Origin of the sequence: Priestia sp. FSL H7-0729 (assembly GCF_038005685.1) — a bacterium.
Taxonomy (GTDB): Bacteria; Bacillota; Bacilli; order Paenibacillales; family Paenibacillaceae; genus Paenibacillus.
The window spans coordinates 115343-230685 of sequence record NZ_JBBOTQ010000004.1; the positions used below are offsets into that span (position 1 = coordinate 115343).

Annotated in this window: 110 protein-coding genes and 4 tRNA genes (2 of these 114 running past the window's edge); 91 read left to right on the forward strand and 23 right to left on the reverse strand. The window is 45.8% G+C overall.

The window, feature by feature from the left end; translation table 11 throughout:
• The 14 genes from MHH93_RS11620 to MHH93_RS11685 form a co-directional block, all read left to right on the forward strand.
• Positions 1–148 carry the 3' end of an efflux RND transporter periplasmic adaptor subunit gene (locus MHH93_RS11620; RefSeq protein ID WP_500054174.1) on the forward strand. Its footprint begins 962 nt before the window's first position, so the window shows 148 of its 1110 coding nt (coding positions 963–1110); its start codon lies beyond the left edge, outside the window; its stop codon occupies positions 146–148.
• Entirely contained in the window at positions 148–3057 is a 2910-nt protein-coding gene (locus MHH93_RS11625; RefSeq protein ID WP_500054175.1) for an ABC transporter permease, read from the forward strand. Before MHH93_RS11620 ends, MHH93_RS11625 begins: the two co-directional genes overlap by 1 nt.
• Positions 3058–3059: 2 nt before the next feature.
• Entirely contained in the window at positions 3060–3923 is an 864-nt protein-coding gene (locus MHH93_RS11630) for an ABC transporter ATP-binding protein (protein ID WP_500054176.1), read from the forward strand.
• A 21-nt stretch (positions 3924–3944) separates the two neighbouring features.
• Positions 3945–5396 (forward strand): ABC transporter substrate-binding protein, encoded by a 1452-nt coding sequence (locus MHH93_RS11635; protein ID WP_500054177.1) that lies wholly within the window; start codon positions 3945–3947, stop codon positions 5394–5396.
• Between the two features lie 107 nt (positions 5397–5503).
• Complete coding sequence (locus MHH93_RS11640; protein ID WP_047843730.1) at positions 5504–5695, forward strand: hypothetical protein; 192 nt, start codon at positions 5504–5506, stop codon at positions 5693–5695.
• A 71-nt stretch (positions 5696–5766) separates the two neighbouring features.
• A tRNA-Met gene (locus MHH93_RS11645) sits at positions 5767–5840 on the forward strand.
• 56 nt (positions 5841–5896) lie between these two features.
• A tRNA-Ile gene (locus MHH93_RS11650) sits at positions 5897–5970 on the forward strand.
• Positions 5971–6149: 179 nt separating this feature from the next.
• A complete protein-coding gene (locus tag MHH93_RS11655) occupies positions 6150–6575 on the forward strand; it encodes a hypothetical protein (RefSeq protein WP_500054178.1) in 426 nt (141 codons plus the stop codon).
• 226 nt (positions 6576–6801) lie between these two features.
• Positions 6802–8352, forward strand: coding sequence for a tetratricopeptide repeat protein (locus MHH93_RS11660; protein WP_500054179.1), 1551 nt, complete (start codon positions 6802–6804; stop codon positions 8350–8352).
• 182 nt (positions 8353–8534) lie between these two features.
• Positions 8535–9350, forward strand: a complete 816-nt coding sequence (locus MHH93_RS11665) for an alpha/beta fold hydrolase (RefSeq protein ID WP_500054180.1) — start codon at positions 8535–8537, stop codon at positions 9348–9350.
• Positions 9351–9496: 146 nt separating this feature from the next.
• Positions 9497–9676, forward strand: a complete 180-nt coding sequence (locus MHH93_RS11670) for a hypothetical protein (protein ID WP_500054181.1) — start codon at positions 9497–9499, stop codon at positions 9674–9676.
• A 171-nt stretch (positions 9677–9847) separates the two neighbouring features.
• Positions 9848–10522, forward strand: a complete 675-nt coding sequence (locus MHH93_RS11675; protein ID WP_500054182.1) for a hypothetical protein — start codon at positions 9848–9850, stop codon at positions 10520–10522.
• Positions 10523–10638: 116 nt separating this feature from the next.
• Positions 10639–10761, forward strand: coding sequence for a sporulation protein YjcZ (locus MHH93_RS11680; RefSeq protein WP_083679583.1), 123 nt, complete (start codon positions 10639–10641; stop codon positions 10759–10761).
• A gap of 157 nt (positions 10762–10918) precedes the next feature.
• The gene (locus tag MHH93_RS11685; RefSeq protein ID WP_339235837.1) at positions 10919–11248 is read left to right on the forward strand and encodes a DUF1904 family protein; all 330 of its coding nucleotides are present in this window, start codon (positions 10919–10921) and stop codon (positions 11246–11248) included.
• Between the two features lie 39 nt (positions 11249–11287).
• Here MHH93_RS11685 and MHH93_RS11690 read toward each other — a convergent pair whose 3' ends face one another.
• Complete coding sequence (locus tag MHH93_RS11690; protein WP_500054183.1) at positions 11288–12514, reverse strand: MFS transporter; 1227 nt, start codon at positions 12512–12514, stop codon at positions 11288–11290.
• A 141-nt stretch (positions 12515–12655) separates the two neighbouring features.
• Positions 12656–12844: a DUF6199 family natural product biosynthesis protein gene (locus MHH93_RS11695; RefSeq protein ID WP_051447369.1), complete on the reverse strand. Its 189-nt coding sequence runs from the start codon at positions 12842–12844 to the stop codon at positions 12656–12658.
• A 312-nt stretch (positions 12845–13156) separates the two neighbouring features.
• Here MHH93_RS11695 and MHH93_RS11700 point away from each other — a divergent pair, with 312 nt between their 5' ends.
• Positions 13157–14305, forward strand: a complete 1149-nt coding sequence (locus tag MHH93_RS11700; RefSeq protein WP_500054184.1) for a sensor histidine kinase — start codon at positions 13157–13159, stop codon at positions 14303–14305.
• A 111-nt stretch (positions 14306–14416) separates the two neighbouring features.
• A complete protein-coding gene (locus tag MHH93_RS11705) occupies positions 14417–14899 on the forward strand; it encodes a NucA/NucB deoxyribonuclease domain-containing protein (protein WP_500054185.1) in 483 nt (160 codons plus the stop codon).
• A gap of 193 nt (positions 14900–15092) precedes the next feature.
• On the opposite strand, the gene MHH93_RS11710 is transcribed toward MHH93_RS11705, so the two are convergent.
• Complete coding sequence (locus MHH93_RS11710) at positions 15093–15317, reverse strand: hypothetical protein (protein WP_500054186.1); 225 nt, start codon at positions 15315–15317, stop codon at positions 15093–15095.
• 207 nt (positions 15318–15524) lie between these two features.
• Here MHH93_RS11710 and MHH93_RS11715 point away from each other — a divergent pair, with 207 nt between their 5' ends.
• From MHH93_RS11715 to MHH93_RS11735, 5 genes are all read left to right on the forward strand, one after another.
• Positions 15525–15974, forward strand: a complete 450-nt coding sequence (locus tag MHH93_RS11715; RefSeq protein WP_500054187.1) for a hypothetical protein — start codon at positions 15525–15527, stop codon at positions 15972–15974.
• A gap of 464 nt (positions 15975–16438) precedes the next feature.
• Positions 16439–16524, forward strand: a tRNA-Leu gene (locus MHH93_RS11720).
• A 1026-nt stretch (positions 16525–17550) separates the two neighbouring features.
• Positions 17551–20463, forward strand: a complete 2913-nt coding sequence (locus MHH93_RS11725) for an ATP-binding protein (RefSeq protein WP_500054188.1) — start codon at positions 17551–17553, stop codon at positions 20461–20463.
• Positions 20463–21404, forward strand: coding sequence for a hypothetical protein (locus tag MHH93_RS11730; protein WP_500054189.1), 942 nt, complete (start codon positions 20463–20465; stop codon positions 21402–21404). The genes MHH93_RS11725 and MHH93_RS11730 overlap by 1 nt, the downstream gene beginning before the upstream one ends.
• Positions 21405–22001: 597 nt before the next feature.
• Positions 22002–24923, forward strand: a complete 2922-nt coding sequence (locus MHH93_RS11735; protein ID WP_500054190.1) for an insulinase family protein — start codon at positions 22002–22004, stop codon at positions 24921–24923.
• Positions 24924–25080: 157 nt separating this feature from the next.
• Here the strand turns inward: MHH93_RS11735 and MHH93_RS11740 are convergent, their stop codons facing one another.
• Positions 25081–25788: a helix-turn-helix domain-containing protein gene (locus tag MHH93_RS11740; RefSeq protein ID WP_500054191.1), complete on the reverse strand. Its 708-nt coding sequence runs from the start codon at positions 25786–25788 to the stop codon at positions 25081–25083.
• 252 nt (positions 25789–26040) lie between these two features.
• Here MHH93_RS11740 and MHH93_RS11745 point away from each other — a divergent pair, with 252 nt between their 5' ends.
• The 5 genes from MHH93_RS11745 to MHH93_RS11765 all read left to right on the forward strand — a co-directional run bounded on the left by MHH93_RS11745 (position 26041) and on the right by MHH93_RS11765 (position 29676).
• Positions 26041–27255 carry a MalY/PatB family protein gene (locus tag MHH93_RS11745; protein ID WP_500054192.1) on the forward strand — a complete coding sequence of 405 codons (1215 nt, stop codon included), beginning with the start codon at positions 26041–26043 and terminating at the stop codon, positions 27253–27255.
• A 247-nt stretch (positions 27256–27502) separates the two neighbouring features.
• The gene (gene ung, locus MHH93_RS11750; protein WP_500054193.1) at positions 27503–28171 is read left to right on the forward strand and encodes a uracil-DNA glycosylase; all 669 of its coding nucleotides are present in this window, start codon (positions 27503–27505) and stop codon (positions 28169–28171) included.
• A gap of 19 nt (positions 28172–28190) precedes the next feature.
• A complete protein-coding gene (locus MHH93_RS11755) occupies positions 28191–28610 on the forward strand; it encodes a hypothetical protein (protein ID WP_500054194.1) in 420 nt (139 codons plus the stop codon).
• A gap of 232 nt (positions 28611–28842) precedes the next feature.
• A complete protein-coding gene (locus MHH93_RS11760) occupies positions 28843–29427 on the forward strand; it encodes an LOG family protein (RefSeq protein ID WP_500054195.1) in 585 nt (194 codons plus the stop codon).
• 120 nt (positions 29428–29547) lie between these two features.
• Complete coding sequence (locus tag MHH93_RS11765; RefSeq protein ID WP_255319930.1) at positions 29548–29676, forward strand: hypothetical protein; 129 nt, start codon at positions 29548–29550, stop codon at positions 29674–29676.
• Positions 29677–29895: 219 nt separating this feature from the next.
• Here the strand turns inward: MHH93_RS11765 and MHH93_RS11770 are convergent, their stop codons facing one another.
• A complete protein-coding gene (locus MHH93_RS11770) occupies positions 29896–30162 on the reverse strand; it encodes a hypothetical protein (RefSeq protein WP_091014158.1) in 267 nt (88 codons plus the stop codon).
• 232 nt (positions 30163–30394) lie between these two features.
• On the opposite strand from MHH93_RS11770, the gene MHH93_RS11775 reads away from it, so the two are divergent.
• From MHH93_RS11775 to MHH93_RS11815, 9 genes are all read left to right on the forward strand, one after another.
• Positions 30395–31132, forward strand: a complete 738-nt coding sequence (locus tag MHH93_RS11775; protein WP_500054196.1) for a glycerophosphodiester phosphodiesterase — start codon at positions 30395–30397, stop codon at positions 31130–31132.
• Between the two features lie 273 nt (positions 31133–31405).
• On the forward strand, positions 31406–32461 hold the full coding sequence (locus tag MHH93_RS11780; RefSeq protein ID WP_500054197.1) for a FecCD family ABC transporter permease: 1056 nt from the start codon (positions 31406–31408) through the stop codon (positions 32459–32461).
• 2 nt (positions 32462–32463) lie between these two features.
• Positions 32464–33495 (forward strand): FecCD family ABC transporter permease, encoded by a 1032-nt coding sequence (locus MHH93_RS11785; RefSeq protein WP_500054198.1) that lies wholly within the window; start codon positions 32464–32466, stop codon positions 33493–33495.
• 44 nt (positions 33496–33539) lie between these two features.
• Complete coding sequence (locus MHH93_RS11790) at positions 33540–35255, forward strand: ABC transporter ATP-binding protein (protein ID WP_500054199.1); 1716 nt, start codon at positions 33540–33542, stop codon at positions 35253–35255.
• Between the two features lie 233 nt (positions 35256–35488).
• On the forward strand, positions 35489–35818 hold the full coding sequence (locus MHH93_RS11795) for a hypothetical protein (protein ID WP_500054200.1): 330 nt from the start codon (positions 35489–35491) through the stop codon (positions 35816–35818).
• Between the two features lie 66 nt (positions 35819–35884).
• Positions 35885–36454, forward strand: a complete 570-nt coding sequence (locus MHH93_RS11800; RefSeq protein ID WP_500054201.1) for a DUF3221 domain-containing protein — start codon at positions 35885–35887, stop codon at positions 36452–36454.
• A 47-nt stretch (positions 36455–36501) separates the two neighbouring features.
• Positions 36502–36966, forward strand: coding sequence for a DUF5071 domain-containing protein (locus MHH93_RS11805; protein WP_500054202.1), 465 nt, complete (start codon positions 36502–36504; stop codon positions 36964–36966).
• Positions 36967–37242: 276 nt separating this feature from the next.
• Complete coding sequence (locus MHH93_RS11810) at positions 37243–37422, forward strand: ribbon-helix-helix domain-containing protein (protein WP_017687382.1); 180 nt, start codon at positions 37243–37245, stop codon at positions 37420–37422.
• Between the two features lie 143 nt (positions 37423–37565).
• Entirely contained in the window at positions 37566–37859 is a 294-nt protein-coding gene (locus MHH93_RS11815; protein ID WP_500054203.1) for a DUF6809 family protein, read from the forward strand.
• A gap of 219 nt (positions 37860–38078) precedes the next feature.
• On the opposite strand, the gene MHH93_RS11820 is transcribed toward MHH93_RS11815, so the two are convergent.
• Positions 38079–38981: a manganese catalase family protein gene (locus tag MHH93_RS11820; RefSeq protein ID WP_036614750.1), complete on the reverse strand. Its 903-nt coding sequence runs from the start codon at positions 38979–38981 to the stop codon at positions 38079–38081.
• Positions 38982–39246: 265 nt separating this feature from the next.
• On the opposite strand from MHH93_RS11820, the gene MHH93_RS11825 reads away from it, so the two are divergent.
• The 4 genes from MHH93_RS11825 (at position 39247) to MHH93_RS11840 (ending at position 40620) form a co-directional block, all read left to right on the forward strand.
• Positions 39247–39555, forward strand: a complete 309-nt coding sequence (locus MHH93_RS11825) for a hypothetical protein (RefSeq protein WP_500054204.1) — start codon at positions 39247–39249, stop codon at positions 39553–39555.
• Between the two features lie 56 nt (positions 39556–39611).
• Entirely contained in the window at positions 39612–39938 is a 327-nt protein-coding gene (locus MHH93_RS11830; protein ID WP_500054205.1) for a DUF3889 domain-containing protein, read from the forward strand.
• A 195-nt stretch (positions 39939–40133) separates the two neighbouring features.
• The gene (locus MHH93_RS11835) at positions 40134–40355 is read left to right on the forward strand and encodes a hypothetical protein (RefSeq protein WP_339297437.1); all 222 of its coding nucleotides are present in this window, start codon (positions 40134–40136) and stop codon (positions 40353–40355) included.
• Positions 40339–40620, forward strand: a complete 282-nt coding sequence (locus tag MHH93_RS11840) for a hypothetical protein (RefSeq protein WP_339235785.1) — start codon at positions 40339–40341, stop codon at positions 40618–40620. The genes MHH93_RS11835 and MHH93_RS11840 overlap by 17 nt, the downstream gene beginning before the upstream one ends.
• A 74-nt stretch (positions 40621–40694) precedes the next feature.
• Here the strand turns inward: MHH93_RS11840 and MHH93_RS11845 are convergent, their stop codons facing one another.
• From MHH93_RS11845 to MHH93_RS11855, 3 genes are all read right to left on the reverse strand, one after another.
• Positions 40695–40931, reverse strand: coding sequence for a DUF3892 domain-containing protein (locus tag MHH93_RS11845; protein WP_192268835.1), 237 nt, complete (start codon positions 40929–40931; stop codon positions 40695–40697).
• 113 nt (positions 40932–41044) lie between these two features.
• Positions 41045–41488: a GNAT family N-acetyltransferase gene (locus MHH93_RS11850; protein WP_500054387.1), complete on the reverse strand. Its 444-nt coding sequence runs from the start codon at positions 41486–41488 to the stop codon at positions 41045–41047.
• A gap of 236 nt (positions 41489–41724) precedes the next feature.
• Complete coding sequence (locus MHH93_RS11855) at positions 41725–41982, reverse strand: hypothetical protein (protein ID WP_500054206.1); 258 nt, start codon at positions 41980–41982, stop codon at positions 41725–41727.
• Between the two features lie 145 nt (positions 41983–42127).
• Between MHH93_RS11855 and MHH93_RS11860 the strand changes: the two genes are divergently transcribed.
• The 5 genes from MHH93_RS11860 to MHH93_RS11880 all read left to right on the forward strand — a co-directional run bounded on the left by MHH93_RS11860 (position 42128) and on the right by MHH93_RS11880 (position 46748).
• Positions 42128–42200 (forward strand) — tRNA-Val (locus MHH93_RS11860).
• 188 nt (positions 42201–42388) lie between these two features.
• A complete protein-coding gene (locus MHH93_RS11865; protein ID WP_500054207.1) occupies positions 42389–44599 on the forward strand; it encodes a M1 family metallopeptidase in 2211 nt (736 codons plus the stop codon).
• 202 nt (positions 44600–44801) lie between these two features.
• Positions 44802–45074 carry a hypothetical protein gene (locus MHH93_RS11870; RefSeq protein WP_500054208.1) on the forward strand — a complete coding sequence of 91 codons (273 nt, stop codon included), beginning with the start codon at positions 44802–44804 and terminating at the stop codon, positions 45072–45074.
• The gene (locus MHH93_RS11875) at positions 45061–46059 is read left to right on the forward strand and encodes a hypothetical protein (protein ID WP_500054209.1); all 999 of its coding nucleotides are present in this window, start codon (positions 45061–45063) and stop codon (positions 46057–46059) included. The genes MHH93_RS11870 and MHH93_RS11875 overlap by 14 nt, the downstream gene beginning before the upstream one ends.
• Positions 46060–46061: 2 nt before the next feature.
• Positions 46062–46748: a hypothetical protein gene (locus MHH93_RS11880; protein WP_500054210.1), complete on the forward strand. Its 687-nt coding sequence runs from the start codon at positions 46062–46064 to the stop codon at positions 46746–46748.
• A 170-nt stretch (positions 46749–46918) separates the two neighbouring features.
• On the opposite strand, the gene MHH93_RS11885 is transcribed toward MHH93_RS11880, so the two are convergent.
• Positions 46919–48130: a chromate transporter gene (locus MHH93_RS11885; RefSeq protein WP_500054211.1), complete on the reverse strand. Its 1212-nt coding sequence runs from the start codon at positions 48128–48130 to the stop codon at positions 46919–46921.
• Between the two features lie 205 nt (positions 48131–48335).
• Here MHH93_RS11885 and MHH93_RS11890 point away from each other — a divergent pair, with 205 nt between their 5' ends.
• The 5 genes from MHH93_RS11890 to MHH93_RS11910 all read left to right on the forward strand — a co-directional run bounded on the left by MHH93_RS11890 (position 48336) and on the right by MHH93_RS11910 (position 50525).
• Positions 48336–48755 (forward strand): organic hydroperoxide resistance protein, encoded by a 420-nt coding sequence (locus MHH93_RS11890; protein WP_017687397.1) that lies wholly within the window; start codon positions 48336–48338, stop codon positions 48753–48755.
• Positions 48756–48900: 145 nt separating this feature from the next.
• Complete coding sequence (locus MHH93_RS11895) at positions 48901–49080, forward strand: hypothetical protein (RefSeq protein ID WP_500054212.1); 180 nt, start codon at positions 48901–48903, stop codon at positions 49078–49080.
• Between the two features lie 74 nt (positions 49081–49154).
• On the forward strand, positions 49155–49355 hold the full coding sequence (locus MHH93_RS11900) for a hypothetical protein (RefSeq protein ID WP_133385501.1): 201 nt from the start codon (positions 49155–49157) through the stop codon (positions 49353–49355).
• Positions 49356–49555: 200 nt separating this feature from the next.
• Positions 49556–50110: a stalk domain-containing protein gene (locus tag MHH93_RS11905; RefSeq protein WP_278298976.1), complete on the forward strand. Its 555-nt coding sequence runs from the start codon at positions 49556–49558 to the stop codon at positions 50108–50110.
• A gap of 97 nt (positions 50111–50207) precedes the next feature.
• Complete coding sequence (locus MHH93_RS11910; RefSeq protein WP_036614722.1) at positions 50208–50525, forward strand: DUF1292 domain-containing protein; 318 nt, start codon at positions 50208–50210, stop codon at positions 50523–50525.
• Between the two features lie 204 nt (positions 50526–50729).
• Here MHH93_RS11910 and MHH93_RS11915 read toward each other — a convergent pair whose 3' ends face one another.
• The gene (locus MHH93_RS11915) at positions 50730–52205 is read right to left on the reverse strand and encodes an aminotransferase class I/II-fold pyridoxal phosphate-dependent enzyme (protein ID WP_278299186.1); all 1476 of its coding nucleotides are present in this window, start codon (positions 52203–52205) and stop codon (positions 50730–50732) included.
• 177 nt (positions 52206–52382) lie between these two features.
• Here MHH93_RS11915 and MHH93_RS11920 point away from each other — a divergent pair, with 177 nt between their 5' ends.
• Positions 52383–53675 (forward strand): MFS transporter, encoded by a 1293-nt coding sequence (locus tag MHH93_RS11920; RefSeq protein WP_500054213.1) that lies wholly within the window; start codon positions 52383–52385, stop codon positions 53673–53675.
• A 252-nt stretch (positions 53676–53927) separates the two neighbouring features.
• Positions 53928–54527 carry a YkzI domain-containing protein gene (locus MHH93_RS11925; protein WP_500054214.1) on the forward strand — a complete coding sequence of 200 codons (600 nt, stop codon included), beginning with the start codon at positions 53928–53930 and terminating at the stop codon, positions 54525–54527.
• Positions 54528–54639: 112 nt separating this feature from the next.
• On the opposite strand, the gene MHH93_RS11930 is transcribed toward MHH93_RS11925, so the two are convergent.
• Positions 54640–55245: a suppressor of fused domain protein gene (locus MHH93_RS11930; RefSeq protein WP_500054215.1), complete on the reverse strand. Its 606-nt coding sequence runs from the start codon at positions 55243–55245 to the stop codon at positions 54640–54642.
• 264 nt (positions 55246–55509) lie between these two features.
• Here MHH93_RS11930 and gnd point away from each other — a divergent pair, with 264 nt between their 5' ends.
• A complete protein-coding gene (gnd, locus tag MHH93_RS11935) occupies positions 55510–56919 on the forward strand; it encodes an NADP-dependent phosphogluconate dehydrogenase (protein ID WP_500054216.1) in 1410 nt (469 codons plus the stop codon).
• Positions 56920–57123: 204 nt separating this feature from the next.
• Positions 57124–57633 (forward strand): shikimate kinase, encoded by a 510-nt coding sequence (locus tag MHH93_RS11940; protein ID WP_500054217.1) that lies wholly within the window; start codon positions 57124–57126, stop codon positions 57631–57633.
• 139 nt (positions 57634–57772) lie between these two features.
• On the opposite strand, the gene MHH93_RS11945 is transcribed toward MHH93_RS11940, so the two are convergent.
• Positions 57773–58078 (reverse strand): rhodanese-like domain-containing protein, encoded by a 306-nt coding sequence (locus MHH93_RS11945; protein WP_017687407.1) that lies wholly within the window; start codon positions 58076–58078, stop codon positions 57773–57775.
• A gap of 106 nt (positions 58079–58184) precedes the next feature.
• Here MHH93_RS11945 and aroA point away from each other — a divergent pair, with 106 nt between their 5' ends.
• The 4 genes from aroA (at position 58185) to ptsP (ending at position 63807) form a co-directional block, all read left to right on the forward strand.
• On the forward strand, positions 58185–59480 hold the full coding sequence (gene aroA / locus MHH93_RS11950; protein WP_500054218.1) for a 3-phosphoshikimate 1-carboxyvinyltransferase: 1296 nt from the start codon (positions 58185–58187) through the stop codon (positions 59478–59480).
• A 58-nt stretch (positions 59481–59538) separates the two neighbouring features.
• Complete coding sequence (locus MHH93_RS11955) at positions 59539–59973, forward strand: CoA-binding protein (protein WP_091014241.1); 435 nt, start codon at positions 59539–59541, stop codon at positions 59971–59973.
• A 196-nt stretch (positions 59974–60169) separates the two neighbouring features.
• Complete coding sequence (locus MHH93_RS11960) at positions 60170–62050, forward strand: glucose PTS transporter subunit IIA (RefSeq protein WP_289389803.1); 1881 nt, start codon at positions 60170–60172, stop codon at positions 62048–62050.
• Positions 62047–63807 carry a phosphoenolpyruvate--protein phosphotransferase gene (gene ptsP / locus MHH93_RS11965; protein ID WP_500054219.1) on the forward strand — a complete coding sequence of 587 codons (1761 nt, stop codon included), beginning with the start codon at positions 62047–62049 and terminating at the stop codon, positions 63805–63807. Before MHH93_RS11960 ends, ptsP begins: the two co-directional genes overlap by 4 nt.
• A gap of 120 nt (positions 63808–63927) precedes the next feature.
• Here the strand turns inward: ptsP and MHH93_RS11970 are convergent, their stop codons facing one another.
• The gene (locus MHH93_RS11970) at positions 63928–64452 is read right to left on the reverse strand and encodes a type 1 glutamine amidotransferase domain-containing protein (RefSeq protein ID WP_339235737.1); all 525 of its coding nucleotides are present in this window, start codon (positions 64450–64452) and stop codon (positions 63928–63930) included.
• Positions 64453–64728: 276 nt separating this feature from the next.
• Between MHH93_RS11970 and MHH93_RS11975 the strand changes: the two genes are divergently transcribed.
• From MHH93_RS11975 to MHH93_RS11990, 4 genes are all read left to right on the forward strand, one after another.
• A complete protein-coding gene (locus MHH93_RS11975) occupies positions 64729–65142 on the forward strand; it encodes a hypothetical protein (protein ID WP_500054220.1) in 414 nt (137 codons plus the stop codon).
• A gap of 122 nt (positions 65143–65264) precedes the next feature.
• Positions 65265–65612, forward strand: coding sequence for a bacillithiol system redox-active protein YtxJ (gene ytxJ / locus MHH93_RS11980; RefSeq protein ID WP_500054221.1), 348 nt, complete (start codon positions 65265–65267; stop codon positions 65610–65612).
• 92 nt (positions 65613–65704) lie between these two features.
• A complete protein-coding gene (gene ccpA, locus MHH93_RS11985; protein ID WP_036614690.1) occupies positions 65705–66718 on the forward strand; it encodes a catabolite control protein A in 1014 nt (337 codons plus the stop codon).
• Positions 66719–66837: 119 nt separating this feature from the next.
• Complete coding sequence (locus MHH93_RS11990) at positions 66838–67533, forward strand: 5'-methylthioadenosine/adenosylhomocysteine nucleosidase (protein WP_500054222.1); 696 nt, start codon at positions 66838–66840, stop codon at positions 67531–67533.
• A 117-nt stretch (positions 67534–67650) separates the two neighbouring features.
• Here MHH93_RS11990 and MHH93_RS11995 read toward each other — a convergent pair whose 3' ends face one another.
• Complete coding sequence (locus MHH93_RS11995; protein WP_500054223.1) at positions 67651–68283, reverse strand: GNAT family N-acetyltransferase; 633 nt, start codon at positions 68281–68283, stop codon at positions 67651–67653.
• Between the two features lie 294 nt (positions 68284–68577).
• Between MHH93_RS11995 and acsA the strand changes: the two genes are divergently transcribed.
• A complete protein-coding gene (gene acsA, locus MHH93_RS12000) occupies positions 68578–70302 on the forward strand; it encodes an acetate--CoA ligase (RefSeq protein WP_500054224.1) in 1725 nt (574 codons plus the stop codon).
• 127 nt (positions 70303–70429) lie between these two features.
• Here acsA and MHH93_RS12005 read toward each other — a convergent pair whose 3' ends face one another.
• From MHH93_RS12005 to rpsD, 3 genes are all read right to left on the reverse strand, one after another.
• Positions 70430–73528 (reverse strand): transglycosylase domain-containing protein, encoded by a 3099-nt coding sequence (locus MHH93_RS12005; protein ID WP_500054225.1) that lies wholly within the window; start codon positions 73526–73528, stop codon positions 70430–70432.
• 229 nt (positions 73529–73757) lie between these two features.
• On the reverse strand, positions 73758–75863 hold the full coding sequence (locus MHH93_RS12010; RefSeq protein WP_500054226.1) for a methyl-accepting chemotaxis protein: 2106 nt from the start codon (positions 75861–75863) through the stop codon (positions 73758–73760).
• Positions 75864–76053: 190 nt separating this feature from the next.
• The gene (gene rpsD, locus MHH93_RS12015; protein WP_062835377.1) at positions 76054–76653 is read right to left on the reverse strand and encodes a 30S ribosomal protein S4; all 600 of its coding nucleotides are present in this window, start codon (positions 76651–76653) and stop codon (positions 76054–76056) included.
• Positions 76654–77119: 466 nt separating this feature from the next.
• Between rpsD and MHH93_RS12020 the strand changes: the two genes are divergently transcribed.
• The 5 genes from MHH93_RS12020 to MHH93_RS12040 all read left to right on the forward strand — a co-directional run bounded on the left by MHH93_RS12020 (position 77120) and on the right by MHH93_RS12040 (position 82188).
• Positions 77120–79111: a sensor domain-containing diguanylate cyclase gene (locus tag MHH93_RS12020; RefSeq protein ID WP_500054227.1), complete on the forward strand. Its 1992-nt coding sequence runs from the start codon at positions 77120–77122 to the stop codon at positions 79109–79111.
• Positions 79112–79212: 101 nt separating this feature from the next.
• Positions 79213–80100, forward strand: coding sequence for a hypothetical protein (locus tag MHH93_RS12025; protein WP_500054228.1), 888 nt, complete (start codon positions 79213–79215; stop codon positions 80098–80100).
• Positions 80101–80211: 111 nt separating this feature from the next.
• On the forward strand, positions 80212–81327 hold the full coding sequence (locus tag MHH93_RS12030; protein ID WP_500054229.1) for an aminopeptidase: 1116 nt from the start codon (positions 80212–80214) through the stop codon (positions 81325–81327).
• Between the two features lie 96 nt (positions 81328–81423).
• Entirely contained in the window at positions 81424–81669 is a 246-nt protein-coding gene (locus MHH93_RS12035; protein ID WP_036614658.1) for an HPr family phosphocarrier protein, read from the forward strand.
• 225 nt (positions 81670–81894) lie between these two features.
• Positions 81895–82188 (forward strand): Fpa/YlaN family protein, encoded by a 294-nt coding sequence (locus MHH93_RS12040; protein WP_017687426.1) that lies wholly within the window; start codon positions 81895–81897, stop codon positions 82186–82188.
• Between the two features lie 359 nt (positions 82189–82547).
• Here the strand turns inward: MHH93_RS12040 and cax are convergent, their stop codons facing one another.
• Positions 82548–83618 (reverse strand): calcium/proton exchanger, encoded by a 1071-nt coding sequence (gene cax / locus MHH93_RS12045; RefSeq protein WP_339310020.1) that lies wholly within the window; start codon positions 83616–83618, stop codon positions 82548–82550.
• A gap of 183 nt (positions 83619–83801) precedes the next feature.
• On the opposite strand from cax, the gene MHH93_RS12050 reads away from it, so the two are divergent.
• Positions 83802–84164, forward strand: a complete 363-nt coding sequence (locus MHH93_RS12050; protein WP_017687428.1) for an Asp23/Gls24 family envelope stress response protein — start codon at positions 83802–83804, stop codon at positions 84162–84164.
• 174 nt (positions 84165–84338) lie between these two features.
• On the opposite strand, the gene ftsW is transcribed toward MHH93_RS12050, so the two are convergent.
• On the reverse strand, positions 84339–85628 hold the full coding sequence (gene ftsW / locus MHH93_RS12055) for a putative lipid II flippase FtsW (RefSeq protein WP_500054230.1): 1290 nt from the start codon (positions 85626–85628) through the stop codon (positions 84339–84341).
• Positions 85629–85641: 13 nt separating this feature from the next.
• Entirely contained in the window at positions 85642–85989 is a 348-nt protein-coding gene (locus MHH93_RS12060; protein ID WP_062835371.1) for a YugN family protein, read from the reverse strand.
• A gap of 210 nt (positions 85990–86199) precedes the next feature.
• On the opposite strand from MHH93_RS12060, the gene MHH93_RS12065 reads away from it, so the two are divergent.
• From MHH93_RS12065 to MHH93_RS12100, 8 genes are all read left to right on the forward strand, one after another.
• A complete protein-coding gene (locus tag MHH93_RS12065; RefSeq protein ID WP_500054231.1) occupies positions 86200–87369 on the forward strand; it encodes a M20 family metallopeptidase in 1170 nt (389 codons plus the stop codon).
• Positions 87370–87559: 190 nt separating this feature from the next.
• The gene (locus MHH93_RS12070) at positions 87560–89254 is read left to right on the forward strand and encodes a DNA repair helicase XPB (RefSeq protein WP_500054232.1); all 1695 of its coding nucleotides are present in this window, start codon (positions 87560–87562) and stop codon (positions 89252–89254) included.
• Between the two features lie 36 nt (positions 89255–89290).
• A complete protein-coding gene (locus tag MHH93_RS12075; RefSeq protein ID WP_500054233.1) occupies positions 89291–91012 on the forward strand; it encodes a helicase-associated domain-containing protein in 1722 nt (573 codons plus the stop codon).
• A gap of 152 nt (positions 91013–91164) precedes the next feature.
• Complete coding sequence (locus MHH93_RS12080; RefSeq protein ID WP_036614642.1) at positions 91165–91602, forward strand: YlbF/YmcA family competence regulator; 438 nt, start codon at positions 91165–91167, stop codon at positions 91600–91602.
• A gap of 30 nt (positions 91603–91632) precedes the next feature.
• Positions 91633–91896, forward strand: coding sequence for a YlbG family protein (locus MHH93_RS12085; RefSeq protein ID WP_095290540.1), 264 nt, complete (start codon positions 91633–91635; stop codon positions 91894–91896).
• Positions 91897–92061: 165 nt separating this feature from the next.
• Positions 92062–92499, forward strand: a complete 438-nt coding sequence (locus MHH93_RS12090) for a hypothetical protein (RefSeq protein ID WP_017687436.1) — start codon at positions 92062–92064, stop codon at positions 92497–92499.
• 143 nt (positions 92500–92642) lie between these two features.
• Positions 92643–93566, forward strand: a complete 924-nt coding sequence (locus MHH93_RS12095) for a selenium metabolism-associated LysR family transcriptional regulator (RefSeq protein ID WP_500054234.1) — start codon at positions 92643–92645, stop codon at positions 93564–93566.
• 71 nt (positions 93567–93637) lie between these two features.
• Positions 93638–94507 carry a PHP domain-containing protein gene (locus tag MHH93_RS12100; protein ID WP_500054235.1) on the forward strand — a complete coding sequence of 290 codons (870 nt, stop codon included), beginning with the start codon at positions 93638–93640 and terminating at the stop codon, positions 94505–94507.
• Positions 94508–94652: 145 nt separating this feature from the next.
• Here the strand turns inward: MHH93_RS12100 and MHH93_RS12105 are convergent, their stop codons facing one another.
• Together MHH93_RS12105 and MHH93_RS12110 are read right to left on the reverse strand one after the other, a co-directional pair.
• Positions 94653–95099, reverse strand: a complete 447-nt coding sequence (locus MHH93_RS12105) for a GNAT family N-acetyltransferase (protein WP_500054236.1) — start codon at positions 95097–95099, stop codon at positions 94653–94655.
• 220 nt (positions 95100–95319) lie between these two features.
• Entirely contained in the window at positions 95320–97092 is a 1773-nt protein-coding gene (locus MHH93_RS12110; protein ID WP_500054237.1) for an Rqc2 family fibronectin-binding protein, read from the reverse strand.
• 356 nt (positions 97093–97448) lie between these two features.
• Between MHH93_RS12110 and MHH93_RS12115 the strand changes: the two genes are divergently transcribed.
• The 15 genes from MHH93_RS12115 to pknB all read left to right on the forward strand — a co-directional run.
• On the forward strand, positions 97449–100307 hold the full coding sequence (locus MHH93_RS12115) for a calcium-translocating P-type ATPase, SERCA-type (protein ID WP_500054238.1): 2859 nt from the start codon (positions 97449–97451) through the stop codon (positions 100305–100307).
• Between the two features lie 182 nt (positions 100308–100489).
• Positions 100490–101323, forward strand: coding sequence for a diaminopimelate epimerase (gene dapF, locus MHH93_RS12120; RefSeq protein ID WP_500054388.1), 834 nt, complete (start codon positions 100490–100492; stop codon positions 101321–101323).
• A gap of 215 nt (positions 101324–101538) precedes the next feature.
• Positions 101539–103428 (forward strand): bifunctional homocysteine S-methyltransferase/methylenetetrahydrofolate reductase, encoded by a 1890-nt coding sequence (locus tag MHH93_RS12125; protein ID WP_500054239.1) that lies wholly within the window; start codon positions 101539–101541, stop codon positions 103426–103428.
• Between the two features lie 19 nt (positions 103429–103447).
• Complete coding sequence (locus tag MHH93_RS12130) at positions 103448–104347, forward strand: YicC/YloC family endoribonuclease (protein ID WP_253439066.1); 900 nt, start codon at positions 103448–103450, stop codon at positions 104345–104347.
• Between the two features lie 51 nt (positions 104348–104398).
• Positions 104399–104659 (forward strand): extracellular matrix/biofilm regulator RemA, encoded by a 261-nt coding sequence (gene remA / locus MHH93_RS12135; protein WP_006209218.1) that lies wholly within the window; start codon positions 104399–104401, stop codon positions 104657–104659.
• A gap of 13 nt (positions 104660–104672) precedes the next feature.
• Positions 104673–105245, forward strand: a complete 573-nt coding sequence (gene gmk, locus MHH93_RS12140) for a guanylate kinase (protein ID WP_017687445.1) — start codon at positions 104673–104675, stop codon at positions 105243–105245.
• A 157-nt stretch (positions 105246–105402) separates the two neighbouring features.
• On the forward strand, positions 105403–105615 hold the full coding sequence (gene rpoZ / locus MHH93_RS12145; RefSeq protein WP_036614619.1) for a DNA-directed RNA polymerase subunit omega: 213 nt from the start codon (positions 105403–105405) through the stop codon (positions 105613–105615).
• 138 nt (positions 105616–105753) lie between these two features.
• Positions 105754–106989, forward strand: a complete 1236-nt coding sequence (gene coaBC / locus MHH93_RS12150; protein ID WP_500054240.1) for a bifunctional phosphopantothenoylcysteine decarboxylase/phosphopantothenate--cysteine ligase CoaBC — start codon at positions 105754–105756, stop codon at positions 106987–106989.
• Positions 106990–106992: 3 nt separating this feature from the next.
• The gene (priA, locus tag MHH93_RS12155; RefSeq protein ID WP_500054241.1) at positions 106993–109542 is read left to right on the forward strand and encodes a primosomal protein N'; all 2550 of its coding nucleotides are present in this window, start codon (positions 106993–106995) and stop codon (positions 109540–109542) included.
• A gap of 117 nt (positions 109543–109659) precedes the next feature.
• Positions 109660–110148 (forward strand): peptide deformylase, encoded by a 489-nt coding sequence (def, locus tag MHH93_RS12160; RefSeq protein WP_017687449.1) that lies wholly within the window; start codon positions 109660–109662, stop codon positions 110146–110148.
• A 12-nt stretch (positions 110149–110160) separates the two neighbouring features.
• The gene (gene fmt / locus MHH93_RS12165) at positions 110161–111114 is read left to right on the forward strand and encodes a methionyl-tRNA formyltransferase (RefSeq protein ID WP_500054242.1); all 954 of its coding nucleotides are present in this window, start codon (positions 110161–110163) and stop codon (positions 111112–111114) included.
• The gene (gene rsmB, locus MHH93_RS12170; protein ID WP_500054243.1) at positions 111111–112613 is read left to right on the forward strand and encodes a 16S rRNA (cytosine(967)-C(5))-methyltransferase RsmB; all 1503 of its coding nucleotides are present in this window, start codon (positions 111111–111113) and stop codon (positions 112611–112613) included. The genes fmt and rsmB overlap by 4 nt, the downstream gene beginning before the upstream one ends.
• A gap of 254 nt (positions 112614–112867) precedes the next feature.
• The gene (rlmN, locus tag MHH93_RS12175) at positions 112868–113908 is read left to right on the forward strand and encodes a dual-specificity RNA methyltransferase RlmN (protein WP_036614609.1); all 1041 of its coding nucleotides are present in this window, start codon (positions 112868–112870) and stop codon (positions 113906–113908) included.
• A gap of 7 nt (positions 113909–113915) precedes the next feature.
• On the forward strand, positions 113916–114692 hold the full coding sequence (locus MHH93_RS12180; RefSeq protein ID WP_500054244.1) for a Stp1/IreP family PP2C-type Ser/Thr phosphatase: 777 nt from the start codon (positions 113916–113918) through the stop codon (positions 114690–114692).
• On the forward strand, positions 114689–115343 hold the beginning of the coding sequence (gene pknB / locus MHH93_RS12185) for a Stk1 family PASTA domain-containing Ser/Thr kinase (protein ID WP_500054245.1). It continues 1559 nt past the right edge of the window; the window shows 655 of its 2214 coding nt (coding positions 1–655); it begins with the start codon at positions 114689–114691; its stop codon lies beyond the right edge, outside the window. Before MHH93_RS12180 ends, pknB begins: the two co-directional genes overlap by 4 nt.

Consider the following 115343-nt stretch of genomic DNA (forward strand, 5'->3'; position numbering starts at 1 on the left):
ACGCTCCATCGGTTCAAGAACGTACGTACAAGTCGTGGAGAGTGATGGTAGCAAGCGTGAAGTGGACGTTGAAGTTGGTCAGCAGACATCGACAGATGTTGAGATTCTGAAAGGTCTGACCGTAGGCGAGAAAGTAGTGGGACGCTAATGGGGCTGCCATTGCTTCGACTGCTGTTCCGCAAAATGTGGAACACGCGCTGGATGACCTTCAGCACACTGATCGGATTAATTGTGGCGGTTGCGTTCACCGTCAGTATCCCCATGTATGCCGATGGTGCGTTGAAACGAGTCGTCGCGCAAACGCTGCAGGATAACAGTGAAGGATTGCCGGCCGGTTCGTTGCTCATGAGTTATCAGGCACCCGGGGGTGTGAAGACAGACACACGGGGTCTGGACGAAGTGGATCGTTATATTCGTGAGGATGTTCCTCGCGACATCGGGTTTCCTTTCCATACGTATGTGAATTCGAGATCCATTCGCAGCACAGAGGTGAGCCCGGAAGATCCAACCAAAGTGGATGCCAGCAGAGCACGCAGTATGAGTTTGGGGACGATGAGTGGGCTGGCTGCACAGGTGAATTACTCTGCAGGGGTGAAACCTGGAAACCAGGTCAAAGATGACACGATCGAGGCAGTCATGTTGGAAGAAGGTATGTACCGTAACGATCTGCACATTGGTGACATTCTGGAATATCCGGTTTATAGCGGCCTTGATATCACGTTGCGGGTAAAGATTACGGGGTCTTTCAAGGCAGATGATCCGAACAGCCCTTACTGGGTACAAGGATTTGACGGCATGATGAATGGACTTTATGTGGATGAATCGGTTTTTAATGATGTTTTACTGAAGGAAAAAGGGATTCCACTTCAAAACTCACGTTGGTATTATGCCTTTGATCTAAAAGAAATTCAAACCAGCCAGTTATCAGGACTGACTTCCGTGCTGGAAAGGTTGGATATCGATCTCTATCAGCGGCTGAAAGATACGAAAGTGGACATTACCTTCGGTGACCTGCTTAAGCAGTTCCGCAGTCAGAGTCTGCAATTGCAGACGATGCTGTTTACCTTGGCAGCACCGATGATTGCGATGGTCTTTTATTTTATTGCGATGAACGCCAGACAGTCATTACAGAAGCAAGAGAGTGATATTGCGGTATTGCGCAGCCGTGGAGCTTCAGCTCGGCAGATCTTCTCTCTTTACCTGCTTGAAGGCATATTTCTGGGCGCTATTGCGCTGGTTATTGGACCGTTGCTCGGTTGGTTTATGGCTAAAAGTATCGGTTCAGCAAGTGGTTTTCTCTCGTTCGTAGATCGGAAGTCCATTCCGATCGGTGTATCCAAAGAAGCTATTCTGCTGGGCGTAGCAGCGGTCCTTGTTGCGATCATCGCATCACTTATCCCTGCGATAACCTATGCACGGGCAACGATTGTATCTGCCAAACGGCGGCAAGCACGTACAGACCGTGCGCCGGTATGGCAACGCTGGTTCCTGGATGTTGTGTTACTGGGTCTGGCTGGATATGGATACTACCTCTTCTATGAACGTCAGATGTTGACCTTCCAGACGGGAATGACAACCGATCAGCTGCAGGTACAGCCGTTCCTGTTCTTTGTACCCGCACTTGCGATCTTTGCGCTTGGACTATTCTTCTTGCGCTTGTTCCCGTGGATATTGAAGCTTATTCAGCTGATCGGCCGCAAGTTTCTCCCGGTCCCGTTATATCTGACATTAACGCAACTATCGCGTTCATCTTCGTCCTATTATCCGTTGATGATCTTGCTTGTATTAACACTGGGACTTGGAGTGTATAACTCGGCTGCGGCCCGGACAATTGATCTGAATTCCACCGAGCGTACGCTGTATCGTTATGGGTCGGATGTGATCATGCAGACCGTATGGGAAGGAACGCCTGAGATTAAGCCTGGTTCCGGACAGAATGGTGGTTCAGGTGGAGGTCAACAAGGCGGCGGTGGTTCTGGTGGCGCTCCCGGCGGAGGAAATGGCGGTGGAGGTGGAGGTGCTCCAGGTGGCGGCGGTGGATCTTCGCAACCATCCAAAGTCATCTACTCCGAACCTCCTTTTGAAGTGTTCCGCAGATTAGATGGGGTGGAACATGCAGCAAGAGTGCTGCAGACCAAGGGTAATATTATCGTCTCTGGTAAATCGGGTGGACAGGGAATGCTGGTCGGCATTGATAATGTGGACTTTGCTCAAGTGGCGTGGTTCCGCAATGATTTGTTCCCGGCACATCCCTACAGGTACCTTGACTTGCTTGGTAAATATGAAGGAGCTGTATTGATCTCTTCCAAATTTGCTGACAAGTTCAAGCTCAAGACCGGAGATCTCGTCTCCATGGGTGTACAGGGACAAGCGATTGAATTCGTCGTCTTTGGCATCATTCCTTACTGGCCCGCTCAGTATCCGGATCAGATGCCATTCTTCGTGGCGAATCTTGATTATATCTATGATCAGGTGCCTCTGATTCCTTATGAGGTATGGCTGAAAATGGAACCGGATGCCAAGGTGGCTCCTTTGATGGAGAAACTTGCAGCAGAGGGCATTGAGTTATCCTCTGTGCGTGACGTACGCACCGAATTGGTATCTCAGGGTAAACACCCATCACGAGGAGGTGTATTCGGGATTCTGAGTCTTGGTTTCCTGGTATCCGTTATTATCTCGTTAATTGGATACGTGCTGTACTGGTTCTTTAACCTGTCTGGACGTGTTGTGCAGTTTGGTGTATTACGCGCCATGGGATTATCCCGGGCACAACTAAGCGGTATGCTGCTGCTGGAGCAGGTCTTCACGGCGGGGCTGTCGATCCTGCTTGGTCTTGGTATTGGTCAGGTGTCGAGTCGTTTATTCCTGCCATTCCTGCAGACGACGGATAATGTATCTGCTCAGGTACCTCCGTTCCGGATTGTATTTGAACAGCAGGATATGTTGCAACTGTATGGGGTCACTGTGGTGATGCTGGTCATTGGTGCAACCATGTTGCTCTGGCAGATTCGCAGACTACGGGTTCACCAGGCAGTCAAAATGGGAGAGGAGAGGTAAACGTGATCCAATGCGAAGGACTTGTCAAAATTTTTAAATCCAGCGATGTGGAAGTCGTTGCCCTTCAGGGTCTCAACCTGACTGTCAATCAAGGTGAAATGATGGCCATCATTGGTAACAGCGGTAGCGGTAAATCGACGTTGCTGAATATTCTGGGCGGGCTTGATCGTCCTACTGCCGGAACGGCTGTTGTGGGAGAATGGGATCTGCTCAAGATGACTGATGCTCAATTGGTCGAGTACAAACGGCATACCGTAGGATTTATCTGGCAAAATAACGGTCGTAACTTGCTGCCTTATCTCACGGCACTGGAGAATGTGGAGACGCCCATGATTCTGGGAGGCAAGCGTGATCGTGCTTACGCGAAACAGTTGCTCGAATGGGTAGGCCTTAAAGATCGTATGCATAACAAATTGCATCAATTGTCAGGAGGAGAGCAGCAACGGGTAGCGATTGCGATCTCATTATCCAATCGTCCCAAAATTCTGCTTGCAGATGAACCAACCGGTTCGGTCGATTCCGAGACATGTGATACAATCATGGGCATTTTCCGTAAAATGAACAAGGAACTCGGCGTTACGATTGTCATCGTTACCCATGATTTGACGCTAGCTGGTAAGGTAGACCGGATCGTAGCGATCCGGGACGGCTTGACCAGTACCGAGTTTGTGAAGCGCAACCCGAATTTGGATGATGAGCATAACTTGTCTGAAACGGGTATGCCGGACATTCATGAGGCATTCGTCATTATTGACCGTGCAGGGCGGCTTCAGGTGCCAAAAGAATACCTGGAGGCCTTATCCATTGATAACCGGGCTACATTGGAATTTGACGGTGAACGCATTGTCATTACACCGCCAAGATAATTAATGAGGGGGAATTGGGAGATGAAGAACAGGTTGTGGGGAAAACGTGTGCTGGCTGTCGTGGCTACTGCGACGTTAGCATTGCCGCTGATTGCTGGCTGTACGGCAAGTGAGGCGAAGGATACAGAGCAGCGTGTATTACGTGTGGCTACAATGTGGGGAGGGCAAGACGACAGTTATTTCCGTCAACAATTTACTGATGCTTTTGAGCTGACCCATCCCAATGTAACCATTGAGATTGTAGCTGCCGTTGATCAGAGCAGCATGTATGGGTATGGCAACACCGAAGAACAGCAGGAAGTTCCGGATACGATGGAAAGTCTGAAGAAGATTATGACTGGCGATAACCCGGTTGACGTCATCGTAGCAGATACCTCTACAGTCAAATCATTAATTCAGGAGAATATGGTAAAACAACTGGACCCGCTGATGCAGGAAGATAAGTTTGACACCACTGACATTGTTCCTAGTGTGCTGGAGGGTATCAAAGATCTGGGGGATCAGAGCATCTATGCATTGACACCAACGTTCTCATCTTCCGCTTTGTTCTATAACAAGGGTATGTTTGAAAAAGCAGGTGTGGAACCGCCAACGGACAACATGACATGGGACGATATCTTCAATTTGGGTACCCGACTTACAAAAGGTGAAGGTAAAGATCACGTATTTGGTTTCGCCTTCACGACATATCAGGGTGGTTCGCCTTATTATTCCATGCAGCAGTACTATAGTTCGTTGCAGTTGAAGACGTTTGACGACAAAGCAGAGAAGATGACCGTAGATTCTCCTCAATGGGAGAAAGTGTGGAGCACCATCAGCAAACTTGCCATTGACAAAGTGATTCCTAAAGGTGACGAGCCGCAGGATCAGAATCCGAGTGGACGTTATGATCCGGTTCAGGGTGACCTGTTCCTGAGCGGCAAGACAGCCATGGCTATCGGAGATTATAGCTATATCAATCAATTAATTGATGCGAATAAAAATGCAGATAAAATGAAAGATTTTACGAAGGTAGATTGGGATGTAGTTACACCTCCAGTTCACCCGGAAGCTCCTGAAATCGGAGGAAGCATCTATCTGAGCAACTTGATGGCAATCAACAGTGCTGCTCAGAACCCGGATGACGCTTGGGAATTGATCAAATATATGAACAGTGAAGATTGGGCCAAAATCAAAGCACGCAGCAGCTATGAGATGGTATCCCGGAAGAGCTTCATTAAGCCTAAAGATGGCCTGGATTACAACATTCAAGCCTTCTATTCTCTGAAGCCTATTCCGCCAACGAATACTAATCTGGATAAACTGTATCAAAAATCCCCAGGCTTATGGCAAGTAAACGAAAAAGGAATGGAATATTTCAATCAGGTACTTGAGAATAAAAAGACACCAAAAGAAGCGCTTGGTGAGTGGGCAGCTAAAGGTAACGAGATGTTGGAAAAATTGAAAAAGGACCCTAAAGCCACGTTTCAATGAGCAATGAGAGTTGATTTAGTAGCATAATTTAAGGATAGCCGCTGAAGATTTTAATCTTTAGCGGCTATTTTTATGAAAATGGGGTATTCTACAAAAAGCAGGAATAAATGACGACTCCGGAAAGGACGAGTGGTATGCACTGGGTATATTTCAGCAAGTTGTACGCAACCAAGTTTCAGGCAGGATGTCTGGCCAAACGTATGGAGCAGGACGGATGGATCTATGGACACAATGAACCGGCGGAAGTGGAAGTTTATCGATCACGCAAAGGACGTTACGGTGTACGTTTTATTCCCTGACATTACCCCTTGACTTATTGGGATAGAATGGTGTATATTAATTAAGTCGCTGTTTTAATATTTTTTACTGACGCGGGGTGGAGCAGCCCGGTAGCTCGTCGGGCTCATAACCCGAAGGCCGCAGGTTCAAATCCTGCCCCCGCAATTGAGTTTCACTTGGATGATTCACAGCCATCATCTGCACGTTATACATTATGTCTAGGGCCCTTAGCTCAGTTGGTTAGAGCGGTCGGCTCATAACCGATTGGTCACAGGTTCGAGTCCTGTAGGGCCCATACTCTTAAAACCCTTGCCTAGCAAGGGTTTTTTTCTGTCTCCATATAGCTCTGGAGAACAAGGTGTTTATTCATGGTGCTGTTCTGATCTGCCCTTTTTTGCGTATCTCAGTGGATGTCCATGCCATATCTCAAATCTCGCATATACTATCCTATCCCACACATAGGAGGTAGATTACATGAGTCAATTTATTGATGCAAGAACCTCGCAGAATGCGAGTTTGGCTAACTCCATTGCTATACCAATCCTTGTAATTAACACTCCGCAGTTATTTGGACAGATTGGTCTGGTCACAGGTGGTAGCATTGGAGCTAACCCACGGGTACAATTCAAAGGAACGGTGTCTGTGCAACTTCCTTTGGCACTTGTTGGTATAACCATCACAATTGTTAGGGGAACTTTGGCTACGGATCCTGTGATTTATTCCGCAACGTCTACGTTCAGCTTGAGTATACTTGCCCCTCAGATTATTACGTTCTCTGCAGATGACTTCAATCCGCCTATCACGCCTCAATTGACGTACACTGCATTTATCAGTTCCAACTTGCTCGGTACGGTCCGCGTAGGACCTGAGAACTTTGACGGCGTGTTGTATTCTGACTGATGTCGAGGTCTCTTGCTTAGTAAGACTAGATCGCTAAATGAAAGACAACACTGACCTGCCCTCGAAAGCAGGTTTTTTTCATGTTGAAGGAGAAGACTAACTTCATCGAGTAGATAGGGTTCTATGATATAATACATTACAGAGATTGAATGGTATTGGACATAAATAGTACATGAACATCCGAGAATTTTATGAAATTAGTGATAGAAAGCAGGTTTCCATTTTAATGATGTCAAATGAAGGTCAACGTTTTCGTTACAGTGAAGCTCCAGTCTGGGATTGGCAGAGAGCTTATTATGAACAGCAGGGTCTACAGGCTTGGACAGAGAATCAGGTCCCTCAATATATTACCAGTAATCCGATGATTGCCACGGCGTATGCAGAGATGATTTTTGGCTTTCTTCAGGATCTCGCTAACAAAGAAAAGGTTAACGAGACTGTGACCATTCTTGAACTAGGAGCGGGTGTAGGGCGTTTGGCGCATCAAGTTCTCCTGAAACTGATGGAGTTAAAGGAATTTGCTGGAATACAGTTACCACCTTTCCGATATGTAATGACAGATCTGGTTGCGGAGAATGTACTGGGTTGGAAAGAGCACCCGTCCATGCAATCCTTTATTCAACAAGGTATAGTGGATTTTGCATGTTTTGATGCTGTAACGGATACGGAATTAAACCTGACCCTCGCAGGCACGGTTATTCGGCCTGGTGATCTGAAACAACCATTGTTGTTGATTGCCAATTACTTTTTTGACAGCATTCCGCAGGAATTAATCTATATTGGGGATGGCGAGATCTATGAGTGTGATCTTCTTGTTCAGTCTCCCGATCGTCGTCTTGAACTTGATCCCGCCGAGATGTTGAAGAATATGACGCTAAGTTATGAGTATCGCCGGGCGCCTGAATACAGTGCAGATAACTATCCGTATTCGGAACTGATCACATTGTACAAGGAGGAGCTGGAGGATTCTCACATCCTTTTCCCGGCAATTGGCTTGTCTTGTCTGGATCGTTTGAAAAAGTTGTCGCAGTCAGGTTATGTGTTAATTACCGCTGATAAAGGGGATCATCGCCTGGATAACTGGAAGTTCGCAGAGCCTCCTGAATTTGTTCTGCACGGAAGTTTTTCCTTAACAGCCAACTATCATGCCATTCAATATGTCTTGGAGCAACAAGGTGCCCATACACGATTTACAACACATCATTATAAAGATCTGAATGTGGGATGCATGTTGATGGTGGATGAACCCATCAGTTATGTGAATACCCGTCTAGCCTACCATCGATTCGTTGAACGTTTTGGACCGGATGACTTTTTCAGCATGAAACAATGGGTAGACTCTCAAATAGAGCGTATGGAGTTGAAGCATATTTTGCCTTTTTGGCGTCTGGGTGGATATGATGCTGAATTCTTAATTCACAGTGCGACGCACATTTCCAGTCTTCTTCCTGATGCAAGTGATGAGGAAATGCTCGATATTCAGTCTGGCATTCATACGATGTGGTCGTCTTACTATGTGATGGAGCAGCAAGGGGGGCTCGCATTTCTGGCAGGGCAGTTGTTATATGAGATGTATATGTATGAGGATGCGAAACGGTTTCTGGAGATATCCTTGGTTGCAGATCCAAGTAACCACAACCCGGCAGTCTTATACGACTTGGCTGTGTGCTGTTATGAACTTGAACTGGAAGAAGAAACACTTTCCTATACTCATCAAGTGCTCGCTCTGGAACCCGATCATGAAGAGGCGGGGGATTTACTGAGAAGTTTTGAATGATATTCTTATAGGCTCAAAAACAGTGCGGCTCCGTTTGAATACGGGGGAGCGCTGTTTTGTGTACTGGACTGAAATCAATAGAGATACAAATTAAAGAATATAATTCTTTAATTTACATAATGACCCATTATGGATATACTTTACATATAACCCATTTCAAATATTATAAGGAGGATATGTAAATGAAGAGTAAGTTAGTTTTAATTTTGACGTTTTGTCTCGTGCTTCTGATTCCTTCAGGATTAGTAGAAGGAAAACCAAGCCAGGTCGGTTCGAGTGGTTTGTATGAAGTTAGTACTGGAGTATCGTTATATGCCGAAATACAAGGAATAAAAAATTCATTTCCCACGGTAGTTTTTATTAGTGGGTATGGAGATAGTTCCACGATCTGGTCAGAAGTTCAATCTGAGATAGCAAAGCATACTTTGACAGTATCCTATGATCGTGCTGGACTGGGACTTAGCGGAGATACAAATAAAGATAAAACGACGAAACAACAAGTGAAAGAATTACATAAGTTGCTAAGAAAAGCTAATATACCTGGTCCATATTTGCTGGTTGGACATAGTATTGGAGGTTTGAATGTCAGAGCATTTGCTGATCGTTACACTTCTGAGGTAGCTGGCGCAGTACTGATAGACTCTTCTCATGAAAATCAAGAAGAAGCAATTTTGGCAACATTGCCACCAGAGATTATAGATTTATATAAGTCGCAATTTTCAGCAGAGGGTGACTATACCGAAGTGACAAAGAGCTTTTCATTTGTTGGTAAAATACGTAAAAATGATGCATTGCGCCAAACTCCATTAACGGTAATTTCAGCGACGGAACACGGAATGGGTCCTGAGATGGAAGTGAAGTGGGCAGAATTGCAAGAAGATTTGGCTACTCTATCCGATAAAGTCAATCATATTACCGTCGAAGGTTCTGGCCATTACGTACATTTAGAGAGTCCTGCACTTGTTATAGATGAGATTATTTCATTACTTAGGGATTGAAATAATTGGATAAAGAGAAGTGATGCTAGGATTAATATGCATGGACGATGTAGTACGATCATCAAAAATGAAACCTAATTGGGTTGTAAACGTATTAATGGGATATTCAGCCAATCATCTATTTCAACAAAAAAGGAGACAAAGACATGAAAAAAGCCTTATCCGTTGCATTATATCCATTCATGTGGGTTGTAGGTGCAATTAGCGTTCTGTCTGTTAATGCAAACAGTGCCGCAGGAAGCGCCCTCTTTGTGAAAGATATCGCTACAGATCGAAGCTATGATGGGCAGGCTATATATGATAGTATTGAACGTAGAAATGCCTAATTACATATCATTGAACTGTAAAGGTAATTGTGTCGTTCAGCGATAGCGTGAAAGCCAATTACTTTTGAAGCAAAGTACGATGAGCAGGAGTTCTGTCCGTACAACCTTTAAGCCGGTTTCGTACCTTATTCAGGTATGAATCGGCTTTTATTATTGAATGGGGGATGCCCGTTGAAAATTATCATTGCACAACCAAGATTGGAACAGCATTTGCTGCAACTAGAAGAAGAATTGAGGAGAAATCCTGATGCAGATGTATTGTTTTTTCCAGAGGGTTATTTGAATCAGAATGCCCAGGAAGCTTGCCGCCTGGCGGCTGAATACGGAACCATGATTGTATCAGGTCATCGCAGACTGGACGAACGTCCAAAGGACCGATCGATTATCATCAGTAAGGCTGGAGAGATTGTATTGGAGAAAGCCAAATACACACCTGCTGAGATGGTTGAGGAACAGGGTTGGATGATAAGTACGTTGTTGTGTGACGAGTTGGTCCTACAGGGATTTAGCAACGAGAAAATAAAAAGCGTGGACATTATAATGCATTCCATTGGTGTAGGTATGTTCAGTGAAGAACAGTACAGTGAGTGGGTCGAAGAGGCTCGGCAGATTGCTTTGCAGCATCAATGCATTGTCATGGGGACAAGCCATGCGGATGGTTCATACCGCGACAGTGAGATCTCCATTTCGATTGCCTATTGTATAGCGCCAGATGGAGAAGTTGTGCTGGCATCCCAAAGTGATACACGTACTCGTACAATCCTTTTGGACAGAGGGCATACAGACCCATCATCTCAGAAGTCGCTACAAAACCGAGTGAATATCACCATCGTCCCATCCGCTTAAGTCACCGGGCATGAATCACAGATGAATGGGCTGCTGAACTTGCCGATTCGCCCGGTCACTTCCGCGGAATACGCATATGTTATGGCATACCTTGAAATTCAAAGGAGGCCAATCAAATGAGTCAAGTTGGATACGGTTGTGGCAATGTTGGTGGATTTGGCGGCGGATGGACTTCGACAAGTGCAATTCTTGTGCTTTTCATCCTGCTCGTAATCATCACAAAATCTTTCTGGCTGTAAGTCGCGTATAGAATCGTGCAGGCAAGGGCTCCGCTGAGACTTCGGCGGGGCTTCTCCTATTATTGATGCAACATATGTCATCCATGACATTTGACAACTGAAAACAATGTGCTTAAAATCACATAAGAGACTATTAACAGAGATTGAAGGGATAGCAATGCCGTTTATTCGATTTAAAGGATTCACAGGTCCTCAGCTAGAGGAAGTTGTACCCCAAATTACAGAGCAGATGGCCCTTATTACTCATATTCCACGGGAGAGAATGAAGGCAGAGCGTCATGATGTACAAGCGCTAACACCTTCTCCAGCTTCTATAGAGATTTTGATGTTTCAACGTGATCAGGAGGTTCATAACCGGATTGCCTCGTCGTTGCAGGCTATTCTGGAAGAAGCGTACATGCCGGATGTACATATTTTCTTCAACATATTGTCACCCACGTTGTATTATAAACAAGGAAAGCCGCTGACAGATTATCGGTTGGATTGAGGTTGTGAGGGACGAGCAGATAATGCTCGTCTTTTTGATTTACATATTTCTCGTATGTTTAATAATATGCTCGCTCCTGTGAACCCGGCTCAACGATAAAGAGCATATCGCAGACACGATAAACAAGGCTCCACTGATAAGGTATACCCATCGAACGCCCATTTGATCGGCGACTAGACTAAAGATGACTATGGATACACTCATCACTGTGGATATCAGGACCCCACGTGTGGCGTATACCTTGGTTAGGGATAGGGCAGGTACAATAATGCTCTGAAGCGCTGTCTGCTGAGCCGCAGCACGAATCTGATGAACTGGACCCATGAGTATGCATAACACCAAAGCGAGCCATGGCAGGTTGTTTAGACCATAAACGACGGTCAGCAGGCTGAAGAGAAGGGAACCCATGGTCATACTAGCGTTTAGATGCTTCTGAATACGTTTGGCCAGTGCAAGAGCCAGAATACCTCCAAGCATGGTTCCAGCAGCGTAACTCGAGTTCATGAGTCCCCACCAACCTTCTCCTCGTCCCAGAACTTCTTTTGCAAAGGCCAACGTAACAGCTCCGATCCAGATGGAACCCGCAAGAGTCTGGGCAATGTCCATAAGCGTGATCAGACGTAATGATGGATTCTTCCAAATCATACTCCAGCCTTCCCTCAATTCATTCCGTGATACAGCAGATTTCTGAGGTTGTTCAACATTTCGTGTGAGCAAGCCCATGGCAATCATGAAGATCAGAACGGCCCAGGACAGGCTTGTAGCTGCCCAGAATGTCTGTGACGCCCCCCAGTTCATCACGGCGAATCCCGTCATGGCGTACCCGACAATGGTTACTGTCTGATTGGAGAGCGAAAGTAGGCTATTGGCTTTCACAAGGTCGTCTCCCTGAACCAATCGTGGCGTTAACGTATTCAGTAACGGAGATTCCCATCCGTCCAATAAGGATAGTATAACAACGCCAATCAAGAGAAGCGGCAGCTGTGAAATCAAATGATTCAACGAAATAGCTATACAGGTCATGAGGAATGTTTTGGCTATGGAAATGCTGATCAATAGTTTGGAGTATGCGAAACGGTTCACAAGTAATGGCAAAGTGAAACCTGCTATTGTGCGTGCAATGATCTGGATAAGGGGAAACATTGCAGCATAGAGTACCGATCCAGTGTGACCGTATATAAATGTAGTTATGACCATGATATAGATGACATTAATAAGCGAGAGCAGTGTTTTGACGGCCCAATATGGATAAAATGCGATGTTCATGCCAAGGATGTCCTTTCCGAAACGATACATCTATATTACGGGCAATGTCATCCTTGCACCACAAACAAAGTTATCATTTTCCCGTCATTTCAACGCAAAAAAGAAACTGCCGAGCGGGGCAGTCACTTCTTGTGCCTATAGTTATGCCATAGCGAGTGTGAAGGCGATAAGCAACATTAGCAGGCTGGTTGTTCTGACCATAGTCATATAAGGCCTGCTGGGTTCGGCTTCACCCCGGGAAATCCAGCCATAACGCAGATACCAGCCGAATTTGGGGAAACAGAGATTGATAATACAGAGCACCATGAATATAAAAAAGAGGGTTCTCATACCCATCTTCCTTTCTTACTTACATAACGGATCTCATCTTAACGTTTGCGTCTGGTAAAAAAGACTACAATCAAAATAATAATGATGATAATTAACAGAAATTTCATGCGTATTCCTCCTGATGAACGTTAGGTTATTGTCGAATGTTAGTTATCAACTATTACCCAAGAACCACATGACTTGAATAACTGTGTTACAATTAAAATATATTGTTTTTATATCAACACATACCATTTGGTTAGTTGTATCTCCATATAATGTACGATTACAGACTATATAAACATTAACATGTGTGAGATGAAGGAGGAAGGCATGAGCCAACATAATCAATCCCCATTACAGTGGGAATTTATCATCTCGAAAGTGAAATCCTCCGTGACCGTGGTCGATGCTACCTTGCCTGAGCTTCCGCTCATGTATGTAAACGAACACTTTACCCGGCTGACAGGATACACGTATGAAGAGTCTGTAGGACAGAATTGCCGATTTTTGCAAGGACAGGACACAGACCCCGAAACGGTAATGCAGATTCGTGATGCATTAAAGAAACAACAGTCCATTAAGATTGATATCTTAAATTATACAAAAAGTGGCCAGAAGTTCTGGAACGAACTGAATATTGATCCGATCTTTAATGAATCCGGAGAGTGTTTATATTTTGTAGGCATTCAATACGATATCTCAGAACGGAAGTATGCCGAACAACAGTTGAAGTTCGCAACTTCCATGGCTGAGATGAACAGCAGAGGGCAATTGGAATTCATCGGAAAGCTGAATCACGAGCTTCGTACGCCACTCAACGGCATTATGGGTATGATCGAACTTGCCAGTATGGGTGAAACTACGGATGAACAGAAAGAATACCTTGAACTTGCACGTCAATCGGGTGAGGCGCTACTTAACATCGTTAACAATAGCCTGGATATGGCGAAGCTGGGCAGAGGCAAAATGGATGTTGAAAACATTGAGTTTCAACCTCTGAAGCTGATCCAACAGATTGTAAAGACACATGAGCCTGCGGCGCAGAATAAAAATATACGTTTGCTCTGTCATGCTGATCTGAATGTTCCTGATGTACTTATCGGTGACCCGCTAAGACTTCGGCAGGTACTGGATAATTTGCTGAGTAATGCGATCAAGTTCACGGAACAGGGTGAAGTGCAGTTACAGGTGGATGTGAGGAAACAATTGATGGATACTGTGATATTGGTATTCTCTGTGCGTGATACGGGAATTGGCATTCCTCCACATCAGATGGAACAATTGTTTGATGCATTTACTCAAACCGATATCTCCCATGCGCGCCGATTTGGCGGAAGCGGGCTTGGACTGACCATCTGCAAAGAACTGCTGGAACTGATGAATGGCCAGATCTCGGTGGAAAGTACCGAGGGGAAAGGTACACAGTTTGAGGTGATACTGCCCTTGCTGCGCCAACAGGCCATTCCCAATGTAGGATAACCAAACAAGCAGGACAGCCAGGTGATCTCGGCTGTTTTTTTTTATTGTATTGAATTGTTTTACGAACGGGCGTTCTGCTATAATGTAAGTGTTGAATGGGGGAGACACAGCATGAGTAAGAGACGCACAGGACGAAAACGCAAAGGCAAGCAAGGTTTCAAAAAGCAGGTACTTACACTGGTAGCCATGCTGCTGGTAGCCCTCTACGCCTGGGCTGGGGGAGAATGGCCAGAGGAGATACCTAATCCATTCGGAGGGACGAATAAGAGTGTAGACCATACCATTACGTTTCCTTCAGAGCGCTATCCCGAAACAGCCAATCATATTAAAGCTGCAATCAAGGCAGGGCATTCGGATGTATGCACCATTGATCGTAGTGGAGCTGAAGGCAATCGGGATCTATCACTCAAGGGTGTTCCGGTCAAAAAAGGTAAGGATCGTGACGAGTGGCCCATGGCAATGTGCGCTGAAGGAGGAACAGGTGCAGATATCCAATACATTACCCCAAAGGATAATCGCGGTGCAGGTTCATGGGTAGGGAATCAGTTAAGTACATATCCGGATGGAACACGAGTGAAGTTTGTAGTGAAATAACGACAGGATATGGATGGACAGAAACAAGGATAGTAAGGGCTGAGTTGTGAGGCCAGTGGCAGTGTGGTTCAGGATAAGTAGAAGAGAAAAACCAGACGTGCATGCGTCTGGTTTTTTGGTATGAAGTGCTGGCATAAATAGATACAGTTAACGTATCTATAGTGGAACTGAGTTTCTAGGATTATGGAGCCGACTACACGAGTTGCATTCCGCTTAAATGATGAGACCGGATGCTTAACAGACGCGTAACATGTTCAACCTCATCAAACGGTATCCATAGACTGCCGTGAACCGTACGTAAGGAGAGAATGGATGTATCAGCGGTACGCTCGGGATATCCGGTTACCGTCTGACCGCTTGTATTACGAACCATGATCTGTTGCTTGCGCCGGATGGAAATTTCTACCTCTTTTTTCATAAGTCATTGCTCCTGATTATGAGATGATAAATCCATATGTCAATGTTTTCAATGGTTAATTTGTCTTCTTTATCTAGTCTATCAGAACTAGGTATAGATTTCCAGAAGAGAAATCAATAATCTTCTAGGTGATTTGTCTTAGCTGTGGATTAGCCGTTTTTGAATGGGGATTACGGGGTTATATTAGGATAAAAGGAGGGGAACGGAATGACAAAACTGATTATTGGGCTGGCCCGTACCGAGAACGAGGCTATAATTATGCTGAATAAAGCTAAAGAGGTAGGTATTAAGGATAAGTACTTGGGAGCGGTGGCGAAAGAACAGCTTAATCTGGAGCTGGTGAGCGAGAAGACGGGTTTGCCTAAACCTTTAAAGGGTGCAGGAACGGATGGTGCCTTTGGCGCGCTAAAAGGGATATTGGCTGGTCTGGGGAAACGGATGGATCAGACGATGTCGATCGGAAAAGCAGTGCGCAGACTCGCCGGCAATGAGATCGGGAGTGAGACCGATGATTTGGTGCTGACACTGACTGAAGCGGGGATCTCGGAAGAAGACGCACGGTATTATGAAGATTGGCTGTTAAAGGACCATATCTTGGTTATCGTGGAGTGCAGCGAGGAAGAGGCGGCTCGTGTTCGACCGATTTTACTTTTTTAGTTTAATTTAAGGCTGATTTTAGGTTTCTTTAATGTTGGGAAGGTATTCTTATCTCACACCTCCCTTAATATAGATTGGTTTACCGGAAGTCCGGGACCGCAACTCGGACTTTCTAGGCACTGTGAGCTGATCGCTTGCAGTGCCTGTTTCATTTATATAAGTTGAACTAAAGAATATTTACACAGACACTCCGATGACAGAACAACCTTCTAATCGCTGTTATCCCCAGATTTTTTCGATTCCCTTTTGAAAGGGAAAATCCGGTGATAGCGTATGCTTCCGATGTAGCTTTCTTTCAGAAAGCTTTTAGGCGAACCTTCGCTTTTTCAGTTTTTTCTGTTCTCTCCGTTATCGTGTAAATTATTAGTTAAACTTATATAGTTGTATTATTTTTAATAAAAGGTGTTGCAAAGTTAATTAGTTCATGGTAAGATATTTCTTGTCGCCAAGAAATACATAATCCTGCCGGGGTGGCGGAATTGGCAGACGCACAGGACTTAAAATCCTGCGGTAGGTGACTACCGTACCGGTTCGATCCCGGTCCTCGGCATCTTAAAGAAAAGCATGAGATCCCTTTATGATTAGGGATCTTTTGTTTTTCTACAGCTTATTTAGATTAGATAAAATAAAGGTAATTGAGTTCCGCGTAGGGACAGCAATTTTTCCCATGTCCCAATTCGGCATTTACATGTAATCGTCTGATGCTTCGTTTTACGTATCTGTGATATTTGCTTGATCACTTTTAGTATGGGAAATGCTCTAATTGATCCGTATTTTATCAATCACAAAATATTTACAATTATTTCACTCCGACTGAAACCACCAATAATTGCACCAAGCAAATATAGCCACCAAATTTAAGTGGTTACCAGCAGCGGTTTCATCCTCCTCAGAATATTCCATTCTATCTCGATGTACATTTTTTCTTTTTTGCTGATCTGAAGACACTTAAAGCTTTCAAGCGGGTTAAGTGAGACTCCCCGCTTGCATTAACACACTCAATGCTTACGTCAATAGCTAATAATAACCAGGACTATAATGTTGAATATTTCATGAATCAATATGCCTATTAATTTTACCTAAAAGAAGGAATTAGTCATATGATGTCGAATGTAAGGTTTCAGGTTTACAGCGGTTTTTTTTCGGCGCAAAATCATTGGAGTTGTGCTTAGTGGAGAGATTCTCTGATCATTATGGAAAAACAAGTGATGCTTCACGGCTAAACGAAAGTAGAAAACAGTTGCGAAGAAACCTGTAAGCTGAGCGTTAGATTTCTTCTTTAAAAAAGCTAACTGGTCAACAAATAATTCAAGCTAACATAGATATGCTTTCTGGACCAGATATGAGTGGTTTATGGAGTTGGATATAGATCAGGGGTATAAAGTAGAATTGTGGGAGGTGCGGGAGACCGATTATACTCTCATATAGTTGACACTGTACCTCTAATTCAACATGTATTGTAGAATCACGTTAAAATTGCTTTGTTTTTCACCATGTTAATGTATCTATTCCAACTCTTATTCTATCAATGAATGAATACATGAGAAAATATTAATTATAGTGGGAGTGACCTCTTTTGCAAAATTTCGTGGTGAATATTTTAAATAAAATTGAAGTTTATAAAAACTATGTACCTACTGGGAAAACTCTACTCAATGATAGAAATATGACCATAAAAGAATTATTATCAGAGCTCATTAATCTCTTTAACCAAGAGGAGGCTGCTATACTTGCAGAGCATTCGAAAGCATATGTAACCGACAATTATGAAAAAAATGTAAGGTATTTTGCTACACAACTGGTTTTATTATTAATTCCAGAACATGAAAGACTTAAAGGTTATGAGGATTATAAGAAACTACTAGGCCAACGGCATTTCTCTTATGGTTTCTACAGTCTTTTCGATAGTCAACGTTTGATTAAAAAGGATGAAGGGAAAGGGAAACAATTTCATTCCATCTTGGAAGATTCATTTTTTGAGAAAATACTTTACTTAGGATTAGTTGATTTTTATAAAAATTTCTTTGGAAAGTTTTCTGATAATGAAGAAGCGATTGAATTATTATGTAAATATTATCCTGAAAAAGTTAATTTGAGACAGAACTTAGATGATATTGTAACAGCGATTTTTCGTCATATTACTAACGCAGGAACATTTGGTGACTCCGGCTTTGCTTACAATGGAATAAAACTGATCAGCCAGTATATTGGTAGATTGCCTAAAGGGGTAATACATAAATTACTTAAAAATTATGAAATTTACAGAATAGTTAATGATAAAGTCTACAGAAATCAGGTTTTTACAATAATTAATTATTCTTGTATTAATGATGTTGAAAAGCCTAAGTACAAATTTTTCTTTTTAGATAGCCTACTTATAGCTAATTATATGAATAACATTCTTGTTAAAGCATATGGGCAAAATAACTACATTGGTGGTAATTATGACTTTCTTACCAGTAAACTAAAGAAAAACAGATTAGGAGTACTTAAATATTCTAGTACCGAGAAGATATATACTTACTGGACTAACAATTTTGTAGCAGAAAGAAAGTTTATAGTGGTTCGCAAAGCTGTTATTCATATATCTTTTGAAATTAATCAAAATAAGATTATTATACATAATTTAGAAAAAACATCCAAACCGTTAAATATAACATTCAAATACGAGGATTGGTTATTAGATCATTATGGGTCAGTGAAGTTTGAACAAGAACTAAATGATGTTGTAAAATCTGACGAACCAGAATTAATTGATGAAGATGCCGATAAAATTACTGAAACACTAGAACCAATTGGATCCATCTCAAAAGAAGCATCTATGGGCGATAATCATCATTTGATTTTCTCTATGCTTTATCTCAATCAATATAGAGGGCTTAGAGAGCAGTTGGTTGATTTTGATCACAAATATACATATAGCAATGATTTAAATGCACTGGTACCCTTAGAAGCTCAGACAATCATTCCGCATTTTTACGGAAAAAATATTTACTCACTATCCTGTATAGTTGGCAAGAATGGTGCAGGGAAAAGTAGTACGGTGGACTTTTTAAGAAGCACATTCTTTAAACTCATTCATTTAATCCGTGATTATAATCTTACCTGTATCAATGGCTGCGTATGCGAAAGAGACTATGCAAAATATAATATTTTAGATATGGGTTGTGAATTTGTAATCGTATTCCATCTAAACAACAAAACATTCTACTTAACTAATATAGAAAATATAGTTGTTTCCCAGGTAGAGCCATTTGATCGTAATGCGTATGATAGTAACAATGAACTAAGTAAAGTCATATATTTTTCAAATATGCTCAGTGCTAATCAAGATAGCCTGCTTGTCGATAAAGAAACAACTGAAAGATACGTTTTGACTGTGGAAGAAAAAGAAGCTATACAGATAGCCGAATCTCTTAACAGTTTCAAACAAGTCGATTACTCTGAGGCAGCAAGTTTTATACGTAAACGTAAGGCTACCAAGGTAGCGGCTCAAGCTCATGACAACAAGAATAAGAGAGATTTTATCCAGCCTAAGTTTAGTCCAGCTTTTAATAAAGACTTATATTATCAATTAACTTTTTTAAAGCATTTGACACAGGAAGACATAGGCAATTTTTTTGATATGCCTACAGGTAAAATATTTACTCTCAGAAGTGATTTGTTGAATGAAGTAACTCATATGCTTAAGCAACCAATTGAAGGTTTGGAAGATTTCAAGCCATTTCTCTCAGCACCCGATGCCAATCTAGGACCTTTCTCGTCAGGGCAGTATGCAAAGTTTTCATTCCATTCCAAGCTCTACTGGTTCTTAACGGGTCATGAAAAATATGTTAAGGAATTCGAGGATATGTTAGGCCCAAATGATTTCAGCCTCGACGAAGCACTCTTAGATGGGGAAACAGCACTTATATTCATTGATGAGGGTGAGCTTTATTATCATCCTGAATGGCAACGAAATTATATTAAAACACTCATAGATAGTATTGATCGCACGGTCACTCAAACAGATTCAAAACTCCAAGTGGTTATTACAACTAATTCACCATTCATTATTTCAGATATTCTCAACGAAGATATTACCTATCTTTCTAAGGAAAAAGAAGGATTTCAGGATACCTTCGGTCAAAATATTCATAAGCTTCTTACACAAAATTTCTTTATGGACTATACCATAGGTGAATACAGCCGGGAACTGATTGTGAGAATCACGGAATGGCTCTCAAAAAGAGATGAGAGTAAAATTAGAGAAGAACTCAGTCATTATTATAATGAAGATATAGAATCTAAAGACTTTTTCAAGAAAATAAATGATTTGATTAATAAAATAGGCGAACCGATTTATAAAAGAAAATTATTAGATATGCTCAGCAAAACAGAGTGGGGAATTCAGGGGACTAAAACATTGCAGATAGAAGCGTTAGAAAAAGAGATGACCGAAATGAACCTTAGAATTATAGAGTTAAAACGAGAAAGCACGGTGAAGTAATGATTCAAATTAAAACTTATTCTGAAGAATTTGAGCGAGAGTACTGGACTACAGCAAAATCGAAAATATCATCTTCTATCCAATCAGAAATTATCAAGAGTTGTGAAAAATTTCTACCGAGCAACTTTTTTGAAGGTATCGAAGATGAATTTAAATTCAAGGTATTAATCCTTTCTCCATTTGAGAAGCTGAGTGCTGCAGAAGTATTTATAAATACTGAGACAACTGGTATCAAGCAGGAGGAGTGCTTTGACATTCATGAAGATGGGAGCACTACTATTAAAGGCATCTATAAGACTATTCATGACTCCTACGAATTACTTGCTAATTCAAAATTAAGTTATTCAACTATGCGTGTCAGAATTGTTAAGAACACTGGTCTCACAGTGTGTCCTTACTGTAACAGAGACTACATTAACTGTAGAGCACCGCATGTATCAGGTGCCCAACTAGATCATTTTTTCAGCAGATCAGTATCCCCCTTATTTGCGATCTGTCTGTATAACCTCATTCCCGTCTGTGGCAACTGTAACAGAGTTAAAAGTTCCTCTACATCAGTATTTGCTTCCCCTTTTGATAACAGTATTGACTGGGGAAAGGACTTGATTTTTTCATATACTGGAACAAATTTAGATGATATAAAAATTACCTTAGACTCCAAAGGTTATCTGAAGACCAATATTGATACAATGAGGATTGAAGAGGCTTATCAAATACATGGCTCAGAGGTCCTGGATTTAATAGAGAGGGAGCAGATGTATAACAGTTCGCAAAAGAGAGAGTTGATAGATGTATTAGGTCCGGAAAATTTAACTGATAATGATATTAAAAAAATTATTTTTGGCCCTGAGATTACGAGAGAGGCCATGCGAACTAAACCACTTGGAAAAATGATGCATGATTTGCACAAAGAATTAAAGATATATAGTAGTGAGGATTAGCAAACATCGGACAAATTAAAGCATTCCCGATTATAAACAGGCTCTGCTAGTTTCTCTACTGAGTTGAAAAGGAAGGGGAAGTATGTTGAAAATGATCTGTTAGCTTCAGTGGTCGATTGATTAAGTAACATATAACTTGAACTCCGCCATCGCGGTTGAGGATAGCTCCTGATCAGAGTTGACTTCGAAATAACACTGTCAGCGCATGTTCCATGTCTTTACGGGCTTTACCGTTACCAAGTATTTACGCAACAGGAGGCTTAAGCTGGCGAACTGACGGGGAGAACAATGCATACCGGTTCGATCCCGGTCCTCGGCATCTAAAAAAGAAAGATCGCATGACGCTTGTTAACCGAGCTGCATGCGATCTTTTTTTTGTTCTTTAATAATGAATGTGATATCATACCTGACCACTTCACCATGCAGTTCATAAACATAAACCCTGCATAATACATATCAGAAGGTACATTTATCTGACTTTTATGAAGAGACGGAACAATGGTGTATACTATCCATAGGCATATATTACCTTTACCTTGCTGAACGATATAGTCACAAAACCAATAAAACAATCTTATGGACGGAGGACTCAAGTTTATGTTGAAACAGCTTAAGCCATACAAGGTGTTACAGGAGCGCAGAATCGAAGAACTGAAATCGGATGCGTATCTGTTGGAGCACCAGAAATCCGGAGCCAAAATCGTACTTTTGTCCAATCAGGACGACAACAAAGTATTCAGTATCGGTTTCCGCACACCTCCGGAAGATGATACAGGGGTAGCCCATATCCTCGAACACTCCGTGCTCTGTGGGTCCAAGAAATTTCCGGCCAAGGATTCTTTTGTTGAGTTACTGAAAGGTTCATTGAATACATTCCTTAACGCCATGACGTATCCGGATAAGACGATCTATCCGATCGCGAGTCGTAATGATCATGACTTCCATAATCTGATGGATATTTATCTGGACGCGGTATTGAATACGAACATTTATGAGAATGAAAAGATATTTTTGCAGGAAGGTTGGAACTACAACCTGACTTCGGCCGATGATGAGTTAACCTACAACGGAGTTGTATATAACGAGATGAAGGGTGCCTTTTCTTCACCGGAACGAATGGTGCGCAGAGAAGTACTGAACTCCCTTTTCCCGGATACCACATATTCCTCCGAGTCTGGCGGATTCCCGGAAGCGATCCTGGATCTAACGTATCAGGGACTGCTGGATTTTCACACGAGATATTATCATCCGTCCAACAGTTACATCTATCTCTACGGGGATATGGATATGGAAGAGAAGCTGCAATGGCTCGATGAAAACTATCTAAGTGCATATGATCGAATCGAGATTGATTCTGCCATCCAACTTCAACCTGCTTTTGCAGAACGGGTAGACACAGTTAAGACTTACTCTGCCGGAAGTACGGAATCGGAAGTGGATAACAGCTTCTTGACCTATAACGCGGTGATCGGCACAAGTCTGGATAAAGAACTGAACATCTCGTTTCAAATTCTGTTATACGCCCTGCTGAACGCTCCGGGAGCGGTATTGAAGCAGGCGTTGCTGGATAAGGGCATTGCGAAGGATGTCTACGGTTCGTATGATGACAGCCTGTATCAGCCTGTGTTCACGGTGGGATTGAAGAAGAGTAATCTGGCGAGCAAAGAGGATTTCCTGGGAACGGTCCAAGAAGTGCTCGAGCGTGTGGTGAAAGAAGGTTTCGATCCTAAGGCGCTCCTTGCAGGAATTAACTCGTATGAGTTCAATCACAGAGAAGCGGACTATGGCAGAATGCCGAAGGGCCTGATCTACGGATTCTCCTCCCTGCAAAGCTGGTTGTACGATGAGGAAGCACCTTTCACCCATTTGGAAGCCAATGATGTATTTGCTGAGCTGCGGACAAAAATGAACGAACGTTACTTTGAGCAGTTGATCGAGAAGTATCTATTGCAAAACACACATACTTCCTTTGTAGCCCTGACACCGGACAAAGGATTGAATTCGCGCAAAGAAGAAGCGCTGAAAGCACGTCTGAAAACTATTCAAGCGGGTCTTAGCGAGGAAGAAGTACAGACGCTGATTCAGAAAACGGAAGCCCTTGCCGAGTATCAGAATACACCTTCAACCAAAGAGCAGCAGCAGGTCATTCCGACGTTATCGATTGAAGATATTGAACCGAAGGCTTCTACGTTGCATCAAACGGTGAACCAGGTCGACGGCACAACCATTCTCCACCATAACCTTTACACGAACGGGATTGGTTATCTGAGACTGCTGTTCGATATCAAAGAAGTGCCACGTCATCTGCTGCCGTATGCAGGATTGCTCAAGAATGTGCTGGGTTACGTGGATACTCAAAACTACTCCTTCAATGAACTGTCCAATGAGATCCATATCCATTCGGGCGGTATTCATAGCGGGATTGGATCTTATGCCAACGCGCATAAGCACAATGAATTCAAGGCTACCTATGAGTTCAACGCCAAAGTGTTGTATGACAAGCTTGGATTTGCCTTTGACATGATCAAAGAAATTGTGTTCACATCCCAATTCGATAATTCGAAGCGGTTATATGAGATCATCTCTCAGATGAAAGGTAATCTGCAACGTAATCTGATCAACAGCGGACACTCTGCGGGAATTGGACGGTCTTCGTCCAAACATTCAGCGGTTGCGGATTTCAGAGAAGCGGTAAGTGGCATCGCCTTCTACCAGTGGTTGGAGGATCTTCAGGCGAACTTTGAGGCTAGAAAAGAAGAGTTATCTTCCAGCCTGCAAGAGTTGACGGGGTATATTTTCAGACCCGAGAACTTGCTTGTTAGTTACACTGCCGATGAGCAGGGATATGAAGGACTGGAGCAACAGGTATCCGATCTGAAAGCGAAGCTGTTCACACATGAGGTTGCCAAAGAAGAGTTTACGTTTACACCTGCTACTCATAAGGAAGGGTTCCGTTCCCCGTCAGAAGTGCAGTACGTGGTGCAAACGGGCAATTACATCGACAAAGGATATCAATACACCGGTTCACTACGGGTCTTGCAGGGCATCCTGTCCTTGGATTACTTGTGGACCAATATCCGCGCCAAAGGCGGAGCTTATGGCTGTATGTCAGGTTTCAGACGGAACGGAGACAGCTACGTTGCATCGTACCGTGATCCGAACCTGGATAAAACGTACAAAGTATATGAAGAGATACCGCAATATTTAACCGATTTCCGGGCAGACGAGCGGGAAATGACGCGTTATATCATTGGTGCGATCCAGGATCTGGATACGCCGAGAACACCTTATGGCGAAGGGGCATTCTCGCTGGAGTGTTATCTGTCGAATGTGACTGAAGCAGATCTGCAACAGGAACGTGACGAAGTGTTAAGCACGAAGGAAAGCGACATTATCGGTTTTGCTGAGCTTTTATCGGCCATTCTTGAACAGCAACAGCGCTGCGTGATCGGTAATGAGAACAAGATTGAGGAACAGAAGCAAATGTTTGACGAAACGTTGGATTTAATCAAAAACTAAACGTTAGTCTCGCTTATCCCCGAACCAATAGGCATCAAAGCGAAAGGCACTTTTATGAGCTGGTTTCAACAGCCTATAGAAGTGCCTTTTTTAATGAGGAGGAATGTGGAGCAACTGTCGCCGACCCATAATGAGAATGGGTGACGTGCTGCGTTGTTCAAGTGACAGCGAGCATGTTGTATATTTTCAGTGTTCGCAAATCTTCCTTTGAAATTTTCAATTCATTATACAACTCCTGATTCTCGGGCAGCGGGGTTCTGGAGAATAACATTTTGAGCGCGATTGGCATGAAAGGTCTGAAGGAGACACCAGCCATCAGTCCCCACTTTTTCTCCGATTCCTGGAAAGATGCCAGAATATTAATATATAGATTCTCCAGCGGCGTGGCCTGATTTTTCAAAATTAGCGTAGTGAGTGTATCATAATGCTCAGTGTGGCCCCAGTACATATTTTCGCATTCTTGATAGTTCTCAAAATCCTTCACATTCATATACATCACGGTGCGATAACGATTGGCATCCGATTGAGCCATCATGTCAATGACACACCGAATGAGACTGTTATTACGCCCATCATAGAAGTAGGAATAGAAACGTGTAGAGTTCTTGAAAAAGCTGGACGGAACCGTATTCATCAAGGGAGAAGCGTGTCTGGGTTCTTGATACAAGAGTTGTTCCACCTGAATGTTGAGCGCGTTCGCAATATGATGTAACGTCACCAGATCAAGTGTAATATCGCCGCTCTCATATTTGGACAGGGTGCCCTTGCTTTTGAAGATCTGATCTGCCAGCTGTTGAACCGTCAGTCCCCGCCACTTCCGAAAGTTTCGTATTTTCTTGCCAACTTCCTGATTGATATTGTTCATAGCTAGTTCTCCTTATGTAATGTTTCTTGAGAATAGGTGAAAATGATGAAAGTCATTCTTAAAAATGATGTTATATGAGAAATATATCACTTTCTCACCGAAAAACCTATTCTAAGGAAACAATAAACTTTATTTGTTTCGTCAGGATAGATTGTATTGCATTTGATGCAATTTCTACGTCATGGAATAATAGATCTCATACGACATGAACCGACAATGAAAAGTTGAACAGACAGAGGAGCAGAAGCTACTATGAAATATAACTTTGATGAGATTATAGATCGCACAGGTACAAATGCCATGAATACGGATGGTTTCCGTCAATATATTTTTAACGCCACAGAGGACATGACTTTTCCATTTAAGGATGAAGAATTCATTCGCATGTGGATCGCAGATATGGAATTTGCCACACCTCCCGAGATTCTGGATGCAGTCAAGGAACGTCTGGACCGTAGAATTATGGGTTACTCTCAGGTATTTGATCCGGCATACTATGAAGCTGTCTCGAATTGGATGAAAAGGTACTATGATTGGTCCTTCCCGAAGGAGCATTTGGAGACCTCAAACGGGATTATCCCCGCTTTATATGAACTGGTGGAATATATCTGTCAATCGGATGAGAAAGTACTGATCGTGACCCCGTCTTACGGTTTCTTCAAGTCAGCAGCGGAGCATAACAATCTTGAACTGGTATGTTCGGATATGATTAACGAGCAGGGTCGTTACTCGATTGATTTTGAGGATTTTGAAGCCAAGGCCAAGGATGAGAAGGTAAGGGTATGTATTTTCTGCAACCCCCATAATCCGTCTGGACGTGTCTGGACAACGGAAGAGCTACAGCGTGTGGGTGAGATCTGTCTAAGGAACAATGTATGGATTGTTTCGGATGATATTCACTGCGATCTGCTGCGAACTGGCAAAAGACATACGCCACTTGCGAAGCTGTTCCCGGATTCGGATCGAATCATTACTTGCATGTCTCCGAGCAAAACATTCAATATGGCTGGCCTGATGTTCTCCAATGTCATCATTCCAAATAAGTCACTTCGAGAGACCTGGCAGGCACGCCATTATGGTTTTAAAAACCCACTGAGCATTGCCGCCACGCAGGCAGCCTATGAAACGGGTGATGAATGGCTAAAACAATTAAAAGCTTATCTCGACGCCAATTTCGCATGTGTAGAACAATATGTGAAGCAACACCTGCCACGGGCTGTCTTTCACATTCCAGAAGCAACGTATCTTGCGTGGATTGATATCTCGGCATATGCTCCCGAGCATGTAAGTTTACCTTTATTCTTTGCTGAGCAAGCGGGTGTGTTGCTCGAAGATGGTCATATGTTTGTCGCGAATGGTGAGGGTTGTATTCGGTTGAATCTGGCTTGTCCGCGTTCTGTCCTTCAGGAAGGATTACGGAGAATCAGTAGTGTGCTTGTAAAAGAAGTCGAAGAGGTGCCTGTTTAAGGATAACGTCATCAAGTCATCACGCAACAGCGTGGTGGCTTTTTCGGATGCGTACACGGAATGCAGCAAGAACAAGGTTTATCTCGAGGTGAACGTATACCCTGATGCGCAATTCTGGTCTGCTGTCCCCGGTTATGTTAAAATGGTGGATAGTCTATGAGTTGCATGACATGCGGCTCTCAGAAGGAAGAGCCCGGTAGTTGGGCTGCACGTAACTGCATTCATCAGGGGAAAGGAGCCTATACATATGTTTGGAAACGATTGGGACAAGGTACTACAGGAAGAGACGGAAGCCGAGTATTTCAACAAGATTCGTTACACCCTAGCCGCCGAGTATAAAACGCAGACGGTCTTTCCGCCCAAAGAAGACCTGTTCTCCGCACTGAAGCTGACGCCATATCATCAGGTTAAGGCCGTTATTATTGGTCAGGATCCTTATCACGGAGCAGGTCAGGCTCATGGATTAAGCTTTTCGGTTAGACCGGGGGTACGCGTACCTCCTTCTCTGAAAAATATATATAAGGAACTTCACGCTGATCTGGGCCTGCCAATTCCGAATCATGGATCTCTGGTTCATTGGGCACAGCAGGGAGTCCTGCTGTTAAATGCTGTTCTGACGGTCCGTGAAGGTCAGCCGAACTCCCATCAGGCATTGGGCTGGCAGACGTTTACGGATGCTGTCATCCGTGCGCTGAATGAACGTCCAGAGCCGATGGTATATATGCTGTGGGGCAGTCATGCCCAGAAGAAAGGTACATTTATTAACAGGGACAAACACCTGGTACTGGAGTCTACACATCCCAGTCCGCTGGCCGCGCATCGCGGATTCCTCGGCAGTCGTCCCTTTTCCAAAGCCAATGAATTCTTGACCTCCGAAGGTATTGAACCGATCGATTGGAAGATACCTGAAAACTAGACAGATGGAGGTGAGAACATTGCGACATTGGATAGGACGAAAAGTAGCGGTATATCGTGCAACAGGCATACGGGAGCCATTGAAGGGAACGCTGGTCGAGTGGGATGAAGAAGCGGAATGTGTACGGATCGGACCGAAACGGATCAAGGTATCGTTTGACAATATCGCAATGATCAGACCTCTTCCCGAAGAGAGTCTTCCCTTAAAGAAAGCACGTTCTGAAGTGCACAGAGTTGGATATGTGATGAAAAAGGCAATTCAGTTCGAAAATGCGATCTATTTCAAGTCACAGGTTATGATTTGGCGACGGGCCAAAATTGTAGCGTTATCCACAACGATTTTGCGGCATGACGAGGATCAGGTTGAGCTTGCAGACGGCCGGGTTCTGCGTAAAGACAAGCATATGTTTGTCGTACGTTCACGCCGTGGGATACGTTAGATATACGAAGATTTAATATTCATTTCATGCAAAGATCATATGGATTTAATGTTCGGTCTGTATATTAGGTAGTAACAACCCCTTCTAAATTGATGTGTATTGATATGGGAGCCCGGCCGGCTGCAAACGGTTGGGTATTTTTTTGTCCATTGGTTCTGTTAACCTGTTGTACATACCCATAACATTCATGATATATACTATTAAGATAGATCATAATAAGGAGTGAAACCGAATGAAACGTATAGCTGTTTTTGCAGGCTCCAATCCGGGAAATCACCCCGATTATACAGAGAAGGCTGTTCAACTGGGCAAACAGATTGCCGATCGTGGTTATGCACTGGTCTATGGTGGTTCTTGTATGGGCTTGATGGGTGCAGTAGCCGATGCTGCTCTTGAGCAAGGGGGAGAAGTAATTGGGGTTATGCCTACCGGATTGTTCCGGGGCGAGGTTGTTCATGGAGGGCTCACGCAGCTGATCGAAGTGGGAACCATGCATGAACGAAAGGCTACAATGGCTGAATTGTCCGATGGATTCATTGCTCTTCCTGGAGGCATGGGCACATTTGAAGAATTATTCGAGGTACTGTGCTGGGCACAGATCGGTATTCATCGTAAGCCTGTTGGTTTATTGAATGTCAATGGATATTATGGACCACTGATGAAGATGGTAGAACATAGCGTACAGGAAGGATTCTCCAATACTTCGCATCTCAGTCTGTGGAGTCTGGAATCTGATCCGGCTGAACTGCTCAACCGAATGTCATCCTATATTCCTGCAGAGTTAACTCAGAAGTGGTCACAACTCAACGGGAAATGAGTGCATAAGAAGACGGGCCTGAACCTACTCGTTCCTCGGGAGAATTTTCGATCTGCCCAAGCAAGTTGCGCTATCGGACATAGTCTATAGTGTACTTTGATGAAGAGGGGAGTGTCACTGATGAGCGAACTCAAAGGTACAGGTTACGGGTATTGCGGAGGCTTCGGTGGTGGAGCGTGGACATCGACAGGTGCAATTCTGGTATTGTTCATCCTGTTGGTAATTATCTCTCGCACATTCATTCTGTAATTCGGTCAGTATCCCGGGACGGGGATGACGTTGCAGAGGCAGCGCCCGAATAAAAATGACCTTTCCAAAGAGACGCCGGTATATGCCGGCGTTTCAGGGGAACGGTTTTTTTGACGTTTCCAGATTACGTTGAATAATTAAAAAAGCAAAAACCTGCCCCTGAATAAGGTCAGAAGCAGGAGAGAGCCTCCTTGAGCCATTAGCTGCGCCACAAGCAGTCTACACCACAACAGCAGTTTGATCCGGAACACTTAACGATTTCCAGGCGATATATAGCCCGATGGCGGCTGCAATTAAGGAGAGTATTGCTGCAACAATAGCCAGCTGATCCAGTGTGCTGGATGAAGTGGAGTTAAAAGAACGCTGATTAGCCGTCTTGCCGGATTTGTTTTTGATATGGACAGATGATCTGGAAAGCCTGGAAGCCGACTGTAACTGGGATGTGTGAGCACGCGTAGGTATCGATTTTTTCTTTGAGGGATTCAATAGTCAACCTCCTTATAGCGGAGTTCGGTGCTTCCATCGTTCATACTATGTTATGTCGAATTTTAAATTGAGTTCGCATAAATGAGTGAATCCCCAGCCCGTTAGGTGTTGGGCCTGGTCGCTAGTATTTGTGAAGCAGGCAACCCATTATACGCTCTGTTAATACAGGTATAACAAACTGTGTTTATAGTAAGGATCATAGAGGTGAAGCTTGAACACAGGAGGCGCTGGAATGAGGAACATGGAGATTATTGCCCATCGCGGTGCATCTGCCGTATGCCCGGAGAACACGATGATCGCGTTTGAACGGAGTCTGGAGCTTGGAGCGACAGGCATCGAAACCGATGTGCAGATGACAAGAGATGGCAGACTGGTGCTGATACATGATGAGACGTTAAGCCGAACTGGCGGCGCAGAAGGCTGGGTTAAGGATACGACTTACGATCAAGTGCGTACAGGGGATGCCGGAACCTGGTTTCATACCGATTTTGCCGGGGAGCGTATTCCTTCTCTGGAGGAGTTATTCAAGCTGGTACAGGGGAAAGGAACACTGCTGAATCTGGAAATGAAAAATGGTATTGTGAGTTATAAGGGGATGGAAGAGAAGGTTATACAGGCGATCCGGGACTGGAATTTGGAGCAACAGGTCGTGCTGTCCAGTTTCAATCATGCTTCGCTCGTGAGATGTAAACGTCTTGCTCCAGAGATCCGTACAGCACTTTTATATATGGAAAAATTGTACCGTCCCTATGATTATGCCGCCAAACTCGAAGCTTCCGGCCTTCATCCCTACAAGCTGGCAGTTACACAAGAAGAGGTTGCTGCTGCGCTGGCACGTGGTATTGTTACCTATCCATTTACGGTGAATGACCCTGCCGAGATGCAGGCCATGATTGCCATGGGGGTGCAAGGAATCATTACCGATGTTCCGGATGTACTGGCATCCTTACTTATGGAACATGCCCGTTAAATGAGGTCTGTATTTTATATGTTCTACATATGCAATGATAAGGCTGTGTTCGAGCTTTTGGGCTCCTTCGCGGCCTTTTTGCGTGTAAAATTGTGTGCAAATCTTCATATATGCAATAAACATGTCCTATTTGTCCATTGCCAGAGTCAATGGATTCACTTACAATGGTCTATGGGAATGAGAATCAATATCATTAAAGTTTGGTATTTATAGAGAGGTGATTGTTATGTACATAGGTTTGAGCAGCTCCATTCATAACGAGGGTGGGCGCGTATGAGTTCACAAGCTTCACCAGAAAAACATAATACGGACTCACCTACAGCAAAGATACACACTCGTCCGTGGGCAGCCACACTTATTCTTACAGGGGGAGTTTTGCTACTCGCTCTGGGTATGGCGTTATCCATATCTTTTGGCGCTGCGGATATTAAGCTTAGCGTAGTCTGGAAGGCCATCTTTGAATTCAATCCGGAGTTGACTCCGCATCAGATCATATGGGAGATCCGGTTACCACGTATTCTTGGAGGAGCAATGGTAGGGGCATGTTTCGCCGTAGCTGGTGCGATTATGCAAGGCATGACACGTAACCCGCTGGCCGATTCAGGATTGCTTGGGTTAAATGCGGGAGCTGGATTTGCGCTTGCCGTTTGTTTTGCTTTTTTCCCTGGCTTGCCATTTATGTACATTATTATGTATTCCTTCCTTGGAGCAGGGGTTGGGGTCCTATTGGTATATGGTTTTGGTGCAGCTTCCAAATCGGGTCTTACACCACTGCGTCTCGTGCTTGCAGGTGCGGCTGTATCAGCGATGTTGTCCGCACTCAGTGAAGGTATTGCATTGTATTTCAGAATTGGACAAGATCTGGCTTTCTGGACAGCCGGTGGTGTAGCCGGAACGAAGTGGTCTCAACTTGAGGTCATGTTCCCATGGGTACTCGCGGCACTAATCGCAGGTCTTCTCATCTCCCGTTCCATTACGCTGCTTAGTCTCGGAGAAGATATTGCTGTGGGCTTGGGACAACGTACGGGGCTGATCAAGCTCATAGGCCTGATTGTTGTACTGATTCTTGCGGGTACGGCTGTGTCCGTGGTGGGTGCGGTCGGTTTTGTCGGACTCATCATTCCCCATCTTACGCGGAAGCTGGTTGGGGTCGATTATCGCTGGATTATTCCATGTTCCGCTGTGATGGGTAGTTTGCTGCTCGTATTTGCGGATCTGGCTGCACGTATGATTAACCCGCCGTACGAGACGCCAATTGGCGCGTTGGTTGCCCTTATCGGGGTACCATTCTTCCTATATCTGGCGCGTAAAGAAAGGAGGACTCTGTAACGATGGAATCCTCAACATTAGTTGGAGCAGAGCGCAAGAAGAGAACCAAAAGTACGATTGTCCTCATTGTACTAGCCCTATTAATTATTGCGGCTTTTGTAGTGAGCATGAACACAGGTTTTACCAAGCTTTCGCCGCTTGAAGTGATGCGCACTCTGTTTGGTGGAGGCACGGCGAAACAGGAATTGATCCTGTTTGAATTCCGTCTGCCCCGTATTGTGATTTCGGTGCTGGTCGGAGCAGGACTAGCGTTATCTGGTTGTATTTTGCAGGGGGTATCTCGGAATGCACTGGCAGATCCGGGGATCCTCGGCATTAATGCAGGTGCTGGTCTGGTCGTCATGTTATTTGTTTCCTTTTTCCCGACAACGACAGCAGCGCCGGTTTTTCTTTTGCCCATTCTGGCCCTAATCGGTTCCGGTTTTGCTGCATTTCTGATCTACGTTCTCTCCTACAAAAAAGGAGAGGGCATCCTGCCTACGCGTATGTTGCTTACGGGGATCGGGGTAGCGGCGGGAATCAGTTCTGCCATGATCGTGCTTACCTTACGGCTTAGTCCGGAAAAATATCAATTTGTAGCTACCTGGATGGCAGGCAGCATCTGGGGTTCGAACTGGAAATTTGTAACGGCATTGTTGCCGTTTCTAATCATTCTTGTACCGCTTGTGCTGTATAAGGCGCGTGTACTGAACGTACTGAATCTGGGAGACCAGACGGCAAGCGGACTCGGCACTCCAGTGGAGCGTGAGCGACTGATATTGCTTGCGGCTGCAGTAGGACTTGCCGGCTCATGTGTATCTGTGAGTGGTGGGATTGGTTTTGTAGGTCTGATCGGACCGCATTTGGCGCGTCGTCTGGTGGGTCCAAAACATCAATTCCTGTTACCTGCATCCGCCTTGATCGGTTCATTGCTTGTACTGGTTGCAGATACGCTGGGTCGTGTCATTTTACAACCTTCTGAGATTCCTGCGGGTATCCTGGTTGCCATTATTGGTGCGCCATACTTCCTGTATCTCTTAAGTAAGACGAAATAGAACGTAATCATTATGGTGTGATTGCATAAGGAGGACTTCAGTCCATGCTTCGCCGTTTCTTTGCCTATTACAGGCCTTACAAAAAGCTCTTTATTCTTGACTTCAGTTGTGCGATTCTGGTCGCACTGCTGGAACTTGCTTTTCCACTGGCAGTCAACCGGGTAGTCGATGATCTGCTGCCAGGCGGACGCTGGGACTGGATTCTATGGGCGTGTCTGGCATTGCTGGGTATCTACTTCCTGAATTCATTCTTGAACTTCGTGGTTACCTATTGGGGACACAAGCTAGGCATTAACATCGAGACGGATATGCGTAAAAGTCTGTTTAATCATGTGCAGAAGTTATCCTTCCGTTTCTTCGATAATACCAAAACAGGACATCTCGTGTCCCGCATGACTAACGACCTGATGGATATCGGTGAGATTGCCCATCATGGTCCAGAGGATGTATTTATTGCGGTAATGACACTGATTGGTGCATTCAGCATCATGATGAGCATTAACGGTAATCTGGCGGTGTTAACGTTTATCATTGTACCGCTGATTATTTATCTCTCGCTCTACTTTGGTAGCAAAATGTCCAAGGCATTCAGCCGAATGTTTGGTGATATTGCGGACTTCAACGCTCGCGTAGAGAACAATATCACAGGTATCCGTGTTGTTCAGGCTTTTGCCAATGAGGAGCATGAAAAAGCACAATTCGCTGTGAACAACGGTCGTTTCCGTCAGACGAAACTAATCGCATACAAAATCATGGCCTGGAACTCCTCTGTCAGTTATATGCTGATGAAGTTGGTATCCCTCTTTGTCCTAGTATGCGGAACATGGTTTGTCATTAACGGCAGTATGACCTACGGTCAGTTCATTGCATTTATTATGTTGTCCAATGTGTTCTTGACACCGATCCAGAAGATCAACTCGGTTATCGAGACGTATCCCAAAGGGATTGCAGGCTTCAAACGTTATACGGAGCTGCTTGATATGGAACCGGATGTGGAAGATCGTCCAGGGGCCGTATCGGTATCCCATTTACGTGGAGATATTCGTTATGAGCAAGTGACCTTTGGGTATTCGGATCAGGAACCTGTTCTCAAAGGTATCGATCTAAACGTACAAGCAGGCGAAACCGTCGCTCTTGTCGGTCCATCCGGGGCGGGTAAAACAACATTATGCAGTCTGCTGCCACGGTTCTATGATGTGCTGGAAGGTCGCATCACGATCGATGGGCAGGAGATTCAGAATATGACGCTGGATTCCTTGCGAAGTCATATCGGAATTGTACAGCAGGATGTATTCCTCTTCGATGGAACCATTCGCGAGAATATTGCCTATGGCAAGCTGGATGCATCTGAAGAAGAAATCTGGATGGCTGCGAGACGTGCACAGATGGAACCTTTGATTCAATCGATGCCAGAAGGACTGGATACGTTAATTGGTGAACGCGGCGTGAAGCTGTCCGGTGGACAGAAACAGCGTTTGTCCATTGCCCGCATGTTCCTGAAAAACCCGCCGATTCTAATTCTGGACGAAGCCACATCCGCGCTGGATACAGAAACGGAAGCAGCCATTCAGCAATCCCTTGCTGAGTTGTCTGAGGGCCGGACCACGCTGGTCATCGCTCACCGATTGGCTACGATCAAAAATGCAGATCGCATTATTGTCGTTGCTGAACAAGGCATTACGGAGCAGGGACGTCATGAAGAATTACTCGCAGCAGGTGGGGTGTACAGCCGCCTTCACTATGCGCAGTTTGGTGCGTAACCTATCCTATGTGGATGTAACAATGTAAATCTGAGAAGTAACGCCATCGTTCTTGACTTGGAAGGAGTCAGGACGGTGGCGTTTTTTTCTTTTTCATGCTCAGGGTGAGAGTCTGCGGTGCCAAGGTTGTTGTCTGACTGTGATCATGGATGTGGAAACGGGTAATATAGCAAAGAGAACACTTAGCGTGTAAAATACGTTTATTATCTTGCAAGATATAGGAGGTACACGACATGCAGTTGAACGATATGCTGAAAATTCTTATAACCTGTCTATTATTTATTCTGATTTGGTGGCTACTGACTCAAGGGATTCGCAAACTTTCCAGTACTCGTGCGGGGTCCGGTTTCCGACGCTGGGGTGGATGGTCCATTGGACTTTTCATTGTTGGCGCCGTGCCACTCGGTTTTTCGCTATACACAGAGATCTTTGATAAGCGCCTGGATGCCAACATCGGGTTAGGGCTTGCCATGTTATTTGTCTGGGCCTACTGTGCTGTCTTGTTATGCGCGGCGTTGGTGGTCTGGGGAAGGTATCTATATAAAAGGGATATGAGGAAGTGAATGCAACAATAATCTGACCGGGTACGTTAAATTTAGAAAGAGGTGTTATTAAAGGGGGATTTACATGTGATCCATCTTCGTCGAGTCCTTATATTACTCTCTATTCTGTTCGTATGCCTTACGGGATGTTCAGGACATATCGAGTGCAACTCTGTGCAGGCTCAAGCCAATGCACCAAGTGAAGATGGATTCAGTGGTTATGTGGTTGATCGCAAAGACGATTCCATTCTTGTGGTTGATCCTGCCTACCGCGATAACAGTTCCAATGGAGGAGCCGATCGATATTATCCTGCAAAATGGTTCTCCAATGCGCCTGATCCACAGATCGGCTCTTATGTTGAAGTCTGGACGGATGGAAGCCCGGAAAATCAGCCTTATCCCGGGCAAGCCAGAGCAGATAAGATAGCGGTATCTTGTCCAAATACGCCAGACGGTGCTCATATGACGGATGCGGATGCGATTCGTAGCGGACTATACTCACCAGATGGAGCAAAGGCACGTGTTCCTGTGATTGAAGATGTACAATTTGATCAGGATGCAGGAACGTGGACGATTCGTATAAGAGATGCGATGTCAACAACGAAGAATCTAGATGAGATTAATATCAAAGTAGAGGATGGTGAGCCAGTCGAGTAACAGAGGGAGTATATCATTATGTAATAGAGATGAGAAAGGAAATATAAATGAATATTAGGGCGTGTCTTCCCCGCGACAAGTCTGATTTTGAAGCGGTTAGCATTTTAAGTGAATTTAGTAATGAAGAGTTGAAAGGCATTATTCCAGAACTTATGGAGTGGTTGCAAGACGGGAATTGGCCGATCTCTAATTCGGTAGAGGATCTATTATTGAGATTGGGGGAAGACTTGATTCCTCATATTAAGGATGTGTTGCAAACCCAAGATTCTACTTGGGAATATTTCATTTTGGTCGGATTAATTGATCGATTGCCTGTATCTCATCTCAGTATGTTACAGACGGATTTGGTAAGGATATTGGAGTCTCCTACACATGATGAGATACTAGAGGAGTTGGATGAGGTTATCGTGGAGCTTTTGGAAAAGATGAAGGGAGACCAACGAGAGGTAAGTGGAGATGGGAGTTTGCATACATACATAGGAACTGGTAATTTACTTTCTAAGAAAGACTGAAATATTGAATATGGAGTGATAAACATGCTGAAATACCAACTTCTTTTCCCTACCTGTCTGCGTATCTCCTGAATCTTAATTGTTAATCAATAATAGTACTCTAACGACCTTGAGAGCCTAGTCGTTCAAGGTTTTTTTATCATTCAAACGGATTACAGACTATACATTTATCTATGAATCTGCTGTCACAAAAACGAACGTATGTTTTACAAATACATTGACTTTTTGTCCGGGCAATAATATATTGTTGTCAGGACAAAAAAAGAGGTGAAGCAAATGTCCGCCAAAAAGATGGGGCGGCCTAAATCTGACAAACCCAAAAGCAGAACGATTGAGATACGTGTTGACGAGGAAATTATGAACAAGCTCGATATTTCGGCTGAGAAGCTGAATACGAATCGATCAGACATTGTTCGCAAAGGGATTGAGAAGATTTACGACGAACTCCAAAAATAAAAAAGGAAGCAGCGCTAGTCCCGCGAAGAACACGCTGCTTCCTATCACGCATCACATGAATGAATGAGCGACTGCATAAATATCCTACCATGTGTAGAACGTTCATTCAAGTGAAGTGCGAATTGATATACAGGAGGATGCACATGAATTCGATATTAGAAGCATTATATAATGGACGACTTCGACCGGATGAGATGATGATGCCGACACATCCTGAATACCAAGCGTTAGGGCGGCAGATTGCAGCTCTGACAGAGCAGTGGAAGAATCGATTGAGCGAGAACGAATTCCGTGAGCTTGATGAGTTATTTGACTTGTGTGGCAGATGTGAGGGCATGCATACGGAAGCAGCGTTTGCACAAGGTTTTCGTCTGGGTGCCAACATGCTAATTGAAGTCATGAGTCAGCGTGAGGAATCAGTGTTGGAGTTTAATTAAGTTTAACGATGTTAGCAGAGATCTGGTTTATTTTTACAGCTGAATTCTCAGAAAATGACGTGTACAGAACATACTCATTATGCATCATAAAATTGTATCATAAATTGATTATAACAAAGCCCTCAAATCCTCTTTGCATTCAGCAGCAGGGTTCGAGGGCTTCGCTTAAACACAGAGTTAACAATATATAGGGAAAGAAACTGTTAAACAATTGGTTCCTTAATCCGCAATATTCCCAGCCATCTTCAGACGACGAGCAATCTCTTTAAAGTCTTCTTGCGAAATGCCTGGGGCGAATTCTTCTTCCACCGCAGGGGCTTCTGGAATCGGGAATCCTTCAGGTATCCCTTGGATGACTTCAAGTGGTTGTCCATCTTCGGGGTGAGTCCCTTTCCAGATCTGACCGATCGTGTTGAAATCTTTATCACTATAGGTATATAGCTTAGTGTGTACCCCTTTTTCTTCATATTTACGAGCCTCATTGAAAGCTTTGTTGTTCAGTGAAGGAATAGGAACGAGCTTGGTTACATTGACGCCAGTTGCAATCTCAAGTGCTTTTGCATATGCGACTACATGCACGCCGCCACGTACCAGCAGGAAACCAACCACTTCCCGGGCTGCCGGGTGATCTGTCATCTCATATACCTTCATCTTATGGGTACGAGCGCCACATTCTAGGAAGAAGTTATGCAGCAGATCCTCGACCAGGTTGCCACTGTTGAAGACATTTGCTCCCGTCCATGGATTACCCATCGAGTCGAAAGGCATTGCGCCTTGTGCACCTGCCAGATAGTGATACGACAGACGAGCATCTTTCACGGAACCTAGCGGCGTATCGTCGGGTTCTTTGTACTCGGTTGAACCTCTGAGGCATTTGTTAATGCCATGAGACACGAGTTCAACATGACCCAATTCTTCAGCCGTAATGCTCATGACGAGGTCATAGAAGGGCTTCAGCTTTTCTTTGGATCGAAAATTAAACGATTGATAGAGGTAGTTGTTCAACGTTGACATTTCTCCGAATTTGCCGCCGAGTAATTCTTGTATGGCTGCCGCAGCATTCGGATCTGGCTTCTCGACATTGGGAATCTCAATCAGAATTTCATCCAGGCGTTTGAACATTCGGGTGTAACCTCCTCAAATTGGTATTGCAGATCGTGTAGGGTTTCAGATCGTGAAGTCACTCTGTCATGGCCTATTACACGTCTATTGGGTTTTTTAAACAAAAAATCAACCAAATGGGACTTAAGCATCGCATAACGCATGCCCCAACTCTTCTCCCATTTGTTATTTCCAATACGGTCAAATTTATGTATAATCAAACATTCGAACGAGTCTTCCCGTTACATAAAAAAAGAGCGTTATGAATTCATTAAAGGAGTAAGAGATGAACAAGCGTTGGATACATATAGTTGGAATTGGGATCTTTCTAATGATGTTGATGTACATAAGCAGCGAGCCTGCCATAGCATATGACGTTACGAACGAGGTTCAGGTGGATGAACAAACGAGGCAAAGGCTTGAGAAGAAATACGGGTTGGATCGTCCTGAGGAGCCGAAGACACAACAACACTTTTTCTCGGGTGACTGGGGAATGAGCTTCCGGACAGAGCCTCCTGATTCGTTTGACCGGCTTGTTCATGTGGTTCCTTTTGCCCTACGGCCACTGGCATGGATCTTTCGTTTATTCGTGTAAAATGAAACCCGGACGGGCAATATAACAGAAACATATTGTCCCAAGGAGTGAGTGAAATGAGAATGCTCATCGTTACAATACTTACGGTTATACTTAGTTTAGCGGGATTCACACCTGCCTCGGCTACGGGTGGCGCCATCCCGGATTATGCGAAGTGGGGAATTATTGCGGTCAAAGAAACGCAGACCAAGTATAATGTGGATATTTTGGACTATAAGCATATCGGTCGTACCTCTCTAACAGCGGATCAATCACGGGAACAGTTCAAGCTATGGGTTCGTGCCAAAGACGGCAAGCAATTCGCTGTCTATGTAAATGTTGATTTTAATCCTTCTACACAGCAATTGAAAAAAGTACAATTTTCCGAATCGGATCGACACTGATCCGTTACTGAACTTGGTGATTACAAGCCATGTTTGCATATCAGCTACATCATTGGAGGAACCAGACTACCTTAATCTTTAAGGTGAAAGTCTGGTTTTTTTATTTGCTAAAATCCTTTTTTTACTATTGAATAAAGAACTTATGTTCGCATATAATAAGAAATACAAACAAACGTTCTTATCGGAGGGATGATTATGCTAGGGAAATATATTGGCCAGATGGTGGAGCTTGTCTACATGGATCGTGCAGGGCAGATTACGCAGCGACAGATTCGAATTAACAGTGTACGTGGCGGGATGATTAGAGCATCAGCGGGAAAAGAAGGCTCACCCCGAACATTTCTGGAGCAAGGTATTCTGGCATGGCGTCCTGTTACCGATCTGAATGGGGAGGTGAAGTATGCTGAACGATTTTGAACGCAAGATTTTGCGTATTATGGTGAACTATGCAGGACAACGGCGCAGGTTGCCGCGTATGGATGAACTGGAGACCAAGACGGGACGAAGCAGAGCTTACATTCATGAGTCATTGCTGGAGCTTGAACGCACCGGTCACATCGCGTGGGAGAACCGGTCTACGCTTGAAGGGATACAGATTTTACAGGCATGGGAACAGGTACAACAGCCGATTCGCAAAAGTCAGCCTTCCGGTGATTCCGTAAAATATTTTACGGATTATTAGTCCCAATAAGAAAACGCCAACCCGGATATCCGGATCGGCGCTTACTGTGGCACACGTACGCATATGCATCTATTTTAGAACATGGGAAGTTGGTCCAGGTTATTGGTTGGGTCACCGTCGGCATCGCCGCGAATGTACATTTCGCCATCCTTGCCTTTAAATACATTCACACCGGCAATAGCGCCAGCCTTTACTTCTGCAAGTGCCTGCTGGTAGTCCAGTACACGTCCTGCTGAAGTCTGAAAGGCTGTAAGGTCACCGTCGCCATTTTTCTGTACGGCTGTGAAACTCTCGCGTGTTGTTTGATCCATGATGTCACACTCTCCTTATATGACGAGATAGGAATCTGCTTACCTGATTAGCCTATCCGAATTCATCGAAAGTATGCACCATGTGCGGATAAAGACCTGCCGACGCCGTGGTTTTACAAGCTCTTTCTCATACGAACATGCAGAATATCTGCATCATAAAAAGGCTCTTCCGAAATCACTTCATAGCCCAGTTTTTCATAGAATTTCTGTGCCTGACACTGCGCATCCAGTAAAGAATAGGATAATCCGAGTTCACGTGCCAGCTCCTCCATCGCGAGCAGAAGCACACGTCCATAACCAAATGAACGATGAGACTCAAGCACCGCGATCCGCTGCATTTTGGCCGTATCCTTGCTGTAATAGATCAGACGTCCTGTGGCAACAGCTTGCCCATCCGTACTTAACAATATATGATGCACATCCGGACTGATGACATCATATTGATCAATCTCAATCTCGGCAGGCACCTGTTGCTCGATAACAAAAACGTGATGGCGAATTCCCAGGGCTTGCTCCAGTTGTTCTTCTGTCGTTACATAACTAATCTCAGCTGCCAATTCCATTCCTTCTTTCTGCTCTTGCGCGACATATCAGACTGAATTATACAAAAAAATGTTTTTCCTGTATAGTGAAGTCTGGAACATATTGGGAGAGGAGGGGTAGTGATGGGCATGGCAGGCATCATGGTCATTACATTGTTAATGTCGGCGGGAATGATTGCTCTGTTGTATTATGTGACCAAGAAAGCATACTCACGCAAGTGGGATGAAGAAGAGTAATTCACCTCTTACCTTCACGGCAAAACTTCACTGCTTCCTCGCGGAGAATATACATCTTGAATTACAGATTTGGAGTATACGTCCAGCCAGACGGGCAGAGATTCAACATTTTCATTGGGTTGTTTTAACTGTTGGAATTGAACCGTATGTTCATCCCGCTCCAGGCCGCAACCAGTAACCGTGGTAATAAGAATCAGCAGCCCAGCGTAGAGAAAGAAGCATTTCGTAAATGTATGTTTAATGGATGTTAACCGATTTGTTAAGTTTCTCATAGGGAATTCACCTCGTTGTCTGAAATGGTAATCTTTCCTTTATTGTGCACCAATTCTGGTGAATTATAACCAAATAAATCATTGACAATGAACACGTTTACTTGATATGATACTGTTACTTGAATAGGGAATAATTATATATCATGATCTGTTAGCTCAGCTGGGAGAGCACTATCTTGACAGGGTAGGGGTCAGTGGTTCGAGCCCACTACAGATCATACACGAGAAGCCTTACGCTGTAAGGCTTCTTTTCTTTTTTTACATACAAACATGAATGAGATTTGAGAAAGCTTCATGTTCTTTTCCTTTTTTTAAACAAAACTTAAATAAAACATAAATTCAACGTAAGGTTCCTCTTCTATACTTGGTTCTGAGGTCATCATAGAACAGGAGAAGGAGAGAACTTATGAATTATTCCAACCCATTTACATCAAAGTTAGCCAGAGTAGGGATTGCGGGTACACTGGCTTTAATACTGGCAACAAGCCCACTTGCCAACATGGGGGTTGTGGCAGCGGAAGCAGTCCCACCTGTATCTACGAAGATACCTAACACACAGAAAGACTCCCTAGAGCAGTCTCCAATTCAATACCAGATCCAGGCTCGATTAAATGAGAAGGACATGACGATCCAGGGGAGCGAGAAGGTAACGTATCGCAACACAAGCAAGGATACCCTCCAGCAGTTGGTCCTTCATACATATGCTGACGCAAACCTCTCCAAGTCTACACAGGCGAGCATGTACCAACAGCATAATGAAAAGATTAGTGAAGATCACCCGGAGAAGACAGCGGAGGACTTTCTGGGTGGCATCGATATTCAGGCTGTAACAGCAGATAGCCAATCTCTCGATTTCCATAAGGAAAACCAAGCGTTGACCGTGCAGTTGAAAGAGCCCGTTCAACCAGGCGAATCGGTATCATTCCAACTGGAGTTTCAGTTGAATATACCCTATGGCTCACAGCGAGTTTCCTACTACAAGGACATGATCAATGGTGCGCACTGGTTCCCGGTGATGTCTGTTTACGACGAGGTTAAGCATCAATGGAACAAGGCACCGTATAGTCGAACTTTTGAGAGCGATTATTACACCTCATCGGACTTTGAAGTTCAATTTAATGTGCCTGAGGAGTATCAGGTAGCCATGCCTGGCTCTATCACCACTCAAGACAGTACAGAACATGGACGTAAAATTGTTTCTGCCGTAGCCGAGAATACGAGAGAGTTTGTTTTCTTTGCCAGTCCTAATCTTCAAGTGGAGCGCGCTACCCGTAACGGTCTGACGGTGGAATACTATTATTACAACGATGATCCATCCAAGAAAAAGATAGTTGACCGGTACATTAATCAGGCATTCAAGTTGATTGATTTCTATAGTGAGAAATATGGCAAGTATCCCTATCCAGAGTTCCGAATTGTCGAGACGTATGTACAAGGCGTTGCCGTGGAGTATGCGAGGCTCATCCAGATGGGACAGATTCAAAATGGTGCTATTCCAGAAGAAGACACAACCTTTGTTCATGAAATAGCGCATCAGTGGTTCCATGCATTGATCGGTAATAATTCGGAGACAGAATCCTTCCTGGATGAAGGCTTTGCTGATTTCTCCATGGTGTATTTTGCCGAGAAACAGGGAGACAAGCTAAATGGGTTCAGATCCATACAGTTTGATACTGCGCCCGTAGATATGGCGATTGCGTCAACAAACGATGAAGCTGGGGATTTAGCAGGTTTGGTGTATTATCAGAAGGGAAGACAAGCGATCTATCAGCTTTATCGTACCGTCGGCGAAGAGAAATTTGACGAATTGATGAGAACATATTTCAAACGCTACGTGTACCAGAATGCAACTTTAGAGGGGCTGCTCCACACCATTGAAGATGTGCTTGGTAAGGAAGTACGTTCAGAAATGCAGATGGCCCTATATCAGCCTAACTTTGTCTTAAAGCCGGAATACCAATTATCAGAGGAAGAGACAGCTGCCTATGTACATGACATGTTACAACAACAGTATCAGGCTGTCATCGGCATGATCCCTAATCTGCCTTATGAAGTGATGAATCGATTGATGGACAAAGTCCTTCAAGGCGAGGAATTAACCATTGTGCTCAGCGATCAGGTGAGTAAGCATGCAACTAAACAACAGGAAGATATGGTTAATCAGTTGACCGGATTCCTTGATATGAGCGGGATAAGATACGACATTCTACGGGATCGCAAGGAACTGAAGCAAAAGATGAAAAAAGAGATCGGCAACAGCAACCTTATTGTCATTGGCAATGCCAAGTCAAACGGATTGGTGCAGGCTTTAAAATTCAACATTATCGATCGGACCAAACAGACAGGTTTTCCTTGGAGAAATACCATGAATCAACCTCTCGCCGCGGGTGCATATGTTATCAAACATCCTTATAACCAGAATCGATTGATGCTTCATTATTTCTGGAATGAGGATCATCTGAGTGATGCGGCATTTGAAGCTTTTAAGCTGAAAATACAGGAGTCTATCGGATTCACTAACGACTTTTACCAGTACTATGTATTGGATAACCAAGGCAAGGAGCAATCCGATAAAAAAGTAGCCAATCCCATATCTTCACTTTTTGCGGAGGAATAAGTAGTTGGTTGTGCAGTTTCTTCATTCAAACAGGTTAGCCTATTCTTATGGGTTAGCCTGTTTCGTCTTGTTAACATAAGCAAACCGTTGGTTATATGAAAACCAGACTGAGAATAATAGGCTGTAATATGGGCATAATGCTTTAGCAGAAAGGTAACTTCATGAATATACTTATCGGGAGAAAACAATAGGAGGGATTAATATGAAGGATCAACATTATCCGGGCGTACCAATGAAAGGGACAATGGCTGATTACAACGGTAAAGGAAATAAAGGAATGAACAAAATGAAAGCGTATTCATATAATGCTAGAATTCGTCCTATCATTCGTATTACTCAAGAGCCGGCTGCGAATGTGGGTAATGTTGTTGATTATTCAATCCTATTAAAGGACACTTCGGATGTTTTATATTTGCAACCGGTAATTGGTAATTCACTGCTCACGAAGGAGTTGAGTTCACATGTCTACGACTGAAAATATTGCTCAGGCAGCACTGGGCGCAGCGATGAAGGCGAATAGGGACATTGCACCTTATGACTATTGCGATGCAGAATCCAGACGGATGTACACGCCTCAATTTGATAAAAAAATGGACAATCCTATATATACCGCTGCAATGGCGGGTCTACAATCGATCTATTGGTTTCGGGCGATCAAAGTGAAGGGGCTTATCCCTGATGCCAAAGCAGATTATTATGCCACGTATTCCACCAACCATAATAACATCGGTGGTATTGGACTAGCCTATTCGAACAGTCCAACAGGACCATGGACCAAACACGGACAGGTATATCTCGATACCGTAGTTGGAAATTCAACGGAAACGCCATTTGTGATCTGGAACGAAGAAGAACAATTATTCTTCATGTATTATCAACAAAACGGACTGGGGATCAACCAATCGACGGCACTTGCGACCTCAGTAGACATGGTTAACTGGACAAGAGTGGGGTTGATTTTGGACAAACCTCCCGGCTTCCCGGGTGATGGTCATACTGGTTACTTCTCATGCTTCAGAAATGGCGGCAAATGGATCGGTTTCTCGGTGATGGGCGGCGGCGACTTTGGACGCAAATGTATTTGGCATTCTCATGACGGACGTAGCTGGTTAGCTGATCCGAGACCATTAATGGGTGGTAATGATGCGACTTTATCGGCGGATGAAAACATTTCGAGACCCAATGCTGGTGTATTTATGTACAAAGGGAGCATGTGGTGGTTGGGCATGTTATCGGCTTATGCTTCCGGTGGGGTCACGACGGTAGCTCGGCCTGCCATTGCCAAGATTAGCGCAGACTTTCGTCAACTGCTGGACAAACCTTCAGATATATATTTTCCGGCATTGAATTGGGAAACGACCAATATGCAATCCTTGATGGTGTCCGTTATGGACGGGGTAGTGTACGTGTATTACAATACCGATCATAATATCGGTGTAGCCTATTCGGTGGGGGTGTAGATATGCTTATACGTGATGCAGCGGGTCAGATCGTGCCCTTTGGAAAGGTCCACAAACAGCTTGTGGCCGATTTTCTTTACGGAACGTTACCGGATTGGGCGGAAGTGGTGGGCACGCCTACGTTTGAGCCTTTGCCCGACAGAGGAACCATAACCGTTACAACACCGACAACAGCAGGAGCCACGGCAGAGTTGAAAATGAAACATCTGATTGACAGTTCGAAAGTAACAGCAATTGCAATCACATTGGAAGCGCTACAGTTAAACGGGAATATTGGAATTTCAGTTCAGGTTGGCATTAAATCAAAGGACAGCAAGGCCGGAATCACCTTTTATCAAAACGTAAATCAGAAGTATGGTATGGTCCGTGCCTATAAAGCAGATGGAACATACACCGATTTCAAGCAAAACATGGTATTCTTCACCACACATGGCGTAGCAGGAGACGAGGCGCAGAACCGTAAGAATCTCACTGTGCTCCTCTGCACCGGATTACAATTCTCAGCGGGGTTGGAGAGACCATCTGTATGGCTTGGTGCTGATGACCAGTATGGCGGTGTTGCTGCTGACCTTAGTGGTGGGCTATTCCAACATGGAGAGCTGCAATGTCTGTTGAAACTGACTACAAGTAAAGCCGAGGCCAAATATTTCAAATGTGCACAGATGAAAGTGGATATATGGAGTAACTAATCCAATTGGGGAGACTTCGGAAGACGAACAAGGTGCATGATTTGAATTGGAATGACAAAGAGAAAAAATAGATGATCTGCATGGATCGGTCAATAACTTACTTGCAGTAATAGGGTACCTAAACACGGACGCTTCGAAAAGGAAGTGCAGTGTTTGGGTACCTTCTTTACTTAAAGAAATTTCATGATTGTACCGCCTGCTGCACCAGCAACGACAACGATCCATGGTGGTACTTTCCAAAAGATGAGCATTAGAAACAACATGCATACCAGTGCAAAATCAATAGGAGTTAGAATCGCAGTTGTCCAAAGCGGATCGTACAATGACGCGAGCAAAATTCCTACTACGGCTGCATTAATTCCGGTTAATGCGCCTTGAATTTTAGAGCTTTTACATAAAGCACTCCAGAAGGGCAATGCGCCTACGATCAGAAGGAAAGCTGGCAAAAAGATAGCGATCGTTGCAACCAAAGCTCCTGAAACCCCACGCATCATCGCTCCTAAATAACCGGCAAAGGTGAACAGTGGTCCTGGTACAGCTTGTGCTGCTCCATATCCCGCCAAAAAGTCTGACTTATTAATCAGACCTGCAGGGACGAATTCACGTTCCAGTAACGGAAGTACAACATGCCCTCCACCAAATACGAGTGATCCTGAACGGTAGAAGCTATCAAAGAATAACAGCCACCCCGAACGATCAAAGGGAGTGAGTAACGGGAGAAAAATCAGGATTCCAAAGAACGTAGCCAAACAGACGATTGCCAAGTTACAATTCACAGGGACAGACAAGTCTACTGTTTTAAACTCGGTCATTTTACTAAAAAGGACCATACCTATCACGCCTGCGATCACAATAAAAAGGATTGGAGTGAACGCAGTCTGCCACACAAGAGTCGCCACTGCAGTAAAGATAGCGATGGTTGCCCTATAGCGGTCAGGAGTTAGTTTTTGTCCCATCCCCCATATCGCCTGAGCGACAATAGCTACAGAAACAATCTTAAGGCCGTGAATCCAGCCAGTACTGCTGATATCAAATCCTTGAAGAAGGAAAGCGAACAAAACTAATGCAATGACAGAAGGAAGTGTGAAACCAAGCCAAGCCATCAGTCCCCCCAGCAAACCACCTCGGATGATGCCAATTCCAATCCCGACTTGACTGCTGGCAGGCCCGGGCAAAAATTGACATAGCGCAACTAAATCTGCATAGCTTCGTTCATCCATCCATTTTCTACGGCGAACATATTCTTCATGAAAGTAACCGAGATGAGCGATAGGTCCTCCAAACGAAGTCAGGCCGAGTTTGGTGGATACAGCCAACACTTCATAGAGTGCCCTGATTTTATGTGTGGGCTTGTCCGGGGTTAGAAATGAATTATTCTCCAAACGTGTTATTCCTCCTAACTGTTCGTTAACTACATTTTAAACCTCATCTTCGCTATTCGTTTAAACGCTGTATTAAACTTATATTTATTTTTTTAGATTAACTATTTACATACACAATTAAATTGTGTACAATGTAATTGTTGGCGATACAGAAGAGGACAAAATTTATTTAAATAAATCTAATCAACCAAAGGAGTTTTCAACCATGAAAACATTATATGAAACAACAGTTATTAATACAGGCGGACGTCAAGGAATCGTACAATCCCCAGATAACGTGTTTATGTTGGATGTGGCGGCACCACCTGAACTCGGAGGACAAGTGACAACAGCAACGAATCCGGAGCAGTTGTTTGCAGCAGGGTATAGTGCATGTTTTAACTCCGCATTGGAGTTCCAATTGAAGAAACACAAAGTTGAAATTGAAAGAAGTACTGTAGCTGCTACCGTAATGTTGGTGACGGATTCAGAGGATAACGGCGTGAAGCTTCAAGTCGATTTGGAAGTTAAAATCCTTGGTTTGGATGAAGAAACAGCACAGAAGTTTGTGAAACTTGCCCATGACTACTGCCCATATTCCAAAGGAATTAAAGGGAACGTCAATGTTAACGTAGAATTGGCTTAATCATTGAAACTATGTTTTGAAGATAAGAAACCTCCGAGAAATCGGAGGTTTTTGGTGTTTTATACATAAAAATCAATTTCATACTCAATTATGGGTTATAATGGTATTAAGATTACACAAAACTGCTGAAAGGGGAGTGTACTTTATGATGGATTTTAGCAAACCACCCCATGGCTCTGAGACCGATACCCACCGTCAGCGTCATCAGGAGAATGAACAGAAATACCTGTCCGGAGGCAAGAGCGTTTGGTATGAAATCAGCAACTGGCTCATTCTCGGAGGCATCCTCCTTGTCATATTTTTATTATTTAAATACGTTTTTTAAATAGACACACAACCGGGCGAATCCCCATATGATGCATTACATCAGTAAGCATTTGGGGAAATGGGGAATCCGGTATGGCAAAAGCAAAGGGTAAGAAAGCTCCCGCATTAAAGAGTGACAAAATTCGTGTATCCATGAAGTTGGTCACTTCGGATGTATGTGAGAGATGCAAGACACCATGTACACGAGGAATGGATTACGCTGCACGGATGAGAATCGAAGGGGCTATTGGCAAGGGGGTTCCCTGTATCCTGACCCGCCATACTTCTTCTTAAACTCTTCCTATAATGCCGTATATATAACAATGATAGATCAGGGGCACCCTTTTATGAGGATCGCCTCTTTTTTTGTATTCCAAGGGGTGGAAAAAATTCTGGATAAAAAATGAAAAATGATGAAAAACAGCGCAACTTTGTGGATGAATCTACAGTATAAATGTACAACAGCTAGCAGCAGGGGAGGGAATATTGACGGGATGAAATGGAAACGAATATTGCTTTGTGTCACGGTATTCTCCTTGCTCGGCGGGTCTTTATTATTTGCAGATTCGGTGAATGAGAAGATTCGTGTTCTCATTAACGGCAAGGAAGCAGCTGATGGAGGTTATCTCATTGATGGAACCACCTATGTACCTGTAAGGGAAGCCGGAGGTGTCGTCAAATGGGATAGCAGTAACAAGAGAGTAACGGTGATCAAACCGAATGTACATATTTTTCTCTTCAAGGGAGACACTGTATTTGGCAACGTTAACGTAGGCAAGCTGAAATTCAATGTATTTTCACAAGTGGATAGTCTGACAGCAGATGTAGCTGCGGTGAAAGTAACGATTACCAATCCGAGCGGTCAGGTGAAGGATATCCAGTCGCAGGAACTTACAACGCAGAAGGATAACTTCTGGTTCCGCACTTACGATTTTACGTACGATTTCAGTCGTGCTGGCAAGTACCAAGTCGGCTTTCATATTAAAGAAAATGCAAACAGCAACTACGTCCTGGTAGCGGAGAAAATCATTACAGCGCTGAATGATTGAAGCGAAAATAACCCTGTCAGTTAAATTGACCTGGGTCAGTGAACATGTTACGATATGCAAGGTTACACAATTTCTATTTATAAAGCGAGGTATTTCAATGAGCGATCACACACATGAACACGGCGATGGCTGCGGATGCGGGCAAGACCACGACCACGACCACGAGCATGAAGAAGTCCTTCTCACATTAACAGACGAGAACGGCCAAGACGTGGAGATGGTTTTGGTGGAGACGTTTGACGTGGAGAAGCATGTTTATGCGCTCCTGCTGGAACGTAACAATCCTGAAGCTGACGGCATCATCCTGCGTATGGAAGAAGAAGACGAGGAAATGGTGCTCTACAATATTGAAGACGAAGAAGAGTGGAACCGCGTTGAAGCGGCTTACAACGAACTCGTTGCATCACAAGAATAGTCATTCTTTTGGAACATAACATGAAGGCTCCTTGATTTTCAGGGAGCCTTTTGTTTGCTTTTAAGAAGTGCACAAGCGTATGTATGATTGGTTTGAACGACGAAGTAGACGGGAAAATGCAAACTCGTTTCTTCTACAGAAAAAAAAGACCAAGCGCAAGGCTTGGTCATTCAGTATATCCTTTGCATAGCCCTAAGGGTTGTTTTAGAAAATGGCATCGGCTTCCACGATCACTTTAACGTTGGTTACGCTACGATCTTCGGGTCCTTTGACAGGCAAGCCGACTTCGACATGATCGATGATGTAATCGATGTTTTCCTGGGTAATAACCTCACCCGGTAACAGAATCGGAATTCCTGGCGGATAAACATAGATGAATTCCGAGATAATACGTCCTGCAGACTCCTTAAACGGAATCACTTCGGTATCACCGTAGAATGCATCACGTGGCGTCAGCATCAACTGTGGAATATCCGGAACTTTTACCACCAGTTCATGAGCCGGGTTCACTTGATAATAGGTACGGGAGAGATCCTGCAAAGCGTTCAGCAAGATATCCACGCTGTCATCCGTATCTCCTGGCGTGATGAGACACAGAATATTGTACATATCACTAAGTTCGACCTCGATGTTGTAATGCTCACGCAGCCAGTTCTCTGTCTCATATCCTGTAATACCCAGATGGCGAACATGGACCGTTACTTTGGTTGGATCATAATTGAAGGTCGCTTCTGTACCCAGCAGCTCTTTACCGAAGCAATACAGTCCATCCATATCGTTAATCGAACGTCTGGCAAACTCGGCTAGTTCAATCGCCTTTTGTGCAATCTCACGACCGTGGAGCGCCAGATTACGTCTTGATGTATCGAGTGAAGCAAGCAAAATGTATGAAGTGGATGTTGAGGTGAGCAGACTCAGGATCGTCTGTACACGCTGTGGATTCACGAACCCATTCTTCGTGTTCAGGTTAAGTACGGAACTCTGTGTCATGGAGCCACCAAGCTTGTGAACACTGGTTGCAGCCATATCTGCGCCTGCTGCCATCGCAGACAACGGCAGATCCTCATGGAAATGAATGAGTACGCCATGTGCTTCATCTACAAGTACAGGGACTTGGTAGCTGTGTGCCAGCTCAACAATCTCTTTTAGGTCTGTAACTACGCCGTAATAGGTTGGGTTAATTACAAGCAATGCCTTGGCATCCGGATGACGCTCAAGTGCGCGACGGATAGACTGTGTGGTCACTCCATGGTCAATACCCAGATTGGCATCTTGAGATGGAGAGACAAATACGGGTTTGGCGCCTGAGAAAATGATGGCGGACAGAACCGATTTATGCACATTACGGGGCACAATAATTTTGTCACCCGGTGAACATACAGACAGAATCATGGTCATAATGGCACTGCTTGTGCCTTGTACACTAAAATAGGTATAATCGGCTCCGAAGGCATCTGCTGCCAGAATCTGTGCTTCCTGAATGACACCGGTTGGCTGATGAAGATCATCTAGAGGTGCGATGTTAATCAAATCTATGGAGAAGGCATTATCGCCAATAAATTCACGGAATTCGGTATCCGCTCCCAATCCTTTTTTATGGCCCGGAATATGAAACTGTACCGGATTGAGTGCCGCATGATTTTTTAAAGCGGTAAACAGCGGCGTACGGTGGTGATTCATCAGTGCTGTCACAACCCTTCCTAATAAAATTGGTAAACAAAGATGAGTATAGCAAATTAAGACCCGAATGCAACAGTAATAATCGACAATTTTTTAAATTGCCGAGATTTGGTCACATTCCCCGGGGTTACACTAAGGATAGGGGATCGGTAAATGAGCGTCGAAAGGGGAAAAAGAATGCAAACCGACACAAAACCAGCCAAAATTTTGCGATCACCATTTTTTATCGCAATGTGGCTGACACTTTTTCTGGTTGAAATTATCAAAGGAGCCCTGTTGGTAGCTGTTCTGCCCGTGTATATGGACAATATCCTGGGTCTGTCCGCAGGTGTCATTGGTGTGGCATTTGCTCTTCAATATCTGGGAGATAATCTGTTCCGGGCGCCTTCCGGCTGGGCAGCAGAACGGATCGGATTCCGCGCAACGATGGTCACAGCACTAATCTGTACCTTAATCGCTGTTATTATGATTCTATTTCTCAAAAGTGCCGTTGGACTGGCCATGGCCTGTCTGATTCTTGGCATTGGTACATCACCGCTCTGGCCTTGCGCCATGACAGGGGTGACTGCGATGTCAGGACCACAGAACAAGAATGGTACAGCAATGGGCGCGCTGGAGATGGCGGCTCTGGGTGGAACAGGTCTTGGACCCGTGGGCATGAACTGGTTGCTGGAGCGTACGAATCATGATTATCGGACCATATTTCTGGTGTTGATGGGTTGTGCCATTCTCGTTATTCTGGTGGCCATGATTCTTCCTGGACGTGTCATTGTCGAAGGAGAGCATGCTGAGCAAGCGGCGAAGAATAAGGATTCAAAATATCCAGCCAAACCGAATTTGCTCACACCGTTCATCCGGCTGCAAAAGAGCGTGAAGGGCACACTGCAACGGGTACGCAGCACGCTTAATGTTAATCCGCTCGTGTACCCTGCCTTGTTTATGCAATCGTTTGTCATCGGGCTGCTCAGTCCAGTAATCACGCTATATACACGTACAGACCTGCACATCTCACCGAACCTGTATAGTTTGTTGCTGATTGCAGGTGGTGGAATCACCGTTATTGCCTTACTGCCTGTAGGCAAAATGGTAGACAGGTTTGGCACGAAACCGTTCCTGAACGTTGGTTTTTTGATGGCGTCAGCAAGTCTGTTCGCATTTTCCTCCATAACATCCATTCCGGTAGTCTTTGGTGTTGTTATGTTGGTGGGCGTCAGTTATGCCATGATTCTGCCCGCCTGGAATGCGTTTGTAGCCACACTGATTCCCAAAGGGGAGCGAGGAGCGATCTGGGGATTCTTCCTTACCTTGCAGGGATCTGGTATGGTGGTAGGCCCCATTGTATCCGGACTGCTATGGGATCATGTTAGCCATCTGGCTCCGTTCATCGGGAGTGCCGTTGTCATGGCAGGACTTGCCGTAGTGCACTTTGTATTATCCCGCAATCCGTTTCGTACCGCTCCAGCCAAATAAGCAAAAGAAAGGGAGTTCCGTCAACCGTTTTGGTTGTGGAACTCCCTTTTTGGTGTCCGTTATACCACGAAAATCGGGGGCTTGCCCCTGTGCGTCTGCGGAAAGCTGCAATCCGGCGGTCCTTTCGGTGAAAAATAGTCAAATAACCAAGTACCCTTACATAAAATGAAGTATAAAATAGGGTAAGCCGATTGAGTAGAAGCGATTGAAGACGAGGGCCGGAGTTGATCCGGTACAGATGGAGGGAGTGCCGTGAATAAGAGTTATGAAGTTGAATATTGCAATCTGGAGCTGCGGTTCAACCGTCGGCATATCCAAAATTTGATCAAAGACCTTATTCGTGAGGGGTATTCACTATATTGGAGCGAGGACGAATCCTTTTTTATCCTGTCTGTCCGTACTGGTCGTAAGCTGGTAAAGCTCCGTTTTCAACAGACACGCAGTGGAAACTATAAGATGACAGGCGATTACCTTATCAAGGACGCGAAGCTTGCGGAGTGGCTGGAGAAGCTGATTGGAGATACACGCGGGCATGCGGTTGTGAAGCGGTTCAAGGATCAGCAGATGACCGTGGAGAACATTTTATTCGGTGAAGTCATTCGGCTCGTGGAGGTTTCCGGTTTCAAGCAACGTGTAATCTTTCAAAAGGAACCTGCGCCGACGGCGGAAGAGATGGAAGAAATGTTCCTCTCACGCGAAGGTGAGGAAAGGCTCATGTTGTTGCGCATGGAATTGGACGATGAACTGGAGCGTCTGCATACGGCCATTCAGGTGGATAATGTGGATAAAGCCAATGCCTGCCGTGAAGTACTGAAACGGTTATCTGGGCATCTGTTGATGCTGGAAGGATGAAGGATAAATCTTCTGATTATAAACTGAGTTAAGAGCCCTGGTGCATGCCAGGGCTTTGTGGTTATGTAACAAGCCATTTGCACGTACAATCGTCGTTAAACCGTTTTGTCATTTAGGGGCGACAAGGATCAAGAATAGAGTAATCAGAGTTCTCAATCCAAAGATCGAATTCGTTCACCCCTTTGTTGAGTAGCAGGTCAGCTTCAAAAGAAGTGAGGGGTACCGCCCACAATAGCTCTATTGTTTCATCACCTACATGGAACTGTTCGAGGGATTCTTTTTCTCCCCGCAGTTCATCGATGAGAAAGGCGGTTGCATTCCAACGGGCTGGCGCTAATTCGCTTGATTTCATCACACGTGGAACCTTTGAATCCGGTACATTTTCGATGTGATGGGAGATCAGATCGACCAGATATGTGTTGACACGCTCTACATCTTCACCGCCAAGATCCGGTTGCAACGCAAGCATCCATTCAGCGGCTACCCGCTTTCCTGAAGGCCGAGTTGCCTGAGACAAGCCTACTGTTACAAATCTTGCGATGCCTGAATGAACCGTGGCAGGAAAGAAATAGATTTCTACATGAATGTTTCTGTCCGGCTTGGAAAGAACGATCCTGTGCTCCGGCATCCCCCATTCATTCATATATGCCCCCAGAAGAAATGTTCTTCGAATATCCAGGGAAAACCGTTCTTCGTTCGAAAGCTGCTCAAACGCCATGATGTACGCTCCTCCTTTTTTGATCAGAGTTCATGGATATGATTATAACATTGTACTAATACAATAATTGGATTACCTTGTCATGGTGTATTGTCTTCACGGTTGTATTTATGAAAATACGATGAACACCTCGGCAGATTGGGGTGTTTTCTTATTGTGACACGGTGTCACGGGGTTCACTTCTATGCATAAAACCGTTAAAATGGGAATATTGTTGAGAATTTATTTCAATAAAATTAATTGGAGCAAAGGATGGAGGACCAGATGACAAAACAACAAATTGGCGTAATTGGCCTGGCTGTCATGGGCAAAAATTTGGCCCTTAACATTGAAAGCAAAGGTTTCTCAGTATCGGTATATAACCGTTCCCCGGAGAAAACCCATGATCTTCTGAAAGAAGCTGAAGGTAAAAACCTGACAGGCTCATTCTCCATTGAAGAGTTCGTAGCATCCCTGGAATCCCCGCGTAAAATTTTGATCATGGTACAAGCCGGCAAAGCGACCGACGCTACCATTGAACAACTGCTTCCTCACCTGGATGAGGGCGACATCATCATCGATGGAGGGAACGCATACTTCCCTGACACACAACGTCGCAGCAAAGAGTTGGAAGACAAAGGCATTCGCTTCATCGGTACAGGTGTATCCGGTGGTGAAGAAGGCGCATTGAAAGGCCCTTCCATCATGCCGGGTGGACAGGAAAGTGCTTATAAACTGGTTGAACCGATTCTGACGGCGATCTCGGCCAAAGTCGGTGAAGATCCATGTTGTACATATATTGGACCTGATGGTGCCGGACACTATGTGAAAATGGTGCATAACGGTATCGAGTACGGAGATATGCAGTTGATTGGCGAAGCGTATCACTTGCTCAAATCCGTATTGAACGTTTCCGTTGAAGAGCTTCATGAGATCTTTACGGAATGGAATCAAGGAGAGCTGGATAGCTACCTGATCGAAATCACGGCAGATATCTTCTCCAAATACGATCCAGAGACCGGCAAACCAATGGTTGACGTTATCCTGGATGCGGCTGGACAAAAAGGAACAGGTAAATGGACAAGCCAAAGTGCGCTCGATCTCGGCGTACCATTGTCCATGATCACAGAATCCGTATTCTCCCGTTTCCTGTCTGCGATGAAGGATGAGCGTGTAGCAGCTAGCAAAATCCTAAATGGACCAGCAACTGAAGCATTCTCTGGCGACAAAAAAGCATTCATCGAGAGCGTGCGCAAAGCGCTCTTTGCAAGTAAAATCGTATCCTACGCTCAAGGATTTGCACAAATGCGTGCAGCTTCCGACGAGTATGGCTGGGATCTGAAATACGGCAACATTGCCATGATCTTCCGTGGCGGATGTATCATCCGTTCGCAATTCCTGCAAAACATCAAGGAAGCTTATGATAAAGACGCAGCTCTGAAAAACCTGCTTCTGGATCCTTACTTCCAAAACATCGTTGAATCCTACCAGGATGCATGGCGTGACGTTGTAGCGGCGGCTGTAAAACAGGGTGTTCCAGTACCTGGGTTCTCCAGTGCACTGTCTTATTACGACAGCTATCGTACAGAGCGTTTGCCAGCAAACTTGCTGCAAGCACAACGTGACTACTTCGGTGCTCACACGTTCAAACGTGTGGACAAAGAAGGCAGTTTCCACCACAACTGGATGGAGTAGTACCATAGATACGAATCTGATGAGATTTTGGACAGAGCTGCTTAAAGTGGCGGATATGGCCCGCTAAGAGGCTCAAAAGAGGTTTGGCGTTCCGGTGATTGCCGGTAAACGTCAGGCCTCTTTTTGGTCTTTCCCCGTCCGCAGGGCTGTGTTATGATAGGACAAAAGTGCTCACGAATTGCTTGAATTAAAGGAGTGTACACCTTGAGCAAGTCTAACAATATTATTCTCATCGGCATGATGGGAACCGGCAAATCAACCGTCGCTGACATGCTTGCACGCGAGCTTGGTTATCGATTGATTGATGTAGACGCCGCGGTGGAAAAAGAGGAAGGCTGTACGATTCCGGAGCTGTTCACTGGCAAGGGAGAGACGTATTTCCGTGATGCCGAGAGCCGCATGTTGTGTTCGGTACTGGAAAAGAAGTCACAGGTCATTGCGACCGGAGGTGGCGTGGTGCTGCGTTCGGATAATTGTGATGTGATGTTAAACAATGGTTGGGTGGTTGCCTTGACAGCTGATCCGGCAGTGATTGTAGAACGTGTTAGCGGCTGTGACAATCGTCCACTTCTTGCAGGCAATGCAGAGGAACGCATCAAGACAATTATGGAAGAACGGAAAGACGCATACCAATTCGCGCATTATACGGTGGATACAACTCAGTTATCTGCTGCTGAAGTGACTCGTTTAATTTTAGCGCATTACCGCGTCTAAGCTTGTTATCATCGAAGTTTGATGATGGATAGGTGGGGGCAGATATAACAAAACGGGCCATATTGGCCCGTCCGTTTCTAGGAGTAGAGTGGGTTAGAGGTCTAAAGTTACCTATGACTTCGATCCGCTCCAGATTTCTTTAGTCTTCCTGTTGCCACTGAAGCATACCGCCGACCATGTTCGTACAGCCTTCATATCCGAGTTGCTGCAGATATTCACATGCACGTTCACTGCGGTAACCGCTACGACAGATGATTACGATCTCGCCTGATTTCTCAATCTCAGACAGTCGGTCCGGAATCTGTCCAAGCGGGATATGCTTGGCTCCTTCGATCATGCCTTGCGCCACTTCATCGTCCTCGCGGACGTCTATCATCTGCAGCTTCTCTCCCGCCTGTAAACGGCGACGCAGCTCAGACGTTTCAATTTCAGCTATTTGTGTCATATTCAGGTCCTCTTTTCTGTATGGACTTAACGCCTATAATGATACCCATCCGATGCACGGAATGTCAATTTGGCGACAATATAATCAATGAAGGAGAATTTCATCCATGGACGTTATTGTTAAACCAACCCCCACTCTGAACGGGGAAATCGGGGCTCTGTCCTCCAAAAACTACACTACCCGCTATTTGCTGGCTGCTGCGCTGGCAGAAGGCACAAGTACCATTCATTTCCCGGCACACAGTGAAGACAGTGACGCCATGCGCAGATGTATTCGTGATCTTGGGGCTGAACTTGAAGAAGACGACAGCAAGATTGTGATCAAGGGCTTCGGCAGTCATCCCCGTGATGTACGTGAGTTGAATGTGGGGAATGCGGGTGCTGTACTTCGTTTCCTCATGGGAGTTACAGCGCTCTGCCCGGACGTTACATTTGTAAATACGTACCCGGATTCGCTGGGTAAACGTCCGCATGATGACCTGATTGATGCGCTTGGTCAACTGGGTGTAGAAGTACAGCACGAACAAGGACGCTTGCCGATTACCATCAAAGGTGGCAATGCCAAAGGTGGACACATTCGTGTATCCGGCTCCGTCAGCTCCCAATATCTGAGCGCATTGTTGTTTGTTACGCCTTTGCTTGCAGAAGACAGCACCATTGAAGTGCTGAATGACCTGAAGTCCAAGGTCGTTATCGGACAGACGCTGGAAGTGCTGGAGCAAGCAGGCATCGTTATCCATGCAAGTGATGATTACATGTCCTTCCGTGTACCAGGTGGACAGGCATACCAGCCAACGACTTATACCGTACAAGGGGATTACCCTGGATCAGCAGCAGTTCTTGCAGCAGCAGCGGTTACACAGTCTGATGTGAAAATTCTGCGCCTGATGGAGCACAGCAAACAGGGCGAACGTGCCATCGTTGACGTGCTGCGCATGATGGAAGTGCCATTGACACATGAGAACGATGTCGTACACGTTCAAGGAAATGGCAGACTGAAAGCAATCGAATTCGACGGGGATGCCGCAACAGATGCTGTTTTGGCGATGGTAGCCGCAGCTGTGTTTGCGGAAGGCACGTCACGGTTCTATAATGTAGAGAACCTGCGTTACAAGGAATGTGATCGAATCACCGATTACTTGAACGAGCTGCGGAAAGCAGGAGCGAACGTCGAAGAGCGTCAAGCTGAGATTATCGTGCACGGACGTCCGGAAGGCGTAGAAGGCGGCGTTGAGATTAACGCTCACTACGATCATCGCGTAATTATGGCGCTTACAGTCGTTGGTCTGCGTTCCAAGGAGCCGCTTCGTATTCGGGATGCACACCATGTAGCCAAGTCTTATCCGCAATATTTCGATCATTTGCAGGCGCTTGGCGCCTCGGTTCAATGGGTAAAAGAGTAATAACTGAAAATCAGTCTTTTGAACACGCACTTTAATCAGAAAAGGATGGTGCTTGAACATGGAATTTAACAACCCTACTCGTGAAGAAATTGGACAACTTTTGCGCAAGGCAGGCAACATCGCAGTCGTTGGTTTATCAGACAAATCGGACCGTACTTCCTATATGGTGGCTGAAGCCATGCAGAGCAGAGGCTACCGCATCATCCCGGTTAACCCACAGGTGCAAGGTGAAATCCTTGGCGAGACCGTATATGCTACGCTTGCGGATATTCCAGAGCCGGTAGACATCGTCAATGTATTTCGTCGCGATGAGTTTTGCGCCGATGTTGCTCGGGACGCAGCTGCCATCAAAGCGAATGTCTTGTGGCTACAGCTTGGCATCCATAGTGATGAAGCGGTCCAGATTGCTGCTGAGAACGGCATGACAGCGGTAACGAATCGTTGTATCAAGGTAGAGGATTCCATCGTTCTGCGCGGCGCTGGACGCGGCTGAGAGGCTCGTTCACCTGTGATCGAATGATCTCCTGATCTGAACCATTTGAATGAACATAGGTTGAATCCCGTTAACTTGAAGTTGACGGGATTTTTTCTGTTCTATTTTTGCCGATTTAATTACCAATTGGATACTGTTTTGCTTTGACAAAACGTTGCGTAAAGCTTACCATCTAGGATAGAAAGGAGAGGTCGCCATGAATTGGCTCGGATCCTTGCAGCAGCTCGGACGAGCGGTAATGCTGCCTACAATGGTCCTGCCCGCCGCCGCAATTTTGCTCAGTGTTGGCAGTCTGCCTTGGGACGCCTGGGGATTGGATATTGTCGGTGAAGTGTCTACCGTGGCCGGACACGGTATTTTTTATTTCTTACCGTATTTGTTCGCTGTCGGTGTAGCACTGGGACTCTCCAACCAGGCCGGACAAGCGGGACTTGCTGCTCTGGCTGGTATCGTGATATATGATCAGGTGACTCGGAACTTCGGTGACGGCACCGTTCAGCCCGCTTCCTTAATCGGAATCATACTCGGCGCGCTTGCCGGTGGGATGCATAATCGGTTTAAAAGCATTAAACTGCCCGAAATTTTACAATTCTTCGGAGGTTCAAGGTTTGTTTTGCTCATCGTCGGACTTTGTTCGGCATTGTTTTCCTGTTTTATGTTATGGCTCGCTCCGATTTTACAGCATGGATTAAACGCCATTGCCACTTGGGAATACAGTCTCGGGGGATTTGGCTTGTTCATCTACGGAGTGTTATACAGGGTACTGGTCGCTTTTGGACTTCATCATCTGCTTAACAATGTGTTTTGGTTCCAGTTAGGAACGTTCGAAACGCCTGATGGTAACATTGTACAAGGGGATTTGCCCCGATTTTTTGCAGGTGATCCAACCGCAGGATTCTTTATGGCTGGTTTGTTTCCGATCATGATGTTTGCCATTCCGGCAATAGCCTTTGCGATTATTCAGGAAGCCAGGGAAGATCTGAAACCGAAAATCAAGAAAACTTTTCTGACTTCGGCGCTCGTATGTTTTCTAACCGGCGTATCGGAACAGATTGAGTTTGCTTTTTTGTTCGCGGCACCGTACTTGTTCATCGTACATGCAGTGATGTCTGGCGTTGCCATGTGGATTAGTTACTGGCTTGATATCCGGCATGGTTTTTCTTACTCCGCAGGTATTATTGATTACATACTCAATTTCCATCTATCGGAGAATGCTTGGAAGCTCATTCCGATTGGCATACTATATGGGCTGGTTTATTACTTCCTTTTTCGCTGGGCGATTCGTACGTTCAAGATTCCAACACCAGGACGCGAAGAGGGCTCCATGCTGGAAGATTGGGTAGGCAACATTCCTTATCAGGCACCTTTAATCCTCGAAGCATTGGGTGGAAAGAGTAACATTGTACAGGTTGAAGCATGTATTACACGTCTTCGCCTGACTGTGCATGATGATCGCCTGATCGACACAGGTGCGATGAAGAGTATGGGGTCAGCTGGATTAATCAAGCTGGGTGGCGGTAACGTACAGGTGGTATTCGGGACCTACTCGGAATTGATTCGGGAAGAAATCGCGAAGCTGCTGGAAAGAGATCTGCAACAGGTTCTGTTCTGTGCTCCCGTTCAGGGTAAAATGCTACCGATTGAAGAGGTGCCGGATCAGATCTTTGCAGCCAAACTTGTTGGGGATGGTGTAGCCTTTGTTCCGGAAAAGGGAGAACTGGTCTCACCCGTGTACGGAACAATTATGCACTTGTACCCGACCATGCATGCCCTGGGTATATCCACCCGAGAAGGGCTTGAGGTATTGCTGCATATCGGCATCGATACCTCTCAGTTGAAAGGCCATTTTGAAGCTTTTGTTCAGGAGGGCGATACGGTGGAGCCAGGGCAGTTGTTGATCAAGTTTGATTTGGCAGTACTTCGCGAGCAAGCGGCGTCACTGACAACACCAATGGTCATTACGAATCCAGATCGCGTAAAATCATGGAGTTTTGCTCCATTTAAGCAAGTGAAGAAAGGTCAGGCATCCGTTATGTCCGTGGTGCTCTATGACAGGAACGTTGGAGGGGTAGAATGAAGATACAAGGCATCAACGCAGCTGCAGGCATAGCCATCGGCAAAGCATTTGTCCTGCCCAGTTGGGAATGGGATCTGCCGGATCAAAAGATGGATTCGGTGGATCTCGCCCAAGAGTTCGAACGGCTGTATGAGGGCATACGGACATCAAAGGATGAGATCGAATATATCAAAAATGAGTTCAAGGAAGTTGTTGGCCCGGAGGAATCCAGTATCTTTGATGCGCATCTGGCAATCCTGGAAGATCCGGTATTCATGAACGAAATTCGCGGTATTATTGAGCGTCAATATAAGGCAGCAGAAGTGGCGGTCAAAGAAGCCATTGACCACTTTGTCACGATGTTTGACTTACTGGAAGACGAGTATATGAAGGAGCGTGCCATTGACATCAAGGATGTGGGCAACCGTCTGCTCAAGCATTTGCTTGGTGCACCGGAGATTACACTTCCTTCAGATACCCAGCCGTATGTACTCGTTGCCAAAGAACTGTCGCCATCTCAACTGGCGCATCTGAATCCCACCCATGTACTAGGCATTGTGACTTTGATTGGCGGGAAAACATCACATTCTGCGATTATGGCTCGTGCTCTTGGCATTCCTCTCGTTTCCGGTCTGGAAGCGAGTCTTGGCATGCCGGTAGAGACAGGGGATATGCTTGTTGTGGATGGTGACAATGGCTTGGTATTTACGGACCCGGATCGTAAAACGATTGAACGGTACACCATGCTTCGCAGCAAGCAACTGAAGAAAAAGGAACAACTTCAAGTACTCGCTACCGTGGATGCCGTAACCAAAGATGGGGCTGTTCTGCACTTGGCTTCCAATATCAGTTCAGTGAAGGAATTGGACCTTGCTTTGAAACAAGGAGCCAAAGGTGTGGGCTTGTTCCGAACAGAGTTCCTGTATATGGACCGTGCTACGTTCCCTGGCGAGCAAGAACAGTATGAGGTGTACCGTCTTGTCGCAGAGAAAACAGCAGGACAATCCGTTGTTATTCGTACACTGGATATTGGTGGCGACAAGCAACTCGATTACTTTGAATTGCCGGAGGAAGACAATCCGTTCCTTGGTTACCGTGCAATACGAATTAGTCTGGATCGCAAGGATCTGTTCAAAACACAGCTTACAGCCATTCTGCGCGCCAGCGCAGCGGGGAATGTCAAAATTATGTACCCGATGATCTCTTCGGTGGAAGAACTTCAACAAGCCAATGAGATTCTTCGTGAGGCGATGTCCGATCTGGACGAGCGCGGATTACCATACGACCCTCACATTCAGGTGGGAATTATGATTGAAGTTCCTGCAGCAGTGATGATTGCTGACCTGCTCGCTGAGGAAGCGGATTTCTTCAGTATTGGTACGAACGACCTGGTTCAATATGTGCTGGCAGTAGATCGAATGAATGAGCAGATCGCTCATATGTATCACCCTTATCATCCGGCTGTTCTGCGAATGCTTCGTGCGACAGCAGATGCGGCGCATACGGCCGGAATTGATGTCAGTGTCTGCGGGGAGATGGCAGGGGATGAGCGCGCCATTCCGCTTTGGTTGGAGCTTGGCATTCGCCACTTGAGTATGTCTCCGCAATCCCTGTTACGTGTGAAGCACAGAGTGCTGAACACAACAGCATTGGCTGCCAAAGAAGAAGCACGAAAGTGCTTCGCCCTGCGGACCAGCGGAGATATTGAGGAGCGATTGCAAGTCTTTAATGACTCCACAGGCAGTCCAGACGAACAAAGTGGTTCGAATGCATCGTGATTGGGATAAATGGATATTAATACCTTTAAGTTAATATATTTACATTTGTGATAATGATGTATTAGAAACCATGTTATATAAAATAACCCCACTGTGCCTGAGCGCACAATGGGGTTATTTTTATTTGTCAGCGAGTGCGTCACAGAATGCCTTACCGTAAGGTGGAAGGTCAGGTGGGCGACGTGCGGAGATGATATGTCCATCAACAACAACCGCTTCATCTTTCCAGATCGCACCTGCATTTTCCATGTCATCCCGAATGCCTGGTGTAGAGGTTACTGTAACCCCGTCCAGAATTTTGGCAGATATCAGCACCCAGCCCGCATGACAGATCTGTCCAATCGGTTTCCGGTCTGCATTCATTTCCTTTACAAGCTCCAGCACCTTGGGATAACGACGCAGCTTGTCCGGCGCCCAGCCGCCTGGTACGAGAATACCATCATACTCTGAACTGTCGAGTTCATCGAAACTGTATTCGGCTTCAGCAGGCACACCATATTTGCCAATATAGGTTTTTCCTTTTTTTTCTCCAGCAAGATGCACTTCTGCACCTTCTTCACGAACCCGATGCACAGGGTACCATAATTCTAAATCTTCGAATTCTTCATCGACCAGAGCGATGACTTTTTTACCGGTTAATCTCATGTCCATCTCTCCTTTTGGTGGTAATTAGGGATGTCGCATCTTTCATTGTAACAGATTCTCTGTGGGAGTTCATGGAAGTGCATGTTCACTTTGAGGGAAGCGATTACAAGTCAGTGAGTGCCTGCATTCGACAACCTTGATCTGGAGGGAGTGGTAATTTGTGCAACCTTTAATTTGCAGCAGGATTTGAGCCGAAATAGGTCGAATGGTACGTATATAGAGTATAGAACGAATGAGGTGATGGTTGTGCGCAAGTCGTGCAGATGTGGACATGTAATGGAGTTAGAATTAAGAACAGTGGTTTACGCCAAAAAGGTGGAGATTCGAAACGTACCCGTATTTGCCTGTACAGATTGTGTATCCTACGAAGTGCTTCCGCCAGTCAAGCCGGATTTAACAGAATGTATAAGCACACTGGGTGAACAACCGGTGAAGCAGGATGTATCTTTTGGAGATCGCAATGAACTGGCAGACCTGTTCCATGAGCAACTGCTGGCCTGGCCGGATGCGACGGATCGGGAGATGGAATATCGCATGCAGCAAGCGGTGGAAGAGCGCATTAATCTGCTGCTGGATATTATGGGTTACGCGACGAAGTCTGGAGATGCAGCGTGGATTGAGACCACAGAGCGCAGATTGAGTCAATTATCCGGATTTGTGTGGCAGGAGTACTTCTCAAATGCTGTCTAATTTTGACGTGTAAAATGCTTGTTTTCATGAAAATTGGCTTTTTCGCGCACTTTTTGTTAAGATATCGAAGAGTGAAAACGCTCAACATAGCGGTATTCCTGGTAAAGGGGGATGTATATCTAATGGCTGACATGACTAAAATGACAAGTATTGAACAGCTAAACTCCGCAGTGGAGGCTACCAAGGATCAACCTTTGCTTCTGTTTAAGCACAGTACGCGCTGTCCGATCAGCTCGAACGCTTATCAGGAGATGAACGATTATTTGCATAACAACGCCAATGAAAATGTGAAATACGGCATCATCTATGTTGTGGAAGATCGCCCAGTATCCAATGAAGCAGCAGATAAGCTGGGTGTTAAGCACGAATCTCCTCAGGCGATCCTGATCAAAAAGGGAATTCCTGTATGGCATACTTCCCATTCTGATATTACTAGAACCACACTTGCGAATGTTTTGAGTGAGTCCTAAAGCCTATTTTAATTGATTAATGCAAAAATTTGTCGTAATATAAATCTTAATGAAAATGGTATGAAAATTTACTGGTAATGGAGAGAAGTACTGTGACGGTAACCATTTATGATGTGGCACGTGAAGCTGGAGTGTCTATGGCAACGGTATCACGGGTAGTTAATAATAACCCTAATGTCAAACCGCAAACGCGGAAAAAAGTATATGAGGCCATCGAGCGGTTGGGATATCGTCCGAATGCGGTAGCCAGAGGTCTGGCAAGCAAGAAGACAACCACGGTCGGGGTCGTTATTCCGGATATTTCGAACTCAACCTTCGCGGAGATTGCCCGCGGAATTGAAGATATTGCGAATATGTATCACTACAACATTATCTTGTGTAATGCCGATAAGAAGAAAGAAAAAGAAATTCGTGTTATTAACACATTGCTCGAAAAACAAGTAGACGGACTGCTCTTCATGGGCGGAACAGTAACTGACGAACACATTCAGGCGTTCCAGTCTGCAGCTGTGCCGATCGTACTTTGTGCAACGAGTGATGAGAAGGGCACATTCCCTTCCGTGGATATTGACCATGAGGCGGCTGCGTTTGACGCGGTTAACACCCTGATTCGTCATGGACACAAGGAAATTGCGATGATCAGTGGTACACTGCAAGATCCTGCAAATGGTTATGCCCGTTTCCAAGGTTACAAGAAAGCTCTGGAAGCAGCGGGTATTGAATACCAGGAGGATCTCGTTCGAATCGGTAACTATCGTTATGAATCCGGTGTGGAAGCAATGAAATATTTCCTTGGACTTAAGAAAAAACCATCGGCTATCTTTGCAGCAACAGATGAAATGGCCATTGGTGCCATTCACAGCATTCAGGATGATGGTCTGAAAGTACCTGATGATTTCTCCATCATTAGTGTGGATAACATTCGTATGGCTTCCATGGTTCGTCCTCAGTTGACGACAGTGGCTCAGCCTATGTACGACCTTGGCGCAGTAGCAATGCGTTTGCTGACCAAGTTGATGAAGAAAGAAAATGTGGAGAACCCACGGGTTATTTTGCCACATGAAACGATTCTTCGTCTGTCTGTAAGTCACGCAGATGTAGTGTAATCGGGATTATATATTATAAGGGAGAAGCTATTCTCTCTACATAGTGGATATGTGAAAGCTCCGGAGACGGAGCTTTTGTGCTGAATGAGATTATATTTAAGCAGGGGGTATCAGAGAAGATGCGTGAAACGATTGGCATTATTGGAGCGATGGATGAGGAAGTTGAGCTTTTGCTGGCAGGTATGAAGCAGCTGGAGACGGTCAAACAAACCGGAATTACATACGTTGCAGGCGAGTGGCTGGGTAAGCACATTGTCGTGTGCAAATCCGGTGTAGGTAAAGTGAACGCAGCAGTTACCACGCAGATCTTGATTGATCGGTTTCAGGTTGATCGTATTATCTTCACAGGTGTTGCCGGTGCAGTTCATCCGGAGCTGAACATTGGAGATATGGTTATATCGTCTGTATGTGTTCAGCACGATATGGATGTAACGCCACTGGGGTTCGAACGCGGGGTTATTCCTTACCAAGAGACATCGGCGTTCCCTGCCGAGGCTTCGCTTATTACACTGGCTGAAGAAGCGTGTAAAGCGCAGGGAGCCAATTACCTGATCGGTAAAGTGTTATCTGGAGACCAATTTATTGCGAATAAAGATACAGTTAACATGTTATATACCGAAATGGACGGTGCATGTGCGGAGATGGAAGGGGCTGCAGTTGCTCAGGTCTGTTACATGAATCGTGTACCATTTGTTGTCCTGCGTGGGATGTCGGATAAAGCGGATGGTTCGGCGCATGTTAACTTTGCTGAATTTACCGTGGAATCTTCGCAGCGTTCACATCGCATTGTGGAGCATATGTTAGAAAATATGTAATGGAAATATCCATTCAAAATGAAAAACCGCCTTTCGATTAGCTGTTCCATGAAGTAGGGATCAAGCTGCGAGAGGCGGTTTTTGTTATGTATATCGTTTCGTTGAACAGACATCGATTTAATACATGAACCGGTGGCGGAAGCGTACACGATCAAACTGTTCTTCCGATGTGATGGGCACCTGACTTCCGATACGTACCATTAAACAGTTCGCAGGATGTGAACAGATTTCGGGGTCATCTGTTGCATACCAGGTCATGTCGATCGTTTGCATCAGCCTCTCCATCATTTTGCGATAATCCCATACATTCAGTCCGCTGCCCTTCAGATCCCAATGCCAATAATATTCTGTGGTGAAAATAATGTAATTCTCCATGAATTTATCTTCCATAGCAGTAAGCAACATTTCACGTCCAACACCAAGCGAGCGGTAATTGTCCGCAACTTCGATTGCCCCAAGCTCAATCAGATCCGTCATGTTGCCCTCCGACCAGCGTTCACAATCATCCGCATAGTGAAAGGTTACATAGCCGATAATCGTTTCATTCTCGTGTGCAATGATAATCCGACCTTCAGGCAAAGCTGAGATCTCGGTCAGAGCTTCCTGCTGCTCCGTTGGGCGCCGAAAGGCATCCAGGTCCGAATGGAAGGCAAGGCGGCTTATCTCCTCGGCCTGCACGGGGCCTTCAACAGTAATCCGATGGCCGGACTTGAAGATGGAACGCATATGATGTTCTTTGATATGTTCCATGGTTTTTGCTCCTCTCTCTCCTACTTATAGAGGCTGCTCAGAAAGTTTGCTATTGCAAAGATCCAAAAAATAGAAAAGCCATAGACGACAATTGAAAAGATTTGCTATAATTGCGTAGACAAAAAATGTTCACAATTCAATACAGTATGGTTAACATCTGTTTGGCCGAGCAGTACATGATGAGAAGTTCTCTCTACTAATGTAAGCGCTAACTGGAAGTTCAGTCAACACAAAGGCAATGAGAAATGACCCCTAACGGGAATCGAAATGTCGAGTTGAAGGAGGCTGGCAAGCATGAGTCAAGCACATGGTGAGATGCTGCAAACGGTTGTGTCTGAATCTAATCTGGGCGATTACACGGAGGCGAGAAGCCGGTTCGATTGGGAATCGGTGGAAAGGCACTTTACGTGGCACGCCAGCGGAAAAGTAAACATGGCGCATGAAGCGATTGACCGTCATGTACTGGAAGGAAGGGGCGGAAAAACCGCTTTATTGTATAGCGATGCTTCACGCGAAGAGGCCTATACTTTTGCTGATCTGAGTGAACAGTCGAGTAGGTTCGGGAACGTTCTCCGCAAATATGGCATAACCAAAGGGGAACGGGTGTTTATCTTTATGCCACGGAGCCCTGAGCTCTATTTTAGTCTTCTGGGTATATTGAAAGCTGGAGCCATCGCGGGCCCATTGTTTGAAGCCTTTATGGAAACGGCAGTGAAGGATCGTCTGGAGGATAGCGGTGCAGTAGCACTCGTCACAACGCCGGAATTACTGAAACGCATCAAACGTTCCGAGTTGCCCGAACTCAAACATATATTTATTGTGGGTGGGGGCGCGCAGACTGAAGAAGGACTCATCGATTTTGATGCAGAGATGTCTGCCGCTTCGGATGAGATGGAAGTAGAGTGGTTGAATCGTGAGGATGGTTTGCTTATTCATTATACCTCAGGCTCTACGGGTAAACCTAAAGGCGTGTACCATGTTCAAAATGCCATGATTCAGCACTATTATACAGGTAAAGTTGTCTTGGATTTACGTGAGAATGATGTGTACTGGTGCACTGCTGACCCTGGTTGGATCACAGGGACTTCTTATGGTATCTTTGCTCCATGGCTCAACGGAGTCACCAATGTGATACGTGGTGGTCGTTTCAGTCCTCAAGATTGGTACAGTACCATCCAGAAGAACAAAGTCACGATCTGGTACAGTGCACCAACGGCCTTCCGTATGCTGATGGGAGCAGGAGAGGAGACCATTGCCCAGTTTGATCTGAGCAGTCTGCGTCATGTCATGTCTGTCGGTGAACCGCTCAATCCGGAGGTTGTTCGTTGGGGATGGAAAGCCTATGGTCAGCGAATTCATGATACCTGGTGGATGACGGAAACAGGTGCACAACTGATCTGTAACTATCCTGGAATGCCAATCAAGCCTGGCTCCATGGGACGTCCATTGCCTGGCATCGAAGCAGCCATTGTTGATGATCGCGGGCAGGAATTGCCGCCTTACAGTATGGGTAATCTGGCGATACGGGCACCTTGGCCATCCATGATGGCGAAGATCTGGAATAACCCCGCGAAATATGAGGAATATTTCAGGCTTACAGGCTGGTATGTATCCGGTGACTCCGCTTATATGGATGAAGAAGGATATTTCTGGTTCCAGGGGCGGATTGATGATGTGATTAATTCGTCGGGTGAGCGTATCGGACCCTTTGAGGTGGAGAGCAAACTCGTAGAGCATCCTGCGGTAGCGGAGGCGGGTGTGATCGGTAAGCCCGATGTGACACGTGGGGAGATCATCAAGGCCTTTGTGGCGCTTCGTGAAGGGTATGAGGCGACACCGGAGCTGAAAGAAGAGATCTATCGTTTTGTCAAAGAGGGCCTGTCTGCCCACGCTGCTCCGCGTGAGATTGAGTTTAAGGATAAACTGCCCAAGACACGTTCCGGCAAGATCATGCGGCGTGTACTGAAAGCCTGGGAGCTTGATCTGCCAGCAGGAGATCTATCCACCATTGAAGACTAACGTTGTTTAAAAGCCTGCTTCATGCCACGTGGTATGAAGCAGGCTTTTTAGCTACGCAACCAAATAATAAGCCGCACCCTCAGATATGGTCTGAGGATGCGGCTTATTTTGGATCGCTATGTCTGAATCAGGGTTGAAAATGTACGGCCGCAGAAGGTTCGGATTCACCCACACTGTTGCTGGCAGATACCTTAAACCATCCACTGGTAGATGCGGGGACTCCATAATCCATGGTATTTCCCGCCGTTGTTCCAATCTTGGTGTAAGGAGCCGAGCCTGTTTCACTGTAATATACAGCATAACTATCTGCGTTTGTCGTTGACGCCCATTGAATGCGCAGTCCCTGAGTAAGAGCAGATACGCTGACTTGACCAGGTGTGCCTGGGGCTGTTGTTGGCGTATTATCGGTCTGCGTTTCTCCCGGTGTAATGACTGTGCCTGGAACTTCAATCGGCTCATCAATCTCTTCTTCCACAGGAGGAGCTACACTTCCAGCACTATTTACTGTAGCGCTAGGAGCAGACTCTCTGCCTGCAACATCCACTGCGGTTACATAGAAGGCAAAGTTGCCGCCTTGTGCTGCATATGCAGAGAATGATCTGGATTCACCAGTCAGGACAACCTGACCCTGGTTCTGGAATCCTCCACCGTTCACAGAACGGTACAAACGATAACCCACGACATCATTTTCAGGTGTGGCATTAAATGTAATGACAGCTCTGTCACCCGAGGTAGAGATTCGTACGTTACCCGGTGCATCTGGAGCTTTGCCGTTATCTGTTCTTGGATCAATCTGTGTCGGCATGTCTGCATCAGCATCTTCAGGAAGATAATAAGCAAGTGACTCATGTCGACTCATACGTGAGAATGCATTTTGCAATTCTTTGATGAGATCCGAGATTGGCTTTTTACGCTTGATTACTGTTTTTTCCTTCAACATGTCCGAAGGTGTACCGTCACGTGGAATATAGTTTACACCATTGTAAGTGATGTATTTGGCTTTGGCGACACCATCATCGCTATCTTTCGGAACAAACTTGCTGTTGAAAATATCCGTAACAAACTTGTCAGTCATGGATGTTGGCAACTTACCGCTGTAAGCAGATACAGTACGCGTTTCGATACCAGATGGTTTTTTGAACGAATCCGTGACGAACAGATCTTTTTGCGTATCGATCACTTCATTCAGGATTTTGGACCACAGTTGCTGGGCACGTTTTCGCTGTGATTTGCTTTCCAGCGTATTCACTGGCTGTTTGTATCCAACCCACACGCCAAGTGTGACATCTGGTGTATAACCTTCAAACCAGACATCTGCATAGTTTTGAGTGGAACCCGTTTTACCTACAATCGGTACACTCTTCGAATATTTGTAATTCTCACGTACTTTATCTGCCGTTCCTTCTGTAATAACGGTCCGCAGCATATCCGTCATGAGGTATGCTGTCTGCTCGGAGAAGGCTTGAACAGGTTCAGTATCGTGTTTATAGACGATGTTACCTTTGGAATCTACAATTTTGCTAATCATGTAGGAATCGTTATATACACCATTATTGGCGATGGCACCATAGGCGCTGGTCAGTTCTTCAACGGTTACTCCGTACTGGAGACCTCCGAGAACACCAGTCTGAGCCTGATAGTCTTCCTTCTGAATAGTAGTGATTCCTAATTTTTTGGCGAAGGCCCATGCTTTGTCGATCCCGACTTCTTCATTGAACAACTTCAAAGCCGGTATATTAAGTGAGTAATTCAGTGCTCTGCGGGCCGTAACAAGGCCTTGGTAACGGTTATTGGCATTCTTTGCAATGTGGTACCCGCTCGGACCACTTTTCAAGATAATCGGTGAATCATCGATAATTGAAGCTGGCTGAACAAGACCTTCATCAAGCGCAGGAAGGTAAGCAGCTATAGGTTTCATCGTTGAACCTGGCTGACGTATCATCTGCGTTGCGTAGTTCATCTGTTCATCCTGGAAATCCCGTCCCTCAATCATGCCCAGAATAGCACCGGTTTTGTGATTAATCAGCATGGCAGCAGTTTGTTCTTTCCCTTTGACAGGATCATCTGCTGAGAAGTTGCTGTCATCTTCCGCAATGGTACGCATCGTTTTGTAGATACTTTTGTTGATGGTCGTGTAAATGCGATATCCACCTGTTCGCAGTTGCGTCTGAGCTTCCTCTAATAACGCGCTGCTTTCCTTCTGAGGTGTGTCTGCATCCGTGGCTGTGTCTGTAGATTCAGCTGTGTCGGAATTCAACTGTTTCATCAAAATCTGTGCAGCTTGTCGTTCCGTTTCCATCATAAGATATGGATAAGTGTTGTAAGCTTTAATGGTCTTCGGAGCGAGTGAACTTTTGATATCAAAAGCAAGAGCTTCGTCATACTCGGACTGATTGATCTTGCCCAATTCAAGCATACGGCGCAATACCAGATGCTGACGGTTGATTGCGCGGTCAAAATTCTCCTCTACAAAATCACCTTTACCGTTAAAAGCGGAGTAAGAGGAGGGGAGTTGTGGCAATCCAGCAAGATAAGCAGCTTGAGCGATGTTGACTTTTTCTAGATCGTTAATATTGAACAATCCTTTGGCGGCTGCTTTGATTCCGTATACGTTGTATCCACTGGAACCATTACCAAAAGGAACTTTGTTCAGATAGGCTGTCATGATCTCGTCTTTGGTCAGGAAACGTTCGAGCCGGAGTGAGAGCAAGATTTCTTTCACTTTCCGATCTTCCGTGCGATCCAGATTCAAAAACACACGACGTGCCAATTGCTGAGTCAGTGTACTGCCGCCGGTTTGTACTGATTCTTTCAGTACTTTTTGTTTCACGGCACGTAGTGTTCCGCTCATGTCTACACCTTTATGTTCGTAAAAATGATTGTCTTCAATCGAAATGACTGCATCAATAACCTTTTGTGGGATCTGGTCCGTAGTGACCGGACGCCTGTCTTCTTCCGTACGTAATTGACCGATCGGACTGCCGTCGGCAAAGTAAGCAAAGCCTGTGATGGAGTTTTCGCTGACTTTTTGTTCAATCAGGGCCCTTGAACGGACAGGCTCGTCTTTCACAATGGAACTGACGTATCCCATCAAAGCACCGCCTACAAATAGTGCCCCCATAAATCCAAGGACGACCATCCATTTGACGAAACTTCCCAGTCTGCGGGCAAAGCTACGTTTGCGTACAGGCTGTTCATCGGGCTTTTTCTTATTAACATCAACCATTCAGTGTCTTCCTCCTTTTAACAGCACTTATTATAGCATAAAAAGGCGGGTTTGCATGCCTGAGAAATACAAGTAATGGTCGAAATTTGCCATTCTGCCATGCTTTATGCTATATATCATGCGATATTAAAGCACATTTCATGAGTTGTAAGCCAAAATAAGCAGGCCACCTCCATGCTGAGGTGCATAGGGTGGCCTGAATGATGTGTCGTAGTGGAGGTCTTCTGGATTAGGTTTTGAAGCGTTGAATCAGTTCTAGCAGTTCCTGGGTGAGATTAGCTAGTGAGGCAGATGCCGCTGTAATCTCTTCCATGGATGCGAGTTGTTCCTCAGAGGCAGAGGCAACACGAGTTGCGTGATCTGCTGTTTCATGACCAATGGTTTTGAGTTGCACTAACGTGGCATCAACCTGCTGTGATCCAGCTGACATTTGCTGTGCAATAGCTGAGACATGTTCAATCTGTTCATTCACATCTGTGATCTGTGATGAGATGGAGAGGAACAGTTCACCACTCTCATTAATTACTTCCGCTATATGGCTAACCTCGGCATTCCCCTGTTCCATATTCTCAACGAGAGAAAGGACCTCTTGCTGAACGCTATGAATCAACGCTGCAATCTGCGCTGCTGATGTTCTGGATTGTTCAGCCAGATTACGAATCTCGGAAGCAACAACACCGAACCCGCGCCCGTGTTCCCCTGCACGTGATGCTTCAATTGAAGCATTAAGTGCAAGAAGATTGGTTTGACGGCTAACTTCTGTGATCATGCCTGTAATATGGCCAATCTCTTCAGAACGTTGGCGGAAATTCTCCAGTGCGGTCATGGACGTCTGTACAGAAGAGGTGGCGCTATGAACCATACGCATGGCGGACTGAATCTTATCGGTTCCAACCGTTGTTCGCTCAGCCACAGCTCGCGATGAATCGGATACATCGGAGGCGGCTTTTGCAATTCTTCCGATCCCTACAGAGATTTCATTCATGGAACGAGAGGACTCTTGCAACTCCTGCACCTGTCTACCTGCTTTATCTGCAACTTCGACTCCTGTTAATGCAATCAGTTCAGCAGCTTTACCTGTCTCTTCAGCACCTGCGGTTAACTGTTGAGAGGTAGAGCCCACAGAAAGGGCATGTTCGGAAATAACCGATATGGTATGACGCAGTGTATCCATCATCTCATTCATATGACCCGCCATAATACCGAATTCATCTTTGGATCGTACAGGTAACTTTTGTGTCAAATCTCCACCAGCGAGCTGTCCAGCGACGATGTTGACTTGATTCAACTGTCTCACGATCGAGATGATGGTGTAAGTAACCACACCTGCAAGCAGAAGTACTGCCAGTGCGGCAATCAGTATGGACCAGTTCAAGCTGTCATAGAAGGGCTGAAGGATATGGCTTTTTGGCAGCGCCGATACAAGATACCAGTTCGAATCTGTACCTTGTAACCTGGCAGGCTCGGCAATAAACAGTTCTTCCCCTACTTCAGGGTCAGTGGCGTAAAACTGAGACTCACCAGACTGTATACGTTGGATGACCGTCTTCGTATTAGATGGAATGACGGTTCCTTCATGAGCCAGTTCCGGTTTGGAGCCGTGTGCAGCAATCTGTCCTTCGCTGGTAATAAGCATGGCATAACCCTGATCCGGATTAAGTGATGCTATATTTTGCTGAAAACGATCAATGGTAAAGTCGGCCCCAACAATGCCGAGAAAAGTTTTGTTTTCATCTAATAGGGGGAGGACAATCGAAACGAGTAGAGTTTCTTTTCCGCCAACCGTATAGGTAACAGGTTCGGACCAATAGATGGATTTGGTTTTCTTTGGCTGCTGATAGTAAGTACTGGTTTCACCGGTGCCTTCATAAGTAGGCATGGGCTCAAAATGCAGGGAGTTGCCATCGCGTATAACGTATGGAACGAATCGACCCGTATCATCATCATATTCTTTTTTGTTGACGTGATCGACATCGTTTCCATCAAAGGCATTAGGTTCCCAACCCGTATAAAAGCCAAAAACTTTCTCATCCTTTCTCAGATACTGCTCAAGGAGTCTAACGACTTCCTCGCGATTGAGTGAGCCGTTCTGCGCGGCATCCAATAACGTAGTACTCATGGTGTCCAATGTGTTTTTGACCTGATTAATGTCTGTCATAAACTCATTCGTAGCCCGATTTGCAGCCTGTCCAGCAACGCTTTCACCGTACTGCAGGCTCTTGTCGTAAATGGACTTGGTGTTAAATGCAATCAGGGCTCCAATACAGCAGAGTAATACGACTCCGAGTAAAAGTCCGAGCTTAACAGCAAGCTTACGATTACGAAAAAAATGCATGTTTTAATCCCCCTCGATGTCTCTCTTGTGATGCTTATATGGAACGGTGCTTCTCCTAAAGGGAGGTTATATTTTATATCGATATTTGAGGTCATATAATGAAGATAAATAGAAAAAAACGCATAGAAAAACAGCTGCCGAGAAAATCTCGACAGCTGTTTGGATTGAAACTTTAATGTGATTGCAACGATTAACGGTTGTAGAACTCGACGATTTGTTTTTCATCGATGTCTTGGGACAATTCAGCGCGCTCAGGCAAGCGGATGAATTTACCTTCTACAGCTGCTTCGTTGTATTCAACGTATGCTGGAAGATGCGAACGGCCTTCCAAAGCTTCTTTAACGGAAGAAAGAGCGCGGCTCTTCTCACGCAAGCCGATTACATCGCCAGTGCTTACTTGGTAAGAAGCGATATCGACTTTTTTGCCGTTTACAGTTACGTGACCGTGTGCTACCAACTGACGCGCTCCAGCGCGGGAGTTAGCAAACCCAAGGCGGTAAACGAGGTTGTCAAGGCGGCACTCAAGCAAGAACATGAAGTTCTCACCGGCAATACCTTGCATTTTTTGAGCTTTAGAGAACAGTGTGCGGAATTGCTTCTCGCCCAAACCGTACATGTGGCGCAATTTTTGTTTTTCTTGCAATTGCATACCGTAGTTGCTCATTTTTCTGCGTTGGTTAGCTCCGTGCTGACCTGGAGGGAAAGGGCGTTTCAATTCTTTGCCTGTTCCGCTAAGGGAAATGCCGAGGCGACGGCTCAATTTAAATTTAGGACCAGTGTAACGTGCCATGTTTAAAGTAGCTCCTTTTTAGTTAAAGTTCATATTAGGGCTCTGTTTGCGCTCCAATTTGTTGATGCGGGCTTGGCCTCGCATAGAACGATCAGGAAAGTTCAGCCGCTGTCCTGAAAGCAACAAAAAGAATGAGGGTGACACAACCGGTAATGCCCAAATTTAAAGACCCATTAGTAGTCTTCATCAACAATTTATATTACAGTTTAAGAGAACCAAAGTCAAGCGTAGAATAAAAGCAAAAAAACGTCTAAATTTGTCGATAGGTCATTGGGCCTAAAATAATGGGACAATTTTCTGAAATATGGATGCAAAAAAGGTTTAAACAGAGTAAAATAGATTGTATCTTAACTTTAAATCATCTTTATGTAACAAGGTTATCGCAATGAATTTGCAGGTTTGCGATAACGTCTGCAGATTAATGCATCCCTGGTGGATGCAAAAACGGTGCAAAGGAGCGCCTGACATGTTAGAACATCTAAGAAGTTTACCTGCCAGCTTGAATTCACGAAGTTCGGGCGATTCCGCATCTTTTGCCGCTTCTCGTTCTCATGAAGAGCATGTGTTGTGGATGCAAAAAATGGATATCACACCTTTTGATTTTTCATATTTGGGCAGCTTGCTAGAGCAGGCATACAGTGACTGGAACACCAGAGTGGGTTCAAGCCTCGCCAGGACATCAACCTTTTACAGCGTGTGGAATACGGAAGGCGATTGCATAGGATATGATAGTAATCTCGAAGCTGAGCCGGGCATGGATGCACGCAGGCTGGTATTGGAATGTTTGCATAAGAGACAGGTCCTGTCCCTTAAAGGGACAAGCGAACACGGAGAATATCTTATAATAACACATCCCTTATTCTCCAGAACGAACAAGGATATGTTTGCCGTATTCACTGCTGTGATCTATGAATCCAATGGATATGAAACGTCTGAAGCTGTGGTTCAATCTGAGGCATTGCATTATCACACCTGCTTTTACCGAAGATTTGAATACATATTTATGACGGACCTTTTACATGCTCATGAACAAACTGCACGTGAGGAACACCGGAGGTCCATCCTCTTTCAGATTGTTCAGCGAATGCATGACAAAATGGATGTCGAGGCCATATTGGATGAGGTATTTGACAGTATGGACTACTTGTACCCGGCCACTTATATCAAATTGTATATGTCTCAGGATCAGAGTAACGCTGATCCACGGATTAAACCGTTGCTTGTCCATGAGCGAGGAGAAGATATATGTGTGCGTTCATTTATGGAAGGCAAGCTGATCGTTGCTCGCTCAAATGATGCAGAGAACCGCATTGTAGATGTAGGGATTCCGCTGAAAGGCAAACAAGGCATATATGGTGTGTTCCATATCGAAATGAATGATGAGATTATGGAAGAATCGGATCTACAATTGATTACGATGATGGTAGATACCGCAGGTACGGCTTTTGAGAACGCCAAATTACACGAGCAATCCAACATGTTAATTCAGGAACTTCGTTTAATTAATGATCTTACACAGCGTTTGAACAAGAGTCTGCATCTTTCGGAGATTTACCAATTGTCCGAGCAAGAGTTAAAAGAAATATTCCAGGCTGAAACGTGCTGCATTCTTCAACTCAATGACAGTACGAATGACTTCGAAGTCATGTCATCCAACGTGAAAGATGTTTTTCACCGATCCTTTTCTGTAGACTACGGTATCGCAGGGTTGGTGTATCGAACAGAGGAACCAATCATTATACCCAATTATGCGCAATATGATAAAGTATCCTCCTTCTTCATGGAAGATACGGGGTCCATGTCACTGATCGCATCACCGATCAGAGTTAATGGTGAAGTGAAGGGTGCCATTTTGCTGGGACATAGTAGAGAGCATTATTTTTCATATGATAACTATCGACTCTTACAGATGTTATCCATTCATATTGGGATTGCCTTGTCGAATGCCACGCTGCATGCCGAGGTTCGACGATTGGCTAATCTGGATATGTTGACAGGTCTGTACGTGAGGCATTACCTGGATAGTGTGATTCACGATCGGCAGGCTCATGAATTCTGTGGTTCCCTCATTGTGGTGGATATTGATCAGTTCAAACAGGTGAATGATACTTTTGGACACCAGACGGGGGATCAAGTATTGAAAAAGGTGAGTGAGATTGTCACCAGTTCTGTCCGCCCGCAGGATGTCTGCGCCAGATGGGGTGGAGAAGAGCTGGCGATCTATATGCCACAGGTGAGTGTAAGGCAGGCGCTGGATTATGCGGAAGTGATTCGAAAGAGAGTCGCGGAAGAGACCAGACCTCTCGTCACGGTGTCCAGTGGCATTGCAGAATGGAATTGGATGGATGAGAAGGTTAGTGTGGAGTCGCTGTTTTATCGAGCTGACATGGCTTTGTACAGCGCCAAGAATGGTGGTCGGAATAGAATCGTTGTAGAGGAACAGAATGTAACGCGTTGAGAGAGAACCATTCCAATTGTGGAGTCGTTCTCTTTTTTTTATGCATCGGAGATCAAGTTGTGTATAGAAGGAAGTATAAGCGTATACGGGCGGGGCAATCTATGGAGAAAGTTCATGGAAGGGTGAAGATAGATATGCTTAACCGCCGTTCGGTACGTACATTATGGTTATTTGTGAGCATCGTCATTATGGGTCTTCCAGGTTGTGGATTCCAAAGAGATCGAACGCCTGAAGAGGTCTTTTCCTTGGCTTTATCGGGGATAGCGGGAAAAGAAACGTTGAGTTTTGAAGGAGAGGCAGGACTCCGCCGGGAGAATAGTGGGCTGTTCGAGAATCAGTTTAAATTCGAAGGCAAGCTGGAGAATCATGATCGTCTGACCCTTCAGACACGCTTACCTGGAGAAGTAACTGCCGTGGGAACAGGCATTCATACGACTGCCGTCAAAAATAACGGACAGCCCAGTGGGTTTAGCGCCTCTTTCGAGCGGAAACAAGGGCAATGGATGGCATTGTCAGCGCAACATGAGCCGCTGCGTGGTTCTCTTTCCCGCTTTAATCCAATTGCCCAAATGGAGAAGATTGATAAGATGAACAAAACCATTCAATCCGAGTATGGGGCTGGTCGGCGAACCAGAACATTACGGATTGAACTTGCACCGGAAGACGCGAAAACATGGGCTCTAGCCCAGTTAAACGACGAGATGAACGCCATCCGGGCAGAATATATGCATAAGGCAGCTACCGTGAAAGGAGCGCGTGAGGAGAAGCTTGAGAAGGATCTGGACAGGGTATGGAAGCAGGGTGAAACAACGATGCAACAGATGATGAAACAAGCCAGCGTGCAGACGGTGTATCATCTTACCGTTGATCGGAAGAGCAGTCTGCCTCTTCGGCTATCCTCTGAAAGTCAGGTGAGTTATACGGACAACAACCGTAAAAGTAACAAAGAAGCCCTTGTCACCGATGTTAACTTCAAGTCATATCAATAAACGAAGTGAGGGACTGCCTGCTGACGGAGTGACTGTTCGCGTGCTACAATAGTATCGTAATTTACCGTTGTTCAATTCAAGTATGGCAGATGACAGGAGGATTTTACCAAGATGAAGGACCCAAGAATTCAAAAGCTTGCAGCAAGCCTGGTGGGCTATTCTGTAGATGTACAGCCTGGTGAAAATGTATTGGTTGAGATGATTGGATCGGAACGCGATCTGATTAACGCCATTATTGAAGAGGTAGGCAAAAAAGGTGGTAACGTCTTTGTACAGTTGACCGATAAGACCGTACAGCGTGCGATGCTGAAAAATGCGACAGAAGAAATGATGAAAACGTGGGCAGAGATTGATCTGAACCGTATGAAGCAGATGGATTGTTATATCGGTATTCGTGCGGGAGAAAATGTGAATGATCTGTCCGATGTGCCGGAAGAAAAAATGAAAATGTACAATGCATTGTACTCCCACCCGGTACATAGTGAACAACGTGTCAAACATACGAAATGGGTTGTGCTTCGTTACCCTAACGCAAGTATGGCGCAACTCGCCAATACGAGTACAGAAGCGTTCGAAGATTTCTACTTCGACGTATGTAACCTGGATTACGCCAAAATGGACAAAGCGCAAGACTCGCTCGCTAACCTGATGAAGCGGACGGATAAAGTTCGTATCACTGGTCCGGAAACAGATCTGAGCTTTTCCATTAAAGATATCGGTGCAGAGAAATGTTCCGGGCAAAAAAATATTCCGGATGGCGAAGTGTACAGTGCCCCTGTACGTAACTCCGTGAACGGAACGATTAGTTATAACACGCCAACACTGTATAACGGAGTGACATTTGAAAATATCAAGTTCACGTTCGAGAATGGTAAAATTATTGAAGCAACAAGCAACGATACAGAGCGTTTGAATGAAATCCTGAATTCGGATGAGGGTGCTCGTCATATCGGTGAATTCGCGATTGGGTTCAACCCGCATATTCTGCACCCGATGAAAGATATTCTGTTCGATGAAAAAATCGCAGGCAGCTTGCACTTTACACCAGGTCAGGCTTACGAAGAAACAGACAATGGCAACCGCTCGTCCATCCACTGGGATCTGGTGTTGATCCAGCGTCCGGATTATGGCGGCGGGGAGATTTATTTTGACGATGTGCTGATTCGTAAAGACGGTATTTTTGTGATTCCTGAGCTGGAATGCCTGAATCCAGACCGTTTGAAATAGGAACAGGATTTTGCTGTTGCTAGGAAAGCGGATTCACGGTATCATGTAGTGGTAATTAATAGATGATACCAATAGTAAAAAGACGGAGGGATTCCTATGTCGAGTAATAATGCGGCTGTAGTGGAAATTGCTCAAACAGCAGGCAAGTTTACTTCTTCAATCGTGCTTCATTCGGAGAACAAGTATATCGATGTAAAAAGTATTCTCGGATTGTTTACAACGCTGATCAGCACGCACAGCTATGAACTGCATGTTCATGGTCCAGATGCAGTTGAAGCCAAAGCAGCCATGTCAGAAGTATTTGCCAAGCATGGACTGAATGTAAGCATCGCATCTGAGTAATAGCTTTCAGGAAGCACCTCTGCCTTTTTTGGCAGGGGTGCTTTTTGGCATGGAATGACCTGAATACTCATCAGGACGGGGCTGGAGAAGGATGATTAAGCTTTAATAGAAAGGTTAAATTTGCGGGCTTATTTTGGTCAGGTTCTTGTATTAGCTCTTCATTTCGTCTAATATTAGAGGTAGAACGTCTTTACGCGATTTTTGGGACATAGGGGGGAAAAATGCATGACTTCATCTGATCTGCAGGACCAGCTGAATTTGAAAGCGATCAGTCTTCTTCAAGAAGATGCAGATAAAATACAGAAGCTTATTGAAGTACAGATGGAGAATCTGGCTACCCGCTACTGCCCTCTCTATGAGGAAGTATTGGATACACAGATGTATGGGTTCTCCAAGGAAGTTGATTTTGCTGTTCGTGCAGGGCTCCTTCCAGAAGGTGCAGGTAAGCAGCTGGTTAGCGCGCTTGAGCGGAATTTGGCAATTCTATATGAAGCCTTGAACAAGAAGAATGAGCAATAGCCTGCAAATGCGCGGGTCAGAATAGAAGGCATGCAGGCGTTTATGCATGCTTTTTTTGTGCGTCTGAATGGCCTGGGAATGCGAGCCAGGCGGTAGGCGAGTATAAGCAAAGAGACAGCACCGAATTTAAATTTGGGCTGCCTCTTTGCTTATATAAATTAAACTAAACATTTACACAAAACGGAGAGGACAGATATAACCTAAAGAAGCGGAGCGTTCGCCTTTATCCCCGGATTTACCCCTTTATAAAAGGAATCAAAAAAATCTGGGGATAACAGCGATCGGAAGGTTGTTCTGTCATCGGAGTGTCCAGTGTAAATATTCGTTAGTTCAACTTTTATAGCTTGGTGAGTGCTTCGTTACACCAGGAAGAAGGATACGCCGAGTATGATATATACCACGAGCAGGAGTAGACCTTCGTACCAATTCGTTGAACCATCTTGGGTAATGGACTTCGCAATAAATACGGATACGCCGATGGCGACCAGTTCAATCGTTGTAAATACGATATCCATGGTTCTGCCTGTGAAGTAGCTGACAAAAATCAGTACCGGGGCAACAAAGAGCGCGATCTGCAAGCTGCTGCCGACCGCAATCTCAACGGCGGCTCCAATTTTATTTTTCATGGCAAGCATGATCGCTGCACTGTGTTCGGCCGCATTACCGATAATGGCCACAAGGAATGCACCGACGAACAGTTCGCTAAGACCGAATTCCGAAGTGAACACTTCGAGCGTGCCCACCAGCCATTCACTTACAAAGGCAACCATGACTGTTGCCAGTACAAGGTAGAGAATGGATTTTTTCTTGGACCATGCCGGAGCATGCTCATGCGGTAATTCTTCATCGCGATCCTCAGTGACATCTGCAAGATACTTCTTGTGCGTCACCATGGAGAAGAGTAACCAAGCAATATACGCGAGAATGAGCAAACCGGCTACGATAAGACTTAGTGTATTAGTGTCTTTCTGTGTGATGGAATGTGTATTGAGAAAGACTGCCGGAATAAACAGGGCAATGATGGCAACAATCATCAGGGATCCATTCAGACCTGCGAGTGAAACATTATAATTCTGAATTTTGAACTTGAGTCCTCCGGCAAAAATACTTAACCCGAGCACTAACAGCAGATTTCCGATGATGGAACCTGTCAGACTTGCTTTGACCATGTCGAACAGTCCCTCTTTCACGAGGAAAATGGCAATGATCAATTCGGCGGCATTGCCGAAGGTCGCGTTCAGGAATCCACCCAGCCGTTGTCCGGCGTAGTGGGCCACATTTTCGGTGGCTTTGCCTAAAAATCCGGCCACAAAAATAACCGAAATGGCTGATATCACGAACTGTAGAATCGAATCCCATTTCAAGTAGTGGGCGATGGCACTGAGTGCAAAGAACGCAATCAGCAAAATGGATGAAATCCGGTTTCTCACAACAAACACCTCGGTTATAAAATATTTTGTTTTTGATTTGCAATGAAAATGCTTATGAGATTATTTTCATATTTCAATATAACCAAATGGTGGTAGGTTGTAAACGCATCTTTTTGAGTTTAATTTGCTTTTTGGGGTGGAAAGGATTTAAAATACGAGTAACGAAGTGAAGGAGGATGTGGCATGGCAGAACAACTTCAACTGGAGAGCGGAAACATCCGGATTGCCGATGACGTGGTTGCGAAAATTGCCGGAATGGCTGCAATGGAAACACCCGGAATTGCTGCAATGTCTGGAGGTTTGTCAGAGGGCTGGGCGAAGCGACTCAGCGGTAAAAACGTACAGAAAGGCGTGAGCGTTGAGGTCGGCCAGCTGGAAGCAGCCATTGACCTGCGCATCATCGTCCTGTACGAAACCCCGATTCATGAAGTTTCCCGTATGCTTCAGCAGAATGTAAGAGAAGCGGTAGAGACCATGACCGGATTACGCGTGGTTGAAGTCAATGTTAAGGTAGAAGGTGTATCTTTCAAAGGCGACGATCTGTAGAAATCGCAATCCGCGCTGAAGGACAGAAGCATCATAACCCTGTTCTTCATCTTGATAGACAGTGTGTACCAAAAACAAACAAAAAAAGCTGCGCATCCAACCGGGTGCACAGCTTTTTTTAGGTTTCTTTTCTTTTGAATGTTACCTGCTCCGTTTTTGAAGGAATAGTCCCATTTATCGAATCCGACGGATGGACTCCCTTGAACGAAGAGCAGGAGAGGTACGAGTCTGTGTCTGTACAGTCACGGACTTGGTTTTCTCTTCCTTGATCACGTCAAGATTGTTGGTACGCGAGATACTGAGCAGAATGCCCATGGCAACCATCATCACAAAGAGTGAGGTACCCCCATAACTGATAAACGGAAGCGTGACCCCCGTCACCGGAATGGTCTGAGTTACACCACCGATGTTAATAAATGCCTGAATCGCGATCAATCCCATAATTCCAATGCCGACCAGTGTCCCGAATGGATCGGGACAGCGGAGAGAGACAATAATTCCTCGCCAGATGAAGTACAGGTAAACGAGCAGGAATAGTGTACTTCCGATGAACCCAAGTTCTTCACCAATCACGGAGAAAATAAAGTCATTATACGCATTTGGCAGATAGTGCAGCTTCATCGTACCTTGTCCAATCCCGGAACCTGTCATACCACCATCACCAATGGCAACAAGAGAACGGTAGAGGTTAAGACTTCCGCCATTAATATCGGATAATGGATCCAGGAAAGCTTGAATACGTCCGATCTTGTAGTTCTGCTCCGCAGTGACTGCTGTTGCAGTGGTCGTTGGGTCGGAAGGTGACGCGGAAGAAAACAGGGAATTCACTCCAAACGCCAGTGCCCCACCGAGTACAACCAAGAGAATTGAACCCAGGATATGTTTCATACTGGCTCCACCGGCATAGATCAAGAGACCACAAGTGGACACCAAAATAAAGGTGGTACCGAAGTCTGGTTGCAGCATAATCAGTCCTGCGATGAATCCGACGATGAACAAAACGGGAAAATATCCTGTCTTGAAAACCCTGAATTTCTCACCTTTTTTGGTGATCAGAGCAGAGAGATATAGAATGATGGCAATTTTTGCGAATTCTGCAGGCTGAAGACTGAAGCCGAAAATGTGAATCCAGCTTCGCGCACCGTTCAATACTGCGCCTGAGATCAAAACAATCACCAGCATGACCGTAGTGATCAGGAAAAAGGGTGCGTAGAGCTTTTTGTACTTGTTGAAGCGGATATTCATGGCAAAAAACATGCCAAATAGACCGATAATCGCCCACATGAGTTGTTTTTTCGTGAAGTAAAGGGCATCATTGTTAAATCTTTCGCTTGCAATTGCAATGCTGGAACTGGAGCTGAACACCATCACCAGTCCGAAGCCCACCAACAATAAAGTGAGGATTAGCAGTTGAAAATCCGGCGTGCCTCTCTTCGTTTTCGTTTGGGCCGTTTGTTGTTTCATCGTTTGGCCCAGCCTATGCTTCCAGCAGTTCTTTAAGCTGCTGTAATTTTTCGGCTGCCAGCTTCACGACTGGCTGTGGAACGGAAGAGTCATAATCCAGACCGTGAGGGAAGGTGGCTTTGCCAAGATAAACGGCTTCAACAGCAAGAACGGTATCCGGTTTTTCCAATTTGCCTTCCACTGCGCGGGTATTAATGCGTACAAAGTATTCTGATTTGGTTTGTTCATCTTCAATTTTGTAGTCATATGTAGCACGGTAATATTCCCATTGCCACCGGACAAATCCGACTTTCTCGGCGCTCTCATCCAGGTATGCCAAGTCGCTCTTCAAGCCATCCAAGCCTGTATTCTCAAAAATCATAAGCGTTTGATCCTCCTCATAAGCTTCCGAGTATAATTTCTCGAGTATTTCTCTAGTTCATGATAGTATGTTTCCCCTTCCCGTGCAAGCTTTCGAGAGGCGTTTCGTATCGGTTTTCTTCCAATTCTGCTACAATATACAGCAATAGGTTTGAAGAGGAAGGTTCGGGCTTACTATAAGTCCCGTTCAAGATTGAAAGGGTGGAGAGATATGACTAATAATATATGGTGGGAAGATCTGCAGGTCCACATGGTGGAATGGCGGCGTCACCTTCATCGCAATCCAGAGGTTTCCTTTCATGAGGAGAAGACATCCTCTTTTGTAGCGGATATGTTGGAGAGTTTTGGCGTTGAAGTGAGGCGTCATGTTGGCGGGCATGGTGTCATTGGTACAATTCGTGGGGACAACCCGGGTCCTGTCGTCATGCTGCGAGCCGATATGGACGCACTGCCTATTCAGGATGAGAAGAATATCGAGTATGCGTCACAACAAGCAGGCGCAATGCACGCATGCGGTCACGATGGTCATATCTCAATTTTGCTCGGTACGGCATTGTATTTCAGCCGTCACAAGCAGGAGATCCGAGGCGAAATTCGTTTTTTGTTCCAGCCAGCAGAAGAACTGCTTCCGGGTGGTGCAGTCCAGGTCATTGCAGATGGGGCGCTTGAAGGCGTGGATGTCATATACGGCATTCATCTGTGGACCCCGCTGCCTGTAGGTGTTGTTGCCAGCAAAGCAGGACCGATGATGGCGGCGGCGGACGATTTCTACATTGAGATCAAGGGTAAAGGTGGGCATGGCGGGATGCCGCAATCGACGATAGATAGTCTAATCGCGGGATCTGCGCTTGTGATGCAGCTTCAGACCGTTGTCAGTCGTTCGGTTGATCCATTGCAACCAGCGGTGCTGACCATTGGTACAATGCAGGCGGGATCGGCTCAGAATGTAATTGCAGAGCAATGCAAAATGAGCGGTACGGTAAGAACATTTGATGAAGCGACCCGAAATGGGATGAAAGAACGAGTACTTACTATGGTGGACCAGACAGGTGCTGCGTACGGCGCAGAAACTCAAGTGAATTATATTATGGGATACCCCCCTGTGGTGAATAATGAACTGGAGACAGCGCGTTTCTTCAGGGAGGCTACACAAGTATTTGGGGCAGAACGAGTACAAACATCGCCAATGCTGATGCCAGCGGAAGATTTTGCGTATTATCTGCAGAAGGTTCCAGGGTGCTTTATGTTTGTTGGAGCAGGCAACCCGGATAAAAATGCGATCTATCCGCATCATCATCCGATGTTTGATTTTGATGAAGACGCCATGCAGACGGCCGTGCAGTTGTTTATTGCCATGGCTAAGGGTTACACAGCCGAATGACTTTAGATGCAGTTGGGCATCCTGTTCATACCGAGGTATGGGCAGGATGTTTTTTTATGGATTTTTATTGAGGTTGTTCAAAAAGTCCACTTTTCGGTACTAAAAACTAGACTTTTTGAACTCGCAATGATACAGGTTCATTTTCGGAAGCAGCCGAAACTGGACTTTTTTGTGATAGGAGGAGATTCGAATGGAAGGAACAGAACATAAGGAAAGAACAGATGCTTGTATCGTTCAGCGAGATTTTACAGTTTTGCTGGAAGTCGGCCACCCCGGATTCGAAAGGGCAAGAGAGCAGCTGGGGAATTATTCGGAACTGGTCAAGACACCTGCTGCGTTTCATACCTACCGAATCACTCCATTGTCGCTCTGGAATGCAGCTGCGCTGGGATGGAAAGCAGATCAGGTCATCGCAAGTCTGGAACTGGTCTCACGTTGGAATGTGCCTGCTGCACTCATACAGGATGTTCGGAGAATCATGAATCAGTATGGCAAATTAAAGCTGCATTCCGAAGCAGATCACACCAGCATGCGCCTTTATAGTGAGGATGAGCGGTTGCTGGACGAATTAAGTGGATTGAAAACGATAGCTGCCTTTCGTATGGAACGCAAGGACGCTCATGAACTTCTGCTCCCAGGAGAACAGCGAGGGTTATTGAAAAGGGAATTAACACGATTGGGTTACCCCGTACTTGATTACGTGGGGTATCGGGAGGGAACCAAGCTCTCATTTGAATGGCGAACCGATAATCCAGGGGACCACTCTGAACGATTTGCATTGCGTCCATACCAGAGAGAGGCTGTAGATGCATTCGAAGGCAGTGAAGGGATGGGAGGAAGTGGCTTACTCGTACTTCCTTGCGGGGCAGGAAAAACGGTTATCGGTATGGCCGTGCTAGAGCGGCTTCAATGTGAATGCCTTATTTTGACGTCCAATACGACATCTGTGCGACAGTGGATTCAGGAAATTCAAGACAAAACCACGATTACCAGCGAACAAATTGGTGAGTATTCAGGTCAGAAGAAACAAGTGAAACCTGTGACTGTAGCTACATATCAGATTCTTACACACCGGAAATCAAAGGATGCTGATTTCACCCATATCAAACTGCTCAGTGAGCGGCAATGGGGGCTGATCATATATGATGAAGTGCATTTGCTTCCAGCGCCGGTGTTTCGTGCAACTGCGGATATTCAAGCTACGCGAAGACTTGGATTAACGGCCACGTTGGTTCGAGAGGATGGCTGTGAACAGGATGTATTTTCGCTGATTGGTCCGAAGCTCTATGATATGCCGTGGAAACAACTGGAGCAGCAAGGGTGGATTGCTGATGTACAATGCCAAGAGATACGTATCCCGTTCTCCCCGGAACTACGAACGAATTATCTGCAAGCTGAGGTTAAGCACCAGTTTCGATTGGCTGCCGAGAATCCGGCGAAGATACGTGTAGTTAAGCGTTTGCTGGAACGTCATCGGGATTTACCTGCGCTAGTAATTGGACAATATCTGGACCAACTAGAGTTGATTGCCCGGGAAATTGAAGCTCCTCTAATCTCAGGAACCATGTCACAGCAAGAGCGAATCAAATGGTTTGCCGCTTTTCGACGTGGAGAGATTAAAACGATTGTTGTATCCAAAGTTGCCAATTTTGCCGTAGATCTGCCCGATGCTGCTGTTGCGCTTGAAATATCCGGAAGTTTCGGTTCAAGGCAGGAAGAAGCACAGCGCTTGGGACGAATTTTGAGACCGAAAGCAGGAGAAAACAAAGCCTATTTCTATGCGCTGGTATCAGAGGATAGCAAGGAACAGGATTTTGCATTAAACCGTCAGATGTTCTTGGTGGAACAGGGATATGAATATGCCATCGTTCATGAGAACGGATAGTGCATTTATACTCGCGAAACGAGGAGGGAATAGGATATGCCTTCATCTGGACCAAAAGATGAGCCAGTGGTACTGAACCTTGATTCATGGTCAAAGCTTACTTTGGTAGAGCAGAAGGTGCTTGGTGCAATTTTTCACAAACATGCCGGTCAGCCTTTTTCCTCCCTCTTGCCGCGAGAACAGTGGGCCATTGAAGGACTAAGTGTTGCAGAAGCCAAATCTTCATTCGTCAACCTTCGCCAGCAAAGATGGATTGAATCTGCTCATAAGGGTTGGGGGGAACGCTTATTCTATATTCCTGCTTCGCTGATGGAGACATTGACTATTGCTTACACGCAAAGAGTGGGTATAACTGTTAAACAATTAATGATGAATGCTCAAGTTGTGCAAGAAGGAAAGCCGAATGTAGCTGCTGAGCTACTTCATGTGATTGCTTGGATCGGAAGAGAAGGACTTCCTTTGACAGGCAAGGGCACTATACATAAGAAAAGTGTTAAAAAATTAAGTGCGATCACGGTGTTATCTTCCACAGACTTTGATGGTTTGGGCATCCAATATGAACATTCGGATGTGTATCCGACCCACGTAGCGATTCTTCTCGATCTAATGCTCAGTTTGAATCTGGTTGAGAAGTCCGATGGCCGAATTCAGATTATAGCCCATCGGTTACAACAATGGTTGAAGCTCTCATGGAGACAGATGCATCGGGAGATATATCAAGCGTGCACGGAAAGGTATGGAGACGCTGAACCGGCATTGCAGCATTTCCGTTATCAATTGGCAGTGCTTGCGCCAGAAAAAAACATATGGTGCCATATAGAGAATTCGGAATTGATATCACGAGTCAGGAGCTGGCTTAGCGCACTGGTTGGTTGGGGTTATGGCGACGTCGGAGTAGATCAGTCGGGAGAACTTGCATTCCGTTGGCTAATCGAACCGCAGATTCTGTTATATCAAGAACAAGAGATGGTAAGTGAGGCGGGGCCCTGTGGATTTCACATGCAGCCTGATTTTGAAATGTTGGTGCCACCAGAAGCAAGTCCTGATGTGATCTGGATGCTGGAGCAATGCGCAGAACGGGTGACGCGTGATCAGATGTCCATCTATCGCATAACGAGAGAACGATTCGTTTCTGCCATAGCCAGAGGTTATGGATTACATGAAATGATGGCGTTTCTGGATCTATATGCTCTGACAGGCATACCGGAGAATGTACGTATTGCGTTGGAAGATTGGGGAAAGGAGACGGATGCTGCACCGTTGCCTGTGGATCGGAACAACATGGAGGTAATAGAGGCGTGTACAGACTCCGCAGATGATCCGAAGTTATTAGAAAAAGAAGTGTTGGACAGTGTACATTCTTCTTTCTACACACCTGATAATCAAGGTCTGGTTGATGTCCCTGCATCTCTGCATGGGTTGGAGCGTGATCATTCAGTCATTGAGAAGAAGTTCTCTCTGCTCGGATTGGAGGCGATACCGGAGACCTGGTACAGGGAGTGGCGTCGATATCATAGTTCAACCGCACGACAGATTGCTGCCAAAGCCGTTGAGTGGCAGACCAAGCTGGGAATTCAACAGGAAAATCGTACGCAATACCTCATTCCACATGAGGTAGAAGGTCATGAACAATGGACTTTAAGCGGTTGGTGCTTGCTGGATTCAAGTGAACATTCATTAGAGACAGAATGGCGTACATTCTCTCCGTCAGAGTGGGATACAATGCGTCTAATCCTGCCAGATGATGTCATAACCTGACTATTTTACGTGAATATCAGGTTGAAAGGCGAATTTTCGAGTAGTCCCTCTTTCTAATTGCAGGAAAAACTCTTCTTAACTATTCATGGATATGCTATGATGAGGTAGTCTACGTTAAGTAGAACTTTATATATAGATAGGATGAATATTTCATGAGCGTAGCGGAAATGAACACGGTCGATATGGCCCAAGTGTTAACGGGCGCATATGAACTGGGCGACATGATTAACCAATCTGCCGAAGTATCGGATTATTTATATTGGAAGCAGCAAGTCGAGACTACTCCTGAGATTCAGATGGGGATTCGGAAGCTGAATGCCAAGAAGGAATTGTTTGAAGAAACACAGCGTTTCGGTCATTTTCACCCGGATTATCATGCAGCGAAAGACCAGGTGAAGGCGCTGGAACAGGAGTTGGAAAATTTCGAGGCGGTAATCCGCTTCAAACAGGCAGAGAAGTCCCTGGATGATATGTTATTCCAGATGTCAGAGACCATTGCATTTGCAGTGTCAACGACCATTAAGGTACCGAGCAATGATCCGAATCCGAAGGGCGGCTGCGGTAGTGGCGGCAAGTGTGGTTGCAGTTAAGTAATCAGTATAGAAGGGCGGGGAACGATGATGTTTGCGGAAAGGACAGGATTCATTATTTGGGTCAGTGATTTGAAAGCTGCCCGTAATCTCGAAAAATATGGCACCGTGCATTATATCTCCCGCCGTATGCATTATGTGGTCATGTATGTTAATGCAGAACGGGCAGAAGATACGATGAAAAACGTGAAGCGACTTTCCTATGTGCGCAAGATTGAACGCTCGTATCGTAATGAGATCAAAACCGAGTATGCCAGCAAAACGATGGACAAAACAAGCTTTTACGGAATATAGACGAGAAATGGGAGGGACCCTTTGGGGTCGCTCTTTTCTTGAATTATGCACAAATGGACTTTAATGAAAAAAAGTTAAACTTACGCCTTGAGGTTGCGGGACTAATGTTGTAATATATTTGGTAATAAATAGATAGAAAGTCCTATCTGGTGGAGAGTGATTCCCATGCGTGATAAGGTGATGCAACGTTGGAGCACCTACGAGCCGTTTTTCGTGGCTCTTGGAGACAAGAAAGTGGCCGACATCGTCATTACCCATCATGCCAAGATGCGGTATGCAGACCGTATTGAGCCTGCACGTAGTGATGATGACCATATTGCGGCGTGGTTATGGGAGTGTCTGAAGCAGGACCGTATAACACCATACTACCGTAATGAACAGGACGTATACCTGATTGATGAGGATCTGGTGGTAGTCGCCGAATTTTCCGAACTTGAAGGAGAATATGATATTGCGGGCAATCCGTTGCACAAAATGATCGTAGTTACGTTTCTGGGACGAATGTCGGAGACCATTGAATTAAGGGACCTGAAGTCATACTATTCATGGTTAAGACATTCAAGAAGAATGACGCTGGTCAAAAATAGCCGTAAGCATAAGTAAGTTGATTAGATTCAATATGAGATTCAATATGTTGAAATCATAGATTCAAGTCGTATCGCATGCAGACAAGCTGCATGCTTTTTTTGTTGCCAAGCGGGAAATCGGCTACAATATAGAGAGTGTAATCGAAGAGGGGCGAAGATATGAATTTTCACCAATTGCATATTTTTTATACGGTAGCAGAGAAAGGCAGCTTCTCGGCTGCTGCACAAGCATTACATATGACTCAACCGGCGGTAACGATGCAGATTCAATCATTGGAGGACTATTTTGGAACCAAGTTATTGCATCGTTCCACCAAAAAAATAGAATTATCCGAGGCGGGCCGGACATTATTACCTCATGCCAAACGAAGTGTAGAGCTGGTTAGGCAGACGGATGAAGCGATGTCAGCGTTTACCCAGATGTTACAGGGCCGCCTCCAGCTTGGAGCCAGTTTAACGATCGGGGAATATGTGCTTCCACGCATGCTCGGACCATTTGCACTTCAATATCCGGATATTTCCATCGTCATGAAAGTGATGAATACAACACAAATTATGGATGATATATTGAAGCACCAGCTTAATTTTGGTCTGATTGAAGCGCCAGTGCACCATCCGGACATGATTGTAGAGCCTGTCATGCAAGACGAGCTGAAACTGATTGTACCTGCCGGGCATGATCTGGCTAAGCGTAGCAAAGTAAATATTGAGGATGTCATGAATTATCCCTTTGTACTGCGTGAGAAGGGCTCAGGTACTCGTCAGGTGATGGAAGACCAATTGCAGAAGAAAAAGATTGATCCTCAGGATATGAATGTTGTGATGGAACTTGGCAGTACAGGAGCGGTAAAATCAGCCGTGGAGGCAGGGGTAGGCATTACGATGTTATCTCCTTCTTCCGTGCAGCATGAACTGGCTCTGGGACTTGTTCATATTGTGGATATCCGCGGACTCGAATTCAAACGGCAATTCTATGCCATTCATCTAAAATCGTCCTTGTTGCCCTTATCGGCAGTGGCTTTCCTGAACTATTTGCGTCAACAAGAGCAACCTGAGCCGGAGCACAAGACGGAAAAGGCATAATCGTTCACAACTTCAATGATAGATAAAATTTAATCACAATCCAGATTTGGAAAGAAAGGAGTTGCTGTTACGTGAATCAAAGCACAGGACGCTGTGATCTGCATACCCATAGTCAGGCATCGGATGGAATGCAGCCACCTGCTGATAATGTGAAGCTTGCCAAACAAAAAGGGCTATCTGCGGTTGCCCTAACGGACCATGATACAGTAGCCGGTGTAGCGGAAGCGCAGCAAACAGGAAAAGAGTACGGTATTGATGTTGTGGCCGGAGTGGAGATCAGCACACGGGCTGGCGGGAAAGATATTCATGTGCTCGGGTATTATGTGAATACGGAGGATGAGCCATTCCTGCAACGGTTGCGCGGCTTACGAGAAGCGCGAGATGAGCGGAATCATCTGATTATCGCCGAGCTTCAGGAACTTGGGCTTGATATCAGCTGGCAGGAGGTACTGGATGAGCTTGGACGGCCGTTAGAGCCGGATGAGAGTATCGGCAGACCACATATGGCCGATGTGCTGGTGAAAAAAGGCTACGCTGTTGATATGCGGGATGCATTCGATCGATATCTTGCTGAAGGCAAGCCTGGCTTCGTGTCTGTACCCCGTGTTGCACCAGAGGACGCGTGCGAGTGGATCAGAGCCGCAGGCGGAGCCGCTGTGATTGCCCATCCGGGTCTCTATAAGGATGATGAATTGGTACGACGCATCATTGAAGACTCTCGTCCGGATGGTATTGAGGTGTTTCATTCGGACCATGGTCCGGAAGAGGAACGCAGGTACACTGAGATGGCTAGGGAATATGATCTTATTGAGACAGGTGGGTCAGATTATCATGGAGAACGGCAAGGTGTTGTTTTTCATGGGGATCTTGGCAGCAAGACGGTAACAGTAGATGTGTTGGAAAAACTAAAGGCAGCTGCCTCACAACAACAAGGACTATAATAGTGATGTACTAGAGTGCTATTAGAATATAAATGGTTCTTTGCTTTATTAGGTTATATTTCAGGGTCAAATGAGTATAGGACATGGAAACATAGCAGACTAGCCTGCATGTATTCATGTCCCTTTTTTTGTATGAAAAAAGTGTCTATGTGATCGAATAGTTGACCCAATCGCCACGTGTAGCTCCAAGACGATCGAATAATTTCTGTGCCCGTTCATTGGTCACTGCTGTGATCCATGACATATATGCACAGCCATGATCACGCGTAAACTGTTGACAGTGTGCAAATAATTTTGCTTCTGCTTCGCCTTCTCTGAATGTTTCCGTAACAAATAGGTCATTCATGATGGCGACACGCTCTGCTTTCATCGTGCTGTAGGTAAAGAACAAGGTTGAAAATCCGATAAGCTCCCCGTCTTGCTCTGCCACGAATTGAGCACCGATCTGCTGATTAAGCAGGTTGTTGATCAAAAGCTGGATGGATTGATCACCGGGCCAGGGGTTGTTGTAGAATCCTACCACATAGTCATGCATTAATGCAGTGAGAGGTTTCAGATCATCAGGTTGAGTTTCTCTGATATGTGTGGGCATGGTACACTTCCTTAACAATAAATTTATTCGTAAGAATTGAATTATTATACATGTAAATGAATTAGTATTCAATCTGAAAGGAAGGAATTAGCTGTGCTTCATCTTCATACATCATTCAAATAAATAACAAACTCCCCTGAACCGTTAATGCTCAGGGGAGTTTTCTTTGTTACTTTTACATCTCTATATAAGTTGAACTAATCATTTACAGGCTTCGCCTTTATCCATTTTTAATGGTGGAGGGCAGACTCTTGATCAATTCATCATTTGGCGTGACGAACAAGGTCTTCTGATGATCATAGATGACAAATCCTGGCTTTGCACCACTTGGTTTGCGTACATGACGGATAAACGTGTAATCCACAGGCACACTGCTGGACTCCTTGGCTTGGCTGAAGTAGGCAGCAAGCTGTGCTGCTTCTTCCAATGTAGCTTCACCAAAGTCCGTACTGCGAATAACGACATGTGAGCCTGGAATGTCTTTGGTATGCAGCCAGGTGTCGTTGGAAGAAGCGAGGCGATTCGTCACGTACTCGTTCTGGAGGTTGTTTTTGCCAACAAGAATATCAATTCCCTCTGAGGAGGTAAACTGGTGTACGGTCGGACGATCACTTTTCTTCTTCTTTTTACCCTTTTTATTGCGGTCACGAAGGTATCCTTGCTGCACAAGCTCGTCCCGTATTTCTTCAATGTCGTTCATCGATGCAATGGATAGCTGCTGTAACAGGTTATCCAGATAGTCAATTTCGTCTTTGGTTTTGCCAAGCTGCTCATGAATGACAGCCAGACTGTTTTTGTATTTGTTATACCGCTTGAAATAACGTTGTGCGTTGTCAGACGGTGTGAGCAGCGGATCAAGCTGAATGGTAATGTTGGCTTGGTCTTCGTCGTAGAAGTTCACAAGCTCCACGCTCTTGTCCCCTTTGTGGACCTGATGCAGGGAGGCAAATAGCAATTCACCCCATAGTCTGAACTTGTCCGCATCGTCTGCTTCCAGCAGATCCTTGTTCAGGTTGTCCAGCTTTTTGATATTCTTGCTTCGCTCATTCTGAAGAAAACGGAGCAGATCACTTACTCGCTGTTTAACCGTATCCCGTTCAGCCTTGTCTCCATAATAATCTTCCATGCACTTGCTCATCGTGTCATACGTTTTCTCCAAGTTTTGAATGCTCTCAAGATGAACGGCGGAGAAAATCATTTTGCCTTTGGCGTTCATTCCAGTTACAGGCGTGTAGAGATGATCTCTGACAGGTCCCATCACGGCTTCAAAAGCGTTCCAGAGTGCACTGGCCTCAACACGGCCCTCACCCTCAACCACAGTCGGAGTGTTCCCTTTGCCTTCAGCAGCAATCCCACGGGCAGCAATCTCTCCAGCAATTAACGGGCTAAGACCGCTAAAGGAGTTCACAAGCCAGCGTGATGCCTCTTCTTCAACGGCTTGATAGCTGTCCTCGAATGCTGTACGGCTCACTTCGAGCGGATTACTCTTATGTTGCTCAGGTGGGGCAGTATACGCGAAACCTGGCATGATGACCCGATAGCTGCTGATGGACGGAGTCACATGATGAATACCATCCAGAATCGTTCCTGTAACGGGATCAAGCAAAATAATATTACTGTGACGTCCCATCAATTCAATGATGATCCGTTTAACCGAAACATCTCCCAGTTCGTCGCGCTGGCGCACGTCGATGTGAATGATACGTTCCATGCCAATCTGACGGATCTCCTCAATGATTGCACCTTCACAGTGCTTGCGGAGCAACATGCAGAACATGGGTGCTTCCGTAGGGTTAAGGAATGTCTTTTCCGTAAAATGCACACGGGGATATGTTGGGCTTGCCGAAACAAGCAATTTACTATTACCGCGCTGAGCACGCAGTGTGAGAACTACGTCATGGCCATTCGGCTGATGGATCTTGCTGATACGTCCACCAATGCAGCCTTGCAATTCATGAACAATGGCCCGTGTTACGATGCCGTCCAATGCCATTTTTTCCACTTCCTCTCTCTATCGAGCATCAGCATATATCATGCCAAATGCTTCATCTATATAACTAAAACGTGCAACCAGGTATGTAAAAAAACAAGGACTGGCTGCAGATTCTTCGTTGCTTACCTGTTGAACGCTGGAATTGGTACTGCGCAGAAGATCGCAGACTTTTATTTTAGCCTATTCTGTCCATCAGGGAAAGGATTCACCTTCCGGGTGCTAATCACAGACCTGTCCGAATACATATAGAGCAGGTAGTTTGTCCGGCATAGTGTACAGCCTGTCGACCAGCACGCCGGTGAAGCATGTGAGCTTATTTAGCAGATGAAATACAGACTGGGAGGGAAACTTGAAGCATGGAACATACCAAGTGGCATCAACTTAGTGATGAAGAGCTTCGTAACACTCTTGGCGTCAGCCCACAGGAAGGTTTGACGGATGAAGCTGTAGCAGAGAAGAGGAAAGTGGTCGGTTCGAATGAGCTGAGCGAGGGGAAACGTATATCTCCGATTACATTGCTCTTGAATCAGTTCAAGGATTTTATGGTGCTGGTGTTGATGGGAGCAACGTTGGTATCCGGATTGCTGGGTGAGTATCTCGACGCGGTAACGATTGTAGCCATTATTGTACTGAATGCGATTCTGGGATTTGTACAGGAATTTCGGGCTGAACGATCTCTTCGAGCATTGAAACAGTTGTCTGCACCTCTTGCCAAAGTACTTCGTTCAGGCCAGGAAGTACATCTTGCCGCCAAACAACTTGTGCCCGGGGATATTGTCATGGTGGAGAGTGGGGACCGCATCCCGGCTGATGTGCGCTGGCTGCAAACGAACAGTCTGGATGTGGAGGAGTCGGCACTTACCGGGGAATCGGTTCCCGTAAGCAAACATTGCCTTCCGATTGCCGATGAGGACGTTCCGCTGGGTGATCAGAAGAATATTGGTTTTATGGGTACCATGGTCACTCGTGGTACAGCCAAAGGTGTGGTTATCCGTACGGGAATGGAGACAGAGATGGGCAAAATCGCCGATCTGATCCAGAATACGGAGGAGCAGGAAACACCGTTACAGCACAGGCTGGAACAACTGGGCAAAATTCTGATTTTTGTCGCATTGGGATTAACCATTATGGTTGTCGTCGCAGGCATATTGCACGGACAACCAGCCGTTGGCATGTTTCTGGCAGGAGTCAGTCTTGCAGTGGCTGCCATACCGGAGGGGCTGCCGGCCATTGTAACCATTGCACTCGCACTAGGCGTGCAGCGTATGATTAAACGTAAAGCCATTGTACGCAAACTGCCTTCTGTCGAAACGCTTGGCTGTGCATCCGTAATCTGTTCGGACAAGACAGGCACGCTCACCCAAAACAAGATGACGGTAACGGATGTATGGCTGGAGGGACGCAGCATCAAGGTTACCGGGGATGGTTATGCACCTGAAGGGCAGATGCTGGAGAACGGCCGAACGGTGGAACTGAAGAGTGATCAGTCCCTGCGGAGAATGCTTCAGATTAGTGCGCTTTGCAACAATGCCAGTATTGTGGAGACCGTTGCAAACGAGTCTGGAAGCAAGAAAAAGGGCAAGGATAACAAAAAGGACGGCAAGAAAAGTACGAAAAAAGGGGATCTCCAAGAAGAAACGGTTAAGCGTGACAACGTATTCTGGGAGTTGAAGGGTGATCCGACGGAGGGGGCGCTCGTCACACTGTCCTCCAAAATGGGGCTTACTCCTGCTGGCCTCAAAGAGCTGTATGCCCGGGAGCAGGAGTTCCCGTTTGATTCAGAGCGCAAACGCATGTCGGTCCTGGTTCATCATCAGGGAGGTCGAATGATCTACACCAAAGGTGCACCGGATGTGTTGATCGGACACTGCAGTTATATTTTGTGGGAAGGTAAAGTTGTACCTTTCACTGGAACACTGCGGCAGAAAGTGATGGCAGCCAACGAGAGCATGGCCGGAGCGGCACTACGTGTCCTAGGAATGGCCTACCGTGAAGTACGTCCGGAAGAAAAAGTGGCTGACGAACACGCCGCCGAGAGTCAGCTTGTATTCGTGGGACTTACAGGCATGATTGATCCGCCGCGTCGGGAAGTGCGCGATGCGATTGCAACATGCCGCAAGGCGGGGATACGAACTGTCATGATCACAGGTGATCATGGTACAACGGCAGAAGCCATTGCTCATCAACTCGGGATTCTTCCACGCGGTGGTGCTTCTCTAAGTGGTCAGCAGCTGGCAGGTATGACGGATGAGCAACTGGATAAACAGGTAGAGGGCATCTATGTGTTCTCAAGAGTGTCTCCTGAACATAAGCTTCGCATCGTGAAATCTTTGCAGCGCAAAGGACATGTCGTTGCCATGACGGGGGATGGGGTGAACGACGCTCCGGCGATTAAAGCGGCTGACATTGGGATCGCGATGGGCATTACAGGAACGGATGTCACGAAGGAAGCTTCGGCGCTTATTCTGAGTGATGATAACTTCTCAACGATTGTGGCTGCGATTGAAGAAGGTCGTAATATTTATGAGAACATTCGAAAATTTATCCGTTATTTGCTGGCATCAAACGTGGGTGAGATTTTGACCATGTTCTTTGCAATGATGATGGGCTTGCCCCTGCCACTCGTGCCTATTCAGATTTTGTGGGTTAACCTGGTGACGGATGGTTTGCCTGCAATGGCGCTCGGGGTGGATCAGCCAGAAAAAGATTTAATGGAACACAAACCCCGTGGTGCCAAGGAAAACATTTTTGCCCGCAGACTGGGTTGGAAAATTGTCAGCCGGGGTGTATTGATTGGACTATGTACACTCGGAGCGTTCTGGCTTACCCTTCAGGCTGCGCCAGATAACCCGGGTCAATTGATCAAAGCACAATCTGTGGCTTTCGCTACACTCGTATTGGCGCAGCTCATTCATGTCTTTGATTGCCGCAGTTCGCGATCCATCTTCCACCGGAATCCACTGCAAAACAAATATCTCGTTCTTGCTGTAATTTCATCGGTTGTACTGATGCTTGTTGTCATGTACGTTGAGCCGCTGCAGCCAATCTTCAAAACCGTGCCGCTGGGCTTGCGTGAATGGGCGATCTGTATCGTTGCGGCAGGCATTCCAACCTTCCTTATGGGCGCGGGCAGCGTGTGGGGTGGTCGTCGTAACCGCCGCCGTATGGGTGGTTCTGGACGCTTCGTACCGAAAAGTACAAAGTTTTCAGCATAAAATCAATACCTTTTCCTTACCTATTTCGTTATGCTATCCTCAAAATGATTCAAAGCGGTAGCTTTGGCATTTTGCAGGATAGCTTTTTTGTGTACATGTTGAATATGAATTTCTATGGTAATCCTGTAGAAGAGCAAGAATATAGCTTTGGCAGCAGACTGCCAAAAGGAGTGGGCAAGATGATGGAATTTACGAAAATGCATGGACTGGGTAATGATTTTATCGTTGTATTTGGTGAAAAGGAACTTCCGGCAGATGCAGCAGAATTGGCTGTGAAATGGTGCAACCGTTTCTTCGGTATTGGTGCGGACGGCCTGGTTTATATACTGCCTTCGGAGAAGGCGGACTTTCAGATGCGTATCATGAATTCGGATGGTTCGGAAGCAGAGCAGTGCGGTAATGCCATCCGTTGTGTATCCAAATATGTATACGATCATGGTCATGTCAGCCAGGAGCAGATTACCATTGAAACGATTGGTGCCGGGGTACAACCTGTGACTCTCAACATTCGTGATGGTAAAGTGGAAACGGTTCGTGTGGATATGGGTGAGCCGATTCTGAACGGTCTTCAAGTGCCTACAACGGTAGATGCCAATCCAGTGGTTGATCACTACATTGAAGCCAATGGACATGCGTTCAAATTCACTGCCGTATCCATGGGTAACCCTCATGCGGTGATCTATGTGGATGATGCTGTTAATTTTGATCTCACGACTTGGGGCCCACTTCTTGAAGTACATCCCATGTTCCCGAAAAAAATCAATGTGGAATTTGCCACAGTTCGCGATCGTGGATATGTGGACATGCGTGTATGGGAACGCGGAGCGGGTCCAACACTTGCTTGTGGAACCGGAGCTTGTGCAACACTCGTATCCTCTGTCCTGAATGGACATACAGATCGCACAGCCGTCATTAGCCTCAAGGGTGGGGATCTCCACATTGAGTGGAATGAAGCTGACAATCATGTATACATGACTGGACCAGCCGAAGTTGTTTTCAAGGGAGTTACATCATAATTTAAGAGAACAGTGTAACCCAAGAGGCCTGCGGGCCTCTTTTTTTTGTTAAAGGACAGTGTGTGTCTCCTGTACAGAGACATATTGGGGGATATGTGGAAAGAAAGTCCATATGAGCTGGATATTCAACAAAAACCTTTGTTTTTCTTCTTTTGGTAGCGTTTTTTGTGTTACATTAGTATGAAAATGATCACAGCTAGGCGGGGGGAAAAGGGATGAAGGCGGATTTGCGCAAAGTTATGCAGGAACGAGTTCTCATTGGAGATGGGGCCATGGGAACGTTTCTGTACCAAATGGGATTCCCGGTAGGGATTTCATATGAAGAATTAAACTTGATTTCACCTGAAGTGGTGGCGGAAGTACATCGCCGTTATCGGGACGCAGGTACAGAGATATTTGAAACGAATACGTATTCTGCGAATTATGACAAGTTGTCCAAATTCGGTTTGGAGTCCAAGGTGGAGGATGTAAACCGTACCGGCGTTCGTATTGCCAAAGAGGTGGCTGGAGATACCGGTTATGTGCTTGGTGCAGTAGGCTCTATTCGCGGCGGTAAGCGGACAAACGTCTCCACAAGTGAATTGAAACGCTTCTATCAACAACAGATCTTTGCACTGCTTGATGAAGGCGTGGATGGCATTCTGCTTGAGACCTTCTATGATATCGAGGAAATGGATATTGCCCTTTTGCAAGCGCGAAAGCTAAGTGATCTGCCCGTGATAGGACAGTTTGCGGTAGAGGATGTAGGACACACGTTGGACGGATATACAATGCCCGAAGCATTCCGGATCATGCGGGAGCAGGGTGCGGACGTGATCGGTTTTAACTGTCGCTCAGGTCCAAACGGAATCATGCGTGCCATGGAAACCGTCTCCGGACGTATCGGTATTCCCATGTCAGTCTATCCGAATGCGGGTGCAGCGGATTATGTCGATGGACAGTTCCGTTATGGTGCGACTCCGGAGTATTTTGGTCAGACGGCAGTGCAATTTGCCGAGCTGGGCGCTCGTATTATCGGCGGTTGCTGTGGTACGACACCTGATCATATTACCGCTATGAAAGAAGCGCTTGCTGACTACGTGCCTTCACCTATTTTGGAGCCTGATCCGTCAGAATCCAAAGCGCGTATTGTGCTGCATGAACATGTGGATGAGCGCTCCGGACGTGGAGGTCAGCCTACGATTGTCGATCTGGTTAAGCAGCGTCACACGGTCATTGTTGAACTTGACCCGCCGCGTGACTTGGACATTGCCAAGTTCATGAAAGGTGCGGAGACACTAAAGGCAGCAGGAGCCGATGCCCTGACACTGGCCGATAATTCTCTAGCGGTTACACGGATGAGCAACATGGCGCTGGGGCATCTCGTTCAGGATCGCACGGGTCTCCGTCCACTGGTGCATATTGCCTGCCGTGACCGGAATCTGATTGGAACGCAGTCCCACATGATGGGGTTTGATGCACTGGGTATTAATCACGTACTCGCTGTGACAGGGGATCCTGCAAGATTTGGCGATCTGCCGGGTTCAAGCTCGGTATACGATCTGACCTCTTTTGAAATCATACGTATGATCAAACAGTTGAACGATGGTGTGGCCTTCTCGGGTAAACCGCTGAAACAGAAAGCGGGCTTTGTCATCGGAGCGGCATTTAATCCCAATGTGAAATATCTGGATAAAGCCGTGCAGCGTCTGGAGAAGAAAATTGCCTCTGGCGCAGATTACATCATGACTCAGCCTGTCTATGACCCGGAGTTAATAGTGGCAATGCACGAAGCGACCAAACACCTGGATGTGCCTATATTTGTAGGTGTAATGCCACTGGCAAGTGGACGGAATGCAGAGTACCTGCATAATGAAGTTCCCGGAATTCAGCTATCGGATGAAGTGCGCTCCCGTATGGCAGGTCTGGAAGGCGAAGAGGGCCGTGCGATGGGGGTAAAAATTGCCAAGGAACTGCTGGACGTAGCAACAGCGCATTTTAAAGGCATCTATCTTATGACACCGTTTATGTTCTACGGCATGACGGCAGAACTGACTCAATACGTATGGGAGAAGTCGGAGCATCAATGTCCTACTTGTTTCAACCCTAATAATCAATTACAATAGTAAAACGGATGTGATGCCGATGTCATTCAGTATGACCGGATACGGTCAATCCGCCTTTCATTTTGGCGGCTATAAGGTACAATTAGAGATCAAATCTGTTAATCATCGTTATTGCGAAGTGATGATGCGTTTGCCAAGAGAGTGGACGTATTATGAAGACGGTTTGAGGAAAATCGTACAGAGTCGTTTGAAACGTGGACGGATTGATGTTTATGTAATGAAAGAAAAAGAGGAAGACCAGGCTCTTCCCGCTGTTCTGAATGAACAGACGGTCAGGGCCTATCTGCAGGCTGCAGAGCAACTGGAAACCCAATATGGAATGCAGGGCAAACCAAGTATTGTGGATATGCTTGGACTGCCGGACGTCATGGTTCATTCGGATGGGACAAGTTCCATTCCCGAAGAGCAGAAGGACGAATGGGAGCGAGTACTGCAGGAAGGATTGAAAGAGGCTCTGTCCAGCCTTGAACAGATGCGCGCTCGCGAGGGTCTTCATCTGGCCAGTGATCTGGAACGACGGATTACCCGTCTGGAGTCACTGCATACCGAGATGCTTGATCTTGCACCAACTGTGGTAAGTGATTATCGCAACAAGTTAAGACAGAGGCTTACGGAAATGCAGGAAGAAGGCTCTTTCCCTTTTGATGAGCATAAATTGGGTATGGAAATTGCAATGTTTGCCGATCGTTCTAACATAGAAGAGGAGCTTACACGACTACTGAGTCACTTTGGACAGAGCAGGGAACTGCTGAAGAGTGATGAGCCCGTAGGTCGTAAGTTGGACTTTCTAATTCAAGAGATGAATCGGGAAGTCAATACGATTGGATCAAAAGCCAACCATTTGGCTCTGGTGAATCGTGTTGTCGAGATGAAGGCGGAGCTGGAGAAGATTCGTGAGCAAGCGGCGAATATCGAATGAACGTCCAAATTTCGGCAAAAGAGTCGCATGTATAGGGGGAAGAACCTGATTATGGCAATCAAACTCATTAACATTGGATTCGGTAACATCGTATCGGCGAACCGGATTATATCCATCGTGAGTCCGGAATCGGCGCCGATCAAGAGAATTATACAAGAGGCAAGAGATCGCCACATGCTGATTGATGCAACGTATGGAAGACGTACTCGTGCCGTTATTATTACGGATAGCGATCATGTCATTCTGTCTGCAGTTCAGCCTGAGACGGTCGCCCATCGTCTTTCTTCGAAAGATGATGATAACGACGAATAAAATGGAGTGTAATATGTCTAAGGGATTACTGGTAGTGTTGTCCGGCCCATCTGGGGTCGGGAAGGGTACGGTATGCAGCGCTTTGCGCAAACGGGTGCCGGAATTGATCTATTCTGTATCGGCGACAACCCGTCAGCCTCGTCTGGGTGAAGAACATGGTGTGAACTATTTCTTCAGAAGTCATGAAGAGTTCCAGAACATGATTGCTGAAGATCAACTGTTGGAACATGCGGAGTATGTTGGTAATTATTACGGGACACCGCGTGATTTTGTCGAGAAAACGATTAACGAAGGCCGCGACATCATTCTGGAGATTGAGGTTCAAGGCGCGTTAAAAGTGAAAGAGAAATTCCCGGAAGGCATCTTTGTTTTCCTGCTTCCTCCTTCATTGGACGAGCTGAAAGATCGCATTCAGGGACGTGGTACCGAAAGCCAAGCGACCATTGATCACCGGATGTCCGTGGCGGTCGATGAGATCAGTCTGCTGGAGCAGTATGATTACGCTGTTGTTAATGATGAAATTGATTTGGCGTGCAAGAGAATAGAAAGCATCATAATCGCCGAACATTGTAAGATCAATAAATAATCCCTTTTGCCGCTGCAGAATGCGATATAAGTGGGGCAGTTGTCATATCATGTACTGAAGCACTCCTTCTGGGAATGCCGGGATGTGAAGACATGCCACATCTGTTCTGTCAGGCGGCAACTTGCGATTATACTAATGCGAAGAGGTGTTTGTTAATATGCTGTATCCTTCTATTGATGAAATGATGAACAAAGTCGACAGCAAGTATTCCCTTGTTGTTGCTGCTTCCCGCCGGGCTAGACAGCTACGTGAAGGTGAAAAAACGGATTTAAGAGGTGCGAGATCCCATAAACAAGTTGGCGTTGCACTGGAAGAAATCTATGGAGACCTGCTCGTTGTCATCAAAGGACAGGACGAAGAAGAAGAGTAAGCCGCTTGCGGCTGCTCTTCAACTGCATACGGCGCAAGCCGGATTAATTGACAACCGCGAGGTTGTTATTTTTTTACGAATAAGCATATTTTAACGGAATCTTACTTAGACGTCGTATAAATATCGGGGGAAATAAACATGTTGAACGGAAAAAAAATCGTGCTTGGTGTGACAGGCGGCATAGCCGCTTACAAAGCGGCAACATTATGCAGCAGACTGGTGCAAAAGGGAGCCGATGTTCATGTAATTATGACAGCTTCCGCTACACAGTTTATTACCGAATTAACGCTGCAAACGTTGACCCGAAACACCGTATATACCGATACATTTGATGAGCGTGAGCCAGCAGTCGTATCCCACATTCATCTGGCCGACCTGGCTGATCTGGTTCTGGTTGCTCCGGCTACAGCGAATGTGATTGCCAAGATGGCACATGGCATGGCAGATGATATGCTCTCCACGACGCTTCTTGCCACGACAGCCCCTGTCATGATTGCTCCAGCGATGAATGTGCATATGTATGATCATCCAGCTGTAAAGCATAATATGAACCTGCTTGTTGAACGGGGTGCCATGATGATTGAACCGGGTGAAGGCCTGCTTGCGTGTGGATATGTGGGCAAGGGACGTCTGGAAGAACCGGAGAGCATTGTGGATGTGGTGGAACGTTTCTTTGAACAGCGCGAGTCTGCAGACATTAGCCAGCAGGGACAAGCTTCATTGTTACATGGCAAAAAGGTTGTAGTTACGGCTGGAGGTACGATTGAGCGCATTGATCCCGTACGATACATTACGAACGATTCATCTGGCAAAATGGGATTTGCCATAGCCGCAGCTGCGCGTGATCTGGGGGCAGAGGTAAAATTGGTTATGGGCAGTACCCAAGCCAAGCCACCGGAAAACGTTGAGTTGATCTCTGTACAGTCTGCACAGGATATGTTTGAAGCGGTAACACGCGAGTGGGACGATGCTGATATCGTGGTTAAGGCGGCGGCAGTTGCCGATTATCGTCCAAAGGAAGTTTATACCGAGAAGATCAAGAAGAAAGGCGACACGCTGTCGCTCGAACTTGTTAAAAATATAGATATTCTTGAAACGCTGGGTAAGCAGAAAACCCATCAGTTTTTGATTGGTTTTGCTGCGGAGACTCAGTCCGTTGAGAGGTATGCACGTGAGAAATTGGAACGGAAAAACTGTGATCTGATCGTAGCCAATGACGTAACCCGCACGGGTGCAGGATTTGGAACAGACACCAACGCGGTACATATCTATGACCGGGAAGGTTTGGTGGAGGAGCTTCCAGTGATGGCCAAGGATGATGTGGCTCAACGGTTGCTCCGGATTGCGGCGGAGCGCATTGCCGGGAGGAATTAGGATATGGAGATTGCCAAGGTCATAGTCGATGTTCCCGTGAAGGAAACAGACCGGCCGTTTGATTACCTGGTACCTGAATCGATGAGGGAATGGATCGAGATTGGCAGCCGGGTGGGTGTACCTTTTGGTCATCGGACGGTGCAGGGATTCGTGATTGATCTTGTGCCGCGTACCGGAGAGGAAACATTCAAGCTTAAGCAGATTCAGGAATTGCTGGACATCGTTCCCCCATTGTCAAAGGATTTGGTGGAGTTGGCCGAATGGATGAGTGGGCGTTATGCCAGTAACCGGATTCTGTCTCTGCAGGTCATGGTACCGACCGCATTGAAAGGAAAAGCAGAGCGATACATCTCGCTGGGAGATGCACTTGATGGACAGATGGCGGGTGCACAACCGGATGATGAGGTGTTATTTGTTTGGGGAGAAGAGTCTACGAACGAGAAAGTGCAGCAGGATATCATCCGTTTTGTCAAAAGTCGGGGTCAGGTACCGTTGCAACAATTGAGTCGAAAATATCCCAATCATGCTGCACTAATTAAGAAATTATTGCTCGGTGGTGTGCTGCTGGAGAGTCAGGCCATCAAGGACAAGCTGAATAAAAAAACAATGAAGTCTGTAGATCTGGCTGTAGATGTGGCTGTTGCTCAGGAAGCACTTGCATCATTCCCGGCGAAAGCACAGCGGCAGAAGGAGATTTTGGCTTTTTTGCTGGAAATGAAAGAACTGTTGCCTATGCCGATGAAAGAAGTGTTATCTACCCTGCAGGTATCAGCGGCAACGATGAAGGGTCTTGAGGAAAAGGGATTGATCGTCACCGAGGACGTTGAAGTCTTTCGTGATCCTTATCAGGGCAGGAAGTTCAAAGCGACTGAACCGCTGGTTCTGACCGATGAGCAAAAACATGTCTACAATAATATCAATGGCCGATTGCAGGAACAACGCCACGGGGTGTTTTTGCTACATGGTGTTACGGGAAGCGGCAAGACGGAAGTCTATCTTCAAACCATTCAACGATGTATCGAGCAGGATCGGCAGGCTATCGTGCTTGTGCCTGAAATCGCGCTGACACCACAGATGGTAGAACGTTTTAAAGGGCGGTTCGGCAATCAGGTTGCTGTCATGCACAGTCGTCTGTCTGGCGGTGAACGTTATGATGAATGGCGCAAGATTCGTGAGGGTCAGGTGAAGGTGGCAATTGGGGCGCGTTCAGCCGTATTTGCTCCATTCAGTCGGCTTGGGTTGATCATTATGGATGAGGAACACGAGACTTCCTACAAACAGGAGGAAACGCCAAAATATCATGCCCGGGATGTAGCGGTAAAAAGAGCACAGCAACACCAGGCCGTGGTTGTTCTGGGTTCAGCGACACCTTCGCTGGAAAGTTACTATGCGGCACGCTCGCAGAGCAACGACAATTTTGCACCACTCTTGCTGGAGATGCCAACGCGGGCACTGGGCAACAAGCTGCCCGAAGTGCGAATCGTTGACATGCGCGAAGAGTTGAAGGATGGGAATCGCTCCATGTTCAGCAGGGCTTTGCACAAAGGGCTGGAGGAGCGTTTGGAACGTGGTGAACAGACGGTGCTTCTGTTGAACCGCCGTGGGTACTCGACCTTTGTCATGTGCCGAAGTTGTGGTTATGTGGCAGGCTGTCCCGAATGTGATATTTCATTGACGTATCATCAGCGCTCGAATAATCTCCGTTGTCATTACTGCGGTTATGCGGAAGCGGCTCCGGAAGTGTGCCCGGATTGTGGAAGTGAGCATATTCGATATTTTGGCACAGGTACACAACGGGTCGAGGAAGAACTTGCGAAGCTATTTCCGGGGATTCGGGTCATACGTATGGATGTGGATACAACAACGGAAAAAGGGGCTCATGAGAAACTGTTGAAACAGTTTCGTGAGAAAAAGGCAGACGTGTTGCTGGGCACCCAGATGGTTGCGAAGGGGCTCGACTTCCCGGATGTGACCCTGGTTGGCGTGATAACAGCGGATTCAGCATTGAATTTGCCAGATTTTCGCGCTGCCGAAAAAACGTTTCAGTTACTAACACAAGTCGCTGGCCGAGCTGGTCGGCACCAATTGCCTGGTGAGGTGTTTGTACAGTCCTATACTCCGGAGCATTACTCCATTGGCCATGCAAGTAAGCATGACTATGTGTCGTTTGTACGTGAGGAATTGCTGCACCGTCGGAATTTACAATATCCGCCTTACTGTCGCCTGATTCTGGTGACCTTTTCGCATGAGCAGCTTCCCGTGTTGATTCGTCTTGCCGAAAACTACACGCGGATACTGAAAGAGAAGGCTAATGCGGCCGGATGGCTCGGCAGTCTGGATCGATTCAGCAATGACGCCTTTGATGTACTAGGGCCGGTAGCGTCCCCGATTCCTCGGATCAAGAATAGATACAGATTCCAATGTATGATAAAATGGCGTGGGGATGTAGACGCCATTGGACTTGCTCTGGCAACAGCCCGGCGCATGGATGAGGATGTTCAGGCGCAGAAATTGCTCATTAGTCTGGATGTAGACCCGCAAATGTTAATGTAAACATTCTGCAGCAATGCGGATGTAAACAAGCGGTATAAACATAGATTAAATTGAAAACCCAAAAAATAAAGAATATCGTCCTGAAATTATGATGAGGATTAGGAAGGTGCTTACAACATGTCGATTCGCATTATCGTGCAAGAACCAGATGAGGTGCTCCACAAGAGAGCCAAAGAAGTAACCAAAATTACACCGAATGTACAAAAATTGCTGGATGATATGGCTGATACCATGTACGATGCGGAAGGTGTAGGTCTTGCTGCGCCGCAGGTGGGTATCTTGAAACGTCTGATTGTTATCGACGCAGGTGATGAGCAAGGGCTGATCAAGATGATTAACCCGGAGATCATTGCAAGTGAGGGAGAACAATTTGGACCTGAAGGTTGTCTGAGTATCCCTGGAATTAATGGTGATGTTCGCCGTTTCGAGACCGTTACGGTTAAAGGTCTGGATCGTGAAGGCAAAGAGCTGATTATTACGGGTAGTGGCTTGCTGTCCCGTGCATTCCAGCATGAGATTGATCATCTGGATGGCGTACTCTTTACGGATGTCGCCGAGAAAGTGTACGAAATTGCAGCTGATCAAACGGGACCGCGTCGTAATTAAGGAGTGATCGATTTGAATATTGTTTTTATGGGAACACCTGAATTTGCAGTTCCTTCTCTCGATATGCTAATGGCAGAGGGATACAATGTGGTGGGTGTGGTGACTCAGCCTGATAAACCACAGGGACGCAAAAAAGTACTTACGCCAACACCGGTTAAGGCCGCGGCAGAACGCCACGGTCTGCCGGTGTTTCAACCTGTTAAATTACGTGATCCAGAAGCTGTAGCCCGCTTGGCTGAATGGAAGCCGGATCTGATCGTAACCGCGGCTTTTGGTCAGATTCTGCCCAAAGCCGTGCTGGATATGCCTGTTCGCGGTTGTGTGAACGTGCATGGATCTCTTTTGCCGAAATATCGCGGAGGAGCACCGATCCAACGTTCCATTATTAACGGGGAATCTGTGACAGGAGTCACATTGATGTATATGGCTGAAGGCCTGGACACCGGAGATATGATCTCGCGTGTGGAACTGCCAATTACGGATGAAGATACGTCAGGATCGATGTTTGATAAATTAAGTGAGGCTGGTTCCAAACTGCTTCAGACAGAAATGCCACGATTGATTGCAGGCGAGACAACGGCGATCCCTCAGGATGATGCCGAGGCTTCATATGCTCGCAATCTGACTCGGGATGATGAGAAGATAGACTGGAGTCGAACTTCACGTGAATTGTTCAATCAGATCCGCGGCCTTGTGCCATTTTCGGGTGCATTCACAATGTGGGATGATCAGGTCTTCAAAGTCTGGGCTGCAGCTAACCCCAATCAGGTGGATCTGGTAACTTCTTCGGATAGTGGACAAGCAGAACCGGGAACCGTGCTGCAAACGAACAAGGCAGGCATTGAAGTTCGCACAGGGGATGGGTCTCTCTGGTTGACTGAAGTGCAACCAGCAGGCAAAAAGGTGATGCAAGCCACTGACTTTGCCCGTGGCGGTACACTGAAACCTGGAACGGTGCTGCGATGAGCGGTAATACATCAGGACGTTCGTCAGGACAAGGTCAGAAAGCTTCCTCAAATGCAGCCGGGCGCGAAGGAAATCGTCGTCCGAATCCGGGGAAATCGGGTGGCGCAGGAAATGCTTCCGCAAATGGTGCACCTCGCTCCCAGAAACCGAAAACATCTGCTCGTGCATTGGCAGTCAAAGTTCTGAGTGCTGTTGAGCAAGATGGAGCATACAGTAATCTGGAGTTGAACCGTCGTCTGAAAGAGGCGGATTTAAGTCCTGCGGATGCTGGACTAGCTACCGAATTGGTGTATGGAACAATTGCTAGATTGAATACACTTGATTATTATCTGGAACGTTACGTCGCCAAAGGAGTATCCAAACTGCAACCATGGGTTCGCAGCCTGCTGCGAATCAGCGTATACCAGATGATATACCTGGATCGGATACCAGAGCATGCCGTGGTAAGCGAAGCGGTTAATCTGGCGAAGAAACTGGGCCATCAGGGAATCTCGGGTATGGTGAATGGTGTACTGCGCAATATGATCCGCAATCGGGATGAACTTCGTATTCCAGAACATCTGCCCGTTGCCGAACGTATTTCACTTGAGCATTCCCACCCGTTATGGATGGTTGAACGCTGGATTGCCCAGTACGGTGAGGAGACAGCGGAAGCCATCTGTCGTGCAAATAATGAGCCGCCAGCAGTAAGTGTACGAGTAAACACAACGATGACCACACGGGAGAAACTGATGCATGAGATGGCAAACACAGGTGCAGTCGTTGAAGCTTCTAAGTTGAGTCCCGATGGAATTCTTGTACGCAGTGGCGGGAATATGGCACTAACGTCCTGGTATCGGGATGGTTTGTTCTCTGTACAGGACGAAAGTTCCATGCTGGTTGCTGAAGCAGTTGCGCCAGAAGAAGACCAACTTGTATTGGATTGCTGCGCAGCCCCAGGTGGTAAAACAGCTCACATGGCCGAGAAAATGCACGATCGTGGTCGAATTATCGCTAACGATGTACATGCTCACAAGCGCCAGCTGATCCTGGATCAGGCGGAGCGTCTAGGTCTGAGCTGTGTCGATGCGGTAACTGGAGATGCTCTTGATCTGAATGAGCGGTATCCGGAAGCTTCGTTTGACCGTATTTTACTGGATGCACCATGTTCCGGCCTCGGTGTTATTCGACGCAAGCCAGACGTGAAATGGACCAAATCCGTAGAAGATATCGAAGATATCGCAGGCTTGCAGCGTGAGCTGCTTGATCGTGTTGCGCCGTTGTTAAAACCAGGTGGTATTTTGGTGTATAGCACATGTACGATTGAGCCTGCTGAGAATGAAGATATGGTTGCAGACTTCTTGAATCGACATCCGGAATATCGTCCAGCAGAAGTATCCGTCTGGTCTGAATCGGAGACAGCGAACTTGAAGGTTGTGAACGGAGGCGTTCAGATTTTGCCACAATACGCTCACAGTGACGGATTTTTCATCGCACGGTTGACAAAAACAGCGAAATAACAGTTTAATAAAGCACGGAAGCATGACCGCCGAGGGGAACTTCGGCGGATTTCTTTATGATGAGACTTCGACATTCTGGTCAGAGAAAAGGGATGACAGGGTGCGATGGCGGCATTGAGGTGTTATAATGCATGAAGTACAGATATCAAGGGTATACATGGATGTAACGTGGTCTTTGTGATAGAATAGGACGAATGGAACGAAAAGAAGGAAGCCAAACGAAAAGAAAAGAAGGAATAGGTGTTGACAACAAAATGAAACCTTTTATATATGATTATTCTCTGGAACAACTACAGCAATGGGCTGTTGAGAACGGGGAGCCGGCGTTTCGCGGTGGTCAAATCTTTGACTGGATTTATGTAAAACGTGTGAATGATTTCAGTGAAATGACGAATCTGTCCAAGCCATTGCGTGAAAAGCTTACAGAGCAATTTGAATTCGTAACGCTTAAGGAAATTACAAAGTTTGAATCCAAGGATGGAACGGTTAAATTCCTCTTTGGTCTTCATGATGATCATGCCATCGAGACCGTAATTATGAAGCATAACTACGGGAACAGCATCTGTGTAACCACACAGGTTGGATGTCGTATTGGTTGTACATTCTGTGCATCTACATTGGGTGGACTCAAGCGAAACCTTACGGCTGGGGAGATTGTTGCCCAGGTAGTACAGGCTCAGAAAATTCTGGATGAACGCGGCGAGCGTGTCAGCAGCATTGTAATCATGGGTTCGGGTGAACCTTTTGAAAACTATGAAGCAACGATGACTTTCCTGCGCATTATGATCCATGAAAAAGGTCTGAACATTGGTCAGCGGCACATCACAGTATCAACGAGCGGAATCGTTCCGAACATCTACAAGTTCGCAGATGAAGACACACAGATTAACCTCGCCATTTCGATCCATGCACCGAATGATGCACTTCGTTCGAAATTGATGCCGGTTAACCGTCGTTTTCCTTTTGAAGATGTGATGGAGTCCCTTCGTTATTATCTTGCCAAAACAGGTCGGAGAATTACGTTTGAGTATGCACTGATTGGTGGCGTTAACGATCAGCCAGAGCATGCAGCAGAACTGGCAAGTGTGCTTAAGAACATGTTGTGCCACGTGAATCTGATTCCGGTTAACCATGTACCTGAACGCAAGTACGTAAGAACATCAAGAAGCGATATTTTCAATTTTCAGAAGATTCTCTCGGAACAGGGTGTTAATGTAACCATTCGTCGTGAACAGGGACATGATATTGCTGCCGCTTGCGGTCAGCTTCGTGCAAAGCATATGGAGTTGAGGTGAGAACGTTTTGATCAAAACAGTTCATGTGAGCCATATCGGACGAGTGCGTTCGGTGAATGAAGATTCAGCCTGGATTCGTAATCTCGAGACAGGATATATTCTGGGTATTGTTGCCGATGGCATGGGTGGACATCTCGCAGGGGATACGGCAAGCCGCTTGGCAGTGGAGACGCTGGTACAAGATTTGGGAACACTGGAACCAGGTCTGTCGCATGCTTCTCTCTCTGCAGCTCTTAGCGATGCTATTTTGCATGCCAACGAAGTTATCTACCGCACGGCATCCACTGATGACAAGTATCACAACATGGGAACAACCGTGGTTGCGGCATTATTGAACGATACGGAAGGTGTTATTGGACACATCGGTGATAGCAGAGCCTACAAAATTGCGAACAAAGCTGTAGTTCAGCTAACCGAAGACCATACACTGGTGAATGAATTGTTCAAAAATGGTCAGATTAGCAAAGAGGATGTGTCCCATCATCCACGTCGCAACGTATTAACTCGTGCGCTTGGAACAGATGCCGAGGTGAAGGTGGACCTGGACACCGTCAAGCTGGAGGAAGGCGAAGTTCTACTCCTGTGCAGTGATGGTCTCAGTAACCTGGTCAGCAATGAGCAGATTATTCAGGTTGCCGGCAATCTGGAACTGGCATTGGAAGATCGCGCAGACCGACTGCTCCAGTTGGCTTTACTTGCCGGGGGAGACGACAACATCACGGTTGCTTTGTTCGAGTTGCAGAGGGATGGTTCCGTGGATACGGAAACGGGGTGTGAGTCATGATTGGGCACCAGCTAGGCGGACGCTATGAAGTGATTGAGCGTGTCGGCGGTGGCGGCATGGCTCTTGTGTACAAAGCACAGGATCTTCTGTTAAACCGGAATGTAGCGATTAAAGTCCTTAGACAACAGTTTGTGCATGACGAAGAGTTTATTCGCCGTTTCCGCAGGGAAGCACAATCGGCAGCATCGCTGTCTCATCCGAATGTAGTCAGCATTTATGACGTGGGGCAGGAAGATGACGTTCATTATATTGTCATGGAGTACGTGGAAGGCAAAAACCTGAATGAAATTATTAAAGAACGTGCGCCTCTGCAGGTGGACGAATCGGTGCGAATTGCTTCACAGATTGCAGATGCTCTTGATCACGCACATCATAATCAAATCATTCATCGGGATATCAAACCCCATAATATATTAATTGGCCGGAATGGCCGTGTGAAAGTAACGGATTTTGGGATTGCCCGTGCCGTTACATCTACAACGATTACGCAGACGGGTTCTGTCGTAGGTTCTGTACATTACTTCTCACCGGAGCATGCCAAAGGCATCGTTACTGGTGAAAAATCGGACTTATATTCTCTTGGGATCGTACTCTACCAAATGCTTACCGGGCAACTTCCGTTTCTGGGTGAAAGCCCAATCAGTGTGGCAT

Excerpts from the sequence above, each read along its gene's own strand:
- MHH93_RS11625 (WP_500054175.1), top strand. The coding sequence starts at position 148 with ATGGGGCTGCCATTGCTTCGACTGCTGTTCCGCAAAATGTGGAACACG.
- MHH93_RS11635 (WP_500054177.1), top strand. The coding sequence starts at position 3,945 with ATGAAGAACAGGTTGTGGGGAAAACGTGTGCTGGCTGTCGTGGCTACT.
- MHH93_RS11640 (WP_047843730.1), top strand. The coding sequence starts at position 5,504 with ATGACGACTCCGGAAAGGACGAGTGGTATGCACTGGGTATATTTCAGC.
- MHH93_RS11655 (WP_500054178.1), top strand. The coding sequence starts at position 6,150 with ATGAGTCAATTTATTGATGCAAGAACCTCGCAGAATGCGAGTTTGGCT.
- MHH93_RS11660 (WP_500054179.1), top strand. The coding sequence starts at position 6,802 with ATGATGTCAAATGAAGGTCAACGTTTTCGTTACAGTGAAGCTCCAGTC.
- MHH93_RS11665 (WP_500054180.1), top strand. The coding sequence starts at position 8,535 with ATGAAGAGTAAGTTAGTTTTAATTTTGACGTTTTGTCTCGTGCTTCTG.
- MHH93_RS11670 (WP_500054181.1), top strand. The coding sequence starts at position 9,497 with ATGAAAAAAGCCTTATCCGTTGCATTATATCCATTCATGTGGGTTGTA.
- MHH93_RS11680 (WP_083679583.1), top strand. The coding sequence starts at position 10,639 with ATGAGTCAAGTTGGATACGGTTGTGGCAATGTTGGTGGATTTGGCGGC.
- MHH93_RS11685 (WP_339235837.1), top strand. The coding sequence starts at position 10,919 with ATGCCGTTTATTCGATTTAAAGGATTCACAGGTCCTCAGCTAGAGGAA.
- MHH93_RS11690 (WP_500054183.1), bottom strand. The coding sequence starts at position 12,514 with ATGAACATCGCATTTTATCCATATTGGGCCGTCAAAACACTGCTCTCG.
- MHH93_RS11695 (WP_051447369.1), bottom strand. The coding sequence starts at position 12,844 with ATGAGAACCCTCTTTTTTATATTCATGGTGCTCTGTATTATCAATCTC.
- MHH93_RS11700 (WP_500054184.1), top strand. The coding sequence starts at position 13,157 with ATGAGCCAACATAATCAATCCCCATTACAGTGGGAATTTATCATCTCG.
- MHH93_RS11705 (WP_500054185.1), top strand. The coding sequence starts at position 14,417 with ATGAGTAAGAGACGCACAGGACGAAAACGCAAAGGCAAGCAAGGTTTC.
- MHH93_RS11710 (WP_500054186.1), bottom strand. The coding sequence starts at position 15,317 with ATGAAAAAAGAGGTAGAAATTTCCATCCGGCGCAAGCAACAGATCATG.
- MHH93_RS11715 (WP_500054187.1), top strand. The coding sequence starts at position 15,525 with ATGACAAAACTGATTATTGGGCTGGCCCGTACCGAGAACGAGGCTATA.
- MHH93_RS11730 (WP_500054189.1), top strand. The coding sequence starts at position 20,463 with ATGATTCAAATTAAAACTTATTCTGAAGAATTTGAGCGAGAGTACTGG.
- MHH93_RS11735 (WP_500054190.1), top strand. The coding sequence starts at position 22,002 with ATGTTGAAACAGCTTAAGCCATACAAGGTGTTACAGGAGCGCAGAATC.
- MHH93_RS11740 (WP_500054191.1), bottom strand. The coding sequence starts at position 25,788 with ATGAACAATATCAATCAGGAAGTTGGCAAGAAAATACGAAACTTTCGG.
- MHH93_RS11745 (WP_500054192.1), top strand. The coding sequence starts at position 26,041 with ATGAAATATAACTTTGATGAGATTATAGATCGCACAGGTACAAATGCC.
- ung (WP_500054193.1), top strand. The coding sequence starts at position 27,503 with ATGTTTGGAAACGATTGGGACAAGGTACTACAGGAAGAGACGGAAGCC.
- MHH93_RS11760 (WP_500054195.1), top strand. The coding sequence starts at position 28,843 with ATGAAACGTATAGCTGTTTTTGCAGGCTCCAATCCGGGAAATCACCCC.
- MHH93_RS11765 (WP_255319930.1), top strand. The coding sequence starts at position 29,548 with ATGAGCGAACTCAAAGGTACAGGTTACGGGTATTGCGGAGGCTTCGGT.
- MHH93_RS11775 (WP_500054196.1), top strand. The coding sequence starts at position 30,395 with ATGAGGAACATGGAGATTATTGCCCATCGCGGTGCATCTGCCGTATGC.
- MHH93_RS11780 (WP_500054197.1), top strand. The coding sequence starts at position 31,406 with ATGAGTTCACAAGCTTCACCAGAAAAACATAATACGGACTCACCTACA.
- MHH93_RS11785 (WP_500054198.1), top strand. The coding sequence starts at position 32,464 with ATGGAATCCTCAACATTAGTTGGAGCAGAGCGCAAGAAGAGAACCAAA.
- MHH93_RS11790 (WP_500054199.1), top strand. The coding sequence starts at position 33,540 with ATGCTTCGCCGTTTCTTTGCCTATTACAGGCCTTACAAAAAGCTCTTT.
- MHH93_RS11795 (WP_500054200.1), top strand. The coding sequence starts at position 35,489 with ATGCAGTTGAACGATATGCTGAAAATTCTTATAACCTGTCTATTATTT.
- MHH93_RS11805 (WP_500054202.1), top strand. The coding sequence starts at position 36,502 with ATGAATATTAGGGCGTGTCTTCCCCGCGACAAGTCTGATTTTGAAGCG.
- MHH93_RS11810 (WP_017687382.1), top strand. The coding sequence starts at position 37,243 with ATGTCCGCCAAAAAGATGGGGCGGCCTAAATCTGACAAACCCAAAAGC.
- MHH93_RS11815 (WP_500054203.1), top strand. The coding sequence starts at position 37,566 with ATGAATTCGATATTAGAAGCATTATATAATGGACGACTTCGACCGGAT.
- MHH93_RS11820 (WP_036614750.1), bottom strand. The coding sequence starts at position 38,981 with ATGTTCAAACGCCTGGATGAAATTCTGATTGAGATTCCCAATGTCGAG.
- MHH93_RS11825 (WP_500054204.1), top strand. The coding sequence starts at position 39,247 with ATGAACAAGCGTTGGATACATATAGTTGGAATTGGGATCTTTCTAATG.
- MHH93_RS11830 (WP_500054205.1), top strand. The coding sequence starts at position 39,612 with ATGAGAATGCTCATCGTTACAATACTTACGGTTATACTTAGTTTAGCG.
- MHH93_RS11835 (WP_339297437.1), top strand. The coding sequence starts at position 40,134 with ATGCTAGGGAAATATATTGGCCAGATGGTGGAGCTTGTCTACATGGAT.
- MHH93_RS11840 (WP_339235785.1), top strand. The coding sequence starts at position 40,339 with ATGCTGAACGATTTTGAACGCAAGATTTTGCGTATTATGGTGAACTAT.
- MHH93_RS11845 (WP_192268835.1), bottom strand. The coding sequence starts at position 40,931 with ATGGATCAAACAACACGCGAGAGTTTCACAGCCGTACAGAAAAATGGC.
- MHH93_RS11855 (WP_500054206.1), bottom strand. The coding sequence starts at position 41,982 with ATGAGAAACTTAACAAATCGGTTAACATCCATTAAACATACATTTACG.
- MHH93_RS11865 (WP_500054207.1), top strand. The coding sequence starts at position 42,389 with ATGAATTATTCCAACCCATTTACATCAAAGTTAGCCAGAGTAGGGATT.
- MHH93_RS11870 (WP_500054208.1), top strand. The coding sequence starts at position 44,802 with ATGAAGGATCAACATTATCCGGGCGTACCAATGAAAGGGACAATGGCT.
- MHH93_RS11875 (WP_500054209.1), top strand. The coding sequence starts at position 45,061 with ATGTCTACGACTGAAAATATTGCTCAGGCAGCACTGGGCGCAGCGATG.
- MHH93_RS11880 (WP_500054210.1), top strand. The coding sequence starts at position 46,062 with ATGCTTATACGTGATGCAGCGGGTCAGATCGTGCCCTTTGGAAAGGTC.
- MHH93_RS11890 (WP_017687397.1), top strand. The coding sequence starts at position 48,336 with ATGAAAACATTATATGAAACAACAGTTATTAATACAGGCGGACGTCAA.
- MHH93_RS11895 (WP_500054212.1), top strand. The coding sequence starts at position 48,901 with ATGATGGATTTTAGCAAACCACCCCATGGCTCTGAGACCGATACCCAC.
- MHH93_RS11900 (WP_133385501.1), top strand. The coding sequence starts at position 49,155 with ATGGCAAAAGCAAAGGGTAAGAAAGCTCCCGCATTAAAGAGTGACAAA.
- MHH93_RS11905 (WP_278298976.1), top strand. The coding sequence starts at position 49,556 with ATGAAATGGAAACGAATATTGCTTTGTGTCACGGTATTCTCCTTGCTC.
- MHH93_RS11910 (WP_036614722.1), top strand. The coding sequence starts at position 50,208 with ATGAGCGATCACACACATGAACACGGCGATGGCTGCGGATGCGGGCAA.
- MHH93_RS11915 (WP_278299186.1), bottom strand. The coding sequence starts at position 52,205 with ATGAATCACCACCGTACGCCGCTGTTTACCGCTTTAAAAAATCATGCG.
- MHH93_RS11920 (WP_500054213.1), top strand. The coding sequence starts at position 52,383 with ATGCAAACCGACACAAAACCAGCCAAAATTTTGCGATCACCATTTTTT.
- MHH93_RS11930 (WP_500054215.1), bottom strand. The coding sequence starts at position 55,245 with ATGGCGTTTGAGCAGCTTTCGAACGAAGAACGGTTTTCCCTGGATATT.
- gnd (WP_500054216.1), top strand. The coding sequence starts at position 55,510 with ATGACAAAACAACAAATTGGCGTAATTGGCCTGGCTGTCATGGGCAAA.
- MHH93_RS11945 (WP_017687407.1), bottom strand. The coding sequence starts at position 58,078 with ATGACACAAATAGCTGAAATTGAAACGTCTGAGCTGCGTCGCCGTTTA.
- aroA (WP_500054218.1), top strand. The coding sequence starts at position 58,185 with ATGGACGTTATTGTTAAACCAACCCCCACTCTGAACGGGGAAATCGGG.
- MHH93_RS11955 (WP_091014241.1), top strand. The coding sequence starts at position 59,539 with ATGGAATTTAACAACCCTACTCGTGAAGAAATTGGACAACTTTTGCGC.
- MHH93_RS11960 (WP_289389803.1), top strand. The coding sequence starts at position 60,170 with ATGAATTGGCTCGGATCCTTGCAGCAGCTCGGACGAGCGGTAATGCTG.
- ptsP (WP_500054219.1), top strand. The coding sequence starts at position 62,047 with ATGAAGATACAAGGCATCAACGCAGCTGCAGGCATAGCCATCGGCAAA.
- MHH93_RS11970 (WP_339235737.1), bottom strand. The coding sequence starts at position 64,452 with ATGAGATTAACCGGTAAAAAAGTCATCGCTCTGGTCGATGAAGAATTC.
- MHH93_RS11975 (WP_500054220.1), top strand. The coding sequence starts at position 64,729 with ATGGAGTTAGAATTAAGAACAGTGGTTTACGCCAAAAAGGTGGAGATT.
- ytxJ (WP_500054221.1), top strand. The coding sequence starts at position 65,265 with ATGGCTGACATGACTAAAATGACAAGTATTGAACAGCTAAACTCCGCA.
- MHH93_RS11990 (WP_500054222.1), top strand. The coding sequence starts at position 66,838 with ATGCGTGAAACGATTGGCATTATTGGAGCGATGGATGAGGAAGTTGAG.
- MHH93_RS11995 (WP_500054223.1), bottom strand. The coding sequence starts at position 68,283 with ATGGAACATATCAAAGAACATCATATGCGTTCCATCTTCAAGTCCGGC.
- acsA (WP_500054224.1), top strand. The coding sequence starts at position 68,578 with ATGAGTCAAGCACATGGTGAGATGCTGCAAACGGTTGTGTCTGAATCT.
- MHH93_RS12005 (WP_500054225.1), bottom strand. The coding sequence starts at position 73,528 with ATGGTTGATGTTAATAAGAAAAAGCCCGATGAACAGCCTGTACGCAAA.
- MHH93_RS12010 (WP_500054226.1), bottom strand. The coding sequence starts at position 75,863 with ATGCATTTTTTTCGTAATCGTAAGCTTGCTGTTAAGCTCGGACTTTTA.
- rpsD (WP_062835377.1), bottom strand. The coding sequence starts at position 76,653 with ATGGCACGTTACACTGGTCCTAAATTTAAATTGAGCCGTCGCCTCGGC.
- MHH93_RS12020 (WP_500054227.1), top strand. The coding sequence starts at position 77,120 with ATGTTAGAACATCTAAGAAGTTTACCTGCCAGCTTGAATTCACGAAGT.
- MHH93_RS12025 (WP_500054228.1), top strand. The coding sequence starts at position 79,213 with ATGGAGAAAGTTCATGGAAGGGTGAAGATAGATATGCTTAACCGCCGT.
- MHH93_RS12030 (WP_500054229.1), top strand. The coding sequence starts at position 80,212 with ATGAAGGACCCAAGAATTCAAAAGCTTGCAGCAAGCCTGGTGGGCTAT.
- MHH93_RS12035 (WP_036614658.1), top strand. The coding sequence starts at position 81,424 with ATGTCGAGTAATAATGCGGCTGTAGTGGAAATTGCTCAAACAGCAGGC.
- MHH93_RS12040 (WP_017687426.1), top strand. The coding sequence starts at position 81,895 with ATGACTTCATCTGATCTGCAGGACCAGCTGAATTTGAAAGCGATCAGT.
- MHH93_RS12050 (WP_017687428.1), top strand. The coding sequence starts at position 83,802 with ATGGCAGAACAACTTCAACTGGAGAGCGGAAACATCCGGATTGCCGAT.
- ftsW (WP_500054230.1), bottom strand. The coding sequence starts at position 85,628 with ATGAAACAACAAACGGCCCAAACGAAAACGAAGAGAGGCACGCCGGAT.
- MHH93_RS12060 (WP_062835371.1), bottom strand. The coding sequence starts at position 85,989 with ATGATTTTTGAGAATACAGGCTTGGATGGCTTGAAGAGCGACTTGGCA.
- MHH93_RS12065 (WP_500054231.1), top strand. The coding sequence starts at position 86,200 with ATGACTAATAATATATGGTGGGAAGATCTGCAGGTCCACATGGTGGAA.
- MHH93_RS12070 (WP_500054232.1), top strand. The coding sequence starts at position 87,560 with ATGGAAGGAACAGAACATAAGGAAAGAACAGATGCTTGTATCGTTCAG.
- MHH93_RS12075 (WP_500054233.1), top strand. The coding sequence starts at position 89,291 with ATGCCTTCATCTGGACCAAAAGATGAGCCAGTGGTACTGAACCTTGAT.
- MHH93_RS12080 (WP_036614642.1), top strand. The coding sequence starts at position 91,165 with ATGAGCGTAGCGGAAATGAACACGGTCGATATGGCCCAAGTGTTAACG.
- MHH93_RS12085 (WP_095290540.1), top strand. The coding sequence starts at position 91,633 with ATGTTTGCGGAAAGGACAGGATTCATTATTTGGGTCAGTGATTTGAAA.
- MHH93_RS12090 (WP_017687436.1), top strand. The coding sequence starts at position 92,062 with ATGCGTGATAAGGTGATGCAACGTTGGAGCACCTACGAGCCGTTTTTC.
- MHH93_RS12095 (WP_500054234.1), top strand. The coding sequence starts at position 92,643 with ATGAATTTTCACCAATTGCATATTTTTTATACGGTAGCAGAGAAAGGC.
- MHH93_RS12105 (WP_500054236.1), bottom strand. The coding sequence starts at position 95,099 with ATGCCCACACATATCAGAGAAACTCAACCTGATGATCTGAAACCTCTC.
- MHH93_RS12110 (WP_500054237.1), bottom strand. The coding sequence starts at position 97,092 with ATGGCATTGGACGGCATCGTAACACGGGCCATTGTTCATGAATTGCAA.
- MHH93_RS12115 (WP_500054238.1), top strand. The coding sequence starts at position 97,449 with ATGGAACATACCAAGTGGCATCAACTTAGTGATGAAGAGCTTCGTAAC.
- dapF (WP_500054388.1), top strand. The coding sequence starts at position 100,490 with ATGGAATTTACGAAAATGCATGGACTGGGTAATGATTTTATCGTTGTA.
- MHH93_RS12125 (WP_500054239.1), top strand. The coding sequence starts at position 101,539 with ATGAAGGCGGATTTGCGCAAAGTTATGCAGGAACGAGTTCTCATTGGA.
- MHH93_RS12130 (WP_253439066.1), top strand. The coding sequence starts at position 103,448 with ATGTCATTCAGTATGACCGGATACGGTCAATCCGCCTTTCATTTTGGC.
- remA (WP_006209218.1), top strand. The coding sequence starts at position 104,399 with ATGGCAATCAAACTCATTAACATTGGATTCGGTAACATCGTATCGGCG.
- gmk (WP_017687445.1), top strand. The coding sequence starts at position 104,673 with ATGTCTAAGGGATTACTGGTAGTGTTGTCCGGCCCATCTGGGGTCGGG.
- rpoZ (WP_036614619.1), top strand. The coding sequence starts at position 105,403 with ATGCTGTATCCTTCTATTGATGAAATGATGAACAAAGTCGACAGCAAG.
- coaBC (WP_500054240.1), top strand. The coding sequence starts at position 105,754 with ATGTTGAACGGAAAAAAAATCGTGCTTGGTGTGACAGGCGGCATAGCC.
- priA (WP_500054241.1), top strand. The coding sequence starts at position 106,993 with ATGGAGATTGCCAAGGTCATAGTCGATGTTCCCGTGAAGGAAACAGAC.
- def (WP_017687449.1), top strand. The coding sequence starts at position 109,660 with ATGTCGATTCGCATTATCGTGCAAGAACCAGATGAGGTGCTCCACAAG.
- rsmB (WP_500054243.1), top strand. The coding sequence starts at position 111,111 with ATGAGCGGTAATACATCAGGACGTTCGTCAGGACAAGGTCAGAAAGCT.
- rlmN (WP_036614609.1), top strand. The coding sequence starts at position 112,868 with ATGAAACCTTTTATATATGATTATTCTCTGGAACAACTACAGCAATGG.